General features: G+C 64.3%; 120 protein-coding genes, 4 tRNA genes and 3 pseudogenes (2 of these 127 only partly in view). 96 read left to right on the forward strand and 31 right to left on the reverse strand.

Going from position 1 to position 111,458, the window contains the following annotated elements; genetic code table 11:
* The 5 genes from CAPP_RS01160 to CAPP_RS01180 form a co-directional block, all read left to right on the forward strand.
* Positions 1-470: the 3' portion of a hypothetical protein gene (locus CAPP_RS01160; protein WP_076598076.1), read on the forward strand. It extends 13 nt beyond the left edge of the window; only the last 470 of its 483 coding nucleotides appear in the window; its start codon lies off the left edge, out of view; it ends in the stop codon at positions 468-470.
* A 94-nt stretch (positions 471-564) separates the two neighbouring features.
* Entirely contained in the window at positions 565-3,483 is a 2,919-nt protein-coding gene (locus CAPP_RS01165; RefSeq protein WP_084560432.1) for a P-type ATPase actuator domain-containing protein, read from the forward strand.
* A 33-nt stretch (positions 3,484-3,516) separates the two neighbouring features.
* Positions 3,517-4,566, forward strand: a complete 1,050-nt coding sequence (hemE, locus tag CAPP_RS01170) for a uroporphyrinogen decarboxylase (protein ID WP_076598075.1) — start codon at positions 3,517-3,519, stop codon at positions 4,564-4,566.
* Positions 4,566-6,008 carry a protoporphyrinogen oxidase gene (locus CAPP_RS01175; protein ID WP_076598074.1) on the forward strand — a complete coding sequence of 481 codons (1,443 nt, stop codon included), beginning with the start codon at positions 4,566-4,568 and terminating at the stop codon, positions 6,006-6,008. Before hemE ends, CAPP_RS01175 begins: the two co-directional genes overlap by 1 nt.
* Before the next feature lie 35 nt (positions 6,009-6,043).
* Positions 6,044-6,838 (forward strand): DedA family protein, encoded by a 795-nt coding sequence (locus CAPP_RS01180; protein ID WP_084560431.1) that lies wholly within the window; start codon positions 6,044-6,046, stop codon positions 6,836-6,838.
* A 265-nt stretch (positions 6,839-7,103) separates the two neighbouring features.
* On the opposite strand, the gene CAPP_RS01185 is transcribed toward CAPP_RS01180, so the two are convergent.
* From CAPP_RS01185 to CAPP_RS01200, 4 genes are all read right to left on the reverse strand, one after another.
* Complete coding sequence (locus tag CAPP_RS01185) at positions 7,104-7,910, reverse strand: trimeric intracellular cation channel family protein (RefSeq protein ID WP_076598073.1); 807 nt, start codon at positions 7,908-7,910, stop codon at positions 7,104-7,106.
* 34 nt (positions 7,911-7,944) lie between these two features.
* Positions 7,945-9,183, reverse strand: a complete 1,239-nt coding sequence (galK, locus tag CAPP_RS01190) for a galactokinase (RefSeq protein WP_076598072.1) — start codon at positions 9,181-9,183, stop codon at positions 7,945-7,947.
* Positions 9,180-10,289 carry a galactose-1-phosphate uridylyltransferase gene (gene galT, locus CAPP_RS01195; RefSeq protein WP_076598071.1) on the reverse strand — a complete coding sequence of 370 codons (1,110 nt, stop codon included), beginning with the start codon at positions 10,287-10,289 and terminating at the stop codon, positions 9,180-9,182. The genes galK and galT overlap by 4 nt, the downstream gene beginning before the upstream one ends.
* Before the next feature lie 213 nt (positions 10,290-10,502).
* Complete coding sequence (locus CAPP_RS01200) at positions 10,503-11,408, reverse strand: aldose epimerase family protein (RefSeq protein WP_076598070.1); 906 nt, start codon at positions 11,406-11,408, stop codon at positions 10,503-10,505.
* Positions 11,409-11,526: 118 nt separating this feature from the next.
* Between CAPP_RS01200 and hemL the strand changes: the two genes are divergently transcribed.
* The 7 genes from hemL to CAPP_RS01235 all read left to right on the forward strand — a co-directional run bounded on the left by hemL (position 11,527) and on the right by CAPP_RS01235 (position 18,191).
* A complete protein-coding gene (gene hemL, locus CAPP_RS01205; protein ID WP_076598069.1) occupies positions 11,527-12,867 on the forward strand; it encodes a glutamate-1-semialdehyde 2,1-aminomutase in 1,341 nt (446 codons plus the stop codon).
* 25 nt (positions 12,868-12,892) lie between these two features.
* Positions 12,893-13,495 carry a histidine phosphatase family protein gene (locus CAPP_RS01210; RefSeq protein WP_076598068.1) on the forward strand — a complete coding sequence of 201 codons (603 nt, stop codon included), beginning with the start codon at positions 12,893-12,895 and terminating at the stop codon, positions 13,493-13,495.
* Positions 13,495-14,106: a TlpA disulfide reductase family protein gene (locus CAPP_RS01215; protein ID WP_076598067.1), complete on the forward strand. Its 612-nt coding sequence runs from the start codon at positions 13,495-13,497 to the stop codon at positions 14,104-14,106. Before CAPP_RS01210 ends, CAPP_RS01215 begins: the two co-directional genes overlap by 1 nt.
* Positions 14,107-14,889 carry a cytochrome c biogenesis CcdA family protein gene (locus CAPP_RS01220; RefSeq protein WP_076598066.1) on the forward strand — a complete coding sequence of 261 codons (783 nt, stop codon included), beginning with the start codon at positions 14,107-14,109 and terminating at the stop codon, positions 14,887-14,889.
* Between the two features lie 61 nt (positions 14,890-14,950).
* A complete protein-coding gene (locus tag CAPP_RS01225; RefSeq protein ID WP_076598328.1) occupies positions 14,951-16,678 on the forward strand; it encodes a cytochrome c biogenesis protein ResB in 1,728 nt (575 codons plus the stop codon).
* Between the two features lie 127 nt (positions 16,679-16,805).
* Positions 16,806-17,828 (forward strand): c-type cytochrome biogenesis protein CcsB, encoded by a 1,023-nt coding sequence (gene ccsB, locus CAPP_RS01230; RefSeq protein WP_076598065.1) that lies wholly within the window; start codon positions 16,806-16,808, stop codon positions 17,826-17,828.
* 99 nt (positions 17,829-17,927) lie between these two features.
* On the forward strand, positions 17,928-18,191 hold the full coding sequence (locus tag CAPP_RS01235; protein WP_076598064.1) for a helix-turn-helix transcriptional regulator: 264 nt from the start codon (positions 17,928-17,930) through the stop codon (positions 18,189-18,191).
* Here the strand turns inward: CAPP_RS01235 and CAPP_RS01240 are convergent, their stop codons facing one another.
* Positions 18,192-18,518: a hypothetical protein gene (locus tag CAPP_RS01240; RefSeq protein WP_076598063.1), complete on the reverse strand. Its 327-nt coding sequence runs from the start codon at positions 18,516-18,518 to the stop codon at positions 18,192-18,194.
* 55 nt (positions 18,519-18,573) lie between these two features.
* Between CAPP_RS01240 and CAPP_RS01245 the strand changes: the two genes are divergently transcribed.
* The gene (locus tag CAPP_RS01245) at positions 18,574-18,912 is read left to right on the forward strand and encodes a DUF4229 domain-containing protein (RefSeq protein WP_076598062.1); all 339 of its coding nucleotides are present in this window, start codon (positions 18,574-18,576) and stop codon (positions 18,910-18,912) included.
* A gap of 37 nt (positions 18,913-18,949) precedes the next feature.
* Here CAPP_RS01245 and CAPP_RS01250 read toward each other — a convergent pair whose 3' ends face one another.
* Positions 18,950-19,891 (reverse strand): AEC family transporter, encoded by a 942-nt coding sequence (locus tag CAPP_RS01250; protein ID WP_076598061.1) that lies wholly within the window; start codon positions 19,889-19,891, stop codon positions 18,950-18,952.
* Between the two features lie 52 nt (positions 19,892-19,943).
* The gene (locus tag CAPP_RS01255; protein ID WP_084560459.1) at positions 19,944-20,990 is read right to left on the reverse strand and encodes a 1,4-dihydroxy-2-naphthoate polyprenyltransferase; all 1,047 of its coding nucleotides are present in this window, start codon (positions 20,988-20,990) and stop codon (positions 19,944-19,946) included.
* A gap of 58 nt (positions 20,991-21,048) precedes the next feature.
* On the opposite strand from CAPP_RS01255, the gene CAPP_RS01260 reads away from it, so the two are divergent.
* Positions 21,049-21,924, forward strand: a complete 876-nt coding sequence (locus tag CAPP_RS01260; RefSeq protein WP_076598060.1) for a glycosyltransferase — start codon at positions 21,049-21,051, stop codon at positions 21,922-21,924.
* A gap of 278 nt (positions 21,925-22,202) precedes the next feature.
* Here CAPP_RS01260 and menE read toward each other — a convergent pair whose 3' ends face one another.
* Positions 22,203-23,330, reverse strand: a complete 1,128-nt coding sequence (menE, locus tag CAPP_RS01265; RefSeq protein ID WP_143313800.1) for an o-succinylbenzoate--CoA ligase — start codon at positions 23,328-23,330, stop codon at positions 22,203-22,205.
* 55 nt (positions 23,331-23,385) lie between these two features.
* A complete protein-coding gene (locus CAPP_RS01270) occupies positions 23,386-24,339 on the reverse strand; it encodes a 1,4-dihydroxy-2-naphthoyl-CoA synthase (protein ID WP_076598058.1) in 954 nt (317 codons plus the stop codon).
* A gap of 16 nt (positions 24,340-24,355) precedes the next feature.
* On the opposite strand from CAPP_RS01270, the gene CAPP_RS01275 reads away from it, so the two are divergent.
* The 7 genes from CAPP_RS01275 (at position 24,356) to CAPP_RS01305 (ending at position 31,761) form a co-directional block, all read left to right on the forward strand.
* On the forward strand, positions 24,356-25,315 hold the full coding sequence (locus CAPP_RS01275; RefSeq protein ID WP_076598057.1) for an o-succinylbenzoate synthase: 960 nt from the start codon (positions 24,356-24,358) through the stop codon (positions 25,313-25,315).
* A 120-nt stretch (positions 25,316-25,435) separates the two neighbouring features.
* Entirely contained in the window at positions 25,436-27,031 is a 1,596-nt protein-coding gene (locus CAPP_RS01280; protein ID WP_076598056.1) for an SLC13 family permease, read from the forward strand.
* A 36-nt stretch (positions 27,032-27,067) separates the two neighbouring features.
* Positions 27,068-27,709, forward strand: a complete 642-nt coding sequence (locus CAPP_RS01285; RefSeq protein ID WP_076598055.1) for a hypothetical protein — start codon at positions 27,068-27,070, stop codon at positions 27,707-27,709.
* Positions 27,702-29,360: a 2-succinyl-5-enolpyruvyl-6-hydroxy-3-cyclohexene-1-carboxylic-acid synthase gene (gene menD, locus CAPP_RS01290; RefSeq protein ID WP_076598054.1), complete on the forward strand. Its 1,659-nt coding sequence runs from the start codon at positions 27,702-27,704 to the stop codon at positions 29,358-29,360. Before CAPP_RS01285 ends, menD begins: the two co-directional genes overlap by 8 nt.
* 2 nt (positions 29,361-29,362) lie before the next feature.
* On the forward strand, positions 29,363-29,833 hold the full coding sequence (locus CAPP_RS01295) for a DUF3592 domain-containing protein (protein ID WP_076598053.1): 471 nt from the start codon (positions 29,363-29,365) through the stop codon (positions 29,831-29,833).
* A 27-nt stretch (positions 29,834-29,860) separates the two neighbouring features.
* Positions 29,861-31,009 carry a glycosyltransferase family 4 protein gene (locus CAPP_RS01300; protein WP_143313799.1) on the forward strand — a complete coding sequence of 383 codons (1,149 nt, stop codon included), beginning with the start codon at positions 29,861-29,863 and terminating at the stop codon, positions 31,007-31,009.
* Between the two features lie 65 nt (positions 31,010-31,074).
* Complete coding sequence (locus CAPP_RS01305) at positions 31,075-31,761, forward strand: demethylmenaquinone methyltransferase (RefSeq protein WP_076598052.1); 687 nt, start codon at positions 31,075-31,077, stop codon at positions 31,759-31,761.
* Between the two features lie 22 nt (positions 31,762-31,783).
* On the opposite strand, the gene CAPP_RS01310 is transcribed toward CAPP_RS01305, so the two are convergent.
* Positions 31,784-33,025, reverse strand: a complete 1,242-nt coding sequence (locus CAPP_RS01310) for a geranylgeranyl reductase family protein (RefSeq protein ID WP_076598051.1) — start codon at positions 33,023-33,025, stop codon at positions 31,784-31,786.
* Between the two features lie 80 nt (positions 33,026-33,105).
* Between CAPP_RS01310 and CAPP_RS01315 the strand changes: the two genes are divergently transcribed.
* From CAPP_RS01315 to rplL, 14 genes are all read left to right on the forward strand, one after another.
* Entirely contained in the window at positions 33,106-34,122 is a 1,017-nt protein-coding gene (locus tag CAPP_RS01315) for a polyprenyl synthetase family protein (protein ID WP_076598050.1), read from the forward strand.
* Between the two features lie 65 nt (positions 34,123-34,187).
* A tRNA-Tyr gene (locus tag CAPP_RS01320) sits at positions 34,188-34,272 on the forward strand.
* Between the two features lie 145 nt (positions 34,273-34,417).
* The gene (locus CAPP_RS01325; protein ID WP_076598049.1) at positions 34,418-35,971 is read left to right on the forward strand and encodes a lamin tail domain-containing protein; all 1,554 of its coding nucleotides are present in this window, start codon (positions 34,418-34,420) and stop codon (positions 35,969-35,971) included.
* Between the two features lie 231 nt (positions 35,972-36,202).
* Positions 36,203-36,275 (forward strand) — tRNA-Thr (locus CAPP_RS01330).
* Between the two features lie 65 nt (positions 36,276-36,340).
* Positions 36,341-36,412: transfer RNA gene (locus CAPP_RS01335), tRNA-Met, on the forward strand.
* A gap of 136 nt (positions 36,413-36,548) precedes the next feature.
* A tRNA-Trp gene (locus tag CAPP_RS01340) sits at positions 36,549-36,624 on the forward strand.
* Positions 36,625-36,647: 23 nt separating this feature from the next.
* Positions 36,648-36,971, forward strand: coding sequence for a preprotein translocase subunit SecE (gene secE, locus CAPP_RS01345; RefSeq protein WP_076598048.1), 324 nt, complete (start codon positions 36,648-36,650; stop codon positions 36,969-36,971).
* A 395-nt stretch (positions 36,972-37,366) separates the two neighbouring features.
* The gene (gene nusG, locus CAPP_RS01350) at positions 37,367-38,254 is read left to right on the forward strand and encodes a transcription termination/antitermination protein NusG (RefSeq protein WP_084560458.1); all 888 of its coding nucleotides are present in this window, start codon (positions 37,367-37,369) and stop codon (positions 38,252-38,254) included.
* Between the two features lie 230 nt (positions 38,255-38,484).
* Complete coding sequence (gene rplK, locus CAPP_RS01355) at positions 38,485-38,913, forward strand: 50S ribosomal protein L11 (RefSeq protein WP_076598047.1); 429 nt, start codon at positions 38,485-38,487, stop codon at positions 38,911-38,913.
* Positions 38,914-39,033: 120 nt separating this feature from the next.
* On the forward strand, positions 39,034-39,744 hold the full coding sequence (gene rplA, locus CAPP_RS01360) for a 50S ribosomal protein L1 (RefSeq protein ID WP_076598046.1): 711 nt from the start codon (positions 39,034-39,036) through the stop codon (positions 39,742-39,744).
* Positions 39,745-39,991: 247 nt separating this feature from the next.
* Entirely contained in the window at positions 39,992-40,180 is a 189-nt protein-coding gene (locus CAPP_RS11150) for a colicin E3/pyocin S6 family cytotoxin (RefSeq protein ID WP_353959212.1), read from the forward strand.
* The gene (locus CAPP_RS01365; RefSeq protein WP_143313798.1) at positions 40,173-40,394 is read left to right on the forward strand and encodes a hypothetical protein; all 222 of its coding nucleotides are present in this window, start codon (positions 40,173-40,175) and stop codon (positions 40,392-40,394) included. Before CAPP_RS11150 ends, CAPP_RS01365 begins: the two co-directional genes overlap by 8 nt.
* Positions 40,395-41,156: 762 nt before the next feature.
* The gene (rplJ, locus tag CAPP_RS01370) at positions 41,157-41,678 is read left to right on the forward strand and encodes a 50S ribosomal protein L10 (RefSeq protein WP_076598043.1); all 522 of its coding nucleotides are present in this window, start codon (positions 41,157-41,159) and stop codon (positions 41,676-41,678) included.
* Positions 41,679-41,748: 70 nt separating this feature from the next.
* Entirely contained in the window at positions 41,749-42,138 is a 390-nt protein-coding gene (gene rplL / locus CAPP_RS01375) for a 50S ribosomal protein L7/L12 (protein WP_076598042.1), read from the forward strand.
* 420 nt (positions 42,139-42,558) lie between these two features.
* Here the strand turns inward: rplL and CAPP_RS01385 are convergent, their stop codons facing one another.
* The 6 genes from CAPP_RS01385 to CAPP_RS01410 all read right to left on the reverse strand — a co-directional run bounded on the left by CAPP_RS01385 (position 42,559) and on the right by CAPP_RS01410 (position 46,894).
* Positions 42,559-44,436: a heavy metal translocating P-type ATPase gene (locus tag CAPP_RS01385; protein ID WP_076598041.1), complete on the reverse strand. Its 1,878-nt coding sequence runs from the start codon at positions 44,434-44,436 to the stop codon at positions 42,559-42,561.
* A gap of 251 nt (positions 44,437-44,687) precedes the next feature.
* Positions 44,688-44,957 carry a hypothetical protein gene (locus CAPP_RS01390; protein WP_076598040.1) on the reverse strand — a complete coding sequence of 90 codons (270 nt, stop codon included), beginning with the start codon at positions 44,955-44,957 and terminating at the stop codon, positions 44,688-44,690.
* Between the two features lie 58 nt (positions 44,958-45,015).
* On the reverse strand, positions 45,016-45,333 hold the full coding sequence (locus tag CAPP_RS01395; RefSeq protein ID WP_076598039.1) for a hypothetical protein: 318 nt from the start codon (positions 45,331-45,333) through the stop codon (positions 45,016-45,018).
* A 205-nt stretch (positions 45,334-45,538) separates the two neighbouring features.
* On the reverse strand, positions 45,539-45,775 hold the full coding sequence (locus tag CAPP_RS01400; protein ID WP_076598038.1) for a heavy-metal-associated domain-containing protein: 237 nt from the start codon (positions 45,773-45,775) through the stop codon (positions 45,539-45,541).
* A gap of 155 nt (positions 45,776-45,930) precedes the next feature.
* On the reverse strand, positions 45,931-46,671 hold the full coding sequence (locus CAPP_RS01405; protein WP_200803240.1) for a Crp/Fnr family transcriptional regulator: 741 nt from the start codon (positions 46,669-46,671) through the stop codon (positions 45,931-45,933).
* A gap of 85 nt (positions 46,672-46,756) precedes the next feature.
* The gene (locus CAPP_RS01410; protein ID WP_159437718.1) at positions 46,757-46,894 is read right to left on the reverse strand and encodes a hypothetical protein; all 138 of its coding nucleotides are present in this window, start codon (positions 46,892-46,894) and stop codon (positions 46,757-46,759) included.
* Between the two features lie 85 nt (positions 46,895-46,979).
* Between CAPP_RS01410 and pgfA the strand changes: the two genes are divergently transcribed.
* The 3 genes from pgfA (at position 46,980) to CAPP_RS01425 (ending at position 55,884) form a co-directional block, all read left to right on the forward strand.
* Positions 46,980-47,954, forward strand: coding sequence for a cell envelope lipid trafficking protein PgfA (pgfA, locus tag CAPP_RS01415; protein WP_076598036.1), 975 nt, complete (start codon positions 46,980-46,982; stop codon positions 47,952-47,954).
* Positions 47,955-48,281: 327 nt separating this feature from the next.
* A complete protein-coding gene (gene rpoB / locus CAPP_RS01420; RefSeq protein WP_076598035.1) occupies positions 48,282-51,779 on the forward strand; it encodes a DNA-directed RNA polymerase subunit beta in 3,498 nt (1,165 codons plus the stop codon).
* 106 nt (positions 51,780-51,885) lie between these two features.
* The gene (locus CAPP_RS01425; RefSeq protein ID WP_076598034.1) at positions 51,886-55,884 is read left to right on the forward strand and encodes a DNA-directed RNA polymerase subunit beta'; all 3,999 of its coding nucleotides are present in this window, start codon (positions 51,886-51,888) and stop codon (positions 55,882-55,884) included.
* 111 nt (positions 55,885-55,995) lie between these two features.
* On the opposite strand, the gene CAPP_RS01430 is transcribed toward CAPP_RS01425, so the two are convergent.
* Positions 55,996-56,655 (reverse strand): DUF1707 SHOCT-like domain-containing protein, encoded by a 660-nt coding sequence (locus CAPP_RS01430; protein ID WP_076598033.1) that lies wholly within the window; start codon positions 56,653-56,655, stop codon positions 55,996-55,998.
* Positions 56,656-56,921: 266 nt separating this feature from the next.
* On the opposite strand from CAPP_RS01430, the gene rpsL reads away from it, so the two are divergent.
* The 10 genes from rpsL (at position 56,922) to CAPP_RS01480 (ending at position 66,110) form a co-directional block, all read left to right on the forward strand.
* The gene (rpsL, locus tag CAPP_RS01435; protein ID WP_076598032.1) at positions 56,922-57,293 is read left to right on the forward strand and encodes a 30S ribosomal protein S12; all 372 of its coding nucleotides are present in this window, start codon (positions 56,922-56,924) and stop codon (positions 57,291-57,293) included.
* Positions 57,294-57,299: 6 nt separating this feature from the next.
* Positions 57,300-57,767, forward strand: a complete 468-nt coding sequence (gene rpsG, locus CAPP_RS01440; RefSeq protein WP_076598031.1) for a 30S ribosomal protein S7 — start codon at positions 57,300-57,302, stop codon at positions 57,765-57,767.
* Positions 57,768-57,976: 209 nt separating this feature from the next.
* Complete coding sequence (gene fusA, locus CAPP_RS01445) at positions 57,977-60,100, forward strand: elongation factor G (protein WP_076598030.1); 2,124 nt, start codon at positions 57,977-57,979, stop codon at positions 60,098-60,100.
* Between the two features lie 393 nt (positions 60,101-60,493).
* Complete coding sequence (gene tuf / locus CAPP_RS01450; protein ID WP_076598029.1) at positions 60,494-61,684, forward strand: elongation factor Tu; 1,191 nt, start codon at positions 60,494-60,496, stop codon at positions 61,682-61,684.
* Positions 61,685-61,868: 184 nt separating this feature from the next.
* On the forward strand, positions 61,869-62,231 hold the full coding sequence (locus tag CAPP_RS01455) for a hypothetical protein (protein WP_143313796.1): 363 nt from the start codon (positions 61,869-61,871) through the stop codon (positions 62,229-62,231).
* Between the two features lie 47 nt (positions 62,232-62,278).
* Positions 62,279-63,049, forward strand: a complete 771-nt coding sequence (locus CAPP_RS01460) for a helix-turn-helix domain-containing protein (protein ID WP_290172986.1) — start codon at positions 62,279-62,281, stop codon at positions 63,047-63,049.
* Between the two features lie 9 nt (positions 63,050-63,058).
* Positions 63,059-63,484: a Mu transposase domain-containing protein gene (locus tag CAPP_RS01465; protein ID WP_290172987.1), complete on the forward strand. Its 426-nt coding sequence runs from the start codon at positions 63,059-63,061 to the stop codon at positions 63,482-63,484.
* 26 nt (positions 63,485-63,510) lie between these two features.
* Entirely contained in the window at positions 63,511-64,293 is a 783-nt protein-coding gene (istB, locus tag CAPP_RS01470; protein WP_290172690.1) for an IS21-like element helper ATPase IstB, read from the forward strand.
* A gap of 110 nt (positions 64,294-64,403) precedes the next feature.
* On the forward strand, positions 64,404-65,099 hold the full coding sequence (locus CAPP_RS01475; protein ID WP_143313862.1) for an HNH endonuclease signature motif containing protein: 696 nt from the start codon (positions 64,404-64,406) through the stop codon (positions 65,097-65,099).
* Between the two features lie 189 nt (positions 65,100-65,288).
* Positions 65,289-66,110, forward strand: coding sequence for a hypothetical protein (locus tag CAPP_RS01480; protein WP_076599097.1), 822 nt, complete (start codon positions 65,289-65,291; stop codon positions 66,108-66,110).
* Here CAPP_RS01480 and CAPP_RS01485 read toward each other — a convergent pair.
* From CAPP_RS01485 to CAPP_RS01510, 6 genes are all read right to left on the reverse strand, one after another.
* Positions 66,107-66,667, reverse strand: coding sequence for a hypothetical protein (locus CAPP_RS01485; protein ID WP_076599098.1), 561 nt, complete (start codon positions 66,665-66,667; stop codon positions 66,107-66,109). The two genes, CAPP_RS01480 and CAPP_RS01485, sit on opposite strands and share 4 nt — an antisense overlap.
* Complete coding sequence (locus CAPP_RS01490; RefSeq protein ID WP_076599099.1) at positions 66,664-67,236, reverse strand: Asp23/Gls24 family envelope stress response protein; 573 nt, start codon at positions 67,234-67,236, stop codon at positions 66,664-66,666. The genes CAPP_RS01485 and CAPP_RS01490 overlap by 4 nt, the downstream gene beginning before the upstream one ends.
* Positions 67,233-68,321 carry an Asp23/Gls24 family envelope stress response protein gene (locus CAPP_RS01495; protein WP_076599100.1) on the reverse strand — a complete coding sequence of 363 codons (1,089 nt, stop codon included), beginning with the start codon at positions 68,319-68,321 and terminating at the stop codon, positions 67,233-67,235. The genes CAPP_RS01490 and CAPP_RS01495 overlap by 4 nt, the downstream gene beginning before the upstream one ends.
* Positions 68,321-68,521 carry a hypothetical protein gene (locus CAPP_RS01500; protein ID WP_076599101.1) on the reverse strand — a complete coding sequence of 67 codons (201 nt, stop codon included), beginning with the start codon at positions 68,519-68,521 and terminating at the stop codon, positions 68,321-68,323. Before CAPP_RS01500 ends, CAPP_RS01495 begins: the two co-directional genes overlap by 1 nt.
* A 132-nt stretch (positions 68,522-68,653) precedes the next feature.
* Positions 68,654-69,031, reverse strand: a complete 378-nt coding sequence (locus CAPP_RS01505; protein ID WP_076599102.1) for a hypothetical protein — start codon at positions 69,029-69,031, stop codon at positions 68,654-68,656.
* Between the two features lie 2 nt (positions 69,032-69,033).
* On the reverse strand, positions 69,034-69,537 hold the full coding sequence (locus CAPP_RS01510) for an Asp23/Gls24 family envelope stress response protein (protein WP_076599103.1): 504 nt from the start codon (positions 69,535-69,537) through the stop codon (positions 69,034-69,036).
* 652 nt (positions 69,538-70,189) lie between these two features.
* Between CAPP_RS01510 and rpsJ the strand changes: the two genes are divergently transcribed.
* The 12 genes from rpsJ to CAPP_RS01570 all read left to right on the forward strand — a co-directional run bounded on the left by rpsJ (position 70,190) and on the right by CAPP_RS01570 (position 76,019).
* Positions 70,190-70,495 carry a 30S ribosomal protein S10 gene (rpsJ, locus tag CAPP_RS01515; RefSeq protein WP_003848085.1) on the forward strand — a complete coding sequence of 102 codons (306 nt, stop codon included), beginning with the start codon at positions 70,190-70,192 and terminating at the stop codon, positions 70,493-70,495.
* 14 nt (positions 70,496-70,509) lie between these two features.
* Positions 70,510-71,163 (forward strand): 50S ribosomal protein L3, encoded by a 654-nt coding sequence (gene rplC, locus CAPP_RS01520; RefSeq protein ID WP_076599104.1) that lies wholly within the window; start codon positions 70,510-70,512, stop codon positions 71,161-71,163.
* Complete coding sequence (gene rplD / locus CAPP_RS01525) at positions 71,160-71,837, forward strand: 50S ribosomal protein L4 (protein WP_076599105.1); 678 nt, start codon at positions 71,160-71,162, stop codon at positions 71,835-71,837. The genes rplC and rplD overlap by 4 nt, the downstream gene beginning before the upstream one ends.
* Complete coding sequence (rplW, locus tag CAPP_RS01530) at positions 71,837-72,142, forward strand: 50S ribosomal protein L23 (protein ID WP_076599106.1); 306 nt, start codon at positions 71,837-71,839, stop codon at positions 72,140-72,142. The genes rplD and rplW overlap by 1 nt, the downstream gene beginning before the upstream one ends.
* Before the next feature lie 46 nt (positions 72,143-72,188).
* Entirely contained in the window at positions 72,189-73,025 is an 837-nt protein-coding gene (rplB, locus tag CAPP_RS01535) for a 50S ribosomal protein L2 (RefSeq protein ID WP_076599107.1), read from the forward strand.
* 16 nt (positions 73,026-73,041) lie between these two features.
* On the forward strand, positions 73,042-73,317 hold the full coding sequence (gene rpsS, locus CAPP_RS01540) for a 30S ribosomal protein S19 (RefSeq protein WP_005286746.1): 276 nt from the start codon (positions 73,042-73,044) through the stop codon (positions 73,315-73,317).
* A 3-nt stretch (positions 73,318-73,320) separates the two neighbouring features.
* Positions 73,321-73,677 carry a 50S ribosomal protein L22 gene (rplV, locus tag CAPP_RS01545; RefSeq protein ID WP_076599108.1) on the forward strand — a complete coding sequence of 119 codons (357 nt, stop codon included), beginning with the start codon at positions 73,321-73,323 and terminating at the stop codon, positions 73,675-73,677.
* 3 nt (positions 73,678-73,680) lie between these two features.
* On the forward strand, positions 73,681-74,424 hold the full coding sequence (gene rpsC, locus CAPP_RS01550) for a 30S ribosomal protein S3 (protein ID WP_076599109.1): 744 nt from the start codon (positions 73,681-73,683) through the stop codon (positions 74,422-74,424).
* 5 nt (positions 74,425-74,429) lie between these two features.
* On the forward strand, positions 74,430-74,846 hold the full coding sequence (rplP, locus tag CAPP_RS01555) for a 50S ribosomal protein L16 (RefSeq protein ID WP_076599110.1): 417 nt from the start codon (positions 74,430-74,432) through the stop codon (positions 74,844-74,846).
* Positions 74,846-75,079 carry a 50S ribosomal protein L29 gene (gene rpmC, locus CAPP_RS01560; RefSeq protein ID WP_076599111.1) on the forward strand — a complete coding sequence of 78 codons (234 nt, stop codon included), beginning with the start codon at positions 74,846-74,848 and terminating at the stop codon, positions 75,077-75,079. The genes rplP and rpmC overlap by 1 nt, the downstream gene beginning before the upstream one ends.
* Complete coding sequence (rpsQ, locus tag CAPP_RS01565) at positions 75,079-75,342, forward strand: 30S ribosomal protein S17 (protein ID WP_076599112.1); 264 nt, start codon at positions 75,079-75,081, stop codon at positions 75,340-75,342. Before rpmC ends, rpsQ begins: the two co-directional genes overlap by 1 nt.
* A 233-nt stretch (positions 75,343-75,575) precedes the next feature.
* Positions 75,576-76,019 carry a hypothetical protein gene (locus tag CAPP_RS01570; RefSeq protein WP_076599113.1) on the forward strand — a complete coding sequence of 148 codons (444 nt, stop codon included), beginning with the start codon at positions 75,576-75,578 and terminating at the stop codon, positions 76,017-76,019.
* Between the two features lie 3 nt (positions 76,020-76,022).
* Here CAPP_RS01570 and CAPP_RS01575 read toward each other — a convergent pair whose 3' ends face one another.
* The 4 genes from CAPP_RS01575 to CAPP_RS01590 form a co-directional block, all read right to left on the reverse strand.
* Positions 76,023-77,630, reverse strand: coding sequence for a GTPase (locus CAPP_RS01575; RefSeq protein ID WP_234958828.1), 1,608 nt, complete (start codon positions 77,628-77,630; stop codon positions 76,023-76,025).
* Complete coding sequence (locus CAPP_RS01580) at positions 77,617-79,479, reverse strand: GTPase domain-containing protein (protein ID WP_327077549.1); 1,863 nt, start codon at positions 79,477-79,479, stop codon at positions 77,617-77,619. The genes CAPP_RS01575 and CAPP_RS01580 overlap by 14 nt, the downstream gene beginning before the upstream one ends.
* 49 nt (positions 79,480-79,528) lie before the next feature.
* Positions 79,529-80,323, reverse strand: coding sequence for a formate/nitrite transporter family protein (locus tag CAPP_RS01585; protein WP_076599115.1), 795 nt, complete (start codon positions 80,321-80,323; stop codon positions 79,529-79,531).
* Between the two features lie 70 nt (positions 80,324-80,393).
* Positions 80,394-82,016, reverse strand: coding sequence for a bifunctional hydroxymethylpyrimidine kinase/phosphomethylpyrimidine kinase (locus CAPP_RS01590; RefSeq protein WP_084560564.1), 1,623 nt, complete (start codon positions 82,014-82,016; stop codon positions 80,394-80,396).
* A 417-nt stretch (positions 82,017-82,433) separates the two neighbouring features.
* Between CAPP_RS01590 and rplN the strand changes: the two genes are divergently transcribed.
* The 3 genes from rplN to rplE are packed head-to-tail and all read left to right on the forward strand — an operon-like array spanning position 82,434 to position 83,698.
* Positions 82,434-82,802 carry a 50S ribosomal protein L14 gene (gene rplN, locus CAPP_RS01595; protein WP_076599116.1) on the forward strand — a complete coding sequence of 123 codons (369 nt, stop codon included), beginning with the start codon at positions 82,434-82,436 and terminating at the stop codon, positions 82,800-82,802.
* Positions 82,803-83,117 (forward strand): 50S ribosomal protein L24, encoded by a 315-nt coding sequence (gene rplX / locus CAPP_RS01600; protein ID WP_076599117.1) that lies wholly within the window; start codon positions 82,803-82,805, stop codon positions 83,115-83,117.
* Positions 83,117-83,698 (forward strand): 50S ribosomal protein L5, encoded by a 582-nt coding sequence (gene rplE, locus CAPP_RS01605; RefSeq protein ID WP_076599118.1) that lies wholly within the window; start codon positions 83,117-83,119, stop codon positions 83,696-83,698. The genes rplX and rplE overlap by 1 nt, the downstream gene beginning before the upstream one ends.
* Before the next feature lie 117 nt (positions 83,699-83,815).
* Here rplE and CAPP_RS01610 read toward each other — a convergent pair whose 3' ends face one another.
* Both CAPP_RS01610 and CAPP_RS01615 read right to left on the reverse strand, forming a co-directional pair.
* Positions 83,816-84,610, reverse strand: a complete 795-nt coding sequence (locus CAPP_RS01610; protein WP_076599119.1) for an HAD-IIA family hydrolase — start codon at positions 84,608-84,610, stop codon at positions 83,816-83,818.
* Positions 84,611-84,726: 116 nt separating this feature from the next.
* Positions 84,727-85,734 carry an L-lactate dehydrogenase gene (locus CAPP_RS01615; RefSeq protein WP_076599120.1) on the reverse strand — a complete coding sequence of 336 codons (1,008 nt, stop codon included), beginning with the start codon at positions 85,732-85,734 and terminating at the stop codon, positions 84,727-84,729.
* A 193-nt stretch (positions 85,735-85,927) separates the two neighbouring features.
* Between CAPP_RS01615 and CAPP_RS01620 the strand changes: the two genes are divergently transcribed.
* The 5 genes and pseudogenes from CAPP_RS01620 (at position 85,928) to rplO (CAPP_RS01640) (ending at position 89,093) form a co-directional block, all read left to right on the forward strand.
* Positions 85,928-86,653, forward strand: coding sequence for a DUF2786 domain-containing protein (locus CAPP_RS01620; protein ID WP_076599121.1), 726 nt, complete (start codon positions 85,928-85,930; stop codon positions 86,651-86,653).
* Positions 86,654-86,791: 138 nt separating this feature from the next.
* Entirely contained in the window at positions 86,792-88,141 is a 1,350-nt protein-coding gene (locus CAPP_RS01625; protein WP_076599122.1) for an esterase-like activity of phytase family protein, read from the forward strand.
* 23 nt (positions 88,142-88,164) lie between these two features.
* Positions 88,165-88,449, forward strand: a pseudogene (locus CAPP_RS01630) (uS5 family small ribosomal subunit protein); the annotation flags it as partial.
* Positions 88,450-88,454: 5 nt separating this feature from the next.
* Entirely contained in the window at positions 88,455-88,640 is a 186-nt protein-coding gene (rpmD, locus tag CAPP_RS01635; protein WP_076599123.1) for a 50S ribosomal protein L30, read from the forward strand.
* Positions 88,641-88,647: 7 nt separating this feature from the next.
* Positions 88,648-89,093 (forward strand): annotated as a pseudogene (gene rplO / locus CAPP_RS01640) (50S ribosomal protein L15).
* A gap of 320 nt (positions 89,094-89,413) precedes the next feature.
* On the opposite strand, the pseudogene CAPP_RS11155 reads toward rplO (CAPP_RS01640), so the two are convergent.
* Both CAPP_RS11155 and CAPP_RS01645 read right to left on the reverse strand, forming a co-directional pair.
* Positions 89,414-89,836: pseudogene (locus CAPP_RS11155) on the reverse strand (hypothetical protein); the annotation flags it as partial.
* A gap of 20 nt (positions 89,837-89,856) precedes the next feature.
* The gene (locus CAPP_RS01645) at positions 89,857-90,336 is read right to left on the reverse strand and encodes a 4'-phosphopantetheinyl transferase superfamily protein (RefSeq protein WP_159437731.1); all 480 of its coding nucleotides are present in this window, start codon (positions 90,334-90,336) and stop codon (positions 89,857-89,859) included.
* A gap of 286 nt (positions 90,337-90,622) precedes the next feature.
* Here CAPP_RS01645 and CAPP_RS01650 point away from each other — a divergent pair, with 286 nt between their 5' ends.
* The 28 genes from CAPP_RS01650 to eccB all read left to right on the forward strand — a co-directional run.
* A complete protein-coding gene (locus CAPP_RS01650; protein ID WP_076599125.1) occupies positions 90,623-90,907 on the forward strand; it encodes a hypothetical protein in 285 nt (94 codons plus the stop codon).
* Positions 90,908-90,945: 38 nt separating this feature from the next.
* Positions 90,946-91,419, forward strand: a complete 474-nt coding sequence (locus tag CAPP_RS01655) for a MarR family winged helix-turn-helix transcriptional regulator (protein ID WP_076599239.1) — start codon at positions 90,946-90,948, stop codon at positions 91,417-91,419.
* Positions 91,420-91,506: 87 nt separating this feature from the next.
* On the forward strand, positions 91,507-92,127 hold the full coding sequence (locus CAPP_RS01660; RefSeq protein WP_076599126.1) for a DsbA family oxidoreductase: 621 nt from the start codon (positions 91,507-91,509) through the stop codon (positions 92,125-92,127).
* The gene (locus CAPP_RS01665; protein WP_076599127.1) at positions 92,124-92,612 is read left to right on the forward strand and encodes a nucleoside deaminase; all 489 of its coding nucleotides are present in this window, start codon (positions 92,124-92,126) and stop codon (positions 92,610-92,612) included. Before CAPP_RS01660 ends, CAPP_RS01665 begins: the two co-directional genes overlap by 4 nt.
* Before the next feature lie 36 nt (positions 92,613-92,648).
* On the forward strand, positions 92,649-92,969 hold the full coding sequence (locus CAPP_RS01670) for a DMT family transporter (RefSeq protein WP_076599128.1): 321 nt from the start codon (positions 92,649-92,651) through the stop codon (positions 92,967-92,969).
* Between the two features lie 39 nt (positions 92,970-93,008).
* Positions 93,009-93,443, forward strand: coding sequence for a DMT family transporter (locus CAPP_RS01675; protein WP_076599129.1), 435 nt, complete (start codon positions 93,009-93,011; stop codon positions 93,441-93,443).
* A gap of 29 nt (positions 93,444-93,472) precedes the next feature.
* The gene (locus CAPP_RS01680) at positions 93,473-94,531 is read left to right on the forward strand and encodes an MFS transporter (RefSeq protein ID WP_159437732.1); all 1,059 of its coding nucleotides are present in this window, start codon (positions 93,473-93,475) and stop codon (positions 94,529-94,531) included.
* 116 nt (positions 94,532-94,647) lie between these two features.
* Complete coding sequence (locus tag CAPP_RS01685) at positions 94,648-95,502, forward strand: esterase-like activity of phytase family protein (protein WP_076599131.1); 855 nt, start codon at positions 94,648-94,650, stop codon at positions 95,500-95,502.
* A 209-nt stretch (positions 95,503-95,711) separates the two neighbouring features.
* Positions 95,712-96,182 (forward strand): hypothetical protein, encoded by a 471-nt coding sequence (locus CAPP_RS01690; RefSeq protein ID WP_143313863.1) that lies wholly within the window; start codon positions 95,712-95,714, stop codon positions 96,180-96,182.
* A gap of 368 nt (positions 96,183-96,550) precedes the next feature.
* Complete coding sequence (rpsH, locus tag CAPP_RS01695) at positions 96,551-96,949, forward strand: 30S ribosomal protein S8 (protein WP_076599133.1); 399 nt, start codon at positions 96,551-96,553, stop codon at positions 96,947-96,949.
* A gap of 17 nt (positions 96,950-96,966) precedes the next feature.
* Positions 96,967-97,503, forward strand: coding sequence for a 50S ribosomal protein L6 (gene rplF / locus CAPP_RS01700; protein ID WP_076599134.1), 537 nt, complete (start codon positions 96,967-96,969; stop codon positions 97,501-97,503).
* A gap of 3 nt (positions 97,504-97,506) precedes the next feature.
* A complete protein-coding gene (gene rplR / locus CAPP_RS01705; RefSeq protein WP_076599135.1) occupies positions 97,507-97,914 on the forward strand; it encodes a 50S ribosomal protein L18 in 408 nt (135 codons plus the stop codon).
* Positions 97,915-97,952: 38 nt separating this feature from the next.
* The gene (gene rpsE, locus CAPP_RS01710; protein ID WP_076599136.1) at positions 97,953-98,633 is read left to right on the forward strand and encodes a 30S ribosomal protein S5; all 681 of its coding nucleotides are present in this window, start codon (positions 97,953-97,955) and stop codon (positions 98,631-98,633) included.
* A gap of 5 nt (positions 98,634-98,638) precedes the next feature.
* Entirely contained in the window at positions 98,639-98,824 is a 186-nt protein-coding gene (gene rpmD / locus CAPP_RS01715) for a 50S ribosomal protein L30 (RefSeq protein WP_076599137.1), read from the forward strand.
* Between the two features lie 8 nt (positions 98,825-98,832).
* Positions 98,833-99,318, forward strand: coding sequence for a 50S ribosomal protein L15 (rplO, locus tag CAPP_RS01720; protein ID WP_076599138.1), 486 nt, complete (start codon positions 98,833-98,835; stop codon positions 99,316-99,318).
* A 315-nt stretch (positions 99,319-99,633) separates the two neighbouring features.
* Positions 99,634-100,965 carry a preprotein translocase subunit SecY gene (secY, locus tag CAPP_RS01725; RefSeq protein ID WP_076599139.1) on the forward strand — a complete coding sequence of 444 codons (1,332 nt, stop codon included), beginning with the start codon at positions 99,634-99,636 and terminating at the stop codon, positions 100,963-100,965.
* Entirely contained in the window at positions 100,965-101,510 is a 546-nt protein-coding gene (locus tag CAPP_RS01730; RefSeq protein WP_076599140.1) for an adenylate kinase, read from the forward strand. The genes secY and CAPP_RS01730 overlap by 1 nt, the downstream gene beginning before the upstream one ends.
* A gap of 59 nt (positions 101,511-101,569) precedes the next feature.
* Positions 101,570-102,367, forward strand: coding sequence for a type I methionyl aminopeptidase (map, locus tag CAPP_RS01735; RefSeq protein WP_076599141.1), 798 nt, complete (start codon positions 101,570-101,572; stop codon positions 102,365-102,367).
* Positions 102,368-102,429: 62 nt separating this feature from the next.
* Positions 102,430-103,239 (forward strand): L,D-transpeptidase, encoded by an 810-nt coding sequence (locus CAPP_RS01740; protein ID WP_076599142.1) that lies wholly within the window; start codon positions 102,430-102,432, stop codon positions 103,237-103,239.
* 193 nt (positions 103,240-103,432) lie between these two features.
* On the forward strand, positions 103,433-103,651 hold the full coding sequence (gene infA / locus CAPP_RS01745; RefSeq protein WP_076599143.1) for a translation initiation factor IF-1: 219 nt from the start codon (positions 103,433-103,435) through the stop codon (positions 103,649-103,651).
* A gap of 219 nt (positions 103,652-103,870) precedes the next feature.
* Positions 103,871-104,239 (forward strand): 30S ribosomal protein S13, encoded by a 369-nt coding sequence (gene rpsM, locus CAPP_RS01750; RefSeq protein WP_005286639.1) that lies wholly within the window; start codon positions 103,871-103,873, stop codon positions 104,237-104,239.
* A gap of 3 nt (positions 104,240-104,242) precedes the next feature.
* On the forward strand, positions 104,243-104,647 hold the full coding sequence (rpsK, locus tag CAPP_RS01755) for a 30S ribosomal protein S11 (protein WP_076599144.1): 405 nt from the start codon (positions 104,243-104,245) through the stop codon (positions 104,645-104,647).
* A gap of 30 nt (positions 104,648-104,677) precedes the next feature.
* The gene (rpsD, locus tag CAPP_RS01760; RefSeq protein ID WP_076599145.1) at positions 104,678-105,283 is read left to right on the forward strand and encodes a 30S ribosomal protein S4; all 606 of its coding nucleotides are present in this window, start codon (positions 104,678-104,680) and stop codon (positions 105,281-105,283) included.
* Between the two features lie 150 nt (positions 105,284-105,433).
* Positions 105,434-106,447, forward strand: coding sequence for a DNA-directed RNA polymerase subunit alpha (locus CAPP_RS01765; protein WP_076599146.1), 1,014 nt, complete (start codon positions 105,434-105,436; stop codon positions 106,445-106,447).
* 49 nt (positions 106,448-106,496) lie between these two features.
* Positions 106,497-107,066 carry a 50S ribosomal protein L17 gene (gene rplQ, locus CAPP_RS01770; protein WP_076599147.1) on the forward strand — a complete coding sequence of 190 codons (570 nt, stop codon included), beginning with the start codon at positions 106,497-106,499 and terminating at the stop codon, positions 107,064-107,066.
* Between the two features lie 270 nt (positions 107,067-107,336).
* A complete protein-coding gene (truA, locus tag CAPP_RS01775) occupies positions 107,337-108,278 on the forward strand; it encodes a tRNA pseudouridine(38-40) synthase TruA (RefSeq protein WP_412459493.1) in 942 nt (313 codons plus the stop codon).
* A gap of 47 nt (positions 108,279-108,325) precedes the next feature.
* Positions 108,326-110,476, forward strand: coding sequence for a DUF6541 family protein (locus CAPP_RS01780; protein WP_076599149.1), 2,151 nt, complete (start codon positions 108,326-108,328; stop codon positions 110,474-110,476).
* 99 nt (positions 110,477-110,575) lie between these two features.
* Positions 110,576-111,458, forward strand: partial view of a type VII secretion protein EccB gene (gene eccB, locus CAPP_RS01785; RefSeq protein ID WP_076599150.1) — the 5' portion only. Its footprint extends 413 nt past the window's final position; only the first 883 of its 1,296 coding nucleotides appear in the window; the start codon lies at positions 110,576-110,578; its stop codon lies off the right edge, out of view.

Here is a 111,458-nt window from a genome sequence, read left to right on the forward strand (position 1 = left end):
TCCCCTCGATGATCAGCCACCCGGACGACGCCAACCGCCGTTCCACCGGGCAGGCCGGCGACGACTGGCCGCGGCCGCTGCAGATCGGCTTCTACCTGCTCTGCGCCGCCGCGGTACTGATGCTGCTCACCTCGATGCTGCTGCTCGGCCAAGGCTTCCCGGCCGGTGCAGACGAGTCGCTGCGCGGGTACTTCATGAGCAATATGCGCATCACCGCTTTCGGCAACATCATCCTGGGCGTGCTGCTCGTCTCCGCCGCTGCGTTCTTCCGGCAGGGCAGCCGCTCCGCGCGGCGCTGGGCCAGCGCATTCATCGGCCTGTCGCTCTTCCTTAACCTGGCGGCGTTCCTCACGAAGATCCTGTCGCCGTGGGCGACGATGCTCATCGTCATCCTGCTCGCCTTCGGCCTCTTCTCTACTTTCCGGCCGGACTCCAACGCGTACGTGGATAAGATGAGCCCGCGATTCTAATTCCGCAGACGACACCTCCTGCTTGCGGGGTTTCGAGGCGGAGAGTATGTACTGACGATTGACCATGGCCGAGCACGGAAAGGGGTGAGACACAATGGCAAACGAAGCAGACGATGTCCGCGACCCGGACACCAGCGGGTACCTGGGCAAGGACTCGATCCGCCAGACCGCGGAGAATGCCGAGATCGCGGCGAACACCAGCGCGATCGGCCCGGGTTCCGACGGCGACGATGAGGAGCGCAGCGCGGAAAGCTCGGAGAATGCCGAGACCTCCGGCGACGACGAACAGCAGGGCGCTGAGACTGGCGAAGACTCGGCGGACAGCGGCGGCACGGACGACGCGTCAGCTCCGGCAGACCCGGAGGAGGCGACCGGCGACTACGAGGTCGCTGAAGGGCTGGAATCCGACGACTCTTCTGAAACCAGCGCGTTGGGCCGGTGCATCGAGGACGCGCACGAAGCTGCGCGGAAGGCGGGCTTCGCCGTCGGCGGTGAGCCGGACAGCACGGACCACTCCGGGTGGGCAGCCGTCGGTGACGGCGACCTACCGGGCCGCCCGCACGTCTCCTACTCCTTCCTGCTGGAGAACCTTCCCGCCGTGCCGGACGTGAACGAGGTCGAAGCGGCCGTGGAGCAGCTCGACGGAGTGCAGTGCCGGATTGTCTACCCCAGTTCCACCGCGTGGGTGACTGCGCCGGACACGATGAGCCCGGCAGTGATCCTAGAGACCTTCGCAAAGCACGGAATCGCGGCGACGATGTCCGAGACATCCCTGCTGCGTTACGCGGCCCGCGCGCAGACCGCGGAGCACCACGCCCGCCGCAAGCCGGTGAAAGACATGCCGAGCCGCATGCGCCGGCGCCGCCGCATGGCGGCCCGCTCGATGGATAAGGCGCGCCGGGCCGGTTACGGCCAGCCCCGCCAGGAGTACAAGCACGAGGACGTTCTCTACACTGCCCGCGACCTCGTCACCCCGGCCCGCATGTGGCTGGCGCTGGTGCTCACCATCCCGGTTCTAGTGATGGCGTATTTCGAGCCCGCCCAATTCGATGGCTGGCAGTGGGTATCTCTGGCATTGGCCACTCCGGTGGTCACGTGGTGCGCGTTCCCGTTCCACCGCGCGATGCTGGGTGGCGTGCGCCGCGGCATCGCGGCACTCGACGGTGCGAGCTCGATCGCGGCGATCATCGCGTATGTGTGGTCCGCCGCGGTCATCGCATTCGCGCCGACGGGCCACCGCGGCTGGCATTCGGCCTTCTCGTGGTTCGCCTCGACGCAGGGCACAGCGGACGGCCCGGAACTCTTCCTTGACGTCGCGTGCGGGATCACGACGCTGCTGCTCATCGGCAGGCGGTATTCGATCCGCGCGCGCACACTGCTTATCGACGAGCTCGCCGACGCCTCCGTCGACCCCCACACCGAGTACATCCGGATCAGTAAGAAGCGCGGCGGCGCCGACTGCGCCGAGGAGAAGATTCCTGTCGCGGAGATCAACCGCGGCGACGACATCGTCGTGCATGCCGGCGAGACGATCCCGGTGGACGGCAAGATCATGGGCGGCCGCGCCCTGCTACGGCCGGGGCTGATCGACGTGCACGAACCGGTCGACGTGAAGGTCGGCTCGGTGGTGTACGCCGGCTCCGTGATCCGCGAAGGCGAGATCAAGGTCCGCGCGCAGCGCACCGGCCACGCCACAAGGTGGCAGGCGGTGCACCACTGGCTGACCGACGTGGAGCGGCGCCAGCGCTACGCCTCCGTGCAGTACGCCCGCGCTGCGGCGCTGCTGCTGCCGGTGGCGATGACGGTGGCGTTCTTCAGCTTCATCTTGTGGGGCCTGATCGCCAGAGACTATAACGCCGCCCTGCGCACAGCATTGACGGTGTTGTCGGGCGTGGCCCCGCCGGCGCTGGCTCTGTCGCCGGCGTTGGCTCTGCGTTTGGGCGTCGAGTCCGCCGTGCGCAACGGGATTCTCGTTCGTGAAGGCGAGGTCTTGCGGCAGCTGGAGGACGTCGACACGGTCGTGTTCAACCGCGTGGGCACGCTCGCGGAACCGAAGATGTTCATCGAGTCCGTCACCGCCCTGGAAGGGGAGAGCGAGGAAATGGTGCTGCGCATCGCCGGTGCGCTGTCCATGGAATCGGCTCACCCGGCCTCCCGCGCGCTGGTGCACGGGGCGCGTGAGGCGCGCTCCCAGTCCGACGACGACCCGCATGTGCCAGCACGCTACGAGCTGGTCAGTATGGACCAGGAGCCCAGCGGCGATATTACCGGCAGGATCGCGTTGACGTACGTCGACGAGGAGGGCCACGAGACGGTCACCCAGGTGGATGCCCGCCTGTGGCGCCCGGTGAACCTGTCCAACCTCCGCGGCGCTCTGGCTGTGGCCGCCACCTCCGGCGGCACCCCGGTAGTGGTGAATTGGAAGGGCAAGAACCGTGGAGTGGTCACCCTGTTCGACCCTTTCAAGGACGACGCCGACGAGGCTGTCATGGCCCTGGAGTCGCGTGGCCTGGAAACCGTGATGCTCACCCGCGACACCTATCCCGTCGCGCGCCGCTACGCCGACTACCTGGGTATTTCTAATGTGTTGGCGGGCATCATGCACGACCGCAAGCCGGGCGCGATCCGCAACCTCCGCGCCGTCGGCGCGCGCGTCGCCGCAGTCGGCGACAACACCGTCACCGACGCGCTGCGCGCGGCCAACGTCAGCATGATGTACGCCACCGCCGACGACATCGAGACGGGCCAGCAGCGCCGCCGCAGGCTGTCGGCGGTACTGCTCCGCAACGACGTCATGGCGGTGCCGCAGCTGATCGTGCACGCGCAGCGCGTCGGCGCGATCATCGACCGCAACCAGATCCTGGCGTGGGGTTACAACATCGCGGTGCTCGTCGCAGCGGTGGCCGGCGTGATCCCGCCGATCGTGGCGACGGTGCTGATGCTCGGCGCCTCGTTGCTCATCGAGGTGTTGTCGATGCGCGCCCGCCGCTTCCCCCGGATCGACCGGTTGTGACACCCACGGCTCCCATGGGCCACAATGGACTGCATGACCCGACGTGAGCTGAATCAAGCCCCCATTGTGGAGGCCGCTTACGGCCGCACGCCGTCCCGCACCCCGGTGTGGTTCATGCGCCAGGCCGGCCGTTCCCTGCCGGAGTACCGCGAAGTCCGCGAAGGCATCGCGATGCTCGACTCCTGCTTCATGCCGGAGCTGCTGGCAGAGATCACGCTGCAGCCGGTGCGCCGCCACGATGTGGACGCCGCGATCTTGTTCTCCGATATCGTCGTGCCACTCAAGGCCGCCGGCGTGGACGTGGAGATCGTGCCCGGCCGCGGCCCGGTACTGGACACACCCATCCGCACCAAGGAGGACGTGGCCAACCTGCCGATCCTGGACCACGAGGTTGATGAGGTCGCCGAAGGCATCAGCCACATCCTGGATGAGCTGAACGACACCCAGGCGCTCATCGGCTTCGTCGGCGCGCCGTTCACACTGGCCAGCTACCTCGTCGAAGGTGGGCCGAGCAAGAACCACGAGAAGACCAAGGCCATGATGCACGGCGACCCGGACACGTGGCACGAGCTGATGCGCCGCCTGGTGCCCACCATCACTGCTTTCCTGCGCACGCAGGTCACCGCGGGCATCGACGCGATGCAGCTGTTCGATTCCTGGGCGGGCTTTCTCACCGAGGCCGACTACCGCCGCCACGTGCTGCCGTATTCCGCGGAGATCCTGGAAACGGTCGCGGGCGAGATCCCGCGCATCCACTTCGGCGTTGCCACGGGCGAGCTGCTCGGCGCTATGTCGGAGGCGGGCAGCGAGGTCATGGGCGTCGACTGGCGCGTTCCGCTCGACCGCGCCGCGGAGCGTTTCGCGTCCCCGCGCGTGCTGCAGGGCAACCTCGATCCGGCGATGCTCTTCGCCGGCGAAGGCGTCGTGCGCGAGGAGGTCGCGCGCATCAAGGCTGAAGCCGCCCGCGCCATCGAGGCAGGCACTGCCACGGGGCACATCTTCAATCTCGGCCACGGCGTGCTGCCTACCACCGACGCCGAGGCGATCACCGAGGCTGTGCGCCTCATTCACGAGGAGAGCTAATGAACATCGCCATTATCGGCGCAGGACTTGCCGGGCTCACCGCAGCGTACGAGCTGAACAAGCTCAGCCCGGAGGACAGCAAACCGAAAATCGACGTCTACGAGGCCACCGACCGCATCGGCGGCAAGCTCCACACCGTCGCCTTCGAGGGCGGACCGACGGACATGGGCGCCGAGGCATTCATGGCCCGCCGGAAGGACGCGGTGGACTTCTTCACCGAACTCGGCCTGGAAGACTCGCTCGTTGAGCCGTCCGGCCTGCGCTCACTCGTGTGGGTCGACGGCGAGGCGCGCCAGCTGCCCACCGGCGGCATCATGGGAATCCCGGGTCGCTCAGACAGCGTCGCGCACCTCGTCTCCCACAAAACAGCGCAGCTTATCGACGAAGAATCCTCCCGCCCCGGCTTCGCCTGGCCTAAGGAAGGCGACCTGAATGTCGGCGCGCTGGTGCGCGAGCGCTATGCCGACGACGTGGTGGACAATGTCGTGTCCGCGCTGTTGGGCGGGGTGTATTCCTGCACCGCCGACGACCTCGGCGTGCGCGCGACGATCCCGCAGCTGGCCGCCGAATTCGACCGCCTCGCCGCAGAGTCCCCGGACCGCACCATTCACCTGTCCACCGCCGTGCGCAACCTCGAGGAGCAGCAAGCTAAGAAGCGCAAGGAGCTGCCCACCGGCCACGGCGCTGTCTTCAACGCCTTCCGCGACGGCTATCAGGAAGTCTACGAAACCCTGGCGGAGAAATCCGGAGCGGATATCTACATCGACGCCTTCGTTTCCGCCATCGAGCGCGTCGACGCGAAAGGCTCCCAGAATTCCCCGGACAGCACCGGCTTCCGCCTCAAAGGTGGCCAGGACACGGTCTACGACCACGTGATTCTCGCCGTCCCCGCGCCGACGGCGGCGCTGCTGCTCAAGCAGGTCGCGCCGGAGGCCTCCGCGACGCTGTCGACGGTGAAGCTGGCCAACTCCGTCGTGGTGGGCATGCGCTTCGCCACCGACAAGGGTCTGCCGGAGAACTCCGGCGTGCTCGTCGCCACCGGTGCCGACGACGTGAAAACCAAGGCGTTCACCTTCTCCTCCCGCAAGTGGCCGCACCTGGCGCAGCGCGGCGGCGCGCTCGTCCGCGCGAGCTTCGGCCGCTTCGGCGACGACATCGCCATCCGCGCCGACGAGGACGACCTCGTCGACTGGGCGCTCGACGACCTGCAGACCATCACCGGTTTCGATGGCCGCGAAGCAGGACTCGAGGAGATCTACGTCCAGCGCTGGTTCGGCGGTCTCCCGCGCTACGACGAGGGGCATGTGGCCACGGTGGCGGACGTCGATAAGCAGCTTGAAGCTGTCGACGGAATCTCCGCGACCGGCGCTTGGGCCGGTGGCGTCGGCTTGCCTGCCGTGATCGCGCACGCGCGTACGACCGCGCAGAAGCTGGCGCGCTGACAATCCGGGCAGCCGACGCGGTAGGTTAAGAAACCATGTCGTCGAGCACCCACCAAGAACCCCAGCCGACGCCGGAGCACGAACCACCGGCAGACCAGATCGCCGAAGAGACCACCGCTAGCGAGCCCTCCGCCACCGAAGCGGAGCGCGAATGGTGGGAAGAACCCGGCATGCCGTGGAATTCCAAGCCCACCAAAGAGGACTACTGGTGCCTGGCGTGGTTCGGCTTCGTCGGCATTTTCGGCCTGGCGCTGATCCCGCTGCGTGCGTGGCTGCTGGGTCTCGACCCGCCGATTCTGCTGGCGTTGACCGGCTCGCGCATCGGCGCAGCCTCCACCGGTGCTCTCGCGGCGGTCGGGGAAGCCTCCGGCTGGATCTGGTATGTGCTCATCGGCTCGCTCGTGGCCATCAAATTCGACTGGGTCTACTGGTGGGCCGGCAAGCTCTGGGGCCGCGGCATGCTCGACGTGCAGGCGGAGAACTCCCCGCGCATGGGCAAGAACATCGACCGGGTCGAAGGCTGGTTCCACAAACTCGGCTGGCTGGCCATCTTTCTCGCCTACCTGCCGATTCCGCTGCCGATCAAATTCGTCGTGCTCGTCCTCACCGGCGCGACGGGCATGTCGTGGCAGAAGATGCTCGTCCTCGATTTCCTGGCCAAGACCGCTTGGACGCTGCTGTATTTCTGGCTCGGCTGGATGATCGGCGAGCCCGTCGTCTTCGTACTCGAGCAGTACGCGAAGGTGGCCAACTGGATCGCGATCGGCCTGCTCGTCGTGGTGTTCATCGGCATCTTCCGCCGCCAGTCGAAGAACGCGCCGACGGTGTAGGCGGGCGCCGCGTCAGCCGCGCTGCCGGCTGGAGTTGCACCGTGCCGGTTACCGCATGAACCGAACAGGATGAACCGAACTGCATGGACTCAACCGCATGAATCGAGTGCGCGGCGGGTTTTCGCGAAATGACGGCGCACGTCACCTCGTTCATGCAGGAATATCCATGCGGTTCAATTCATGCAGGTCCTCCCGACGGCTTGAACCGCCCGCCCGGGAGCCCGAACCGTCCTCCCGGCGGCGTAGGCGGTTCACGTCAGCCGCGCTACCGGCTCGCGGCGGTGGGGGAGGTGCCGGCGCGCTCGAGCACCTCGTCGTGGAGGTAGACGCGGATGAGGTTCAGGACGTCTTTGTCCTTGGCGCCGGCGATCGCGTCCGCAATGTTCGTCACCGAGTCATCGGGGGACATGTTCAATTCGGCGGCGATGCGGCGGTCGAGGGAACGCTCGGTGAGCGTCGGCTGGTGGGCGCGTGAGGTGCTCACCCAGTAGACGGTCATGGACAACACCGAGGCAGCCACAGACGAGATGAGCATGCCGACCCACGCCTTCACCTCGAAGTGCGCGAAAACCAGTGTCATCGCGCCGGCGAGCAGCGACGGAAAGACGTGCATTTTTTGCGACGTGAACAGAGCGGGGACCTTGCCCAGCACCACGTCGCGGACGAGCGCGCCGCCGGTGGAGGTGATCACCGCGAGAAGGAGCGCGGAGATCCACGGCAGATCGTTGACGATCGCGTGGGTCGCGCCCACCACCGACCACACACCGACGGTGACAACGTCGAGGTAGAAGCGCACGCGGTCCCACAGGGCGCCTTCGATCTCGATGAAGAAGGCGATCGCGGCGCCTGTCACCGCGATGATGAGGTACCAGGGGGTCTGCAAAGCCGCCGCCGGGCCGATGCTGAGCAGGCAGTCGCGGATGAGCCCGCCGGCGAGGGAAGAGATAAGGGCGATGAAGCCGAAACCGACCACATCGAAGTTCATGCGTTTAGCAACAGTCCCGCCGACCATCGCGGCCAGCAGGACACCGGTGTATTCGAGGATGTAATAAAAAGTGCCGAAGTCGTTCACCCCGGCGATCCTAGAAGAACACCAGGGGAGTTAGCTACAGATGCAGCTGGACCTTTCTGGCACCGTCCTGCGCACTCGTGGCGTAGATCGTGGGCACAGGGAAACCGCCGGAACGCGTGGCATCCTCGACGGCAGCGGCGATGGAGTCGGCACGGTCGGTAGGGCAAAGGGCGACGGTCGAACCGCCGAAGCCACCGCCGGTGATACGGGCTCCGAGAGCGCCGGCGGCACGTGCCGCACGGACCGCCGCTTCGAGTGCATCGGGAACAATCTCGTAGTCGTCGCGCAGGGAGGCGTGGCTAGCGTTCATCAACTCGCCGAACCGAACGATATCGCTGGCCTTGAGCGCCTCGACGGCCTCGATGGTGCGGGCGGTCTCCGAATGGACGTGGCGTACGCGGCGGCGCACCACCTCGGGGTCGTTGCCTAGCGCGTCACCGGGGTTCTCCGTGGCCCAGGCGACAGCCCGGTCCACTACGTCGTCCTCGCGGAAGGTGCAGGAGAGGGCGGCAGCGGCGGCGTCGATAAGCCCGCGCCGGGAGCTGTAGTCGCCGGTGGCGTGGGAGTGCTCGACGCGGCTGTCCACGACGAGGAGCTCGTAGCCCTCGAGGGCGCACGGCACCTGCTCGTGGGTGTTGTGGAGGAAGTTGAGGGCGAGCGCGTAGCCTTCGCGGCCACGAACAACGGCGTTCTGGTCGAGCCCGCCGGTGTTCGCGCCGACGTAGAAATTCTCCGCGCGCATCGTTGCGGCGATGAGGTCCTCGTCGCTGGTGCTGAGCCCGTACAGGTCCCGTGCGGCCACACCTACCGCGCACTCGAGAGCGGCGGAACTAGACAGGCCCGAGCCGAGCGGCACGTCGGAGACCACGGTGACATCCATCCCGCCTGCACCCAGCGCGTGGACTGTTCCGGCGATGTACCCGCGCCAGTCAGGCAGGATCCCAGGCTGAGCGGTGGGGGACTTGACGGCAGCGTCGAGCTCGGCGAGGGTGACTGATGCGTCGAGCAGATCACCGTTCGGCGCCTGGGACAGCATGCGCAGCACTCCGTCGTCGCGCTTGCGGGCTGCGACCGCGGTGGCCATTGTCGTGGCGAACGGAAGGCAGACGCCGAAGGCGTAGTCGACGTGGTCGCCGATCAGGTTCACGCGCCCCGGTGCCAGCCAGGTTCCGGTGGGTGCAGCGGTGTCGGTGTCGGAGCCTGTCTTCTCCTCGAGGAATGCGCGGGCCGCTTCGGCGAGTTCTTCGGGGGAGCGGGTGGTAGAGACGATCATGCGTAGTGCTCCTTGATTGTGGCTGCGATGGTCTCCGGGGTTGTGTCGTTGATCCAGGCACCCATGCCGGATTCACTGCCGGCAAGGAATTTCATCCGGTTCGGCGACCGCATCAGGGAGAACAACTGGAGGTGGAAGCGGCCGTCGGCGGGCGTGTCGACCGGGGCCTGGTTCCACGCCGCGATATACGGCGTGCGGTCGACACCCTCGAAGAAGTGGTCGACGGCGGCGAAGAGCTTGTGGCAGATCCGTGCCAGATCGTCTTTCTCTTTCTCGGTCAGCGCGGCGAAGTCCGGCACGGCGCGCTTGGCCATCACCATGACTTCCAGAGGCCATTTCGCGGCCGCGGGGGTGAACACGCAGAAATGCTCGGAGTCCTCAATGACGCGGGTTGCGGCGCGCTGCTCGGCGCCGATGATGTCGTCGAAAAGCTCGGTGCCGTGCGCTTCACGGTGCTCGCCCGCGCGCTGGGCAATCGCCGCGGTGCGCGGGGGAACGAACGGGTACGAGTAGATCTGCCCGTGCGGGTGGTGCAGCGTGACGCCGATTTCTTCGCCGCGGTTCTCAAAGGGGAAGACTGCTTTCACCTCGTCGATGGCGGAGAATTCTGCGGTGCGGTGGGCCCAGACGTCGATAAGCGCGCGTTTGCGCTCGAGCGGAAGGTCCTTGAAGGAACCGTCCGCGTCCGGTGTGAAGCAGACGACCTCGCAGCGGGCCAGCGCGGGGGCGCGTTCGAAGAGGTCTTCACCGTCGACGCGCGGATCGTAATCCACCGCGACCGACTGGTGCATGCTGAGCGACGGGAACCGGTTCTCAAACACCACCACCTGGTAGTTCGCCTCCGGGATTTCGCTCGGCTTCTGACCCGGGAGCGTCGGCGCTAACGGGTCCTCGTTCGCCGGCGGCAGGAAGGTGCGGTTCTGCCGGTGGGCGGCGTAGATCGCCCACTCGCCGGTCAGCGGGTCGCGGCGCATCCACGAGTCGGTCTCTACCCTGGGCAGGCCGCGCTCATCCGGGGCTGTGCGGTCGGGGGTGCCCGGCTGGTCGAAATAAATGAGCTCGCGACCGTCGGACAGGGTCGTGCGGGTGATTTTGAGATTCGTCATTTAGTCAGCGGCTTCCAAAGTCTCGGGGTTGAAGACGATCGGGCGCAGCCGTGCCCAGGCGAAGAAGATCGCCGCGGACACGCCCAGGGCGATGCCCACCCACAGGTTATCGGCGGAATCCTTCGGCGCGCCGGTATCGAGGTTGACGCCCGGGTCAAGGGCGAAGGAGCAAATGATCAGAACCAGGCCGTAAAGCGGGGTAAGACTCTCTTTCTAGTTTTCGTGTGCGATGGCCCGAACCGACCAGCCCACCGTGAGGCGGCCGCCGGGGTCGAGCACGGTCAGGTCCTCGCCGGTGGCGAGGGCATTCGGGGGTGCGGTCATCGGTTCGACGGCCACGTGGCGTTCCGGGGAGGTGAAGATCTGGGTCCACGGCATATTCGCCGTGGCGGCCAGTTCTACGCCGATCCCGGACTTGTCCACCAGCTGCGCGACACGGGGTCTGTTGGCGACAGGGTCGAAGCCGGCGTCGTCAAGCCAGGTGCCGCACATGCGGATGGGGCTATTTGGCCAAGGCTCGCGGGCCCCGGCGGGGATGTTGCGCTCATCCAGCGGCTGGCGCTCGGCGATCATGTGGTGCAAGGTGCACTCGTCGGAGTGCGCCCCTTGGGCTTCCAGGTACGTGTGTACGCCGAGAGCGCACGGAGCCGGTTCCTCGGCGAGGTTCACCGCAGTCATCGATGCTTCGAGACCGGAATCGGTGAGCGCGTAGTGCACGGTGAGCTCGATCGGCCACGGCCAGCCGGGCTCGGGGCCGAGCGCTGTGCGCAATCTCACCTCGTTCTGGTCGCTTTCGAGGGCACTGTCGCCCCGCGGTTCGAGAATCTCGAAGACGCGTCGCAGTGTGAAGCCGTGGATGGCGTGGCCCAGCTTTGGTTCCGTCACCGCGAGATTGTGCCGTTCGCCGCTGAAGGTGAATGACGCATCGGCCACGCGGTTCGGCCACGGCGCGAGTACGACATTTGCCGCTTGCGGCGGGTGCGTGCCCTGCGGGAAGCTGCGGAGAAGCGGACGACAGTTCACCGTGAGCTCGCGGACAGCCGCGCCCGATGCAGAGACAGTTGCCCGCACAGGGCCGCGGCGCAGCGTGACTTCGGGGACCGAATGGCCGACATCCATACCTCGAATTATCAGCCCGGTCACCCCCGAACCGGAAATCGCACGCCCGTTTGTGGGTGTAGTCCATCGACATCCGGGGTGCGCCGCACGCATGCGGCTCTGTCCTAGAATTGAGGACATGACTTCTTACGATTCGAACCAGCCATCCTCCGCAACGTCGCAGAACACCGCCCGCTCGGCCGAGCTGTTCGAGCGCGCGAAGGCCGTCACGCCCGGCGGCGTGAATTCGCCGGTGCGCGGCTTCGGTTCCGTGGGCGGGCAGGCGCGCTTCATTAGGGAAGCGCATGGCTCGACGCTTATCGACGTCGACGGCAATTCCTATGTCGACCTCGTCGGCTCCTGGGGCCCGATGATCCACGGCAACACCCACCCCCAGATCGTGGAGGCGGTGAAGAAGGCTCTGAAGGACGGCCTGTCGTTCGGCACCCCGACAGAGGCGGAGGTGCGCCTTGCGGAGCTGATCGTGGACCGCACCAGCGTGGAGCAGGTGCGCATGGTCAACTCCGGCACGGAGGCCACGATGAGCGCGGTGCGCCTGGCCCGCGGCTACACGGGCCGGCCGAAGATTCTGAAGTTCGAGGGCTGCTACCACGGCCACGTCGACTCCCTGCTGGCGTCCGCCGGTTCGGGCATGGCCACCTTCGCGCTGCCCGATACCCCAGGTGTGACTGGCGCGCAGGCCGGCGACACGATCGTCGTGCCCTACAACGACCTCGACGCCGTGCGCGAGGCATTCGCGGCGCACCCGGGCGAGATCGCGGCCATCATCACCGAGGCGGCGGCCGGCAATATGGGCACTGTCGCCCCGATTGAGGGCTTCAACCAGGCGCTCAAGGACATCGCGCACGCCGACGGCGCGCTGCTGATCATCGACGAGGTCATGACCGGCTTCCGCACCTCTTACCGCGGCTGGTTCGGCGTCGATGGGGTAGCGGGTGACCTGACCACCTTCGGCAAGGTCGTCTCCGGCGGCCTCCCGGCGGCGGCATTCGGCGGCCGCAAGGAGATCATGGAGAAGCTCGCCCCGGCCGGCCCCGTCTATCAGGCCGGCACGCTGTCGGGTAACCCGGTGGCGATGGCGGCGGGGGAGGCGTCGCTAAGCCTTGCCTCTGAAGAGATCTACCCGCAGCTTGGCGCTAACGCCGACCGCTTGGCCGCGTTGCTGCACGATGCGCTCGACCGCGCGGGCGTGGCGCACAACATCCAGCGCGCGGCCACGATGCTCTCCGTGCGTTTCGCCGAAGGTCAGGGCAATAATTTCTCCGACATGAAGGCGGCGGACACGTTCCGGTACGCGCCGTTCTTCCACGCGCTTCTCGACGAAGGTGTCTACCCCGCCCCCAGCGCCTTCGAGACCTGGTTTGCGTCCACGGCCTTGACCGATGCAGACTTTGAGAAGATTGAAAAGGCGCTGCAACCCGCAGCAGCCGCGGCTGCCGAGGCCACCCCGGACGCGTAAGAACCCTGGCGAGAGGAGCTCATCCATGGCGGAAACCGTCGTGCACCTCGTGCGCCACGGGGAAGTCCACAACCCGGGCAAGATTCTGTACGGCCGGTTGCCGGGCTTCCATCTGAGCTCCCGCGGGCGCTCAATGGCGGCGCGCACCGCGACGACCTTCAGGGGCCGCGACGTGACCTACCTGGCGGCGTCCCCGATGGAACGCGTGCAGGAAACCGCAGCCCCGATCGCCGAAGTCACTGGCCTGGACATCCAGATCGACCCCGACCTGATCGAGGCCGGCAACACCTTCGAGGGACTGCGCACCAAGGGGTTCCCAAACCAGTTGCTGAACCCGATCCGCTGGCGCCACATGACCAACCCGTTGCAGCCGAGCTGGGGCGAGCCGTACTCGGCGATCCTCGAGCGGATGCAGCGGGCTGTCGCCGCGGCCCGCACGCAAGCCGAAGGCCACGAGGCGGTCTTGGTGTCCCACCAGCTGTCCATCGTGATGGTGCAGCGCTGGGCCGCCGGCAAGCCCCTGGCGCACGTGTCGCGGACATGCAATCTGGCCAGCGTCACCTCGCTGACCTTCAACGGCGACACGTTGACCGGCTGGACCTACGACGAACCAGCGAGGGATATCTGATGCGTTCGACAAGATACAAGGCATTTTCTGTACTCGCGGCGGGAGCGTTGGCGCTATCGACGCTTGCTGCCTGCGCGACCCCGAATTCGAGCGAGACCTACTCGTTCCACTCGCCCGGCGGGCAGGTGGAGATCTTCTACGACGAGGACGAGCGCGCCCCGCTGGAGGATTTCTCCGGTGAATCGCTGATGGAGCCCGGCAAAGAAATCTCCCTGTCGGACTTCGAAGGTCAGATCGTCGTGCTCAACGCCTGGGGCCAGTGGTGCGCCCCGTGCCGCGCGGAGGTCGACGACTTGGAAGAGGTGCATCAGCATCTCGCGGCGCCTGCTGACGGTGGCGAGCCGACCGGGACCGTGCTGGGCATCAATGTGCGCGACTACCAGCCGGAGATCGCCCGCGACTTCGTCACCGACAACGGCGTGACCTACCCGTCGATCTACGACCCGCCGTTCCGCACCGCCGGTGCGCTGGGCGGCATTCCCACCTCGGTGATCCCCACGACCGTGATCCTGGACAAGCAGCACCGCCCGGCGGCGGTGTTCCTGCGCGAGATCTCCGCCGATGACATCATCCCGGTCACCGACCGCCTGGCGGCTGAGAAAGAGGCGTAGATGGGACAGACATTCGCTGATCTCGCCGCCTCCGGCCCGCTGCTGCTGGGAATTCTCGCGGCGGCGCTCGCTGGGCTGGTGTCCTTTGCATCGCCGTGCGTGATCCCGCTGGTGCCCGGCTACATGTCGTATCTCACCGGTATCGTCGGCGGGGAGGTGACACTGGACCGCGGCGAGCTGGCTGTGGGGCGGAAGCGCAAATGGGCAGTAGTCGGCGCTGCCAGCCTGTTCATTCTTGGCTTCACCGTGGTCTTTCTTTTGGCCACTGTGACAGTTTTCGGCGCGATCAGTCTGATCGCACTCAATACTGAAACACTCATGCGCATCGGCGGTGTGATCACCATCCTCATGGGCCTGGTGTTCATGGGCAGTGTGCCCATGCTGCAGCGTGATACCCGCATGCAGCCGAAGCGGTGGGCGACCTGGCTCGGCGCGCCGCTGCTCGGCGGGGTGTTCGCGCTGGGCTGGACACCGTGCCTTGGCCCCACGCTCGCTGCGGTGATCTCTGTCTCGGTGGGCACCGATGGGTTCACCGCAGTCCGCGGAGTCAGCCTCGTCATCGCGTACTGCCTTGGCCTGGGCATCCCATTCTTGCTCATGGCGCTGGGCTCAGCGCATGCGGTGGAGGCAATCGGTTTCTTACGCAAGCACTCGCGTACCATCCAGATCATCGGCGGAGTAGCCATGATCATCGTCGGTGTGCTGCTGCTCACCGGTGCATGGAACGTATTTATCAACTGGACCCGCCAATGGGTGGTCGGCTACGGGGCCACCTTGCTATAGCGGCCTGTGATCTAAGGCCGTGGACGAAACGATTCGGAAGCGACACATGCAATTCACCGCGATGACTTGGGCAAAGAAGCTCTGGCACTGGCTGACCAGCATGCGCACAGCGCTGGTTTTGCTGTTCCTGCTCGCCCTGATCGCCGTGCCTGGCGCTTTGCTCCCTCAGCGTGAAATCAGCGAAAGCCAGGTCAACGAGTACTTAGACGCCAATCCAGTCATGGGCAAGATCTACGACAAGCTCATGCTTTTCGACGTCTTCTCGTCCCCCATCTTCGTCGCCCTGCTCACTCTGCTGATCATCTCCCTGATCGGCTGCATCATTCCGCGCTCGATCGACCACTACAAGGCCTATAACGCGAAGCCGACCCGCGCGCCGAAATACCTGCACCGCATGCCGCACCACGCCGCCGGCGAGGTGGACATGTCTATCGACGAGGCCACCGCGCGCGCCGAGCGCACCCTGCGCAAGTGGCGCGTCGCCCGCTACGAGCCCGCCGACGACCGCGCCGGGGCACTCTCCCTGTCCGCCGAGCGCGGTTACGCCCGTGAGCTGGCGAACCTGATCTTCCACATCGCCATCGTGGCCCTCATCGCGATCTTCGCCTACGGCCGCATGGTCTTCTACGAAGGCCAGATCATCGTGGTGACCAACTCTGAATCCGAGTACGCGGTGCCCGTGGAGCAGTCGCGCGAATTCTGCAATACGTCGCCCGCCAACTTTGACACCTTCCGCGCTGGACCGCTTTTCGACGGCACCGGCCTTACCCCTTTCTGCTTCATCTCCCACGACTTCACCGCGGAATACCTGCAAAACGGGCAGGCCGATTCCTTCGGTTCGCGCATCTCGTATGCCGTGGGCGAGGACATGGCCACCGACCCGGAGACCTGGGAGGACTACACGCTGCAGGTCAACCACCCGCTGCGCATCGGCGGTGACCGCGTGTACCTGCAGGGCCACGGCTTCGCCCCGCAGATCACCGTCACCTGGCCCGACGGGGAAACCCGCACCCAGATGGTGCAGTACCGCCCGACGGACCTGACCTTCTTCCTGTCCAACGGTGTGATGCGTTTCGACCCGCCAGCCGGCATGTACCCCGATCTGGGCGAGCGCCGCCAGCACCAGCTGGCCATCGAGGGCGTGTTCGCCCCGACTGCCGAGTGGACCGGCCCGAATAACGACATGCTGCAGTCCGCGTTCCCGTCTATGGACGACCCGGCTGTCTCCCTCGATATCTACGCCGGCGACGCCGGACTGGACACCGGCCGTCCGCAGAATTTGTTCACCCTCGACCAGACGCTCATCGCCAACGGCCAGCTCGAACGCGCCGACCGCATCCAGCTCGCCGCCGGCGAGGAAGCGCAGGTGCCCACCGGCGAGAAGACCCCGGACGGCGAAGACGAAGTGGTCACCGTCCGCTTCGACGGTGCCGCCGAATACGCCAACTACCAGATCTCCCGCGACCCGACACAGTTCTGGGCCCTGGTGGCCACCACGGTCATGCTCGGCTCCCTTGTCGGCTCGCTGCTGATCAAGCGCCGCCGCATCTGGGTCCGTTTCGTGCCCGTCACTGAAGCGGCAAGCGGCGCAGCCAACGGCGAAGTAAACCACGCAGAAAAGGTCCGCGTCGAGATCGCCGGCCTCGCCCGCACCGACCGCGCCGGCTGGGGCGGCGAATTCGACGATGTCGTCGAGGAGATCCTCCGCGGCCCCGCCGACAACGGTGTCGCTGAAGGTTCCGACGGCGCTGAATACGTCGACGACGAAGACGGGGAGGAGTGGCACTGACCACTCAGCGACGACCGGATCCCCGGTGGCTGCAGCCCGCGTGACCAGCGCAGTTTTCCACCCCCGTTAGAGCTCGCCGTGCCGGAGTTCCTTGGCCGTTTTCACGACGTGGAGTAGCGTAATTTTCATGAACGTCAATACCTCCCTGGCCCAAGTGTCGGACCTGTCGCTGCGGACCGCGTTCGCTGTCTACATCGTGGCTCTGGTTCTCGCCTGCATCCACTACATGCGCTCGCAGGCGGTCATCGACCTGCGCCGCGAGCAGAAGGCCGAGGCGAAGGCAGAGGCCAAGGACCGCGAGCTCATCGCGGTGGGCGGCGGGGGAGCGGAGGCGCTCGGTGGCGTCGATAAGTCTGCTGCGAATGCCGGCGACCTGGAAGCCGCGCGCGAACGTTCGCGGAAGATGGCGGGCGCCGCGCAGGGCCTGATCTGGGTGGCCATCGCATTCCACGTGGTGGCGACTGTGACGCGCGGGCTGGCTGTGCACCGTTTCCCGTTCGGCAACATGTACGAGTACGTGCTCACCTTCACCGCGGTCGCGATGGTCGTGGCGGCCGTGATCATCCAGAAGAAGCGCTGGCACACGACGTGGCCGTGGCTGCTCGCGCCGGTGATCGTGCTGATCTTCCTCGATGCGACGGTGCTGTATGCGGAGGCCGCTCCGCTGGTGCCCGCGCTGCAGTCGTTCTGGTACCCGTTCCACGTGTCCACCGTGTCCATCGGCGCGTCGCTGGGCCTGATCTCCGGCATGTTCTCCACGCTGTACCTGCTGCGCATCTGGCAGCCGCGCGGCGAGGAGAAAGGCTTCTTCGGCGCTATTGCGAAGCCTCTGCCGACGGCGAAGAAACTCGACTCCTACGCGTACAAGACCGCGATTGTCACCCTGCCCGTCTTCGGCATCGGCATCATGCTCGGCGCGATCTGGGGCGAAGTGGCCTGGGGCCGCTTCTGGGGCTGGGACCCCAAGGAGACCGTCGCGCTGATCACCTGGATCCTCTACGCCGCGTACCTGCACGCGCGCGCGACCGCGGGCTGGAAGAACTCCAAGGCCGCCTGGATCAACGTCGCCGCCTTCGCCAGCGGCGTGTTCAACCTGTTCTTCATCAACCTCGTGGCATCCGGCCTGCACTCTTACGCGGGGCTGAACTAATTCCCAGGGCATTCCACGGTGCCTTTAGGGCACTGGACTACATCGGTGTGTTGTAGTAACAAATATTCACACCATCGCTCAGTGAGAAGGAGATCGTAGGTGCCTTCACCCCGCAAGAAGCTCGGCAAGCCGGCGAGCGACATCCCCGTGCTGCTCAGGCTCGGCGAGGCTCTCGCGCAGCGCCGCCGCGAAGCTGGCCGCCTCCAGCAGGAAGTCGCCTCCGCCGCCGGTGTGTCCCGCTCCACCCTGCACACTATCGAGCACGGTGGTGCCGGCGTGCGCTGGGAGAAAGTCGCGGCCGTCGCCGCCGCGCTCGGCCTTTCCATCGAGTGGGTGGAGACTACCCCGCAAAGGGCCGAGTAGCTAGCTCTCCGGGTCCGCCGGACCGCTCTCGCCGCCTGTTGCTCCGCCTGGTTCGTCCGGGCGGTTTCCGCGTTCACGGCGCTGGCGGCGCTCTTCCTCCTCGCGCGCCTTACGCTCAGCCTCTTCCTTCGCGCGGCGTTCTTTGAAGCGGTTCTTCTCGATATTCCAGAGGAATTCTTCGTCATCGTCCGGCCCCTTGATAGCGGGGGTCTGCTGCTGCTTATTCGGACGGAGCGAGCCATAGCGTTCGCTGCTTCCCGGCCCGAATGCCCGCCACAGCAGCCAGGCGGCGACGATGACCAGAATAATGAGGAGTACGCGTCCCATACCTTCACGATACTGGTTCGCTCAATCCCGCCTGGCCCGGGTACGCTGAACAACCGTGACGGACCGAGCAACAACGACAACCAGCAGCGACACCGGCGCGCCCGCCCTCGACGCCGACGTGCGCAAACGCGCGAACCGTGCCGCGCTGACCTACGGCGCGCTGCGACTTCTTCTTTTCATCGTCCTCACGGTGGTCATTCAAACAATCGCCGTGCTTATCGACGCACCCATCCCCCTCGTCATGTCCGCCCTGCTTGCCCTCATCGTGGCTTTCCCGCTGTCCATGCTGATCTTCTCCAAACAGCGCGTCGCGGCCACCGAGGCCATGGCCACCTGGAACGAGCAGCGCCGCGCCCGCAAACAGTGGGTCAACGACGAGCTGGCGGACCGCTAAAGAATCTTTTCCCATCTAGTCCGCGCGCAGCCGCGGGCTAGATTCCTTTGCCGAATAGCAGCGCGATGGCGATCATCGCGGGCAGGGAGGCGAATGTGGTGATGAAGACAGTGTCGCGCGCGACAGTCTCGCCCACGCGGTAATTAGCGGTGTAGTTGAACACGTTCTGCGCCGTCGGCAGCGCGGACAGGATCACAGCCGCGTAGAGTGCCGTGCCGTCGAGGCCGGCCAGCAGGCCCAGCAGCCACGCCGCCGCCGGCATGAAGACGAGTTTGAGTGCGGATGCAGTGATCGTGGCTGGGCGGTCCGGCCCCTCGGCGAGAACGCTCCCGCCGCGCAAGCTCGCGCCGAAGCTCATCAGGATCATCGGGATGGATGCGCCGCCGAGAATCTCCAGCGGCTCCATCACCGGCGCGGGCACCGTCCAGCCCGCCGCGGAGACCACCAAGCCCAGCAGCGGCGCGACCACCACGGGAGCGGTGAGGCCCGTTTTCACGGCCTTGATCACGTTCTGTCCGCGCGAGCTCTGCGAATCCGGGTTCACGTCCAGGCCCGCGATGACGACGGGGGAGACGATCACCATCTGCATGAGCAGAACCGGTGCCACGTAGGTCGCGTCGCCGATCACGTAGATCGCGATGGGCAGACCGATATTCACCGAGTTGAAATAGCTTGCCGATGCCGCTCCCGCCATCCGCGTCGGCACGTCTGCCTTGAAGAAGAGGGCGGAGACGATCCAGAAGACCGCCATCGTGACCGCGGTGGCCAAGAAGACCACCACGACGACGGGGGAGAGGAACGTGGACGTGTCGGACTTCGCCACCGTGGTGAACAGCAGCGACGGGGACGCCACCCAATAGGCGACCCGGTTGAACATGAGCCGCTGCTCGCCCTCCCCGATGACACCACGGTGGGCCAGGATGTAGCCCGCGCTGATGACCACGAAGATGATGGCGAAGCCGGTGATGACGTCTAACACTTAGAAGATTCCTCTAGCGGGCCCTGCCCGCAGTTCAAATTAGCTCTGCGGTTTAAGAGGGTATATCCATGGTCCAGCCGAACTCGCCGTAGGGCACCGCGCCGCCCAACATGAACATCGGCGAACCCGCGATCAGGGCGCCGGCCAGGATGACCGCCCAGATGAGCATCGCCCGGCCGTTGGAGCCCAGAACTGGAATGAGCTCCTTCCCTTGTCTGCCGCGCTGGACCCTCAACACCGAGCCGATGGCCAGGGGCAGGGCAGCGAGCGCCAGCAGGGTCGGGGCGTAGGCGGCGCCGATGAAGACGGTGATCACGAACGGCGTCAGCGTCAGCACCGTGAACAGGCGACGCGCGCTTGTGTCGCCGAGGATCACCGCGAGGGTGCGCTTGCCGGCTGCGGTGTCGGTGGGGATGTCGCGGATATTGTTCGCGAGGTTGATCGCCGCGGAGATCGCGCCGACACCGACCGCGCCGCCGATACCTACCCACGTGATGGTGCCCGATTGCGTGTACTGCGTGCCCAGAACAGCAACGAGGCCGAAGAAGACGAAGACGGAGATCTCGCCGAAACCCCGGTAGCCGTACGGGTTCTTCCCGCCGGTGTAGAACCACGCCGCGAGAATGCACACCGCGCCCACCAGGATCAGCCACGGCGCGCTCACCGCGGCGAGGATCAACCCGGCCACAGCGGCGACACCGAAGGAGATGAACGCCGCCAGTTTCACTTGTTCCGGCCGCGCCAGACCGGAGGCGGTCAGGCGGGTGGGGCCGGTGCGGTCGTCGTCAGTTCCGCGGATGCCGTCGGAATAGTCGTTGGCGTAGTTGACGCCGATGATCATGCCCATGGCCACGATCAGCGCGAGCAACGCCAGTGGCAGGTTGAACCAGAACTCGAATGCCGCGGCGCCGGTGCCGACGATCACGGGTGCGGCCGCGTTGAACCACGTGTGCGGGCGCGCGGCCTCCCACCAGTCCTTCGCTGTGGCGCCTCCCGGTGTGTTTCCCGTGTCCCCTTGGGTGTTTCTCGCATTCACGGCGGTGCTGCCGTTGTCGCTGGATTCGCCGGGGTTCGGGGTCGTGTCGTCGCTCGCGGTCATGACACCCATCATGCACGCAAAACTTCGAATTAGTGAAGCTCGACTAAAGTAACGCTTCATGTGGATCGACTACGCCGTCCGCCAAGTGCTGCACACCGCTGGAACGCTCGCCCGCCAACCGGGCTTGCTGCTGGCGACCCGCGCCCGGCTGTCGTTCCCTACACTCGATGAACCCGGTGGCCACGACACAGTAATTTCGCTGACCACGCACGGCAGGCGCGTGTCCACTTCTGTTTACTGCATCGCCTCCCTCCTCGTGGGCACGCAGCGTTTCCCGGTCATCCTGTGGCTCGACGAGGACGACTACTACGGTCCCTGGCCCAAGGGTCTCCACCGCCTGCAGGACCGCGGCCTGATCATCCGCTGTTCCGACGGAAAGTACGGTCCGCACACGAAGTACTACGGCACGTTTCAGGAATTCGCAGGTACTGGCACCCGCGTGATCACTGTCGACGACGACATGATGTACCCGCGGTGGTTCGCGGAAAAGCTCGTCAACGCCGCCGATGCCGACCCGAACTGCGTGGTGGCGTACCGCGCTCACACGATCACCCTGGATGAGAGCGGCATGCGCCCGTACAAGGAGTGGCGCGCGACCCGCTCCACCGCGGCGTCTCCGCGTCACTTCGCCACCGGTGTCTCCGGTGTCGCGTACCCGCCGTCAATGGTGGATTACGTCGCGGAACAGGGCACCAGCTTCGAGGACAAAGCCCCGCGCGCCGACGATGTCTGGCTCAACAACTGCGCCCTCCGCTCCGGCCACCTGGTCCGCCAGGTGTACCCGCACCCACGCGAATTCTCGGTGATCCCGGCCAGCCAGCGCGAGGCGCTTGTTCACCACAACCACTGGCGCGGCGGCAATGACGTCCAGATCGCGGCGACCTACACCGACGAGGACGTGGACACCCTCCAGGCGGCTGTTCCCGTCGACTGAGTGCCTTTCTCACTCAGCCCCCACCCCGATCTCAGCCCGTCCCGCTCTCACACCCCTGAAAGATCCCGAGATAGCTCGGAAGACTGGTGGGTCGGAACCCGCCGGTGAATTTGTTTACATCGCCCATATGGCTGAGGTTTATAGGCCCTGGTCACACGGTTTTGACTTCGAGCGACCCGAGCGACCGATGTAAACAAATTCACTCGTTGATGCGGACCAACGGCATGGTCGCGGTCTGGAAAGAGGCTAACGGGGCGTAGTCAGGTACTGGGGCCCGATTAGAAAAGCTCGCGCACCGCGATCCGGTCGACCTTGCCCGGCCCGGTGACGGGCATCTCCCGGAGGTGGCGCACGTCCTTCGGCACCTGCCAGCGGGGCAGGTCGTCGAAGGCCTCCATCAGGTCGCTGACGGCAGCGGAACCGGTGTAGGCGGCGCAGACCTGGTGACCGAAGCGGTCGTCGGGCACACCGACGACGCAGGCACCGGTAACACCGTCGAGACCGAGCATGAACTCCTCGAGGACTTCGGGCTGGAGCTTCAGTCCACCGGTCTCGATGATGTTGTCCAACCGGCCGGTGACGCGGAGAACCCCGTTGTCCAGCTCACCCGCATCGGAAGTGGCGTACCAGCCGGGTTCACTGAAGGCCTCGTGGTCGGGGATGTTCCGGTAGCCGCGGGCGATCATCGGACCGCTGAGGTAGATCCGGCCGCCGGCCACGCGCACCTTCGCCCCGGCCAGGGGCGTGCCGTTGTAGACGCAGCCGCCTGCGGTTTCGGATGAGCCGTACGTGGTCACCACGTTGATCCGCAGCTTTGCCGCCGAGGAGAGCATCTTGGGGTTGATGCGGCCGCCGCCGACAAGGACGGCGCTAAAAAGCCTGAGTGCTTCGATGCCTGCGAGCGTGCTCATCGCTTTATTGAGCTGCATCGGGGCGAGCGCGGTGTACATGCGTTCGCCGGTGCCGGCGAGCTCGTCGGCGCGTGCGGCGAAGTCGCTGACGTGGAAACCTCTGGAAAGGTCCACAAACGCCGGCTCGACGCCCGCGACCATGCTGCGGACGAGCACTTGAAGCCCCGCGATGTGGTGCGCGGGCATGGCCAGCAGCCACTGGCCCGGCCCGCCGAGGAACTGGTGGGTGGCATCGGCGCTGGACACGAGGTTGACCGGGGTGAGCTCCGCGCCTTTCGGCGTGCCCGTCGAGCCGGACGTGGCTACGACGACGGCGACGGGATCGTCGATTGACTGGCCCGCCCGCATCGTGGTGCGCAGAGTCTCCGCACGGTGCCGGTCGTTCTTCGGCACCGGCAGCACCGCGCACTGCCCTGCGATCGCCGCCTCCAGATCCGGCATGATCGCCAGCGGGTCGGCGGGGTCTACGGGGAGTAATTCGAGCAGGTTCGGCACGCGCGTCATCCTAGCGTGGGCGCTGCTTTACAAGACGGAGGCGAGGAAGGGATGTCTAGTAATAGAACGGGAATTCGTCCCAGTTCGGCGGGCGCTTCTCCAGGAAGGAGTCGCGGCCTTCCACGGCTTCGTCGGTCATGTACGCCAGGCGGGTGGCTTCGCCGGCGAAGACCTGCTGGCCCATGAGGCCGTCGTCAAGCAAATTGAATGCGAACTTGAGCATGCGCTGGGCGGTGGGGGACTTGCCGTTGATTTCGCGGGCGACCTGGATGGCTTCGTTTTCGAGTTCGGCGTGGTCGGCGACGATGTTCACTGCACCCATGCGGTGCATTTCCTCGGCGGAATAGGTGCGGCCGAGGAAGAAGATCTCGCGGGCGAATTTCTGGCCTACTTGCTTGGCCAGGTAGGCGGAGCCGTAGCCGCCGTCGAAGGAGCCGACGTCGGCGTCGGTCTGCTTGAAGCGGGCCTCTTCGCGGGAGGCGATGGTCATGTCGCACACGACGTGGAGGGAGTGTCCGCCGCCGGCGGCCCAGCCGCCCACCACGGCGATGACGACCTTGGGCATGGTGCGGATGAGGCGCTGGACCTCGAGGATGTGCAGGCGGCCGCCCTCAGCTTTGACGCGGGCTTCGTCGACGTGGTCGGCGGTGGCGGCTTCGACGTCGCCGTCGTGGTTGGTTGCGTACTGGTAGCCGGAACGTCCGCGGATGCGCTGGTCGCCGCCGGAGCAGAAGGCCCAGCCGCCGTCCTTCGGGGAAGGGCCATTGCCGGTGAGCAGCACGACACCCACGGACGGGTCGCGGCGCGCGTGGTCGAGGGCGCGGTACAGCTCGTCGACCGTGTGCGGGCGGAACGCGTTGCGCACCTCCGGGCGGTCGAAAGCGATGCGCACGATCCCGTTCGCGCGGCCCTCGCCCGCGTGGCGGTGGTAGGTGATGTCGGTGAAGTCGAAGCCGTCGACGGTTTCCCACTGGGAGGCGTCGAAGGGCTGGGCGGTGGAGTAACTCATGCCTACACTTTGCCCCATGAGCCCAACCATCGACGATATTCTCGACCGCGCCCACGTCGTCGCCCTCCCGATGGCGGTGCCGTTTCGGGGGATCACGACGCGGGAGGCATTGCTCATCGACGGTCCTGCGGGCTGGGGCGAGTTCGCCCCGTTCGTGGAGTACGGCGACGCGGAGGCGGCGACGTGGCTCGCGGCTGGTCTAGAGGCGGCGTACGAGGGGTACGGGGATCTCGACACCGGCGACGGCTGGGTGGAGGTCAACGGCACGGTGCCGGCGGTCGGCCCGGACCGGGTGCCGGAGGTGCTCGAGCGGTACCCGTCGGCGAGAACGTTCAAGATCAAGGTCGCGGAGAAGGGGCAGACGCTTGACGACGACGCGGCGAGGGTCGCCGCCGTCCGCGCCGCGCGGCCGGACGCGGTACTGCGCGTAGACGCGAACGGCGGCTGGAGCGTCGACGAGGCAGTGCGCGCGGCCGAGGTGCTGGGGGAGTTGGAGTACATCGAGCAGCCCTGCGCCACAGTGGAGGAGCTCGCGGAGGTGCGCCGGCGAGTGAGCACGCCGATCGCTGCGGACGAGTCGATTAGGAAGGCAGCCGACCCGTACCGGGTCGCTGAACTGAATGCCGCAGACGTGGCAGTGACCAAGGTGGCGCCGCTCGGCGGGGTGCGCAGGCTCATGACAATCAGCGGGGATCTCGGACTAAAGCTCACGGTGGCGTCGGCCCTCGACACCGCGGTGGGGATCCATGCCGGGCTGGTCGCGGCGAAGGTGACCGGGTCGCAGGCCGCGGGCCTGGCCACGCAGCGGCTCTTCATCGAGGACGTGGCCGAGCCCTTCGATTTCGCCGGCGGACGCATGCGGATCAGGGATGCCACCCCCGATCCGGACCGGCTCACCGAACTGGCCGCGCCGGGGGAGCGCAAAGACTGGTGGTTCGAGCGCGTGACACGTTGCCTGCCGTATTTGGGGGACTGAATCGGACATCCCGAATCCCGGATTGGGGTATTCCGGGGGGTGATTTTTCGTTCCTGGTGTAAGTGTGACTTAAGTTATGCCTAGAAAACGTGTAGCTCCTACCCAGGAAGAGGGCCCACCATGACCACAGGGTATTCAACCGCCGTGACTGAACATGCGACGGAACTCTCCGACGGCGACCTCGCCGATGCCCCCGAGAAGGGCGTGTGGCGCCGCCAGCTCATCGGTCTCGTGCTCGGCATCGTCGCTGCTGTGATCGTGTACTTCATCTTCCCGTCCGGTGCGGCCGACGTCGTCCGCGAATCCTCCGGTGCTGACCCCGAGGTCGAGTACACCGCGCAGACGATGCGCGTTGTCGCCGCTGTGGCGGTGTGGATGGCTGTCTGGTGGATGACCGAGGCGATCCCGCTCGCCGCGACGGCGCTGATTCCGCTGGCGGTGTTCCCGCTGGCGAATGTGGCGGAGTTCAAGGCGGTCAGCGCGCCCTACGCATCGTCGACCATCTTCCTGTTCATGGGCGGCTTCCTGTTGGCGTTGGGCATCCAGCGCTGGAACCTGCACCGCCGCCTCGCGCTGTGGGTGGTCATGCTGATCGGCACCAGCCCGCGCCGCATCATTCTCGGTTTCATGGTGGCCACCGGCTTCCTGTCGATGTGGGTCTCCAACACCGCGACTGCAGTCGTCATGCTCCCGATCGGTGTGTCCGTGCTGACCCTGACCGCCGACCACGTCGGCGGCATGCAGAACCAGAAGAAGTTCGCCACCGCGCTCATGCTGGCCATCGCGTACTCGGCGTCGATCGGCTCGCTGGGCACCCTGATCGGTACCCCGCCGAACGCTTTGCTGGCTGGCTACATGCGGGAATCGCACGATATCGAGATCGGCTTCGGCAAGTGGATGCTCGTCGGTGTCCCGGTCGCAGTGATCTTCACCCTGATCGCCTGGGTGGTGCTCATCAACGTGTTCAAGCCGGAGGTTGACGAGATCCCGGGCGGCAAGGAGCTCATCCGCGAGGAGCTTGAGAAGCTCGGCGGGTGGACCACCGGCCAGATCCTGTCCGGCATCATCTTCGTCGCCGCCGCACTGTGCTGGGTCTTCGTCCCGCTGGGAATCGACTACTTCGGCTGGGAGATCGGCTACGACGATGCCGCAGTGGGCATCATCGCCGGCCTGCTCATGTTCACCATCCCGGCGGAGTCTAACGGCAAGCGCATCCTCGACTGGGAGACCGCGAAGGACATTCCGTGGGACGTCCTGCTGCTCTTCGGCGGCGGCCTGTCGCTGTCCGCGATGTTCTCCCAGTCTGGTCTGTCGCTGTGGATCGGTGAGGCGTCGAAGGGCCTGGCCGGCCTGCCGACGATTCTGCTCATCGCCGCTGTCGGCGCGCTCATCCTGCTGCTGACGGAGCTGACCTCCAACACCGCCACCGCCGCGACCTTCCTGCCGATCATGGGCGGCGTCGCAGTGGGCATCGGCCTCACGGCCGCAGGCGACATCAACGTCCTGCTTCTCACCATCCCGGTGGCGCTGTCCGCGACCTGCGCGTTCATGCTCCCGGTGGCGACCCCGCCGAATGCGATCGCCTACAGCTCCGGCTACGTCACCATGGGCGAGATGATCAAGGGTGGCATCTGGCTCAACGTCATCGGCCTGGTCCTGGCCACTCTGGCCACCTACGCGATTGCTGTCCCGGTCTTCGGCCTGACGCTTCCTTAATAGGCGTGGTCTCCTGCGGGGACTAGAATGTCCCCCATGGATAATGAGACCCGCCAGTTTGGGCGCCACGGTGACGACGTCTCTGACGCGAGCACCCGTTACCTGTCCCCGTCACAGTCCTCCTCCCAGAGCGCAAGCTCTCAATCCGGCCAGTCCGCTCCGCGGCAGTACATGCCGGGGGAGGGGGATTCGCGCTATTCCTCCCAGTCGAATTACCCGGAAACCCAGTACGGCAGCAGCTACAGTTCTGGGGGGTACGAGCCATACGACGAGCCGTACCGCCCCGAGCCGTCGGATTCAGGAAAGTCGCGCGGCGGCGCGGGCTCGATCGTCATGGCGGTGCTCGCGCTCCTGTTGGGCCTGGCGGCCATCGCCATGTTCTTCCTGTGGCGCGGCGCGGAATCGCGGGCGAATAAGCCCGAGCCGGCTCCGGTGACCATTACACAGACGGAGACGGTGACCACGACGCCGTCGAGCATCCTCGACGGCCTGTTCAAGCGCGACGGCAATAACGACGAGAACGGGGACGCCGAGGGTGCGCCGGGCGAGCCGGGCGGCGATAATGCGCCCGAGCTGCCGGAAGGCCTGCCCTCCGAGCTCCCGGACGACATTCCGGAGGAGTACCGCGACGGCGCGGAGGACCTGCTCAACCAGCTCGACGGGTATCTGAATGGCTAACAGCGCACAGTCGGATTCCACGCGGCTGGCGGCGTATGTCGTCGACAAGCTCGCCGAGCATGTCACGGATGTCGTGCTCAGCCCCGGTTCGCGCAACTCGCCGCTCGCGTACGCGTTGCTCGCCCGCCGCGACATCAGGGTGCACGTGCGTATCGACGAACGATCCGCCGCCTTCACCGCCCTGGGACTTGCCCGGGTCCAACACCGCCACGTCGGTGTCGTGATGACCTCGGGAACTGCGGTGGCGAACACGTACCCCGCAGTCATTGAGGCGCACATGTCGCACACCCCGCTGGCGATCGTCAGCGCGGACAGACCGGAGCGCCTCGTGGGCACGGGTGCCTCGCAGACGATCTGGCAGCAGGGCATTTTCGGCCGGTACGCCGCCACCCAGCAGGTCATCCAGGTCGGCGACGCGGTCAGCTTTGACGCGGACCAGGTGCACATCAACGTCGCCTTCGACACCCCGCTCGTGCCGGAGGCTCTGCCGGAGCCTGCGGGTACCCCGCGCCGGGTGGGGCCGGGCCGCCTGCGCCCGTCCGAGGGCCGCGGCGCCGCCGACACTGGACCTGCCGGGGCAGTCGACCACGGCGAGGTCGAGGTCGACCTGACCAAGAACACGCTCGTCATCGCCGGCGACGAGGCGTGGGAGGTGCCCGGGCTCGAGCACGTTCCCACGATCGCCGAGCCGACCGCGCCGACGCCGTTCCACCAGGTGCATCCGCTGGCCGCACGGTTCTTCACCCAGGACGAGGTGGCGATTAGCCACGGCGGCGGCGATTTCGCCGCGTCCACCAAGCCGGACCAGGTCATCGTGGTGGGCCACCCGACGCTGCACCGCGATGTCATGGCGCTACTGGCGGACAACACCATCGAGGTCATCGGCATCACCCGTACCGGGACGGTCACGGGCAACCCGGACCGCGTGGGCAGCCGCGTGAAGGCGAGTGGCCAGCCGACTGACACATGGCTGAAGATCTGCGAGGCCGCCGGTGACGTGGGCGCCGAGACTGTCCGCAAGGCGCTGGAGGACGAGGCGTTCGGCTTCACCGGCCTGCACGCCGCGGCGGCTGTGTGCGACACCTTGGCGGTGGGCGACACGTTCGTTCTCGGGTCCTCGAACCCGGTGCGCGACGCGAGCCTTCTGGGCATGCCTTTCGACGGCGTGTCCACCTACTCCGCGCGCGGCGCCGCAGGCATCGACGGCACGCTCTCCCAGGCAGTGGGCGTGGCACTGGCGACGCAGTCGCTGCACCCGGACGAGATCCGTGCGCCGCGGACCGTTGCGCTGGTGGGCGACCTGACCTTCCTGCACGACACCGGCGGCTTGCTCATTGGTCCGGACCAGCCACGCCCGGGCAACCTCACCATCGTGGTGGCCAATGACAACGGCGGCGGCATCTTCGAGTCCCTCGAGGTCGGGGCGGAGTCCGTCCGCGACAATTTCGAGCAGGCCTTCGGCACGCCGCACGACGCGGACATCGAGTCGATCGCCGCGGGATTCGGCGCCGCCTACCGCAGGGTGGAGAGCATCGGGGAATTGACGGCGGCGCTGCTTGACGGCGTCGATAAGCCTGAGCCCGTTGTCGTGATTGAGGCCGCGACCACGCGCGCGACGCGTCGGGCGTTGTCCGAGCGGCTGAAAAAATAGCGATGGCCCGGGTCAAGGTCGCGCGGCGGCGCCTCCACCAGCTCATCATCGTGCTGTACGCGTGCGCGATACTGGGCAGCATCGCAATGGTCGCGGGGCCGGCGTACAACGATTACACGATCTCCCGCGATCCCGGCCGCGGCATCGCCACCGTGACCGGGGTGAGCTGGACCCGCACCTCTGTCGACTACCAGGACGAGGCCGGCAATTTCCACTCCCCGCAGCGCGGCCTTTTGTACCCGTCCGGGCTCGGCGATGGGCAACAGGTGTGGGTGACCTACGCCAAGCGCAACCCCGATATCGTCAAAGTGGAAGGTCGCGGTTGGACGCTGGCGATCGTGCCCGCGCTGTCCGTCGGCGCCGTGTCCACCCTCATTGCCGCGGCCGCGTGGCTGGGCGTGAACTCCTTAGGCAAAAAGCGCGCGTCACAGGGACGAAAATTCACCTCGCGTTCCCGTGAAAGCAAAGACTAATTAGCGCGGGGCATGAATAATGCCCACATGCGTGTTGCCATTGTCGCCGAGTCTTTCCTGCCCAACGTCAACGGAGTGACGAATTCGATCCTCCGTGTGCTGGAACATCTCGAGCGCACCGGCCACGAAGCAATCGTCGTCGCGCCGGGTGCGCGTGCGAACCAAGAGGAGATCGCCGAATACGCGGGATTTCGCGTCGTGCGCGTGCCCACCGTGATGGTGCCGCTGGTGGATTCTCTCCCGATCGGTGTGCCGAACGGGGCGACCACACGCGTGCTGCGCGAATTCAAACCGGATGTCGTGCACCTGGCCAGCCCGTTCGTGCTCGGCGGCGCAGGCGCTGTGGCTGCCAAGCGCCTGAACCTTCCCGCGATCGCGTTGTTCCAGACCGACGTGGCCGGCTACACCGCCCGCTACCATGTCGGCTTCCTCGAGTCCGCCGCGTGGGTGTGGGCCCGCAAACTGCACAATTCGACGCAGATGACGCTCGCGCCGTCCTCGGTGACCATCGGCGAGCTCGAAGCTCACGGCATCAAGAACATCCGCCGATGGGGCCGCGGCGTGGATTCGGAGCTGTTCCGGCCGGACCGCCGCTCGGCGAAGCTGCGCAAGAAGTGGGACCCGACGGGCACGAAGAAGATCGTCGGCTTCGTCGGCCGCCTGGCCTCGGAGAAGGGCGTGGAGCGCCTCGTCGCCCTGCACGGGGACCCGAATATCCAGCTGGTCATCGTCGGCGACGGCCCGCTGCGCCGCACCCTGGGCAAGCGCATGCCCACCGCCGTGTTCACCGGCCAGCTCAGCGGCAAGAAGCTCGCCGCCGCCTACGCCAGCTTGGACCTGTTCGTGCACACCGGCGAATTCGAGACCTTCGGCCAGACCATCCAGGAAGCGCAGGCTTCCGGCACCCCGACGATCGGCCCGCGCGCCGGCGGACCGATCGATCTGATCGAGCCGGGTTACAACGGCGACCTGCTCGACGTGGACACCTTCGAGCGCGACCTGCCCGCCTCCGCCGCCGCGATCCTCGCCCCCGGCACCCTGGAGGAGATGAGCGCCAACGCCCGCGCCTCCGTCGCCGACAAGACCTGGCCGGCCCTGTGCGACCAGCTGCTCGGCTACTACCAGGAAGTCATCGACGGCTACCCGAAGAAGGGCCGCCGTCCCCTGAAGCGCTAAGCCCCGCCCCACCCCTGCCTGGCTCAGTAGGGCAGTGGCGGCGCAGTCGCCTAGACTCTTTGGCTATGGCCAAGGCGAACCTGGAGAAGAACCCGCTGGACGTGGCGGGAATGTTCGATGAAGTGGGCAAGAACTACGACATCACCAACACCGTGATGACAGGTGGCCTGGACCGCTACTGGCGCAAACGAACCCGTGAGCGCCTGGACTTGAAGCCGGGGGAGAAGGTTCTCGACCTCGCCGCCGGCACGGCAGTGTCCACGGTGGAACTGACCAAGTCCGGCGCGTGGTGCGTCGCATGCGATTTCTCGCAGGGCATGCTGGCGGCCGGCACACACCGCGATGTGCCGAAGGTCGTGGGCGATGCCATGCACTTGCCGTTCGCCGACGAGACCTTCGATGCCGTGACCATCTCCTACGGCCTGCGCAACGTCCACGATTTCGAGGCCGGCCTGCGCGAGATGGCGCGCGTGACCAAGCCGGGCGGGCGTCTGGTGGTCAACGAATTCTCCACCCCCGTCGTGCCGGTGTTTTCCACCATCTACCGCGAGTATCTGCCGCGGGTGATCCCCCTGCTGGGCAAGGTGTTCTCCTCCAACGCGGAGGCCTACGAGTACCTGGCGGAATCCATTCGCGCCTGGCCGGACCAGGAAGATCTGGCCGCCGCGATCAACGCCAACGGGTGGAGCGACTGCGGCTGGCAGAACCTCGCACTGGGAATTGTCGCCCTGCACGGCGCGGTCAAGGCCTAAACCACATCCCTGGACAGAACCCTTATGTCAGGTCCCACAGCGGGCTGTCCGCCCGTAGGCGTGAGACACCCGCGCCGGCCAGGCGCCACAGCCGGGCGACCAGGTCGCGGTCGGCGTCGGTGACCAGGTTGCCCATCAGGCGCGCGGCAACCGGCATGAGGTAGCGCCCGCCCACGCCCCGCAGAGCCAGCGGGCCTGCCGCGGGGAGGAATTGCGGGTAGGTGAGCACGCGCGCGAGAGTGCGGGCGAGCACGAAGGCCTCGCCGTATTTCCGACGCAGCTCGTGCGGCCACGCCAAGGTCACATCGGGGCGCTTTCCAGCCGACGAAACAATCAGGTCGACCGCCATGATCGCGGTTTCCAGGCCGTAGTCAATGCCTTCACCATTCAAGGGATTCACACATGCGGCGGCGTCGCCGATGAGCATCCAGTTCGGGCCGGCGACATTGGACACAGCGCCGCCCATCGGCAGCAGGGCGGAGGTGACGTTTTCTGGCTCGCCCAGCTGCCATTCTGCGCGCTGCTGCGAGGCGTAGAGGGCGAGCAGCTTCTTCGTGTTCACTTTCGCCGGTCGGGCATCGGTGGACAGGGCGCCGCAGCCGAGGTTCACCGTGCCGTCGCCGAGCGGGAAGATCCACCCGTAGCCTGGCTGGACCACGCCGTCGCCGTCGCGCAGCTCCACATGGGAGTGCATCCACGGCTCACCGGAGAACGGGCTGGCGCAGTACGAGCGCGCCGCGATGCCGTAGACCTCCCCGCGGTGCCATTTCCGACCGAGCTTTTTGCCGAAGGGGGAGCGAACCCCGTCGGCGACGACCACCCACTTCGCGCCCAACGTTCCGCGCGGGGTGACCACACCGGTGATTGCGCCGCCCTGGCCGAATTCAGCGCCGGTGGCGGGGCATTCGTAGAACATCTCGGCGCCAAGGGAGGCGGCCAGATCGGCCAAGGAGGCGTCGAAAAGCGAGCGCGGCGAGGCGGAACCTTCCGTGCCGTAAAAACCCCCGGGCCACGGGGCGGTGAGGGATCCGCCGTAACCGTGCAGTTTGAGGCCCTTGTTGCGGTAGGCGGGCAACGCGGAGTCGAGACCGAGTTCCTGCAGCGCGTGCACCGCACGCGGGGTCAGCCCGTCGCCGCAGGTCTTGTCGCGGCCGTGGGGCGCGGCATCGACGACAGCGACCGAAAGCCCCGCGCGGCGGGCGGCGATTGCGGCGGCGGAACCAGCGGGTCCCGCGCCGACGACGACGCACTCAAACGATTTCATTGCACATATTGTGCCAGATGACTTATGGGTGGACTACGGTAAAGGGGACGCTCACCCGCACGACCCCGCAAGGACGATAGATGACCAACGGCACTCCCACGTCGCCAGCCGTCGACAACCAGCCCGACCTCGGCGATGAGGCTTTGGCGCAGCGCGTCACCGATGGGCTGAACCGGGTGGAAGGGCTCATGTTTGAGCGCCTCAACCAGGGCGCGGATTTCTTGAGCGAGCAGATCACCCACCTGGTCAAAGCCGGCGGCAAGCGCTTCCGTCCGCTGATGGCTGTGCTGGCCAGTGAATTCGGCCCGAACCCGCAGGCGGACAACGTGATCCGCGGCGCGGCGATCGTGGAGCTGGTCCACCTGGCCACGCTGTACCACGACGACGTGATGGATGAGGCGGCGAAGCGCCGCGGCGTGGAGTCTGCGAATTCGCGCTGGACAAACACAGTCGCGATTCTCTCCGGCGACTACCTGCTCGCCGAGGCCTCCCGTCTGATGAGCGAGATCGACACCGCCACCGTCCGCCACTTCGCCGAGACATTCAGCGATCTGGTCACCGGCCAGATGCGCGAAACCGTCGGCGCGCGCGGCGGCGACCCGGTCGAGCACTACCTCGAGGTCATCCGCGAAAAGACCGGTGCGCTCATCGCGTCCGCCGCCTACCTGGGCGCGACGCACTCGGGCGCGGACGAGGCCACGGTGCGCACCATCAAGGAGCTCGGCGAGGCGATCGGAATGGTCTTCCAGATCGTCGACGACATCATCGACATCTTCTCCGATTCCGCCCAGTCCGGGAAGACCCCGGGCACGGACCTGCGCGAGGGCGTGTTCACCCTCCCGGTCCTCTACGCCCTCCAGGACGAAGGGGAAGCGGGCGAGGAGCTCCGCGGCCTCCTCACGGGACCGCTCACCGAGGACGCCGACGTGGAGCGTGCCCTCACCCTCATCGGGCAAACGGACGGCCGCAAGCGGGCGCTTGACGACGTCCACCGCTACCTCTCCATCGTCGACGCCCGCCTCAACGATCTTCCCGGCATTCCGGCCAATGACGCCATGCGCCAGATCGCCCGGTACACCGTCGATCGCGTCGGCTGATTCAATAGCTCTCAGCTGCCGGTTTGTTGTTTCTGGGTACCGCTGCTGTAGAGTAGTCCGAGCACGCCAGGTTGCCCGAGCGGCCAAAGGGAGCGGACTGTAAATCCGCCGGCATTGCCTTCAGAAGTTCGAATCTTCTACCTGGCACCACGTACAATACGCACCGCGAAATTTCACCGCGGTGCGTTTTTCATTTTCCAGTCACGCGGACGTCACTTTCAGGCCAGTGGATGTTCACTGTGCGGGGATAATTTCGGGCGGGTACGACTGTCCCCAATATGTGAAGGATCATTCCGTGTCCCGCTCCCGTTTCCGCGCCGCGCTCGCCCTGCCGGCGACTGCTGCTCTCGCCCTGTCTGCCCTCGCTGTCCCGGCTTCCGCCGCCGAGACGGCCGATAAGTCCTCCCTGGTCATCAACGAGGTTGTCTCCAACGATGACCCGGTCGGCGACTGGGTCGAGCTGGCTAACACCGATGACAACCTCGACCTGGACATTTCCGGCTGGAAGGTCCTGGACGACAAGGACGATCACACTCCGATCGTGTTCCCGGAGGGCACCAAGGTCGAGTCCGGCGGCTACTTCGCCTTCTACACGGACGGCGCGGCCAACACTCCGAACGGTTCGGAGGGCTTCGGCCTGGGCAAGGGCGACTCTGTCCGCGTCTACGATGCCGAGGGCAATCTCGTTGCCGAGACCACCTGGGAAGGCCACGTGCTGCCGTCCTGGGGCCGTGTTCCGGACAAGACCGGCGAGTTCGCCGCGACCGGCGCATCTACCCGCGGGGCGAAGAACGAGGCCGCGGCAGAGCAGCCGGGCGATGACGAGCCGGCCGCACCGGAGGCGAGTCAGCCGTGGCCGTACGACAACGTCTACGACGTCGACCTCGGCGGCGATTTCACCGGCGACGATATGTCCGGTGTGGATTTCGACGACAACGGCCGCGCCTGGGTGGTCAACAACGGCTCCGGCAAGCTGTACGCCCTCGACTTCGACGAGGCCGCTAAGAAGTACACGCTCGCCGGCACCTGGACGCTGAAGTACGCCGACGGCACCGGCACGCTCGACGCCGAGGGCGTCACGGTCGGCCCGGACGGCGCGATTTATGTCGCAACCGAGCGCAACAACGACGACAAGAAGGTCTCCCGCCCGTCCGTCCTCCGCTTCGAGGTCGAGGACGGCGCAGAGACGCTCACCGCGACCCACGAGTGGAACCTGAAGGACATCGTCGGCGAGATCGAGCCGAACGCCGGCCTCGAGGCCATCTCCTACATTCCGGAGCAGAAGCTCTTCGCTGTCGGCGTCGAGGCTGACGGCAAGGTCTACTTCCTCGACCTGGCAGAAGACGGCACGCACGAGCTCAAGCAGGAATACCAGTCGCCGTTCGCCGGCGTCATGGCGCTCGACTACCGCCAGCAGGACAAGCAGCTCCGCGTGCTTTGCGACGAAGCCTGCGACGGCCAGTCCATCCTGCTTTCCCACAACGGCACCGAATTCGTCGAAGACTCTGAGATCCAGGCTCGCCCGGCACACTTCGCCAACCTAGCCAACGAGGGCTTCGGTTCCTACACCACCACCAGCGAGTGTGTCGGCGGCAAGGCTGAGGCGACCACCCGCTTCCTGTGGGCCGACGACGGCGTGGCCGACGGCATTTCCATGCGAGGCGCGCAGGACGTGCGCACCGTCGACTGCGGCACTGAGGGCAGTTCCAACGGCGGCTCCAGCGCCGGTGCCGTGATCGGCACCATCTTCGGCGTGCTGCTGGCCTTCCTCGCCGGCATCGCCTCTGCCGGCCCGATCGCGCAGTGGGCAAAGGACAACCTCGGTGTGGAGATCAAGCTGCCGTTCTAAAACAGCGCGAACCAGGGCCAGTCTCAGCTGGTCCTGAACGGTTTCGCGGCGCAGCATTGGCCACCTTTCCCGTCAGTCCTGACGGACGGCGGGGAAGGGGTCACGGTGGCGTCGATAAGCTGTTTCAAGAGCGCTGAAAACGCGTGTTAGCCTGGCGATTTGTGTGTTTTATATGAGCCGGGTTAATCTTTCAAAGGCTTCAAACGAGCGGGTAACGCTTAAGAGGCTTAAGCCCCCTTAGCTCAGTCGGCAGAGCGTCTCCATGGTAAGGAGAAGGTCAGCAGTTCGATTCTGCTAGGGGGCTCTGTTGTTTGCTAGCGACGGGCATGATTGGTTCACTCTTCTCATGTGACTCGTTAGTGGACACATGGCGGTGTAGCTCAGTGGTAGAGCAAGCGACTCATAATCGCTGTGTCGAGAGTTCAATTCTCTCCATCGCTACTCATCACCTCGATAACGGTCGGGGAGATGTGCTCACCCACTCCGGGACCGTGCAGGTGCCGTGGTAGGGTTGGCGTACTGTCAGCCGAGGGTAGCCCGATCGATCGAGCTGCCGGAAGCGGAAAACAGTGCACCTAGGGGCGTGGCGCAATTGGTAGCGCAACGGTCTCCAAAACCGTAGGTTGCAGGTTCGAGTCCTGTCGCCCCTGCCATATAGACCAACTCGAGGAGAGCTGTGACTGATAATCAGCCTGGACGGAACACCGCAAAGCCGGCCGGCAAGCGCCAGCGCAGCGGCGCAAGCTCTGTCACCTCCGAGTCCTACCAGGAGAAGCGCGTCGAAAAGTCGGCTTCCGAGGATCAGGACAACACCGGTAACGGCGTCGCGGCTTTCCCCGGTGAAGTCGTCGGCGAAATGCGTAAGGTCGTGTGGCCGACCGGACGGCAGATGCTCAACTACACCCTCATCGTCTTCGGCTTCCTGATCGTTCTGACCGCCCTCGTCTGGGGTGTCGATCAGGGCGCTGCCTGGGTAGTTGAAAAGGTTCTCGTCCCTTAAGCTATACTTCCGCAATAGAGAAAACATCCCGCCTCCCAGCACACTGGGTAAGGCGGGATAAGTTTTTCGCCTAGCTGAGTAAGCTGGGCAGCACTCAAGGACCAATAGCGACACCACAACCCATCGCGCCAGGCTTCACGGCGCGGGCCCGACTTCAAGGAGCGGACATGGCCGACGACAACCAGTACAGCAAGGAAGCTAACGAAGCCGAGATGGTCGGCGAGGGCGGCGCAGTGCAGGAGTCCACCGACCCGGAACCGACGGACGACGACGAGAACGCGGAAGGCGAGTCCGAATCGGACACTGACACGGAGTCGGACTCCTCCGCCGTCTCCCACGACACTCCCGCGGAGGACGGAACCTCCGGGGACACCACCGAGCTGCAGAACGAAAAGATGGTCGGCGAGGGCGGTGCCGTGCAGGAATCCACCGACCCGGAAGTAATCGCGGAGGAGGAGACTGCCGCAGAGTCCGCAGACTCGGTCGATAGCGCCGAGGACACCACCGAGCAGCAGAGCGAAGACATGGTCGCCGAGGGCGACGTCCCGGAGCAGCCGGTGCAGGAAGCCGACGCTGAGGGCGTGACTGACCCTGAGGCCGCCTTGGCCGCTGAGCCGGAGGAATCCGCCGACGCCGAGTACAAGGCGCGCCTGCGCAAGTACACCCGCGAGCTGAAGAAGCTGCCGGGCCAGTGGTACATCATCCAGTCCTACTCGGGCTACGAGAACAAGGTGAAGACCAACCTGGACATGCGTATCCAGACCCTCGAGGTGGAGGACTCCATCTACGACGTGGTCGTGCCCATCGAGCAGGCCATCGAGCTCAAGGACGGCAAGAAGAAGCTTGTCAAGCGCAAGCTTCTGCCGGGCTACGTGCTGGTCCGCATGGACATCAACGACGCCGCGTGGTCCGTGGTCCGCGAGACCCCGGGTGTGACTTCCTTCGTGGGCAACGAGGGCAACGCCACCCCGGTCAAGCACCGCGACGTGGCCAAATTCCTCATGCCGAAGGAGCCGAAGGTCGACGAAGACGCCGCCAAGACCGACGCGAATGCCGAGGGCGAGACCGTCATCGCGATGCCGGAGCAGGAGGAGAAGCCGAAGGTCGCGCACGACTTCGAGGTCGGCGAGGCCGTCACCATTCTCTCTGGCGCGCTAGCCAGCGTGTCCGCCACCATCAACGAGATCGACCCCGAAACCGGCAAGATCCAGGCGCTCGTGTCCATCTTCGGCCGCGAGACCCCGGTCGAGCTCACCGCCGACCAGATCGAGCGCATCATGTAGCGCTCGACTCCCTTTGCGCACCAAGACCCGGCTCCGGCCGGGTCTTTCGCGATTTGGGAGCGCATGCCCCGGTGGCATACACTTGTCCCTCGTGCCTGCACATCCATGCAGGTGCGCGAAAACGTTCGTCCCCGGTGGCTGCGTCGATAAGCGAAAAGCGTCGATGCGGCATCCGGAAGGCCCAGTTATTCATCGTGGCTTGGGCCTGTACCTAGGAAAGAGGTAATCCGATGGCTAAGAAGAAGGTCACCGGCCTGATCAAACTGCAGATCGAGGCTGGTATGGCTAACCCGGCACCGCCGGTCGGTCCGGCTCTCGGTGCGCACGGCGTCAACATCGTCGAGTTCACCAAGGCCTACAACGCTGCGACCGAGTCCATGCGTGGCAACATCGTCCCGGTGGAGATCACGGTCTACGAAGACCGCTCCTTCGACTTCATCCTGAAGTCCCCGCCGGCCGCGAAGCTGCTGCTCAAGGCTGCTGGCCTGCAGAAGGGCTCCGGCGTTCCCCACACTGACAAGGTCGGTTCCGTGACCTGGGAGCAGTGCAAGGAAATCGCTGAAACCAAGAAGAAGGACCTCAACGCCCGCGACATCGAGGCAGGCGCCGCCATTATCGCCGGCACCGCCCGTTCCATGGGCATCGACGTGAAGAAGTAAAACTCCTTCACTTCCTCGGCTACGTCCCGCCCGGGACCTAGCCAGTGGGAGGGTCTGGTCAGACCCGCACCACACTTCCAACTACTGACACGTCATGATCTGACGAGTAAGGAAATCAACATGGCCAAGAAGCACTCCAAGGCTTACGCGGAGAAGCTGGCAAAGGTTGACCGCGAGAGCACCTACTCCCCGCTCGAGGCAGTCAAGCTCGCCAAGGAAACCGCATCCGACAAGTACGACGCGACCATCGACGTCGCTATGCGTCTGTCCGTCGACCCGCGCAAGGCTGACCAGCTGGTCCGCGGCACCGTCAACCTGCCGAACGGCACCGGTAAGACCGTCCGCGTCGCCGTCTTCGCCGAGGGCGAAAACGCCACCAAGGCGCAGGAAGCTGGCGCCGACATCGTCGGTTCCGACGAGCTGATCGAGCAGATCAACGCCGGCAACATCGACTTCGACGTCGCTATTGCCACCCCGGACCAGATGGCCAAGGTCGGCCGCGTTGCCCGCGTCCTCGGCCCGCGTGGTCTCATGCCGAACCCGAAGACCGGCACCGTCACCCCGGATGTGGCCAAGGCTGTCGCCGACTCCAAGGGCGGCAAGATCGCCTTCCGCGTGGACAAGGCATCCAACCTGCACGCCATCATCGGCAAGGCATCCTTCACCCCGGAGCAGCTCGCCGAGAACTACGGCGCGCTCCTGGACGAGGTGCTGCGTCTCAAGCCGTCCTCCGCCAAGGGCATCTACCTGAAGAAGATCACTGTCTCTGCAACCCAGGGCCCCGGCGTTCCGGTGGACACCAACGTGCAGAAGAACTACACCGAGGCGTAAACGGCGTGAGGCGCTAGCCTCCCCACCGTCTCGTGCATCTGACCCCGCTCCGGCGGGGTCTTTTGCGTTGGTGCCTGCCTCGTAAAATCCGGGGATCGTCGCAATACCGGCCGGAAGGCCGGAGCTCGCGGGGGCAGTTTGAGAGTGGAACCGATTGCGGCTCCGCGCCGTCTAATGATGTAGACGGAAGGGGGGCGTTTTGGCCGCTAGTTATATTCCTCGACCGAGGAAGACCTTTGTCAACAGTTTGGAGAAAGTCCGCGGGCGTGGTGCACCTCGTTGGAGGGACCGGAAAGCCAAGCGTATTTTTGAGTATGACCCCTTGCATGGTCATATTGAGGGCTATAACCTGCAAGGCAAGCACGTCGGTGTGTTTGACGTGGTTTCAGGGGAACTCATTGGACCGGCGGTGAAAGGGAGGAGGATCGATGTTTAAGACGTATGTGGACGCGTGTCTCGACGGGGATGCGCGCCCGGACGATGTCGACGACTGGGTCGATGCATGGCACGACGATGCTCCGGGAAGCGAGAACCTTTCGCTGGCTGAATTTCTCGGTTTCACCTCGGAGGAATATGCCCGCTGGGCGAGGGACGGGGCCGCCCTGCAGGAGATCCTCGACCACCGCCGGTCCCAGCGGCAGACCGTGTAAGAAGAAACAAGGTTTCGTGACTTCTCGATGTCTCCTGCAGTAGCACGAGATATTTTCCGATTAAGTGGAAAAGCGTGACAGCGCGACGAGTAAGAGGCACCGAGGCACGGCCGGCAGCAGAGAGTCGACGGCCGGGGGGAAGGCTGAGACAGAGAAAGATCGTCTGTTGTAAAGAACGAGCGGCGGCGGTATGACTGACTGTCATGCTGAAACGCGTCCGGAGGGCTGCGATCCACAACCACCGACATGGCGAGATATGCCGCACATGTGCTCGAGCGAGACAACTTGCGTTTCACTTGGAACAACATCGCGGGTACCGGGCTGTACTGAAATAACAGCGGAACACCCGGGTCCTCGTCCATGCTGCTGCTCGACACGGAGAAGCAGCGAGCGTCTTTTGTAGTGGCTGAGTCGTATAAGGATATTGAATCGTTCGCGTTCGAAGTTCTCGGACTGGAGGACCCCGCGAAAGCTAAGAATTGATTTCGCGATTTGGTGCGGAACGGCACCCTGCACTAAGGTTCATCATCGAAGTTTGAACGGCCCACACAAAAGGCCGAGCTCAAGTTTCACCGAAGACCGTCGGTCACTTAACCGGAGCTACTCCGGAAGAGTCGAAGGAATCCCCCAGGGATCGGCCCACGCAGGAGAAACGTGGCATTCCTCCGCGCTTTAAGCGCTTGTGCCTCGTGCTTCTGCACGGGGCAATTTTCATTGCTCCGGGCGGACAAGACATGAAGTAATGGGAAGGAGGCGTGTGTCATGGCAAACCCGAAGAACACGGCTGAGCTTGCTGCCTTGAAGGAGAAATTCGAGGATGCTAGCTCTGTCTTCCTCACCGAGTACCGCGGCCTGACCGTGGGTCAGCTGCAGGAGCTGCGCGGTGAGCTCGGTTTTGACGTTGAACTGCACGTCGCCAAGAACACCCTCGTGAAGATCGCTGCCAACGAGCACGGCATCGAGGGTCTCGATGATCTTCTGACCGGCCCGACCGCCGTCGCCTTCATTAAGGGCGATGCAACGGTCGACGCTGCGAAGGTCATGAAGAAGTTCGCCAAGGGTAACGAGGCTTTCGTTATCAAGGGCGGCTACATGGACGGTAACCCTCTCGACGCAGCCCAGGTGGATGCTGTCGCAGAGATGGACAACCGTGAGACCACTCTTTCCAAGCTCGCCGGCGCATTCCAGGGTTCTCTGGCGAAGGCTGCTGGCCTCTTCGAGGCTCCGGCATCCAAGACGGCACGACTCGTTGCCGCACTGCAGGACAAGCAGGAAGCCGCGTAAGGCGACTTCCACCACTAGTACGCACACCAAACATCTGGCCGCATAAGGCCACTACAGAAAGGAAGCCACCATGGCTAAGCTCTCCAAGGATGAGCTCATTGAGCAGTTCAAGGAAATGACCCTTATTGAACTTTCTGAGTTCCTGAAGGAATTCGAGGAGGTCTTCGACGTGACCGCTGCCGCTCCGGTTGCTGCTGTTGCAGCTGCTCCGGGCGCTGCTGGCGATGCTCCGGCTGAGGAGGAGAAGGACGAGTTCGACGTCGTTCTCGAGGCTGCTGGCGACAAGAAGATCGGCGTCATTAAGGCTGTCCGCGAGATCGTCTCCGGCCTGGGCCTGAAGGACGCTAAGGAGATGGTTGAGGGCGCACCGAAGGCCATCCTCGAGGGCGCTAACAAGGACGACGCTGAGGCTGCTAAGGCCAAGCTCGAAGAGGCTGGCGCAACCGTCACCCTCAAGTAAGCGCCTTTCGCTTATCGACGGCACACCCCCTTCAGTCGCATCCGCGACCGAAGGGGGTGTTTCGCGTTTCCGGGTGCCACCACCCCGCGTGAAGAGCCGGTGCCATTCCGTGGAAACGCTTCCGCCCTTCCGGTATCCGACGAGCATCCGCGAGTAGCAGTCAATCACAGAAGCCAGATACATATTCGACCCGTCTGTGATCGGCAGATAGGTAATACCGCCGACGAGGATCCTACTGATCCGAATAAACCTTCCTAAGCATGGAGGTAGATTACCTTTCTCGACTCAACACAGCCGGAATCAGAGGTGTCTACCAAACAGGGGTCAGGTCCATGAGATCGGGGATCTGGTGCACAGGGGAAAGCCCCACCGGGAAGACCTGGAGGAAAACCGGCGGGGCTGGCTGTGGCGATCGTGTCGTTAGGCGCTCAGCGTCTCCTTCGCGGCGTCAGCAGTACTGACGTCTGCCTTGTCCTTGTCTTCCTTCAGGGTGGGGCGCAGCAGCAGCATGGCGATCGCGATGACGATCAGGACGCTAGCTTCGTGGACGAGCATGCCAATCGACATGGTCACCCCACCGAGCAGCACACCGACCAACAGGATCGCCACGGTGGCCAGGGCGATGGCGATATTGACCCGCATGGTGCGTACCGTGCGCTGGGCCAAACCCAGGGCGTACGGCAAGCGGGGGAGCTTGTCGGCCATCAGGGCGATATCGGCTGTTTCGATGGCGGCAGGTGAACCAGCAGCCCCCATCGCCACGCCGATGTCGGCCTGAACGAGTGCCGGCGTGTCGTTGACACCGTCGCCGATCATGGCCACGGTGCGGCCCTGGGCCTGCAGGTCCTTGACGATAGTGAGCTTGTCCTCGGGCATGAGTTCGGCCCGGACCTCGTCGACCCCGAGTTCGGCGGCGACGTTGCGGGCCACCCGCTGCGCGTCACCGGTGGCCATGATCACGCGCACACCCTTGTCATGCAGCGATCGGATAGCGGCCGGTGCGTCGTCACGGATGGTGTCGGCCACGGCGACTATGCCGATGGCGCGTCCGTCGACACCGACGTACATGGCGGTCTTGCCCTGGTCATTGAGTTCAAGGATGCGGGTGGTGTCCGGGGCGTGGTCGAGCAGGCCGGCGGAACCGACGGCGACGGTATGTTCGTCGACCTTCGCGATGATGCCCTTGCCGGTGACCGGTTTGGCTTTCTCAACCATTTCGATGGTCAGCCCCTTGTTCTCCGCGCCGCGGATGATCGCCTCGGCCAGGGGGTGCTCGGAGGCGGTTTCGGCACGGGCGGCCAGGGTGAGCACCTCATCGTCCGAGTAGGCAGGGTCGAGGACGTCGACGTTGGTCAGCTCGGGGCGGCCGTTGGTCAGGGTGCCGGTCTTGTCGACGACCACGGTGTCGACCTTCGCGGAGGTCTCCAGGTATTCGCCACCCTTGATGAGCACCCCGTCCTTAGCGGAGCGCCCGATACCGGCGACAATCGAGACCGGGATGGAGATGACCAGCGCCCCGGGGCAGCCGATGACCAGCAGGGTCAAGGCCAGTTCCACATTGAGGGTGATCAGGCCAACGGCGAGGGCGGCGACCATCACACCGGGGGTGTAGTACTTCGAGAATTTCTCCAGGAACGTCTGGGTTTTGGCCTTATCGTCCTGGGCGTCTTCTACACGGTGGATGATCTTGGCCAGTGTGGAGTCCGAGCCGATGCCAATCGCCTCGATGCGCAGCACCCCGGAGCGCAGCCAAGTTCCGGCGAAGACCTCCGAGTCCTCGGCCTTCTCAGCGGGTACGGATTCCCCGGTGATGGTGGCCTCGTCGACCCCGCCGTGACCGGAGAGCACGCGTCCATCGACGGGGATCTGCTCGCCGTTTTTCACGAGCACGACGTCACCGGGGGCCAGTTCCCAGATCTCAACGGTTTCGGGCTCACCGTCGCGCAGCACGGTGGCGGTCTCGGGGGCAGCGTCCACCAGGTCCGACAGTGCCTTGCGGGTGCGGTTCATCGTGGCCTTCTCCAGGGCCTTGCCCAGGGCGAAGAGGAAGGTGACAGCGGCGGATTCCCAGTAGTTGTTGATGAACAGCGCGCCGATGGCGGCGACGATGACCAGCAGGTCAATCGAGATCATCCTAATGCGCAGGGCCTGGACGGCGGAGACGGCGATCTGCCAGCCGGCGACCACCGCGGCGGCGATCATGAATCCGTCTGACAGCCACCCAGCGGGGGTGAGCCAGGACAGGATAATCAACAGGCCTGAGACAGCGACCACGCCCCAGGTTTTCCAGGTCTTCATGATGGGTGTCCTTTACTTTTTGGGTCTTTTTCTTGTGACACTCATTAAGTTAGGATGATTCCGGAGAAACTTCCTTGACCTGGATCAATTACCCACACACCTCCGACCTGACGAGGTGGAGCAGAAGAGCATGCCACGTGGCCTGTCAACGCTAGGAACCCACCAGCACCGCACGGTGCTGGTGGGTTCCTAGCGTGGAGATGACGTGGCGTCGATCATGCTCCTTTCCCGGGTACTCGGATAGGGGGTGTTTAGTAGGCCGAGGGTTTGGCGGTACAGCCGGCGTCCATGAGAGGGCCGGTGCGAGTGCTCAGCCATTCCCGGATTGGGTGGCGGCCGTGCGGGTCGGGCGCCGCAAGGGAGGAGAACAGGGCGAGGTCGTCATCTACGCGTCGCTGGTAGGCGTCACGGGTCTCCTTGAGATGTCCTAGGTGGATAGTGTCGTCCTGGCCCGCAGGACGGCTCACGCGGTACAACGCCGCCACACTGTGATAGGCGGGAGTAGCCGTTGCGTATGGCACTCTGGATGTCGCCTGTATTCAGGGCTCGAGTTCTTGCGAGAAGATTCGGTCCCTGTCGTTAATGATCGTGGGCGTTGACAATGGTGTTGACCTTGGCATCCACAGCCTCCAGTGTGCTCAAGCCCAGGCGGGCAGTGTCGGTGTCCACGCCGTGCCCCTTCATCAGGAAGTCCAGCTTCGGGTGCAGCTGGGCGAGGGTATCGTTCGCCATGTGGGAGGGGTCACCGCCGTGGGCGGCGCATAACGCGTTCGCCTTGGCGTGCAGCGAGGAGACGGATTCGAGGTCCAGATCCGACTCGTCGAAGTTCTCGGTCCCGTGGTTCTTGAGCAGGAAGTTCATCTTCTCGTGGAGACTGACAAAGGTCACTTCGGCCATGGTGGTGTCCTTTCATGACGAAGATCAGGTGTTTTCTGTGATACTCATTAAGCTATGAACATTCCGGAGAAAGTACCTTGATCCGCATCAAGTACCCGCAAAGTGAGATCTGGATCGCAAAAAGACTGTGGTGCTCGTAGCCCGGGGGCACAGATGGCCCGCCGGCACTTTCTGGTGCGGGCGGGCTTGTGGGGTCGGGAGTGCGTCAGATCGCCGACGGCTTGGCGGTGTAACCGACCTCGGCTACCGCGGTGACCAGGTCACGTACGGAGACCTTCTGTGGGTCGTGGGTGACCAGGATGCGTCCGGAGGAGAACTTCACCTCCGCATTCTCCACGCCGTCCAAACCATTCAGCTTGTTTTCGATCTTGGCGACACAGCTCGGACAGGTGAACTCATCAGAGCGTAAGGTGGTGTTCTTCAGCATGGCCGGGGCGGTCATTGTAACCAGGTCCTTTCATCTTTTATCGTCATGTTCCTGTGCTTGCACCTTTAAAGATATGGTCCTTTCCGGGTTAATTCCTTGACCTGGATCAAACAACGACAAATCTCTCCGACCAGAAAATTGTCCTGGAAAAGAGAGAGGGATGTGGGCGTTTAGAGGCCGGCGACCAGGTCGGCCAGGGCCTGGTGGTTGGTAATAGCGATCCATTCGCGGCCGGAGTCGATGACACCGGTTTTCTTCATCCGCGCCATTGCCCGGGAGGCGGACTCGACGGTGGTGCCGGCCATGCCGGCCACGTCGTCGCGGCGCAGGCGGACCTGCAGCAGGCTGGATCCGTCTTGTCGGATTTGCCCGAGCTTGGCGTCCAGGTGTTGGAGGGCGGCGGCCACGCGCTGCTCGACAGTCGAGGTGGTCAGTGCGGTCTCGCGTTCCCGGGAACGGACCAATTGGTCCTGCTGCATCCGCATGATCGCCAACGCCAGTTGCGGGTAGGCGTCCACGACCTCGGCCAGGGCCTCGGCGGGCAGGTAGAGCGCGCAGGTGGTCTCAATCGCCCAGGCGGAGTCGGTGGCTGGGGAGCTATGGGGGTGCAGTGGGCCGATGACATCCCCGGGGGCGGCGATGTCGACGGTGATTTCGCGGCCATCGATGGTGTCCCGGGTGATCCGGGCTCGACCGGAGGCGACCATATAGCTGCCCTGAGCCTGCTCGCCGGCTAGGAGGATGGGATCACCCGCGGCCCAGGCCCAGGAGGTCAGATGCTGGTCGAGTTCCCTGTGCTGTTGTGGGTTCAGCTTCTTGGTCAGCGGGGAACGGGCCATGACCTGCATGCGCACGTCCAGGGAGCACTGGTGGGGTTGAGCGCAGTTGTGACGGACGGGATTGCGGGCCATAAGCCCCATGCTATCGGGCCCGGAGAGCAATGACCGCGGAAGCGGAGAAACAAAAGCCTCCGACACGACCGACAGCCGCGCCCCCTCACCACTCGCTGCCTGAGGAGTGCGCAGTGGAGGTGATGTCGTCGATGACCTTGATGAGCTCGTCCACAGACACCTGTTGTAGGTCATGGGACACCACGAGATGGCCGGGCAGTACTACCACTTCGACGGAGGCCACCGTGGTAACGCGATCGCGGTGCTGATGAACTAGCGCGGCGTGGTGACTGTGTGTCAGGGGCGGGTTGGCTTGTAGACTCGCTCGCATGCTCCCTAAATCCCGCATCGCGTCGGCCCTGCTCGTCGGGCTCGGTCTGGCGTTGATCGTTGCGGGGCTCATCGCGCCGCGGTTCCTCAACGGTGATGCGCGGTTCCCGCTGAACCTGGAGAACACCACGTGGACGCTCCATGACCCGGAAGCGACGTTGGGGGAGGCCAAGGACGACGGCACAGCCAAGGACGTGACGGTGCCGCTCACGCGTCAGCTGCACATGACGGTGCAGAACCCGGCGACGGACAAGGCCGTGGCATTGCGCGTGGGCGACTCGCTGCTGCGCGGGGACAAAGAATCGGATTTTGAGAATCTGGTCACCGCCGCGACGTGGTCGATGCAAATGGACCGGAACACAGGGCTTATCGACGAGCCGGCGCGGGTGAGCACCGTGATGGCGCTGCCGGAAGAAACGGTCGATATCGACGGAGTGTGGCTGAAGTTTCCGTCCGACGTGCAAAAGGAGAGCTACCCCGTCTTCGACCCGACGCTACGCGCCGCAGTCGACGCGGAGTTCACCGGCGAGAGCGAGGTGGCGGGGCGGACGGTCTACACCTTCACGCAGACCGTCCCCGACACCAATGTCGCGGAGCTCTACCCCGGTGAGCAGAACTCGCTAATGGTGCCCGGGCCCGACGGGGACGCGAAGAAGGCGTTCAAACACCACGCCGCTGAGCGCGAAATCACCGTGGACCAGATCACGGGCCTGGTCGTCGGGATCAACGAGAAGGTCGACGACTACTACGCGGACCGTGCGGGCGAGCGCGTGCGCGGGATTTACTCTTACGACGCGGCGATGGACGAGCAGCAGGTGGAGGCGCTGACGGGGCAGCTGCCGACAGTCACCCAGGGGCTGTCGCGCACCGTGACCTACGCCGTAATCGGAGTCGGCAGCCTGCTGGTGCTGGCCGGGCTGATCGGGGCGTTCCGTCCGGGCGGGCGCCTACGTGCGACGTCGCACCGCGCGTAGACGCGCCATAAGCCGCGGCGTTACAGCGGGCGGGCTCGCCGGTGGTATGGTTTCCGGCGAGCGACGGTGGCGGACCGGTCCGCGGAAAATAGGATCGGCTAGCGCTTTACAATCGGGCAGCGGGGGTATAAGCTGTCTCCTTGCGCTGGAAGCCGTCGCCAGTGTGTATGAGGAAAACCTTGGATCAATGCGAAAACATTGATTTGACAAGGTGATTTTGTGCATTCTGGACTCTCGGGGGCTTCCACAGCTGTCGCAGCTAACAATAAACGCTAATTATCCAGCGGGTGACCAGTGCATATGCGCCGTGTACGGGCCCCGCGTGAGGTGCTGGAAGGACCCATCTTGGCAGTCTCCCGCCAGACCAAGTCAGTGGCCACGATTCCCGGAGCTCCGGAGCGCTACTCGTTCGCGAAGATCGACGAGCCGATTGCGCTTCCTGGGCTCCTTGATGTTCAGTTAGAATCCTTCGCTTGGCTCGTCGGCACGCCTGAATGGCGTGAGCGTCAGGCAGAAGAGCGCGGCGACGACGCCCGCATCACGTCCGGTCTCGAGGACATCCTGGAAGAGATCTCTCCGATCCAGGACTACTCGGGCAACATGAGCTTGTCTCTGTCCGAGCCGCGCTTCGAGGATGTCAAGTACACCATCGACGAGTGCAAAGACAAGGACATCAACTACTCCGCACCGCTGTACGTGACCGCGGAGTTCATTAACAACGACACCCAGGAGATCAAGTCTCAGACCGTCTTCATCGGCGACTTCCCGCTGATGACGGACAAGGGCACGTTCATCGTCAACGGCACCGAGCGTGTCATTGTCTCCCAGCTGGTGCGTTCCCCGGGCGTCTACTTCGACGAGACGATCGACAAGTCCACCGAGCGTCCGCTCCACTCCGTGAAGGTCATCCCGTCGCGTGGTGCATGGCTGGAGTTCGACGTCGATAAGCGCGACACCGTCGGTGTCCGCATCGACCGCAAGCGCCGCCAGCCGGTGACCGTCCTGCTGAAGGCCCTCGGCTGGACCGAGCAGCAGATCAAGGACCGCTTCGGCTTCTCCGAGATCATGATGTCCACGCTGGAGAACGACGGCGTGGCCAACACCGACGAGGCACTGCTGGAGATCTACCGCAAGCAGCGCCCGGGCGAGCAGCCGACCCGCGACCTCGCGCAGTCCCTGCTCGAGAACGCCTTCTTCCGCGCGAAGCGCTACGACCTCGCACGCGTCGGCCGCTACAAGGTCAACCGCAAGCTCGGCCTCGGCGGCGACCACGAGGGTCTGATGACCCTGACCGAAGAGGACATCGCCACCACGCTCGAGTACCTCGTGCGCCTGCACGCCGGTGAGCGCGAGATGACCTCTCCGGAGGGCACCGTCATCCCGATCAACACCGACGACATCGACCACTTCGGCAACCGCCGCCTGCGCACCGTGGGCGAGCTGGTGCAGAACCAGGTCCGCGTCGGCCTGTCCCGCATGGAGCGTGTCGTGCGCGAGCGCATGACCACGCAGGACGCTGAGGCGATCACCCCGACCTCCCTGATCAACGTTCGCCCGGTCTCCGCGGCGATCCGCGAGTTCTTCGGCACCTCCCAGCTGTCGCAGTTCATGGACCAGAACAACTCCCTGTCCGGCCTGACCCACAAGCGCCGCCTGTCCGCGCTCGGCCCGGGCGGCCTGTCCCGTGAGCGCGCCGGCATCGAGGTCCGAGACGTTCACCCGTCCCACTACGGCCGCATGTGCCCGATTGAGACTCCTGAGGGCCCGAACATCGGCCTGATTGGCGCACTGTCTTCTTACGCACGTGTGAACCCGTTCGGTTTCATCGAGACGCCGTACCAGAAGGTCATCGACGGCAAAATTACTGAGGAGATCGACTACCTCACCGCCGACGAGGAGGACCGCTACGCGATTGCCGAGGCGGCCACCGAGCACGACAAGGACATGAACATCACGGCCGAGCGCATCGAGGTGCGCCTCAAGGACGGCGATATCGGTGTTGTGGGTGCCAAGGACGTCGACTACGTCGACATCTCCCCGCGCCAGATGGTCTCCGTCGCTACGGCGATGATTCCGTTCCTCGAGCACGACGACGCTAACCGCGCGCTCATGGGTGCGAACATGCAGAAGCAGGCAGTGCCGCTGCTGCGTTCCGAGGCCGCGTACGTGGCCACCGGCACCGAGCTGCGCGCCGCGTACGACGCGGGCGACATCGTCATCGCCAAGACCGCCGGTGTCGTCGAGGACGTCACCGGCGATGTCATCACCATCATGGACGACGAGGGTCAGCGCGAGTCGTACTTGCTGCGCACGTTCGAGCGCACCAACCAGGGCACCTGCTACAACCAGACCCCGATCGTGTCCACGGGCGACCGCGTTGAGGCTGGCCAGGTCATCGCCGATGGCCCGGGCACCAAGAATGGCGAGATGGCGCTGGGCACCAACCTGCTCGTCGCCTTCATGCCGTGGGAGGGCCACAACTACGAGGACGCCATCATCCTCAACCAGCGCGTGGTGGAGCAGGACATCCTGACCTCCGTGCACATCGAGGAGCACGAGATCGACGCCCGCGACACCAAGCTGGGCGCCGAGGAAATCACCCGCGAGATCCCGAACGTCTCCGAGGACGTGCTGAAGGACCTCGATGAGCGCGGCATCATTCGCATCGGTGCAGATGTCCGCGACGGCGACATCCTCGTCGGCAAGGTCACCCCGAAGGGCGAGACCGAGCTGACCCCGGAGGAGCGCCTGCTGCGCGCCATCTTCGGCGAGAAGGCCCGCGAGGTCCGCGACACCTCCCTGAAGGTGCCGCACGGCGAGACCGGCAAGGTGATTGCTGTCCGCCGCTTCTCCCGCGAGGACGACGACGATCTGTCGCCGGGCGTCAACGAGATGATCCGCGTCTACGTCGCCCAGAAGCGCAAGATCCAGGACGGCGACAAGATGGCCGGCCGCCACGGTAACAAGGGTGTCGTGGGCAAGATCCTCCCCGAGGAGGATATGCCGTTCATGGCTGACGGCACCCCGGTGGACATCATCCTGAACACCCACGGTGTGCCGCGCCGTATGAACATCGGTCAGGTCCTCGAGGTGCACCTCGGTTGGCTGGCTAAGGCTGGCTGGACCGTCAACCCGGATGATCCGGCCAACGCGAAGTTGCTGGAGACGCTTCCGGAGCAGCTTTACGACGTTCCGCCGGAGTCGCTGACCGCCACCCCGGTGTTCGACGGCGCCACCAACGAGGAGATCGCCGGCCTTTTGGCCAACACCAAGCCGAACCGCGACGGCGACGTCATGGTGGACGGCGACGGCAAGACCGTGCTTTTCGACGGCCGCTCCGGCGAACCGTTCAAGTACCCGATCTCCGTCGGCTACATGTACATGCTCAAGCTGCACCACCTGGTGGACGAGAAGATTCACGCCCGCTCCACCGGCCCGTACTCCATGATTACCCAGCAGCCGCTGGGTGGTAAGGCACAGTTCGGTGGCCAGCGCTTCGGCGAGATGGAGGTGTGGGCAATGCAGGCGTATGGCGCCGCCTACACCCTGCAGGAGCTGCTGACCATCAAGTCCGATGACGTTGTGGGCCGCGTGAAGGTGTACGAGGCGATTGTCAAGGGCGACAACATCCCGGATCCGGGCATCCCGGAGTCCTTCAAGGTGTTGCTCAAGGAGCTGCAGTCGCTGTGCCTCAACGTCGAGGTGCTGTCCACCGACGGTACTCCGATGGAGCTGTCCGGCGACGACGACGAATACGACCAGGCAGGATCCTCGCTGGGAATCAACCTGTCCCGCGACGAGGGTTCCGCAGCCGACACGGCATAAGCGCGTCCCGCGCGCTTTTGCCGTGCGTCGGCAAGCAAATAAGACTTAAAACGAAGAACTAATTCAACTTCAATCCTCCCGACATGGGAGGTGAAAGGGCATTTACGTGTTTGACGTAAACCTCTTCGATGAGCTCCGCATCGGCCTGGCCACCGCCGAAGACATCCGCCGCTGGTCGCACGGCGAGGTGAAGAAGCCGGAGACGATCAACTACCGCACCCTCAAGCCGGAGAAGGACGGCCTGTTCTGTGAGCGCATTTTCGGTCCGACCCGCGACTGGGAGTGCTCCTGCGGCAAGTACAAGCGTGTCCGCTACAAGGGCATCATCTGTGAGCGCTGCGGCGTCGAGGTGACCAAGTCCAAGGTGCGCCGTGAGCGCATGGGCCACATCGAGCTGGCCGCTCCGGTCACGCACATCTGGTACTTCAAGGGCGTTCCGTCCCGCCTGGGCTACCTGCTGGACCTGGCGCCCAAGGACCTCGAGCGCATCATTTACTTCGCCGCCAACATCATCACCTCCGTCGACGAGGAGGCACGTCACAACGACATGTCCACCCTCGAGGCGGAGATGATCCTGGAGAAGAAGGAAGTCGAGCAGGACACCGAGTCCGAGATCGCGGACCGTGCCCAGAAGCTCGAGGAGGACCTCGCTGAGCTCGAGTCCGAGGGCGCGACCGCCGCCGCGCGCAAGAAGGTGCAGAATGCTGCCGACAAGGAAATGCAGCACATGCGCGAGGCAGGCGAGCGCGAAATCGAGCGTCTCGACGAGATCTGGAACACCTTCATCAAGCTCGCCCCCAAGCAGATGATCATCGACGAGAACCTCTACGAGGAGCTCGTCGACCGCTACGAGGATTATTTCACCGGCGGCATGGGCGCTGAGGCGATCCAGACCCTCATCCGCAACTTCGACCTGGACGCCGAGTCCGAGGAGCTGCGCACCATCATCGCCGAGGGCAAGGGCCAGAAGAAGGTCCGCGCACTCAAGCGCCTGAAGGTCGTCGCCGCGTTCCAGCGTTCCGGCAACGACCCGGCCGGCATGATCCTCGACGCCATCCCGGTGATTCCGCCGGAGCTGCGTCCGATGGTCCAGCTTGACGGTGGCCGTTTCGCCACCTCCGACCTGAACGACCTGTACCGCCGCGTGATCAACCGCAACAACCGCCTCAAGCGCATGATCGATCTCGGCGCGCCCGAGATCATCGTGAACAACGAGAAGCGCATGCTGCAGGAGTCCGTTGACGCCCTGTTCGACAACGGTCGCCGCGGCCGTCCGGTCACCGGCCCGGGCAACCGTCCGCTGAAGTCCCTGTCTGACCTGCTCAAGGGCAAGCAGGGCCGCTTCCGCCAGAACCTGCTGGGTAAGCGTGTGGACTACTCCGGCCGTTCGGTGATTATCGTCGGCCCGCAGCTGAAGATGCACGAGTGCGGTCTACCGAAGCTGATGGCTCTCGAGCTGTTCAAGCCGTTCGTGATGAAGCGCCTGGTCGACAACGACTATGCGCAGAACATCAAGTCCGCCAAGCGCATGGTCGAGCGCCAGCGCCCCGAGGTGTGGGACGTGCTCGAAGAGGCGATTGCCGAGCACCCGGTGCTGCTCAACCGCGCACCGACACTGCACCGCCTGGGCATCCAGGCCTTCGAGCCGGTCTTGGTCGAGGGCAAGGCCATCCAGCTGCACCCGCTGGCATGTGAGGCCTTCAACGCCGACTTCGACGGCGACCAGATGGCTGTCCACCTGCCGCTGTCCGCTGAAGCTCAGGCTGAGGCACGCGTCCTCATGCTGTCTTCCAACAACATCCTGTCGCCGGCATCCGGCAAGCCGCTGGCTATGCCGCGCCTGGACATGGTCACCGGCCTGTACTTCCTGACGATGCTCAAGAGCGAGGCCGAGATCGGCGGCGAGGGCGCGTACGCGCCGGCCGACGAGAACGGCCCCGCACGCGGCGTCTACTCCGACCACCGCGAGGCCATCATGGCCTACGACCGTGGTGTGCTGGGCCTGCAGGCCCCGATCCAGGTGCGCATCAGCCACCTGCGCCCGACGCGCGAGATCGAGGCGGAGCAGTTCCCGGACGGCTGGGAGAAGGGCCAGACCTGGACCGCGGAGACCACGCTCGGCCGCATCATGTTCAACGAGATGCTGCCGTTCAACTTCCCGTACCAGGAAGGCGCCATGGTCCGTAAGGGCGGCGGCGCCGGCAAGGTGCTGCTCGGCGACATCATTTCCGCCATGGTGGAGAAGTACCCGATGATCACCGTCGCCCAGACGATGGACAAGCTCAAGGACGCTGGTTTCTACTGGGCGACCCGCTCGGGCATCACTATCACCATGTCCGACGTGCTCGTGCTCCCGAACAAGACCGAGATCTTGGACGAGTACGAGAAGGAAGCCGCAGAGATCGAGCGCAAGTTCTGGGAGAAGGGTGCTCTCACCGAAGAGAACCGCTACGACCGTCTTGTGGAGCTGTGGCAGGACGCCACCAACAAGGTGGGTCAGGCAGTCGAGGACCTGTACCCGGACGACAACCCGATTCCGATGATCGTGAAGTCCGGTGCTGCCGGTAACATGCGCCAGATCTGGACCCTGGCCGGCATGAAGGGCATGGTCGTGAACTCCCGAGGTGAGTACATCACCCGTCCGATCAAGACCTCCTTCCGCGAGGGCCTGTCCGTGATGGAGTACTTCAACAACTCCCACGGTTCCCGTAAGGGACTGGCCGATACCGCTCTGCGTACCGCCGACTCCGGTTACCTCACCCGCCGTCTCGTGGACGTCGCACAGGACGTCATCGTCCGCGAAGAGGACTGCGGCACCCACCAGGGCGTCAGGGTCCCGGTGGCCGAGGCTGCCGGCGGCACGTTCATCCGCCACGACTTGGTGGAGACCTCCGTGTCCGGCCGCGTGCTGGCCGCTGATGCAACCGATGCCGACGGCAAGGTCATCCTCGAGGCAGGCAACGACCTGTCCGAGGAGCGCATCGACGCCCTCGTCGAGGCCGGTGTCAAGGAGATCAAGGTCCGCTCCGTGCTGACCTGCCAGACCCCGACCGGCGTGTGCGCGAAGTGCTACGGCAAGTCCATGGCCACCGGCAAGCTGGTGGACATCGGCGAGGCTGTCGGCATTGTCGCGGCCCAGTCGATTGGTGAGCCGGGTACCCAGCTGACCATGCGTACCTTCCACCAGGGTGGTGTCGGCGGCGACATTACCGGTGGTCTGCCGCGTGTCCAGGAGCTGTTCGAGGCACGTGTGCCGAAGAACCGCGCCCCGATCGCGTCTGTCGCCGGCGAGATCTCGCTGGAGGACGAGGGCAACTTCTGGACCCTGACCATCCACCCGGAGGATGGCTCCGACGATGTGGTCTACGAGAAGCTGTCCAAACGCCAGGGCCTGGCTCAGGTGCGCCGCCCGATGGAGTCCAACCCGGACGCCATGATCGAGCGTTCCCTCAAGGACGGCGACACGGTCAACGTCGGCGACCGTCTGCTGCGCGGTGCGGCTGATCCGCACGACGTGCTCGAGGTTCTCGGCCGCCGCGGTGTGGAGAAGCACCTCATCGACGAGGTCCAGGCTGTCTACCGCACTCAGGGTGTGTCGATCCACGACAAGCACATCGAGATCATCATCCGCCAGATGCTGCGCCGCGGCACGGTCATCGACGCGGGTGCGACCGAGTTCCTCCCGGGTACCCTGGTCGACCTGTCCGAGGCACGCCAGATCAACAGCCAGGCCGTCGCCGAGGGCGGCGAGCCGGCCGAGCTGCGCAGCGAGATCATGGGTATTACCAAGGCGTCGCTCGCGACCGAGTCGTGGCTGTCCGCCGCCTCCTTCCAGGAGACGACCCGCGTGCTCACCGACGCCGCGATCAACAAGCGCTCCGACAAGCTGATCGGCCTGAAGGAGAACGTGATCATCGGTAAGCTCATCCCGGCCGGTACGGGCATCTCGCGCTACCGCAACATCTCCGTCAAGCCGACGGAGGCCGCACGCTCCGCCGCCTACTCGATCCCGTCCTTCGGCGATTCGATCTACGGCGACGAAGGCTACGGCGAGTTCACTGGCGCGTCCGTGCCGCTCGACGAGTACGGCTTCGACCAGTTCTAAACGGTTAAGCAGCCCAAGCGTTCAGGCCCGGCCTTCCCACGTGGAAGTCTGGGCCTTTCGCTGTTGTGCGTGTGCTGAAGAGCCCGGGCGACGTGGGCTGGTGAAGAATGTTTACAGCTGGGCGCCGCGGGCCGCGCGGAGGATGTCCACACCGCCCATGAGAGCAAAGCCGCGGATGCGGATCAAAGGGGCGTCCGCGGGCAAGTCCCTCTGCGACATCGTGCACGAGTGGTGGTTGGACATGCCGAAGCCGCCCATGAGGCCAATGCCGTCGTCGATGACGCGGACGTCCTCCGGCACGATGATCTCTATGCCGCCCATCACCGCAAAGGCATTGATAACGGTTTCTGGTGCGGACAGCCGGGCCTCGCGGAGGTCGAGTCCGTTGCCGCCCATGACCGAAAATGACGAGTGAGTCGGCGCGACGTGCCAATCGCCGGTCTTGTCGGTGCCGCCCATGACGGAGAGGGAGAAGCTGGAGCCGCCGGGTTGGTCAGTGAGGTAGGCAAGTGCGTCAGAATGCGGGGGCGGGGTCAGCGGGGCAGGATCGGATACTCGGCGGGTGACGGGGGAGAGGTCCGCGGTGAGCGGCTCCAGTTCGTCAGCGAAGGTGGACTTCCAAGCCTCGGCGGTGCGTTCGTCGAATTCGGTCGTGGAAAGTTGGCCGTCGGCAAAGGCGGCGGCCAGAGTGTCGGCGGTGTGCTTGCGCAGCGAATCGGACGCGCGTTTACGGGGCGGTTGGGAGGACGTGGTCTCGAATTCGTTTGCCATGGAACCTACTTTAGGCGGGGAGGCGGGCAGCGGGTGTCGTTAAGTGAAAAGGCGATTTGCTTTTACCGCGCCCGGCGTGTAATTTTTCTACCGATTCCGCCCCGCGTGCCGGGGTTGGGAAACCATTGAACTCCCCGCACCCTCCAGGGCAGCGGAGGTGAGTTCATGCGAAAACGGCAGGGCCCCGAAGAAGAGCCCCCATTTTTGCATGTTCGACCACCTTTTCTGCCCAGGGGAGTGCGGCCCCCGAACAAGAAAGTGTTGGTATGCCAACTATTCAGCAGCTGGTCCGCAAGGGCCGCCACGATAAGAGCAAGAAGGTGGCGACTGCTGCGCTGAAGGGATCCCCGCAGCGCCGCGGCGTGTGCACCCGCGTGTACACCACCACCCCGAAGAAGCCGAACTCCGCTCTCCGTAAGGTCGCGCGTGTCCGCCTGACCTCCGGCATCGAGGTCTCCGCCTACATCCCGGGCGAGGGCCACAACCTGCAGGAGCACTCCATGGTGCTCGTCCGCGGCGGCCGTGTGAAGGACCTTCCGGGTGTTCGCTACAAGATCATCCGCGGCGCACTGGACACCCAGGGCGTCAAGGACCGCAAGCAGGCTCGCTCCCGTTACGGCGCGAAGAAGGGACAGTAAAGAACAATGCGTAAGCAGCAAGCTCCGAAGCGTCCCGTTGTCAAGGACCCGGTTTACGACTCCGAGCTGGTCACCCAGCTGATCAACAAGATCCTCCAGGACGGCAAGAAGTCCACCGCTCAGCGCATCGTCTACGGCGCGCTCGAGATCTGCCGCGAGAAGACCGGCACTGACCCGGTGGGCACCCTCGAGAAGGCACTGGGCAACATCCGCCCGGACCTCGAGGTCCGCTCCCGCCGCGTCGGCGGTGCGACCTACCAGGTCCCGGTCGAGGTCCGTCCCGGCCGCTCCACCACCCTGGCCCTTCGCTGGATGGTCACCTTCACCCGCCAGCGCCGCGAGAACTCCATGACGGAGCGTCTCGCCAACGAGATCCTGGACGCGTCCAACGGTCTCGGCGCATCCGTGAAACGCCGCGAGGACACCCACAAGATGGCAGAGGCCAACCGCGCCTTCGCCCACTACCGCTGGTAGTTTCCCGCTGCGCAGTACCCGGCGGGGGTGTTCTTTGGTTGCCCCGCCGGGAGCTGGCACGAGCTTTCAGAGGCTTCGTAATGCCAGATCAGCGATAAAGTGGCAGAATCGACCAAGGAAAATATCCGCCAAGGCGTCTCCAGCCGCTCCGTGACTGACGGGGACACGGCTTGCAGGGCGTCGACGACAAACGAGTTGGGGTACACAACGTGGCACAAGAAGTGCTTAAGGATCTGAACAAGGTCCGCAACATCGGCATCATGGCCCACATCGATGCCGGTAAGACGACCACGACCGAGCGCATCCTCTTCTACACCGGTCTGAACCGCAAGGTCGGCGAGACCCACGACGGTGGCGCGACCACCGACTGGATGGAGCAGGAGAAAGAGCGCGGCATCACCATTACATCCGCTGCCGTGACGTGCTTCTGGAACAACAACCAGATCAACATCATCGACACCCCGGGCCACGTCGACTTCACTGTTGAGGTCGAGCGTTCCCTGCGTGTCCTCGACGGCGCAGTCGCTGTCTTCGACGGCAAGGAAGGCGTGGAGCCGCAGTCCGAGCAGGTGTGGCGTCAGGCTGCTAAGTACGATGTCCCGCGTATCTGCTTCGTCAACAAGATGGACAAGCTGGGCGCTGACTTCTACTACACCGTTGGCACCATCGTCGACCGCCTCGGCGCGAAGCCGTTGGTCATGCAGCTGCCGATCGGCGCTGAGGACGACTTCGACGGCGTCATCGACCTGCTCGAGATGAAGGCCCTCACCTGGCGCGGCAAGACCGAGATCGGTACCGAGGCCACCATCGAGGAGATCCCGGCCGACCTCCAAGACAAGGCTGAGGAGTACCGCGAGAAGCTCCTCGAAGCCGTCGCGGAGTCCGACGAAGAGCTCATGGAGAAGTACTTCGGCGGCGAAGAGCTGACCATGGAAGAGATCAAGGGCGCCATCCGCAAGATGACGGTCAACTCCGAGATCTACCCGGTCTACTGCGGCACCGCTTACCGCAACAAGGGTGTCCAGCCGCTTCTTGACGCGATCGTCGACTTCCTGCCGAACCCGCTCGACGTGGGCGAGGTCAAGGGTGTCGCAATGGGCACCGACGAGCCGATGACCCGTAAGCCGTCCGTCGAGGAGCCGTTCTCCGCTCTGGCGTTCAAAATCGCCGTCCACCCGTTCTTCGGCAAGCTCACCTACGTGCGCGTCTACTCCGGCCAGGCTATCCCGGGCGAGCAGATGCTCAACTCCACGAAGAACAAGAAGGAGCGCGTCGGCAAGCTCTTCCAGATGCACGCGAATAAGGAGAACCCGGTCGAGCATGCTGACGCCGGCAACATCTACGCGTTCATCGGCCTGAAGGACACCACCACCGGTGACACCCTCTGCAACCCGGAGCACCCGATCATTCTCGAGTCCATGGACTTCCCGGATCCGGTGATCCAGGTCGCCATCGAGCCGAAGACGAAGGCCGACCAGGAGAAGCTGGGCACCGCTATCCAGAAGCTCGCCGAGGAGGACCCGACCTTCACCGTCAAGCTCGATGAGGAGTCCGGCCAGACCGTCATCGGCGGCATGGGCGAGCTCCACCTCGACGTCCTCGTCGACCGCATGAAGCGCGAGTTCAAGGTCGAGGCGAACATCGGCTCCCCGCAGGTCGCTTACCGCGAGACCATCCGCAAGAAGGTCGAGTCCCTGGACTACACCCACAAGAAGCAGACCGGTGGTTCCGGCCAGTTCGCGAAGGTCATCGTCACCGTCGAGCCGTACGAGCCGGACCCGGAGACCCTGGAAGAGGGCGAGTCCCCGACCTACAAGTTCGAGAACGCCGTCACCGGTGGCCGCGTCCCGAAGGAGTACATCCCGTCCGTCGACGCTGGTATCCAGGACGCGATGCAGTACGGCTTCCTCGCCGGCTACCCGCTGGTCAACATCAAGGCCACCCTCGAGGACGGCGCTTACCACGACGTCGACTCCTCCGAGATGGCGTTCAAGCTGGCCGGCTCCCAGGTCCTCAAGGAAGCAGTCGCTAAGGCGAAGCCGGTCCTGCTCGAGCCGATGATGGCCGTCGAGGTCGTCACTCCCGAGGAATACATGGGCACCGTCAACGGCGACATCAGCTCCCGCCGTGGCCAGGTCTACGCCATGGAAGACCGCTCCGGCGCCAAGGTCGTCAAGGCGAAGGTTCCGCTGTCCGAGATGTTCGGCTACATCGGTGACCTCCGCTCCTCGACCGCAGGCCGCGCGAACTTCACCATGGTGTTCGACTCCTACGCCGAGGTCCCGAGCAGCATCGCTCAGGAGATCATCGACGAGCGCAACGGCAACGCCTAACACGCGAAGCCTGAGGGTGCTCCCCTGGAACCCTGTGCCACTAGGGGAGCACACGCGCCGCGGTAGCGGCCGGGCTGAGAGTTTCACCGAGCAGGTGGGACTTTGAGCCGGCCGTTACCACTAGGTGGGTCCACGCCACGTGGGTCGCCCGAAAACCAGGCAGGAAGCCTCGAAGAGCTTCCCCGTCATGGTTTGAAAAACGGCGTTAACAAATCTAGGATCATGTAACTGGCACATTGTGAAATGGCCATTGTTTCCATGCCCGACGCACCGGCATACCGCCCCCAAACGGTGGAACACGGTGGACCGCGTGCTAGGAAATGAAAGCAAGGCAGAAGTAAATCCACGTGGCTGCGAGAGTCGTAGTCACCTGCACGTCCAGGAGGACAAACAGTGGCAAAGGAAAAGTTCGAGCGCACTAAGCCGCACGTGAACATCGGCACCATCGGTCACGTCGACCACGGCAAGACGACGACCACCGCCGCTATCACCAAGGTGCTGGCTGACGCTTACCCGGAGGAGAACAAGGCTTTCGCCTTCGACACCATCGATAAGGCTCCGGAGGAGCGCGAGCGCGGTATTACCATCAACATCTCCCACGTGGAGTACAACACCCCGAAGCGCCACTACGCTCACGTCGACGCCCCGGGCCACGCCGACTACATCAAGAACATGATTACCGGTGCTGCCCAGATGGACGGCGCAATCCTCGTGGTTGCTGCTACCGACGGCCCGATGCCGCAGACCCGCGAGCACGTTCTGCTCGCCCGCCAGGTCGGCGTTCCGTACATCCTCGTTGCACTGAACAAGTGCGACATGGTCGACGACGAGGAGATCATCGAGCTCGTCGAGATGGAGATCCGCGAGCTGCTCGCTGAGCAGGACTACGACGAGGAAGCTCCGATCACGCACATCTCCGCTCTCAAGGCTCTCGAGGGCGACGAGAAGTGGGTCCAGTCCGTGCTCGACCTCATGGAGGCTTGTGACAACTCCATCCCGGATCCGGAGCGCGAGACCGACAAGCCGTTCCTGATGCCGATCGAGGACATCTTCACCATTTCCGGCCGCGGTACCGTTGTTACCGGCCGTGTCGAGCGTGGTGTCCTGAACCTCAACGACGAGGTCGAGATCATCGGTATCCGCGAGAAGTCCCAGAAGACCACCGTCACCTCCATCGAGATGTTCAACAAGCTTCTCGACACCGCTGAGGCTGGCGACAACGCCGCTCTGCTGCTCCGTGGTCTGAAGCGCGAGGACGTCGAGCGTGGCCAGGTCATCATCGCCCCGGGCGCTTACACCCCGCACACCAAGTTCGAGGGTTCTGTCTACGTCCTGTCCAAGGACGAGGGCGGCCGCCACACCCCGTTCTTCGACAACTACCGTCCGCAGTTCTACTTCCGCACCACCGACGTCACCGGTGTTGTGAAGCTGCCGGAGGGCACCGAGATGGTCATGCCGGGCGACAACGTCGACATGTCCGTCGAGCTGATTCAGCCGGTCGCTATGGACGAGGGCCTGCGCTTCGCTATCCGCGAGGGCTCCCGCACCGTCGGCGCTGGCCGCGTCACCAAGATCCTGGACTAGTCTCGAGCTAGCTTCCTAGATCAAGCCGCATCCCGTTACGGGGTGCGGCTTTTCGCTTGCTTATCGACGCCTCCCGCAACCCTCCCCGCTGCTCCCCTGTGGATAAGTCCGTTTGTGGGCGGGTTATCCACAGATTTTCTGTGGCTTCTTTTTCGGGGTTGTTGTTCTGTTTAGCGTGTGGGGCATGAGCGATTTTGACGCGTTTCTTGGAACTCTTGGTAGCCCGATGGATATCCTGGCTGGTTTCGACCGTCAGGCTGCTCGTGCTGCCGGCGTCAAGCCCACCACGTATGTCGAGTGGGAAAAGGCCCACGAGGTCTACTTCGGTAAAACCCGGTTTCGCCGCCAGCAAGCCAATGCCGTTCGTGTTGCTAGGCAGACGGGGAAGTCTCTGGATCAGATCCTGTTCATCGAGCAGCAAGTGCGCGCCGTCGCCTCCGACCGGGAGACGTGGAAACTCCGCCTGGCCCTGCTGTCGGTGCGCGGCGACTACAAGACGCTGCAGCGCCGCGCCAAAGACATCATGTCAGCGCTCTTTGAAAAGTAGCCCAAAACGCTCCCCGAAAAGTAGCCCATCCGAAAAAGATTGGATGGGTGATTTCTTTGGAGCAATGGGCACAGATCCGATACCTGCGTGGGCAGGGTTTATCGATACGCAAGATTGCCAACGAGGTTGGCTGCGCGAAGAAGACTGTCGAGCGGGCACTGGCTTCGGATTCGCCTCCGAAATACCCGCCGCGTCGGGCTAAAACCACAAGTTTCGATGCCTTCGAACCACAAGTACGCGCGTTGCTGGCTGAAACTCCACGTCTTAACGCAAAAGTCATCGGACAGCGCGTTGGGTGGACCGGGTCAGAATCGTGGCTGCGCAAAAACATTGCCCGGATCCGACCCGAGTATCTTCCCGCAGACCCCGTGGACACGCTCACCCATCTTCCCGGGCGTGAAATCCAGTGCGACCTGACTTTTGCCGCCGGCGGGCTGCCCGATGCAAACGGTGTGCACCGACCATTCCCGGTGCTGGTGATGGCGGCATCGCATTCCCGATTCGCCGCCGCCTGTCTGCTACCAACCCGTCGCACCGACGACCTGATAGCCGGGATGTGGCAGCTCATCGAGCGCGACTTCAAAGCCGTGCCCGACCGGCTGGTATGGGACCGGGAAGCTGGCATCGGTAAGGCCCGCCTGTGTGAGCCAGTCGCTGCGTTCGCCGGTGCAATCGGCACCAAGATCGTCCAGGCCCCGCCGAGAGATCCGGAATCGAAAGGCATCGTTGAACGCACCAACGGCTATATGAAGCGCTCCTTTTTCCCAGGCCGGCACTTCAGCAACCCGCAGGATGTGCAAGACCAGCTCGATGAATAGTTTAGCACCGTGGCCAACACCCGCACCCATGCCACGTTGAAAACCCGCCCGATCGATCTGTTTCGCATCGACCAACAGTCCATGCGTCCACTTCCGCCGTATACCCCAACGATCGGGATCCGTCCTGCGGTACGCCTGCCACGCAACTACTACATCACCGTCGACACCAACCAATACAGCGTCGACCCCGCCTTCATCGACAGGCTTGTGACCGTGCGCACCTGTCTAGAAGAAATCACTGTCACAGGACCATCCGGCGAAATCGCTGCCTGCCACCGGCGTTACTGGGGCAAACACCACGTCATCACCGACCCTGCCCACCGACACGCCGCACGACGCATGCGACAGCTAATCACCGGACCCCAACGACACAACCACACACCAGACAACGACGTAGAGGTAGCCGACTTAGCCATCTACGACTCAATCGCCTAGCCCCCCAAAGAAGATTGGATTCGACTATGCCCCACACGCACGCCCACGACACCCAAGCAACGATTGCGCACCTGTCACAGACGCTGAAAGCCCCACGTATCAACACCGTATACGCCACCATTGCTGAACAAGCACGCGCAGAATCGTATACCTACGAGGAATACCTCGCCGCGGTACTTTCAGTAGAAGCCACCGCACGCGCTGAATCCGGAGCGCGCCAACGCGTTAAACGAGCCGGTTTTCCAGCAGTCAAAACCATCGCCGATTTCGACTTCGGCGCCCAACCCGGCATCGACCGCGCCGACATCGCTCGACTAGAAACCGGTGCCTGGGTCGCAACCGCTGAAAACGTCGTCCTTCTAGGCCCACCAGGCACCGGAAAAACACACCTAGCTACAGCCCTAGGCATAACCGCTGCTCAGCAAGGCTACCGAGTACTGTTCGACACCGCCGCAGGGTGGATCAACACACTCACCGAGGCACACAACACCGGACGACTCGAATCCGTACTCAAACGCCTAAGCGGATACCACCTGCTCATCATCGACGAACTCGGATACATCCCCGTTGAGGCAGACGCAGCAAACCTCTTCTTCCAACTCGTCTCACGCCGATACGAACACGGATCCATCATCGTCACATCCAACCTGGCTTTTTCCCAATGGGCCCAATGCTTCGGAGACGTCACCGTCGCAACTGCCATGGTCGACCGCATCGTCCACCACGCAAAAATCTTCCAACACCGAGGAGTAAGCCACCGCATCAAAGGCCGCGAACTCACAACACCACAAACAAATCAGGCACAATAACTACGACCACACTGGGCTACTTTTCAAAGAGCGCCAGTGGGCTACATTTCGAAGAGCACTCACACATCATCCCCGACCCGGACGCCGATACACCCGCCCCGGAGTCCACGGTGCGGTTCGGCCGGACGCGGAAAGGCAAGCGGACGTTGATCGCCACCGGTGAAGAACGTGTCATCGCCGACCTGGAACACGCCCTGCGGAAGGGGCTCGACCCCAACCGGCCTGAGGGCCCGCAGATGTATGAGGCGTTCGCGGAGCTCCTGCGGGGCGGTGCCGGGGTTGCGGAGTCTGTGCCGCGCCCGCTGATCCAGGTCCCGCTTTCCGAGCACATCAGGATCCTCGCAGGCGAGGGGGATGAGACGATCCTGGGGTTGTCGGACGGCACCACCATGACCGGTGCGGAGTATCTGACTCACTATTACTCGAAGGATTTGGAGGTGGCGTTGTTCCACCCGCAGGCGGGTGCGGTGAACCTGTACCACGCGAAGCGGTTCGCCAACGCCAAGCAACGTGATCTGGCGCGGGCGACGTTGACGACGTGTCCGGTGCCGGATTGCCGGCACGCGGCGGATAATTGCGAGGTCCACCACATCACACCGTGGGCGCGTGGCGGGCCGACGAACATGGACAACCTGTCGGTGTTGTGCAGGTACCACAACCGCACCAACGACGACGACCCCCACCGCAACCACCGGGGCCGAATACACATCCGCAACGGCACCCCGACATGGGTCTCCCCGCGCGGAGCACCAGTACCGAACACCACACACCAATACGGTGCCATGCACCTGTTGTTCGGAAGCTAGTTCGGAACCTGACCACACCACCAGGCCGAGGGCGAAACAGCCCTGCGGCCACGTAGGTGCGCGCCAAAACTAATCTGTGGGTGCTCTCCGAAATGTAGCTCACGGGTGCTCTTCGAAAAGGAGCCCAGGCAGTTTTAGCTCGCCGCGCGCTTTCGTGTCATCGTCGGCGGCCGACGTAGGCTGGGCTTTGTGCATGATCCCACCCGTATCCCGCGCGTACTCGACCAGCTCCGCAGAACGTGGGAGGGCCAGCCGGACCTACCGCTGGCAACGCTTTTCGGCATCCTGGCTAACCGCGGCGCCGGCTGGGGCACGACGGACGAGGAACTCGAACAGTTGCTTATCGACGAATCCTCCTCCCACCCCTCCGACCTTCCCCTTTCAGCGGACCGCCGCGTGGACGGCGACTTTCTCATCGAGACAGACTCGCCCGCGCACCGCGTCACATTGACAGCGGCCGGCGATGTGGTGGTGCGCTCGGCTGGCGACCGCGACCGCCAGCCCAGCTTGTGGCAGTACACCTCGGTACGCCCGACGGGACCTGGCAGGATGCTCACGGTCGCTGACAGCGAGGGCGTAGAACACCGCCTGGGAATGGTCGCTCTGATTTCCCGGATCGTGGACTCCCGCGGCGCGTCTATGGCAGTAGCTGACGAATCCCTCCGTGAACCAGCTATTTCTGATCTCACCGCATCTGACCGCTCCGCACCCGACCAAGGCCCGGCTAACCACGTCGGCACCGCACCATCACGTGCGAAAAATATCGACGGATTGGAACGCGGCGAGATCGGCAATTCAGTCTGGCTGGTTCCCCTCGCCGATGGAGCACGGCTGCTGATCACCCAACGTCTGCACTGTTGGCAGGTCGAGAGGCGTGAAGTGACCAAAACAACGCACGCCTGGAGCCAGGTCGTGCGTTGTCGTGTGGGCGAGAACTTCGCCTATGTGGCAGGGGGAGGGGAGAGGGTGGAGTTGGGGGTCGTCGATAAGCTGCTGCTTGTGGAGAGCTAAGCCGTGACCTTGTCGAGGTGCAGCTTGAACACGGTGTCCATGTCCATTGTGTCCACTGCATCGCGGAAGTCGGCGTCGATCGCCTCGACGAATGCCACAACGGTCTCCAAGTCGAAGTCCGGGTTAGCCGTGATGGTGAAGGTGGCGGTCGGGCGGTCGCCGACGTAGGCAACGGTCTGCTTCGCCTGTTTCACGATCTCGGATCCCTCCGCGTGGTTGCATGCCGCCTGCGCAAGGCGCGCCACGTTGATGCGGGTGTCGCCGAGGTCCGGCTGCGCGGTGCCGATGAACCGGTTGCTGAACCCGCGGTTGCGTATATTCGGCATGATCAGCCACAGACCGAGAATGAACGCGCCGAGCATTGTGCCGATCAACGCGGCGGTGTACCAGTTCATGCCCGGTACGTCGGTGATCAGGGAGCGGTTTATGCCGCGCACGAACTCGGAGACATACGGGATGTCCCAGTGCAGGGCGGCCGGGACGAGCCCGCCGGCGAGAAGGACCAGGCCGAGCAGGAAGATGATCAGCCGGTCGAAGAATGCCAGTCTGCGTGTCATGCCAGCTCCTTCGCTTGGGACGGGCGGTGGATGTTCACGCGGACCTGCGGGGTCTGCGCGAGCCGCTGCATTTCGCCGCCGAGGACGTCGGTGAGGCGGTGGTCGAGATCCGCGGAACCGTCGTCTTCAACGTCGACGGTGAGCTTCTTCCGCGTCGCGCGGGAGGCGATGTTGGAGCGGCCGAGTTCGTTGCGCGCGGACGCGGTGGCTTTGCGCGCGACGTCGACGGGGCGCATCCAAATCGAGGAAGCGGAGTCGACGCGGACGTAGCGGCGCGGGCGCGGCTTGAACGCGGTGATGATCAGCCACAGGCCGACGAGCGCGACGACGATGCCGACGGTGACGCCGACCGGATTTACGGTCGCGGTGCCCAGCCAGTCAAGCACGGGGCGGACCCAGGAGTTTTCGGGGTCGTTTTCTTGGTAGCGGTACCACAGGTCGCGCCCGATAACGGCGGACAGCGCGAGGAGCACCAGTCCGAGGAGAATGGTCAGCCAGCGAACGGCGGGGTTGCCTTTGGGCTCGGCGCCGGAGCGTGGGCCGGTGAATTCGGGTGTCGGTTTAGTCACGGTCGTTGCACCTCCTTGTTGTCGCCGGGGCGGATCCGCACGGTCTGGGTGGAGCCGCCGATGGGCTTGGCGAGGGCGTCGTCGTCCGCGCGGTCGGGCTCGATGGTGATTTCAGCGAGCGGGCGCTGCGGAGGCAGGTGCGGGGAGACGACGTCAAGGCGCGGAACGGTGATCGCGCGCAGCGGTTCGGGCATTGGCCTGACGACGTCCACATATCTCCCCCTTTCCACCGTGATCTCCGCCAGTGGCCGCTGCGCCGGCAGGGACACCGGTGCGGGCTGCGGGCGGCGCTTGATCTCGACGAGGCGCGGCGGTCGCGGCGCGGGGCGCTCCGCGGGGATGCGCGGTGCAACCCGGGTGACCTCGATCTTCTTCAGCGGCGCCGGCGCGGGCACGCTGATGTGGCGCGGGCGCGTCGGCTTCTCGATGCCGACTGCCTTAAGCGGCGCCATACCCGGCATCTCCGGGCTGACTGGTCGCACCGGCTCCGGGGTATCCACGTGAGTGATGCGGAGCGGCTCCGGCGTGTCGACGGACGCGGGACGCAGTGGCGGTGGCGTCTCCACGTGGCGGATCTGCACCGGGTCCGGAGTGTGGACGTGGCGCAGGGCGGTGTATGTCGAGTCGTCGACGGTGATGTCGGCGAGCTTTACCGGCGCCTGGACGTGCGGCGAGGACACCTTCGACCGCTGCACGCGGATGGCCACCGGGGCGATGCCCGTCGGGTGGTGGAGCAGGTCGTTGCGGGTGACGCGCTGGCCCAGCGGCGCGGACTCGGCGTCCACGACGACGATGTTGACTTTCTGCACCGTCAGGCCCGTCAACGTCTCCACGTGGGAGCCGATCGTCTCGCGCACCTCGTCGGTGATCGCGCCGACGGGAGCGGGGTAGGAGCTGACGATCTCGACGTCGAGAATCACTGAGCCCGCAGGCCTGTCGATCTGCGCGTTCACGCGCGGGAAACTGCGGCCCGCCAGGCCCGCGAGCTTCGCGTCGACGGAGCGCACGCCCGGAACGGACAGGACGGCAACTTCGCCAATGTGCTCGACGGTCTTTTCGCTAATGCGGTACGAGGCTGGATCCATTACCCACGACCCCGCCCGGAGGTGGTGCTGACGAGTTCAGCTAGATCGATGCGGCCTTCCAGTTGTGCGCCGACGACACCGCCGATGGCGCCGAACAGGAGCGTGAAGAGGAACCCGATCCAGCCGCCGAGGATCAAAGCGAACGCCAGCACGATACCGATGACGGAACCGAGGACGGTCTTATTGGAGAAAATGTTCATGTGTATTCCACATTTCTTGTGCGTTCTGATGCATTGGTGAACGGTGGTGTGACGTACCCGGCCGCCCACGCGACGCCGGTGTGCGAGGCAACCGAGCGCGGCCGCCCCTGCCGACGCAACCGGCTCTGTTGACTACGCGGCATCGTCGAACACGACGTCGATGCGCGGTTCGGAGCCAGCGCTCGAACCCGAGTCCGAACCGGCGCCCGAGTCCGAGTCAGCGTTCGAGCCCAAAGCGAGCTCAGCGAAAGCCGGCAGCGCCAGCACCGCCGACCGCACATCGGTCACGATCGCGGGGATCTGGCGGCGGGAGGACAGGTCGTAGGTGAGGTGCAGGGCGAGGTGGGGGACGGTGTCGTCGATAAGCTGAATGCCTTCGATCATCGCGCCGCTGACCCGCAGGAATGCTTGCCCCATGCGGCCGCCGGACACTCCCGCCACACCGTCGACTGACAGCGCCACGTCGCGGATTGCTTCTGCGGCATCTTGTGTGACGGAGAATGCGGCCATTCTTACTGGTCCAGAGCCTGCTGGTTGGACTGCTGGACGGCCTGCTCGGTCTCGGTGGCCTCCTCCGGCAGGTTGACGTCGTGGACGGTGACATCGACGCGGTCGACGATCAGGCCGGTCATGCGGGTGATCGCGATGGTGATGTTCTCGCGGATTGCATTAGCCAGCTCGTGGATAGCGACGCCGTACTCGGCGATGACAGCGACAGCGATGTTCGCGTGGCCGTTCTCGACCGCGACGTTGACACCCTGCTGGACGTTCGTGGACGACGTCAGGGACTCGCGCACAGCACCCCACATGCGGGCAGCGCCGCCGCCCAGGTTGTGCACGCCGGAGACCTCGCGGGCCGCGATGCCGGCGATCTTGCCCACGACGTTGTCGTCGATGACGGTGGTGCCGTGCTCGGTCTCGAGCACCTCGTTGCGCGGCTGTGCCTGCGTCTCCGGGGTGGTGGTGCCGCCGGTCGCCGGGGTGTTCTGGGTGTTGTTCGCGTTGTTGTCGGCCATGACAATCCTTTCAGCAGGTCTTTCGCGGTTTTATAGTGTCAGTGTGATGCGCCGTTAAAACCGTTCGGCTTAACAGAGGCCAATCGTATGTGTAAAAGTCTGGTCCGGCCATGGTCGCGGCGAATTGACACCAATTCGATACATTCCGTGCTATTTGCGTTTTCGCCGACCAGTGTGTTTGAATACTCGAGTTGCTTTAACACGGCGCATTTGCGCTGCTGGTAAGGCGAACATGACACCTTTGCACGACGAGCTTCGCTTATCGACGAAGGACCCGCGATCGAGCACAGGCCACCGCTTAAGAGTCGGCACTCTCGAGACCGGGGACCGGAGAAGGGGCATGGCAAATAAACAGCGGCAGTACGTAAGGGCCACGTGGGTGTGGTCGTCGATAGGCGATCATGCTTCATTCAACCCCTTCCGAGCCTGACGATGGGGACTCGTTCCCAGCGGAAGCACTGAACATGCGCTGTTTAGGCGCGTGCGCACCTTCCGCCGATCGTCGTGGCAGTCATTCGTTTGAACAGACACTGGCGTTGGCGCCGGCCCTAAACCGGACAACGTTATAGAGAAACTGAAAGCTATCAACCCCACCTCTTCTGTGGCGCGCGTAAGCGAGACGCAGAACGTGGGAAGCGAGGAAGAGGTTAACGTGGCGGGACAGAAGATCCGCATTCGGCTCAAGGCCTACGACCACGAAGCGATCGACGCATCTGCGAAGAAGATCGTTGAGACGGTCACCCGCACGGGTGCCCGCGTCGTCGGACCGGTGCCGTTGCCCACTGAAAAGAACGTGTACGCCGTTATTCGTTCTCCCCACAAGTACAAGGACTCGCGCGAGCACTTCGAGATGCGCACCCACAAGCGCCTCATCGACATCCTCGACCCGACGCCGAAGACGGTCGATGCCCTCATGCGCATCGACCTCCCCGCGAGCGTTGACGTGAACATCCAGTAGGGAGAACAAGACATATGACTAACGAGATCAAGGGCATTCTGGGCCGCAAGCTCGGTATGACCCAGATCTTCGACGAGGAGAACCGGGTCATCCCGGTGACCGTCGTCGAGGCTGGGCCGTGCGTTGTCACCCAGATCCGCACTGAAGAGACCGATGGCTACTCCGCCATCCAGATCGCCTACGGCGAAATCGACCCCCGTAAGGCAAAGAAGCCTCAGGCAGGCCACTACAAGAAGGCCGGCCAGAACCCGCGCCGCCACGTGGCAGAGATCCGCATGGACGACACCTCTGCTTACGAGCTCGGCCAGGAAGTGACCGTCAACATCTTCGAGGACGAGGTCTTCGTCGACGTTGCCGGCACCACCAAGGGCAAGGGCTACGCAGGCGCCATGAAGCGTCACGGCTTCGCAGGTCAGGGTGCCGCCCACGGTAACCAGGCCGCGCACCGCCGCGTCGGCTCCATTGGTGGCTGCGCCACCCCGGGCCGCGTGTTCAAGGGCACCCGCATGGCTGGCCGCATGGGCGGCAACCGTGTGACCACCCAGAACCTCAAGATTCAAAGGATCGACGGCGACTCTAATCTGCTCCTCATCAAGGGTGCTATCCCGGGTGCCAAGGGCAGCCTCGTCACCGTCAAGACCGCAGTGAAGGGCGGTGCTCACGCATGACACTGACACTTGATGTCCACACCGCTGACGGAGCCACCAAGGGTTCCGTCGAGCTCCCGGCTGAGTTTTTCGACCGTGAGGCATCTGTTCCGCTGATGCACCAGGTCGTCACCGCGCAGCTTGCCGCTAAGCGTCAGGGCACCCACGCCACGAAGACTCGTGGCATGGTTGCCGGCGGCGGCAAGAAGCCGTTCCGTCAGAAGGGCACCGGCCGCGCCCGCCAGGGTTCGATCCGTGCTCCGCACTTCACCGGCGGCGGCACCGTCCACGGCCCGCAGCCGCGTTCGTACGCTCAGCGCACCCCGAAGAAGATGATCAAGGCCGCTCTCGCCGGCGCCCTGACCAACCGCGCCCAGAACGACCGCATCCACGTGGTCGAGGAGCTCGTTCCGGGTCAGAATCCGTCGACAAAGTCTGCACGCGCCTTCATCGAGCGTTTGACCGACCGCAAGTCGGTGCTGCTGGTCATCGGCCGCGAGGACGCTAACTCCCGTCTTTCCGCACGGAACCTGCCGGGCGTCACCATCCTCGAGCCGGGGCAGCTGAACGCATACGACGTGCTCAACGCGGACGACGTCGTGTTCTCTGTCGAGGCTCTTCACGACTTCGTCAACCGCGACAACGCTGAGGCCGCAGGCTCCACCGTGGTCGCAGCTGAAAGCGAGGAGAACTAATGGCTAAGACCGCTAACTCGCGCGACATCATCATCGCCCCGGTCGTCTCCGAGAAGACCTACGCGCTGATGGAGCAGAACACCTACACGTTCTACGTCAATCCGAACGCGAACAAGACCCAGATCAAGATTGCCGTGGAGGACATCTTCGGCGTGAAGGTCGCTTCCGTGAACACCGTCAACCGCGAGGGCAAGCGCAAGCGTTCCCGCACCGGCTGGGGTAAGCGCAAGGACACCAAGCGCGCCTACGTCACCCTCCGCGAGGGCAGCGACTCCATCGACATCTTCGGCGGCGCTACTGCCTAAGGGCAGGTAGCACTACCGAAGGTGACCTGATCGAAAAGGACACACTATGGCTATTCGTAAGTACAAGCCGACAACCCCGGGTCGCCGCAACAGCTCCGTTTCCCAGTTCGACGAGATCACTCGTTCGACTCCGGAAAAGTCCCTGGTGCGACCGCTCCCGAAGACCGGTGGCCGTAACTCCCACGGCCACATCACCACCCGCCACCGCGGCGGTGGCCACAAGCGCCAGTGGCGCGTGATTGACTTCCGCCGCTCCGACAAGGACGGCATCCCGGCTAAGGTCGCTCACATCGAGTACGACCCGAACCGCACCGCTAACATCGCGCTGCTTCACTATGCAGACGGCGAGAAGCGCTACATCATCGCGCCGAAGGGCCTGACCCAGGGCACCGTCGTTGAGGCTGGCGCCAACGCCGACATCAAGGTCGGCAACAACCTGCCGCTGCGCAACATCCCGACCGGTACGACCATCCACGCTGTGGAGCTCAAGCCGGGCGCAGGTGCGAAGCTGGCTCGTTCCGCCGGCGCGTCCATCCAGCTGCTCGGTAAGGAAGGCTCCTACGCAGTCCTGCGTATGCCGTCCTCCGAGATCCGCCGCGTGGACATCCGCTGTCGCGCGACTGTCGGCGAGGTCGGAAACGCCGACCAGATCAACATCCGTTGGGGCAAGGCCGGCCGTATGCGCTGGAAGGGCTGGAGGCCCACTGTCCGCGGCGTTGTCATGAACCCGGTCGACCACCCGCACGGTGGTGGCGAGGGCAAGACCTCCGGTGGCCGCCACCCGGTTTCCCCGTGGGGCCAGAAGGAAGGTCGCACCCGCAACCCGAACCGTTATTCCAACAACATGATCGTGCGCCGCCGCCGCCCGAACAAGAAGCGTTAAGAGGAGGTAAATTCACATGCCACGCAGCCTGAAGAAAGGCCCGTTCGTCGACGAACACCTCCTCAACAAGGTGGACGCACAGAACGAGGCTGGCACCAAGCAGGTCATCAAGACCTGGTCCCGCCGTTCGACCATTCTCCCCGATTTCATCGGACACACTTTCGCCGTCCACGACGGCCGCAAGCACGTGCCGGTGTTCATCGACGAGTCCATGGTCGGCCACAAGCTCGGTGAGTTCGCACCGACCAAGACCTTCAAGGGTCACGTCAAGGAAGAGAAGGGGCGTCGATAAGCGATGAGTGAAACGATCACTTCCGCACACGCAACCGCGAAGTACGTGCGCACTTCCCAGATGAAGGCGAACCGTGTTCTCGACCTCGTCCGCGGCAAGTCCGTGTCCGAGGCCCTGGCGATCCTGAAGTACGCGCCGCAGACCGTGTCCACCCAGGTGGCCAAGGTCGTCGCGTCCGCTGCTGCGAACGCCGAGAACAACTTCGGTCTTGACCCGCGCACGCTGGTCATCTCCGAGGCATACGCCAATGAAGGCCCGACGATGCGCCGTTACCAGCCGCGCGCTCAGGGCCGCGCCTTCCAGATCCGTAAGCGCACCTGCCACATCACCGTGGTAGTCGAGAGCCAGAAGGAGGCTTAAACAATGGGTCAGAAAATCCACCCGCACGGCCTCCGGCTGGGCATCACTTCCGACTGGAAGTCCCACTGGTACGCCGACAAGTCCTACGCGGACTACGTGTCCGAGGACATCAAGATCCGCGAGTACCTGAGCAAGAACGTGCAGCGCGCCGGCATCGCCGACATCGTCATCGAGCGCACCCGCGACCGCGTCCGCGTGGACATCCACACGGCACGTCCGGGCATCGTCATCGGCCGCCGCGGTGCTGAGGCAGACCGCATCCGCCGCGAGCTGGAGAAGCTCACCGGCAAGATGGTGGCCCTCAACATCCTCGAGGTCAAGAACGTCGACGCTAACGCCGCACTGGTTGCGCAGAACGTGGCTGAGCAGCTTGTCAACCGTGTGGCTTTCCGCCGCGCGATGCGCAAGGCTATCCAGTCCGCTATGCGCCAGCCGCAGGTCAAGGGCATCAAGATTCAGTGCTCCGGCCGTCTGGGCGGCGCTGAGATGTCCCGCGTCGAGCGTTACCACGAGGGCCGCGTCCCGCTCCACACCCTGCGTGCGGAGATCGACTACGGCCTGGCAGAGGCAGAGACCACCTTCGGCAACATCGGTGTCAAGGTATGGATCTACAAAGGCGACGTCGTTGGTGGCGTGCGCGAGTCCGAGCTGAATGCTCCGGGCAATGAGCGCCGCGGCCGCGGTGACCGCCGTCCCCGCCGCGGTGGCCAGCGCCGCCAGCGCGCAGAGCAGAAGAAGGAGGGCTAAGACACATGCTTATCCCTAAGCGCGTCAAGTACCGTCGCCAGCACCGTCCGAATCGTTCCGGTGTGTCCAAGGGCGGCAACACCATCAACTTCGGTGACTTTGGCCTGCAGGCTCTCGAGCCGGCTTACATCACCAACCGCCAGATCGAGGCAGCTCGTATTGCCATCAACCGCCACGTGAAGCGCGGCGGCAAGGTCTGGATCAACATCTTCCCGGACCGTCCGCTGACCCAGAAGCCGCTCGGCGTGCGTATGGGTTCCGGTAAGGGCCCGGTGGAGAAGTGGGTGGCCAACGTCAAGCCTGGCCGCATCCTGTTCGAAATGTCCTACCCGAACGAGGCTGTTGCCCAGGAAGCTCTGCGCCGCGCTGGCGCTAAGCTGCCGTGCAAGACTCGTATCATTGCGAAGGAGGACCAGTTCTAATGGCTACTGGCACCCCTGCACACGAGTTCCGTGAGCTCACTGATGCTGAGCTGAACGACCGTCTGAGCGCCGCCAAGGAAGAGCTGTTCAACCTGCGCTTCCAGCTGGCGACCGGACAGCTGGCCAACAACCGCCGCATCCCGGCGGTCAAGCGCGACATTGCGCGCATCTACACGGTGCTGCGTGAGCGCGAGCTCGGTCTGTCCACCGTCCCTGGTGAAGGAGCTAACTAATGTCTGAAGCAAAGAAGGGTCTGCAGAAGCGCCGCCGCGGCTACGTCGTCTCCGACAAGATGGACAAGACCATCGTTGTCGAGATCGAGGACCGCAAGTCCCACGCGCTGTACGGCAAGATCGTCCGTAACACCAGCCGCGTGAAGGCGCACGACGAGGAGAACACCGCCGGTGTCGGCGACCTCGTCCGTATCGAGGAGACGCGTCCGCTGTCCAAGGACAAGCACTTCCGTCTCGTCGAGGTCATCGAGAAGGCTCGTTAAGCACTTTTCGCTTATCGACGATCCAACGCCCGCCCCCTCATCCATTTCCGCGATGAGGAGCGTGGGCGTTTTTCGTATCCCGTCGTAGCGTAGGTTTTGCCGATAAAATCAAGCATTATGGTACGCAAGTTCGTCCGTGTAGGAGCTATTCGTTTCGGACGCGTGACAGGCGGCGTGCGTTACGCTGGGTGTCGTAACCGCATGATGCCAGCCGACGTGAGTAGACGCACACCATGAAGAAGATTGTCCGCCGTATCAGCGCAGTCGCGTTCGCAGCCGCCGCAGTGGCCGCTCCCGTGGGCGCCCCGGTAGCCGCCGCGTCGGAGATGGCCACCGACCTCACCCCGCCGCCGCCCGGCACCGAGTTCCCGTACTGGGACGAGGCCCAGTCAACGCAGTGGGCGGAGACTCCGGTGGTCCGCCCCGGCGACGAGGCGTTCGGCGACCCGTACGGACGTGGGCTGAAGGTCCTCGGCCAAGCCGACGCTGACACCGCTGTGTGCGCGTACAGCAAGCCGGGGCGCGGTGCCTGCTTCGTCAACGGTGAGCAGGCGGTGGGGATGGGGTACGAGTACTACTCCGTCGATAAGCGCGTGTCTGCGTTCGCCCCCGTGACGCGCCCGGTGCTGGACTTCTACGGCGCGGCGAAGCAGACGCTGTCGTCGCACCGCTACTAAGAGCTACTGGGAGCCTGCGGCGACGGCGATGCGTTCGGTGAAGCGCGCGTAGTCGTCGCGGATCGCGTCGAGGGGTTCGACGACGGCGCTTTGTGAGGTCGCGGCGATCTCTTTGCGCAGCGCCGCGCGTGTTCGGCGTTTCACGCCGCCACCGATGACTCCGCCGAAGACTGCGGTGATGAGCCCGATCACGAGGCCGGTGAGTAGCCCGGCCATGATGAGAAGCGTCGGGATCGGCCACCCTTCGACGTCGGGGACGAGGTCGCCGCCCAGCAGCGGGGTCAGCGCTCCGGGCACGAACGCGACGACCAGGTACCACAGCACGCCGACGAGCGCGGCGAGCAGCGCAAGCCACTGGACGACGGTGAGCAGTGACCAGCCTTTCGACGGCTCGGCGGGCAGCCGCGTGCGGGCGACGGCGCGGTCGAGCTCGGCAGGCAAGTTTTCAGCGACCTCGTCGGCGCGGTCGGAGACGGCGGACGCCCATTGCGGCGGCAGGTCGTCGGTGACGGCGGTGGCGTAGTCGCGCACGCCGCGGTTGGCCACGGCTTTTGACGCGGCGGTGAGCTCCGGCATCGACGTCCGGTGCACGCCGACGGTGTCGGCGTCCTCGCGCAGACCGAGGCGTTTGAGGGGGTCGGGGCGGAAGCGGGTCACCCACGAGGTGAGTAGCCAGCCGGTGCGCTCGTGGAGGCGCTTGCGGTACGCGGCGGCGGTGGAGTCCGCCACGCGGTCGGCGCCGGCGGCCTGCGCGAGCACGGAATCCAGGTCGCGCTTCGCACGCTTATCGACGTTGCCCTGTTTTGCCCCGTCCCCGTATTCCCCCGTCACAGAGGCGATATCGGCTTCGATGCGCGCGGACTGCGCGGTCCGGGCGGCGGCGACGCGGGTGATGGCGGCGCGGAGGCCGTCGATACCTGCCTGTGTGTAGGTGGAGGTGGGCACGACGGTGACGTTGGTGAGGCCGTCTTCGCGCAGCAGCTGCGCGTAGGACTGGGAGACGGTGGGGACGTCGGCCTCTGCGAGGAGGTCCGCTTTGTTCAGCACCGCGAGGGTGACGGCCGAGTGGTTGGCGTGGGGGCGGATGAACTCGTCGTGAATGACGCTGTCGGCGTATTTCTCTGGGTCGGACACCCAGACCAGCACGTCGACCTGGCCCGCGAGGCGTTCCGCGATGGCGCGGTTGGAGGCCTCGACGGAATCGAAATCGGGGAGGTCCAGCAGGATCAGAGGGCCAGCCTTGGGAGCGAATTCGCCGGAGCGGACGCGGCGGTCCTCCACGCCGAGCCAGTCGAGGAGCTCTTCGGAATTGTCCGGTTCCCAGATCGCCGCGAGAGGGGAGAAAGTGGTTGGGCGGCGTGCAGCCGCTTTGCCGAGGTCCTCGCCGACAACCGCATTGAACAGCGAGGTCTTGCCGGAGCCTGTTGCGCCGAAGAAGCCGACGACGGTGTGCTCCGCGGACAGTGCGCGGCGTTCGGCACCGGCGCGGGCGGTGGTCTCGAGGCGTTCACGTTGGGCCGGGGTGAGGTACGGTGCGCCGATTTCGGCGGCCTCGTCGAGCGCGGTGAGACGCTCGCCGAGAGAGGCGGTGTTGCGCTTAAACAAAGCCATTGCTGTCCTCCTTCGCCTTGAACCCGCCGCGGAGTTGGGCGAAGAGGTCGCGCAGCGGGCCGCGCTCGGCGCTCTCCTCGAGGCTTGCGGGAGCGCTCGGGGAGTTGGCTGGCGCGATCTCGGCGGAGGTTTTCGCGGTGCCTGCGAGCTCCGGGAACCGCTCCGCGACAGACGTGCGGGCGGTGTTGGTGGCGTCGGTCAGCTCCTCGGCGGCGGTGCCCTCGAGGAGCGGATCGGTGACGGGATAGTAGCGTTCGCGTTCGCTCTGGAGGAGGTCGCGGAGGCGCTCGTTCAAGTCGTTGCGGGCGTCGGAGGCCATGCGGCGGACGGTTTCCTCGCCGAAGATCGTCTCCAGCAGCTTCTGGCCGAGCACGGCGGAACCGCCTGCAATGGCCGCTTCGCTACCGGTGATGCCGGCGGTAGAAGCGAAGACGACGAGCATGAGAGCCACTGTCAGGACGTTGAGCCCGAAGGACATGGCGCGGGCGCGCTGGCGTTTGGAGCCGGCGGTGTCCTGGATGCGGTCGAGAAGCGCGGTCTGCCAGTCGCGGACCAGGGCGGCGGCGCGCTCGTCGATATCGGCGGAGGAGCGGGCGAGAGCCGGGTCGGCATCGGCGCGCAGGTCCGGGGCGACGGAACCGATGTGCGACCACGAACGTGCGGCGGCGGTGTCTGCGGCGTCCACGATCACCGCGTGGAGACCGGACTCGAGTTCTGTCTCCACCTCGCGGAGAGGAGCGGGCTCACCGGTGAAGAAGCTGCCCACCTTGTCCATCGTCTGGGAGAACCACCGCTCGAAGCCGCGGGAAATATCCGAGGTGCCCACGACATCCTGCCAGCGGTCCATCACCTCGGAGCGCAGCATCTTGCCGTCGGAGGTCGCGTCAATCACATGGGTGTGGGCGGTGGAGTACTGTTCACTGATCGCGCTGTCGAGCTGGGAGGCGAAGGCTTCTTGGCGGGAGCGGGCGTCGATAAGCTGCTCTACTTTTTCGATGGCTCCCGTGGCGGCGCCTGCGACCGTCTTGCCTGCGACCGCGCGGCGCGCCGCGGAATCCTCGGCGAGGCCCGTGAGGTAGGAGCGCAGCTCGGCGACCAGCGTGTCCTGCAGGAATTCCTCGGGGCTGTCGCCGCCCAGGTCGGGGACGAAGGGGACCGTGAACACGGTGGCGCCATGCAATCCGGCCTCGTCCATCATGCGGCGCAGATCGTCGGGGACCGTATCCGCCGAGGCCTCGTCCAGGCGGTTGAGCACCACCACGACCTCGATGCCGCGGCTGGCCGCGTCGTGCAGGAAATTCCACACCAGTTGGTCGGCATAGCGCGCCGGGGTAGTGACGAAGACCCAGAGATCCGCCGCCGCTAGCAGCTGGGAAGCCAGGGCACGGTTGCGGTCGTCGATTGAGTCGAAATCGGGGGCATCGAGAAGCGCGAGCCCTTCTGGAATGCTGCCCGTGGGCACGATGCGCAAGGTGGTGGACTGCTCGTTGCCCGCGCCGTGAGAACGCGCGAGCCCGGGCAGCACCTGCGGAGAATTGAACCAGTCCGCATCCGCCGGATTGGCCACCAGGACCGGTTGACGCGTCGTCGGGCGGATCACGCCCGGGTTAGAGACCCGCTCGCGCAGCACCGCGTTCACGAGCGTGGACTTGCCGGAGCCCGTCGACCCGCCGATCACCGCCAGAAGCGGGGCATCGAGGTTGGCGAGGCGGGGCAGGACATAATCGTCCAGCTGGTTCACGATGGCGCGGGCATCAGCTTCCACGCCGCTGTCACTCAAACGCGTGCCAGCGACAAAGTCGCGGACAACGCGCACGGCATCGAGCATGTCTACATTAGGGGAGTTCACCTAAGCTATTCTGGCAGACAGCTCGACGTCGTGCGGAGGGGGACAGGAACTAGTCGCGGTATTTCGTGCGCGTGCGGTTGAGCCAGCCGTAGATGCCGCCCATGATCAGACCGCCGCCGACCAGGTTGCCCAGCCAGACGATCGTCCAGTTGCGCAGGACGTTGCCGACCGTGAAGCCCTCGATGGAGGACGGGTCGAACATGAAGCCGTTCAGGGTCGTCAGCACGAAGTTCGCGATCGAGTGCTCGTAACCCATTGCCGCGAACGCCGGAATGATGATGGCCACGGCCCAGATCTTGGCGCTGTGGTCTTTACCGGCCTGCGCCGTCAGCATGAAGCCGATGTTGACGACCATGTTGGCCAAGATGGCCTCGAAAAAGAGGGTGAGACTCGGCTTAGCAAGCTTCGCCTCCCACAGGCTCGCCATGAACGGCATGGTCGTCTCGGCGTTCTGGCCGGTGGTGGTCATGGAAATCAGCCATGAAACAATGGCCGCGCCGACGAGGTTGAAGAATGTCACGAACAGAATGACCACCAGGCCGCGCGGGATCGTGTTCAGCTTATGGACGAAGCCATAAGTCATGAACATCATGTTGCCCGTAGCCAACTCGGCCTGGAGGACGACGATCATGTAGAGGGTCACCGCGAAGATCACCGCGAACGGGTACTTGCCCCAGCCCGGGGCGTAGGATTCGGTCAGGGTTGCTGTCGCCGCAGCGAACGCAGTCATGATGCCCAAAAGGACGCCGGCCATAATAGCGCGAAGGGCAAAGCGACCTGGCTCGCGGCCGAACAGGTCTAGCTTGTTCTGGATTGATACTGGGGCCTTCTCACTGAAACTCACTCTTCCCAAGCTAAAGCATTCGCGGGTGGGTGGCTAACCGTGATTTTGGCCCAGAATCTCCCTCTACGAACTAGTTGCGCGATGCCTGATCGAAGAACTCGCGTTCGTAGTAGCACGCGTACATGAAGGCTTCGACGGCGTCCGCGCGCTGCTTCTCGCTCGCGGAGGAGAGCGCCTTTTCCACGGAATTCAGGGCCATACGCACGGCATCTGTGAAATCGTCGCCCCCGTACATGGATAGCCACGCGTTGTACGGATGGTCCGGATGATTATTCTCCGCGAGGTGCAGACCGACCTCCGCGTAGAGCCAAAAGCACGGCAAAACTGCCGCAGCGCCGACAATATAGTCGGAAAAAGCTGCCGTAGATGTGAGCATATTCACGTAGCCGAGAGTGACCGGAGAGGGGGGAGTGTCCGCCTCAACGTGGTGCTGAGAGATCCAATTCCGGTGCAGCTCCGACTCCGCCTCGATAGCGACGGTCGCGGACTGCGTCCACCACACCTGGTCTTCCGCCTCCGGAGCCTTTGCACCCACCGTCGCCAGGGCACGGGAGTATTCACGCAGGTAATAAGCATCCTGCACCAGGTAGAAACCGAACTGCTCCTCCGGCAGCGTGCCGTCGCGCAGCGCACGGATGAACGGCAGATTCAGCGTCTCCGGCCATACCTTATTAGCCGCCTTGTCCCACAGTTCGCGGGTGAAGGGCCCGGCAGCGGGAATCTTGGGCTCGAGGGACGGGGTGGAGGGGGTGGTCCAGTCGTCGATAAGCTTCCATGGCCGCGTCGACCCTGCTGCCGCGAGGCGGCGCGAACGGTGGAAATGATCCACCGGCCCGTGGCCGCTGCCGACGTTGAGGTCGTCCGCGTGTGCGATCGCCTCGTGGAGCCAACTCGACGTCCAAGCGAGCGCGCCGTCCGGGTCGATTGCCATTCGCGTGGCGAGCGCCGACGACAGCGAACACCCCGTGCCGTGCGTGTTCTTCGTATCCACGCGCGGGACGCGAGCGACTTCCGTCTCACCTTCCTGTGTGACCAAGGCATTCGACGCGTAGCCCTCCTCGAGGTGGCCGCCCTTCACGACAACCTTCACTCCCGCCGCCTTCGCGTACCCGCGCCCCTGCTCAACCGCCTCGTCGAACGTCTCCGCTGGCGTTGTGCCCGCCAGCACGGCGAGTTCCGGAATATTCGGCGTGACTACCGTCGCGTGATCCTTCACGAATTGGCGCATCGCCTCCTCCGCGTCCTCTGTCAGAAGGCGGTCGCCGCTCGTTGCCACCATCACCGGGTCGACCACCACCGTCGGTACCGGGTGCGCCGCGAGGTAATCCGACACCGTCTTAGTCGTGTCCACGTCGCCCAGCATGCCGATCTTCACCCCGTCCACCTCGACATCGTCGACGACTGCGTCAAGCTGCTCCTTCAGGAAGTCCTGCGGCGGAACATGGATACTGCGCACCCCGTGCGTATTCTGTGCGACCAGCGCTGTCACCACGCACATGCCGTAGCCGCCCGCCGCCGAAATGGACTTCAGGTCCGCCTGGATCCCCGCGCCGCCCGTCGGGTCCGTGCCCGCGATGGACAGGATGTTCGGGATCGCGCTGCGTTGCGAGTCGGCCTCAAACGTGGCGCCGCTCGCGCCAGCGTCAGAAGAAGCGTGAGCAGAAGTAGGCAAAGAATCGGACAAAGACACCATCAGACATTCCTCCGCGAATATTGGTTCGTTCAGGTTCGACGGGTGTGATCTCAGCTTCGCGCCCGCCTCCGGTTTGCGCGGCTGCAGCTCTGGCGAACTGCGGCGTTGCGCGGCGACGGGTGCGCGGCACCCCGTGTCTTGACCCGTCATCGTACGCGAATTGCGGCGGGCCGGGGCGATGTTTCGGGCAGCGGCGGGATTTGGGCGAAGCAGAGATGACGTGGTTTAATACCACAGTTGTCTAACGCTGGTCGCAGCCAACGCGCGTTTCCGAGTTGAGGCTGCGAGACCCTTCGACGGTGGGGGAGATTGAAACCTGCCACTGTTCGTCGATAAGCGGAAAGGCACGAAAGACATTGACCACGTGCGTGCAGGACGGAAATCTGGCGCACATTGATCCAGGTCAGGAGACCAACTGTGATTCAGAAAGAATCGCGTCTGAAGGTCGCCGACAACACTGGTGCACGCGAGATTCTGTGCATCCAGGTGCTCGGCGGTTCTGTTCGACGCTTCGCCGGTATCGGCGACACGATTGTCGCCACCGTGAAGGAAGCCGCCCCGGGCGGCAACGTCAAGGAAGGCGAGGTCGTTCGCGCTGTCATCGTGCGCGCGAAGAAGGAGACCCGTCGTCCGGACGGTTCCTACATCTCGTTCGACGAGAATGCAGCTGTTCTGATCAAGAACGACACTGAGCCCCGCGGCACCCGTATCTTCGGCCCGGTCGCTCGTGAGCTGCGCGATAAGAAGTTCATGAAGATCGTGTCTCTCGCACCGGAGGTGATCTAGTTGAAGATCAAGAAGGGCGATATGGTCCAGGTCATCGCTGGTAAGGACAAGGGCGCTCAGGGTCGCGTCATCGAGGCGTACCCGCAGCGTGACCGTGTCCTCGTCGAGGGCGTGAACCGTGTGAAGAAGCACGTTGCTAACTCTTACAATGAGCGCGGCGCTGAGTCCGGCGGCATTGTCACCCAGGAGGCCCCGATCCACGTGTCCAACGTGATGGTGGTCGACTCTGATGGCACCCCGACCCGTGTGGGTTACCGCTTCGATGAGAACGGCAAGAAGGTCCGCGTTGCCAAGTCGAACGGGAAGGACATCTAATGACCGAGGCTAACTACACCCCGCGTCTGAAGACGCGTTACCAGGACGAGATTCGCGGCAAGCTGTCTGAGCAGTTCGGCTACGACAACGTCATGCAGATCCCGGGTCTGACCAAAATTGTGGTCAACATGGGTGTCGGCGACGCTGCGCGCGATTCCAAGATGATCAACGGCGCGCTCGAGGACCTCACCGCGATCACCGGCCAGAAGCCGCAGCTGCGTCGCGCGAAGAAGTCCATCGCTAACTTCAAGCTCCGCGAGGGCATGCCGATCGGCGCGAAGGTCACCCTGCGCGGCGACCGTATGTGGGAGTTCCTGGACCGTCTGCTGACGGTTGCTCTTCCGCGTATTCGCGACTTCCGCGGCCTGTCGGACACCCAGTTCGACGGCAACGGCAACTACACGTTCGGCCTGTCCGAGCAGACGATGTTCTACGAGATCGACGTGGACAAGATCGACCGTCCGCGCGGCATGGACATCACTGTTGTCACGTCCGCTGTCAACGACGAGGAAGGCCGCGCTCTGCTGCGCCACTTCGGCTTCCCGTTCAAGGACAAGGACGGCAAGATGCAGCAGGCATAAGCATTTCGCTTATCGACGCCCCCTGGGTCCCGGTTGTTTTCAATCCGGGACGCAGGGGGTTTCGTCGTTGGTGGGACTATTCTCGCAGTATTTGCCGGGCAGCGGGCATGTCCGCGTTTAGTCAGTGAATGCGCCGTCCTCGAACGGGTCGTGGACCCGGTTCGCCAGCTCCGCCACGGAGTCGAGGATGGTGGTGGGCCGGTAGGGGTAGCGGGCGATTTCGGCATCGTCGGAGATGCCGGTGCGCACGAGGATGGTGCGCATGCCGGCTTCGAGGCCGGCTTTGACGTCGGTGTCCATGCGGTCGCCGATCATGACGGTGTTCTCGGAGTGCGCGCCGATGTTGTTGAGTGCGGTGCGCATCATCACCGGGTTGGGTTTGCCGATGTAGTAGGGGCGCTTTCCGGTCATTTCGGTGATCATTGCGGCGACTGCGCCGGTCGCCGGGATGACTCCGTGCGGTCCGGGGCCGGTGACGTCAGGGTTGGTGCCGATAAAACGGGCGCCGTTCATGATCAAGTTCGCCGCCGTCGAGATCGCCTCGAAGGAGTAGGTGCGGGTTTCGCCCAGCACCACGAAGTCGGGGTCGGCGTCGGTGAGGATCCAGCCTTGCTCGTGAAGGGCCGTCGTCAAGCCTGCTTCCCCGATGACATACGCGCTGGACTGGCCCGCCTGCTTGGACATGAAGTTCGCGGTGGCTGTCGCGGACGTCCAAATCCGCTCGGGCTCGATGTGCAGGCCCATGCGCACGAGCTTCGCGGAGAGGTCCCGCGGCGTCTGCATGGAGTTGTTCGTGAGCACCATGAACGGGATCTCCTCTTCACGCAGGGCGGAGATGAACTCCTCGGCGCCCGGGATCACCGACCCTTCGCGGTGCAGCACGCCGTCCATGTCGGTCAAGTAGGAAATCATGTCATTCTCCTTCAGCTAGTTGGTTAGCAAGCAGACGCTTGACGACGAACGCCCCCTGCCGCGCGCCGTCTCGTGGGCGAGGTCAGGGGGTGTGAACGCGTCCGTCGGGAAGCTCTTTAGTCGGTGAGCTCCGCCTGGTTCATGACAACGCGCAGGACCTTCGCGGAGTGAGCGAACTGCTCGGACTCGTGCTCGTCGAGGCTGAGCTCGACAACGTCCTTGATGCCGTCGCGGTTGATCACGGCCGGGGTGCCGATGTAGATGTCCTCCTCGCCGTACTGGCCTTCCAGCAGGGCGCTGACCGGGAGGACGACCTCTTCGTTGCGGAGCACAGCGCGGGTGATGCGGGCGAGGCCGCCGCCGATGCCGTAGCTGGTGGAACCCTTGGCGCGGATGATGTCGTAGGCTGCGTCGCGGGTCTTGACGAAGATCTCCTCCATCTTGTTGGAGGTGTCCGGGTCGGTCTCCGACATCTTCTCCAGGCGGTTCTTCAGCGGGACGCCCGCGGCGGAAGCGGAGGAGGTGACGGCCAGCTCGGTGTCGCCGTGCTCGCCGATGACGTAGGCGTGGACGTTGGTGGCGGCGGTGCCGAAGTACTCGCCGAGTGCGTAGCGGTAACGGGCGGTGTCCAGCACAGTGCCGGAACCGATGACGCGGTTGGACGGCAGGCCGGAGAACTTCCAGGTCGCGTACGCGAGGACGTCGACCGGGTTGGTGGCGACGACGAAGATGCCGTTGAAACCGTGATCCATGACCTCGTCGACGATGGACTTGAAGATCTTGACGTTGCGGCCGACCAGTTCGAGGCGGGTCTCACCGTCGCGCTGTGCGACGCCGGCGCAGTTAACGACGACAGCAGCGTCGCGGCAGTCCTCGTAGGTGCCCTGGGTGACGCGGGTGTTGTGGCCGGACCACGGGACAGCGTGGTTGAGGTCCTGGACCTCGCCCCAGACCTTCTCTTCGTTCAGGTCGATGATGGCGAGGTGGTCGCTAAGACCCTGGTTGACGATGGCGGATGCGTAGGCCATTCCGACGTCACCGGCGCCAATCAGCACGACCTTGTTGCCGGGAGTGGGGTTTTCTACGTCGACGTCGACTTTGTGCGATGCGTTCGGATGGATCATTGATGCTCCTTCGCTCGTGTTCGCTGCGGTGCGTAGCAGTTAGCAGCTTTGACTCCGACATTAGTCACGAGTGCCCGTTTGCGCCCGCTTCGAAGTTATCCACAGGGTGCTTTTCGACAGGCCGCGGTGTGGGGTGGGTGCGCACGATAGAACCGGAGGCGTACCTTCGACACGCAAAACCAAGGGGGAAATCATGGGTACGACGAATATCGACAAGACCAAAGAACGCGTGCAAAAGTTGCTTAACCAGGCAGCAGACCGGGCCGGGACGGCCGAAGGGGAGGTCTTTTACCAGAAGGCGTTCGACCTCATGGCGGCCTACGGCTTCGAGGAGCGCGACCTAAAGAACCCGACCGACGGCGACGAGGTGATTATGCGCACATTCTCCCTCGGCGGCTCGTACACCGATATGCAGGCGTCGCTTTTGATCAATCTCTGCAACACGTTGCACTGCATGGGGTACATGGAAGGCGCCCGGCGCTCCCGCAAAGTCTCCACCGTCACCGCTTTCGGTTTGCGCCGCCACCTGGAGCGGGTGGACATGCTCTACGGCGTGCTAAACCCGCAGATGGCCGCCGGCGCGCAGAAGATCAGTGGCAACCGCGCTCTCGGCGTGGCCACCGTGGTCGCCCGCAGGTCCTACATGGGCGGATTCATCAGCGTCATCGCCGAGCGGCTGCAGGCAGCCGAGGGAACCGTCGCCGCCGGGAAGGGCGAGTACGCCCTCGCGCTGATGGACGACCGCGATAAGGCCAGCGACGCCATGAACGAGTTCGCCGCGCAGCAGGGAATCGAGTTCACCAACCGCTCCTCCCGAGCGACGGTGGACGCCGGAGCCTTCTTTCAGGGCGTCAGCGCCGGCGAGACCAGCGACCTCGGTCAGACACGGGTGCGTGCGCGGCCGGCGTTGCCCTGCTAGCGCGGCGCTGCGGCCGCGTCCGGGTGAACCTGCGGAAACGCGGCAGCTACACGCACGTGAATTTCCAGCGTCACGCTTGCGGCACGGACAAGCGTTCTTAGGCTGGGAATCACGTTCCCGCCGAGCACAGGAGTAACCATGTCCCGTTCCGTCCGTTCCGTCGCTGTCGCCCTGACCGTGTCTGTTGCACTCGCCGTGAATCCTGCGCCAGCGGTGGCTGGCGGAGGGCACCCAGCAGCGCCCGCGCCGGCACCAGCGCACGCACCCGCCGTTGTCCCCGGGCCGAATGATCTGTCCTCGCTGGTCGATCTTGGCGCACTAGGGCAGGGCGAAATCATGATCGGGGGAGTGAAGGTCCCGCTGCCGGCGGCGGTCGCGGGAGTCGAAGCCGCGGCGGCGGTGCTCGGCGGGCTCAGTATCTTGATCTTCAAAGCAATCGCGGGTGCGCTGCCGGGGCAGCCGGAAAGCGGCTCCTCTTGGGGCTCTTCGGACGGCGGGGAGAAAGGCGAACCCGCCCCGGTGGAGCCGAAGGAAGCGGAGTATGTGAATCGCTTCGACTTCAGTGCGGAGAACACAGACAAGGCGGCCGGCGGGTTCAGCGGTGTCGACGAGGTCGCGCCGGGACGTTATGCTGTGCTCGCTGACGACAAGAATGAGCATGGCCCGGTCCGCGCCTACTTCTTCACCACAGCAGACCAGAAGACTTTCACCCGCGACGGGATGGTCGAGTTCACCGACCCGCAAGGCAAGGCGTACACCGAATTCATGGACCCGGAGGAGATCCGCGTCCTGCCGAACGGAAATTTCCTGTGGACCACGGAGGGGAGCGGCAAGCTGGGCAAAGTCGTCGCACCGCAGCTCATCGAGTCCACGCCCGACGGCAAGGAAATCCGCCGCATCGACGTGCCGGAGTACCAGGTGCCCAACGGCTTTTCCACGCGCGGCATCTACAACAACAACGGGCCGGAAGGGATGACGCTTATCCACGGCGGCCGCACCGCCGTCACCGTCCAGGAAAACGCGCTCGCCCAGGACGGTGCGAAGAACTCGGAGAAGGATGCGTCGCTCAACCGCATCACTTTCTACGACCTGGACAGCGGCAAGCCGACCCGTGAATACGTCGTCCGCGTCGAAGCTGGCCGCGGCGCGACATCGCTGCTGGCCGACGAAAACGGCGAGCTTTACATGCTGGAGCGCGGCTTCTTCAAGGACCTTGGTGAAAACGGGGAGAATAAAGCCGAGATCTACAAGCTGGATCTCCACGGCGCCGACGACGTGTTGGGGCGCGAGAAGCTGACAGGCGGCGAAAATACTGTGAGCAAGCACCTGGTGTTCGACTTCGCCACCGAGAAGCCGCACCCGGACAATGTTGAAGGTCTGGCATGGGGCCCGCGTGCCGACGACGGCCGCCGCACCCTGATCGTGGTCACGGACAATAACTTCAACGACACCCAGACGACGTACTTCCACACTGTCCTGGTGCCATAGCTCGCTGTGCGGCTGCTCCCCGGATCAGCGCGGAGACCGCCGCGGGCATCGTCATGCTCCGCCCGGCTGCTCCCGGTACCGGTGTCATCGCCGGCGGCGCCGTCCGCCCGGTTCTCGAGTGCGCCGGCATCCAGGACATCCTGGCTAAGTCGCTGGGTTCCGACAACGCCCTCAATGTGGTTAAGGCCACGGTTGCCGGCTTGAAGGAACTTGTGCGCCCCGAGGAGGTCGCCGCCAAGCGCGGTAAGGCCATCGAGGACGTTGCCCCGGCCCGCATGCTCCGCGCCCGCGCAGGACAGGAGGCCTAAGCACAATGGCACTGAAGATCACGTTGCACCACGGCAAGGTTGGCGAGAAGCCGATGACCCGCAAGAACCTCGAGGCCCTCGGCCTGCGCAAGATTGGCCAGTCCGTTGTCAAGAAGGACAACGCTGCCACCCGCGGCCAGATCCTCAAGGTGCGCCACCTCGTCACCGTTGAAGAAGTTGCAGGGGAGTAGCGAAAACATGGCTGACATCATCAAGCACCATGATCTGCGCCCGGCTGAGGGTGCAAACAAGGCCAAGACCCGCGTTGGCCGCGGTGAGGCCTCCAAGGGCAAGACCGCAGGCCGCGGCACCAAGGGCACCGGCGCTCGCAAGCAGGTTTCCGCTGCTTTCGAGGGTGGCCAGATGCCGCTGCACATGCGTCTGCCGAAGCTCAAGGCTTCAAGAACAACAACAAGATCGTCTACCAGGTGGTCAACGTTGCCGACCTGGCTGAGAAGTTCCCCAACGGCGGCACCGCCACCGTTGCGGACATCGTCGCAGCCGGCCTGGTGCGCAAGAACCAGCCGGTCAAGGTTCTCGGTAACGGCGACCTGAGCGTCAAGCTCGACGTCACCGCCAACAAGTTCTCCAAGTCCGCAGCCGAGAAGATCCAGGCTGCCGGCGGCTCCACCACCGAGGCGTAAGCGCCTTTTCCGAGCGGAGAACGCTCGAGCCCGCCACCCCTTGTTTTAAGGGGCGGGCTTTTTGCGTCGCGTGGTAGATGTATTGCTGGGGTGTGGTTGGCTACACAGCGCAAGTAGGAGTTCGTAGAGACCGACTTTTGCGTTTTCTGCGAGCTGCTACTTGCGTTGTTCAGGCCTAGGTGTACTTCCCCGTGACGTTGTGAACGCGTTGTGCGGGGGTGAGGCCGCCGAGGGCGGTGTGGGCTCGATGGTAGTTGTAGTCGTGGATGAATGAGCAGCTTATCCAGCTGCTCCCCGGTGGCCGTGTCCCCGTCAGCGAGTGCAGACCCCTGTCCGGTGTCGAGGCCTTCCAGTCCCGAGCCGAGCCAGGTGCCCGGTGGGCAGCCGGTCTCGGTGTAATACCGGGTCAGCGGCGTGCCGGTCTCGCGCGCGGCGTCACCGGTGGCCACAGACTTCATCAAGTACTCGTAGCCGCGCCCGGACGACATCACCCGGATGGTCATGACCATCGTGCACCGCCTCCCGAGGCGGTCGTGAGGATTGACCGCCTTGGCGGTCAGGTGCGCGCCAGCGCACCCCAGCACCCGAGGTGCCAACAGTGTGTGTGGAATTCTCCGCGGTCGAAGCGGTGTAGGAATGGCGCCTCCGCCGTAGCAGCAGCGGCTCAGGCCTCCGCGGCGAGTGAGGTCATCGATACACAGTCCTCTCCTGCAGGATCTGTCCCGCAGGGAGGGCCGCAGCATCTACGATTCCTAACTCGGGGCTAAGGTGCCGGGTCCTCGAGTCGCCAGGCAAACCGGAGATGACTCTCGCCGTACCACATCCCGTGCGAGTCCAGAGAAACCGGCTCCCCGTTGGCAGTCGACATCACGATGCTCCGGTGCGCGGCCGCCGTCGGCGAGGGGGACGACGCGATGGTGAAGGGCATCGCTTGCAGGCCCACTCCGAGGGCCTTTCCAGCAGCCTCCTTGGCCGTCCAGATCTCGGTCGAGATGCACTCCTCCGCGACGTCCCCCAGAAGCTCCCTGCCCTCGTCGGGGGACCAAGCCCAGGCAAGATCGGAGCACGCCTGCCGGGTGAGTCGCTGTTCGACGTCGACGCCAATAGGCACCCCCGCGACCACGACCACGGTGGTTGCCGGCGAGTGAGCCACTGAGAAGTACCGACCCTCGTAGCAAAGGGGGAAAAACCGCTCTGAACTGCGAAAATACCGTCTAGCTTCGACTCCAAGAGCGTACTCCACTAGGCGAGCGGCGACGTCCTGGCCGTCGACAGAGGGAGCCTGCCAGAGGCTGAGGGTCGGGGGTGATCTGCGACATATTCCGAAAAATTCTTGATCCCGGCTTGATGCATGCACATGCACTAGTCTAAGTTGATGCATGTACATCAATCAAAATTCCGAGGGGTCAGCGCCTGACACCCAGGAGAGCTCACTCCTCTCGGAAGAGACGACCAGGAAGGAGCAACCATGACCCTGACAGTGACAACTGCCAACACAGCGACGCCTCGGCTCAAGCTGTCCGCCGGGCTTGGACATCATCTCAGCAACGCTCAGTGGCCCTGTCGGAGGCCCGCTGACGATCGACCCGGCCTCCACAGCCGCCGCTGTGGAGAAGCTGGTCACAGGCACCGGCGCAGATACGGTCTTCATCGCCGGCAATGGGCAGCTAGCCATCGGTGCGATCGACTATCTCGACCGTCATCTGGGAATTACTGCGCGCACCGCCAATCAGGTGCTCGTATGGGCCAGCCTGAGGCGTACCGATCTGAGGTCGCAGGTGAGAGGATACGGACGCCTCTTCGCCCAGGGGTGACCTGGAAGAGCGCCCATGGTAGTATTACGTGCATGTACATGGAATCTTCTGATTCAGCAGCGCCCCTCCCGGCCCGTAACCTCAGCGCGTCGTGGGCGCAGGTCGCGGCGATCGTCGCCGCGGTCGACGCCACACTAGATAAGTGGCTGGCCGATAACTACAACATCGGCCTCACCGAGTACCGAGCTGTACTTCATCTGAGCCGGGCATCCGATCGTGAGCTGCGGATCACCGAGCTCGCGAAGCGGGTCGGTCTCGCCCAGACCTCGGTGACTCGACTGGTCGGGCGCTTGGAGGACAAGGGGCTGGCGTTCCGGGACACCTGCCCAGACGATGGGCGAGGGGTCTTCGCGGTCCTCACTGATGCCGGCCTCGACGCCGTGACGGAGATCCGCGAGCCATACGAAACGAAGATCCGCGAGCTCCTAAGCGATGCAGGCAAGCAGTACCCGCAGCTGGATCTAATTGATCTCGACCAATCGTTCGAGGCGATCAGCAAGCTCATCTCCTAAGAGCTGCCTGTGGTTCCGGCTGATTCGCACCTATATATATGCATGCACATGCACACTTAACAATCTCTGAATCTAAAGGAGTGTTCCATGACTACGAAAGTTGACGTTTTTGTCGACTATGTTTGCCCCTTCTGCTTCCTCGTAAAGGGAGCCATCGATGAGCTCAAGCAAGACCGCGACGTCGAGGTGACCATCCGGCCCTTCGAACTACGCCCTGACCCTGTCCCTACTCTGCGACCCGAAGACGACTATCTTCCGCGGATCTGGAAGGACGCGGTCTACCCGATGGCCGAGCGCCTCAATGTCCCAATCAGCCTCCCGACGGTCTCACCCCAGCCACGCACCGAGAAGGCATTCATGGTGCTCCAGCTAGCCCAGGAGCACGGCAAGGCCGAGGCGTACTCCGACGCAATGTACAAAGCGTTCTTCCAAGACGATCGGAACATCGGCGATGACGACGTGGTCGTCGACGTCGCCACCTCGGTAGGACTTGACGCGAGCGAGGTTGAAGCCGCTCTGCACAGCGAGGACCGACGGGCCAAGCAGCAAGCCGACCAGGACTACGCAGTCAACGCCGTCGGCGTCACCTCCGTGCCGAGCATCATGGTCGACGGACACCTTCTGACCGGAGTCCCCAGCGCCACACGGCTGAAGAAGACCGTCGACGACCTGACCAGCGGAACTGCCACGAGCGAGGTTCGCTCATGAGCAGGACTTCGCCGGATGCCCTAGCCGAGGTCATGGACCAGGCCGTTGAGAAGTGCGTGGAGCACGTCGAGGCCGGAGGGCTGCCCTTCGTCGGCGTCGTCGTCGATGACTCGGGCATCATCTCCGACTTCGGGGTCAACAGAGTTCGTGAGACTCTAGATCCGAGTGCTCATGCCGAGATCGTCGCCATGCGTGAAGTCCTCGAGGAGGACGGCCGGGAGGATCTAACCGGAACAGCACTACTGGCCACCGGAGAACCTTGCGGGCTGTGCTATCGCTTTGCCCTCGACCACGGCATCGAAGCCATCTACGTGGCCGTCGACCGTGACGTCGTCGCCGAATGGGGGTTCGACTATCGCGCCAGCTATCCCTCGCTGGGCATCACCGATGAACTCCGGTCCGCCGTCTTCAATCATCTGCCCACCGAGCGCGGCAGCGAGCCGTTCTCTCGATACCTCCAAACACAGAACAACCGCGGACGCTAACCAGCGCTCCTGTGCACCCTTGAAAGGACACTCACCATGAGCTGGCTCTACCTCGGCATCGCCGTCATCTTCGAAGTCGCAGTCGGCATCTCCGCCGGAAAGGCACAAGGCTTCACCAAACTCTGGTGGAGCATCGCCACCCTCGTCAGTGGCGGCATCGCTACCTTCTTCCTCAGTCTGGCCCTACTGACCTTCGACGTCGGCGTCGGCTATGCGCTGTGGACCTCGCTGGCAGGCGTCGGAATTGTCATCCTCGGCACGCTCTTCCTCTCTCAGAAACTCACATGGAAGAAGCTGCTGGGTATCGGCATCGTCATCGCAGGCGTCGTCGGGCTCAACCTCGCCGGTACTGCTTAATCACTCTCCCTTGCTCCATCTTAAGAAAGGACTTCAGTCATGACCACCGCTGCGACCCGCGACACCACCGCCCCGGAAACCGCCGAGAAGAAGGCGGGCCCCTGGTTGGCCCTACTACTCGCCGGAGGATTCGAAGTTGGTTACGCCCTGAGCGTCAACGGCAGCGAAGGCTTCAGCAACCTCACTTGGTCCCTCGTCGCGATCGTCTTCTTCCTCTTCACTCTGTTCTTCCTCAGTGTGGCTCTGAAGAAGATTGACGTTGGCATCGGTTACGCCGTCTGGGCTGGCATCGGCGCCGTCGGCGCCGCCCTACTGGGACCCGTCTTCTTCGATGAGACCCTCACCCTCGTGAAGGGGTTCTGGCTGGCGGTTATAATCGGCGGTGTCATCTGGCTCAAGCTCGCCGACAGCCCAAAGCTGGAAGCGAAGAAGGGCGATGACCCGGCCACCGCAGCCCCGGAACAGCACCAGTGACATCGCGTCGGCCCGCTCCCGCCCGCTCCGTGACTCGAATCGCCACGGCAGCCGGCGGCGGGTTCGCCGCGTTCTACACCTTCTACACGACAGCATCGAGCACTCTCGACGGAACCGGCATCTCAGCCGGCACCCGCGTCGGCATCGTGATGCTGGTTGTCGTCGCCGTCCAACCGCTCCCGCTCCTGGCACGGAACTGGGTCAAGAACCGGCGCCTCGCCGTCATGCTCGCACTCGCGTCTATGGGGGTAGGAAGTGCGATCTTGCCGGTGGCGAACCAGTGGCCAGGTTCAGTCCTCCTCGGTCTCGGCTTCGGGGTCTTCGTAGTGATGAGCACCGTCTGGGTCAAAGAACAAGCGGCACCAGGGCAGACAGGCCGCGCCCTGGGGACGTACGGCTTCGGTTCGGCAGCAGGTGGAGCATTAGGCGCTCCAATCGGCCTCTATGCGGCCGAGCAAGGAGGACAACTGGCTGTCGCCATCGTCGGATGCGCCTTCGCCTTGTGCGCCCTCATCCCCGGGACGCAAGCGAAGGCAGCGACAGAGCACCGGTCTAATCCACAAGCGGCTCAAGCACCGGCAGAGCCCACGGACCAACTAGCAGGCCAACGGGCCTCCTCCACTATTGCTGTTGTCGGTATCAGCCTGCTTGGTCACCTACTCGCAGTGAGTCTCTACGCCGCCGTTCTGTCCTCCGTGGGCAATACAAGCGGCGCTTGGCTGCCCGTCCTGGCCGCATTGATCATCCAGGTGTGCTTAGCACCAGGCCGCTTGGTCGGAGGACACGTCTCCGATCGGTACCCGCCACTGGTCATCCTGGTGCTGGCCGTCGGACTTCTCACCGTGACGACGGTGGGCTTCTCTGTCCTCACCTCTCACTTGGGCATCCTCGTTGCCGTAGCAGTCATCGGATTTGCCTCAGGCGTAGGCCAGACGGCTGCTCTGACCGCCATGATGCGACGCGCCCGGACCTCCCGTGCAACGGAAGCGGCCAGCGCGGGATGGAATATCGCCTTCGACGGCGGGTTAGGCATTGGCGCACTTGCCGCCGGATGGTTGACGATTCAGGGCTTGTTGCCAACCGCATAGTCTGCGCATTTCGGAACACCATAGTCAGACGCCCGAATAGGAAAGGAGCGTCTTCGATAGACAGGAAGCAATATCCACCCCTCGTCAAGATCGGAACACGAATACTCCGTTATGTTGTGCTCTCTGACGACAAGAATGAGCATGGCCCGGTCCGCGCCTACTTCTTCACCACAGCAGACCAGAAGACTTTTACCCGCGACGGGATGGTCGAGTTCACCGACCCGCAAGGCAAGGCGTACACCGAATTCATGGACCCGGAGGAGATCCGCGTCCTGCCGAACGGAAATTTCCTGTGGACCACGGAGGGGAGCGGCAAGCTGGGCAAAGTCGTCGCACCGCAGCTCATCGAGTCCACGCCCGACGGCAAGGAAATCCGCCGCATCGACGTGCCGGAGTACCAGGTGCCCAACGGCTTTTCCACGCGCGGCATCTACAACAACAACGGGCCGGAAGGGATGACGCTTATCCACGGCGGCCGCACCGCCGTCACCGTCCAGGAAAACGCGCTCGCCCAGGACGGTGCGAAGAACTCGGAGAAGGATGCGTCGCTCAACCGCATCACTTTCTACGACCTGGACAGCGGCAAGCCGACCCGTGAATACGTCGTCCGCGTCGAAGCTGGCCGCGGCGCGACATCGCTGCTGGCCGACGAAAACGGCGAGCTTTACATGCTGGAGCGCGGCTTCTTCAAGGACCTTGGTGAAAACGGGGAGAATAAAGCCGAGATCTACAAGCTGGATCTCCACGGCGCCGACGACGTGTTGGGGCGCGAGAAGCTGACAGGCGGCGAAAATACTGTGAGCAAGCACCTGGTGTTCGACTTCGCCACCGAGAAGCCGCACCCGGACAATGTTGAAGGTCTGGCATGGGGCCCGCGTGCCGACGACGGCCGCCGCACCCTGATCGTGGTCACGGACAATAACTTCAACGACACCCAGACGACGTACTTCCACACTGTCCTGGTGCCATAGCTCGCTGTGCGGCTGCTCCCCGGATCAGCGCGGAGACCGCACGGTCAACGCCAGCATCGCGGCGAGAACGCAAGCGACCGCGCAAGCCTGGTAAAGCCCGGGGTAGCCTCCGTTTTTCCTCGTGACATGACCTCACCCTAAAGAGCGCTCTTCGGCGCCACGTGAACTCCGTCAAACCTCCCCCCCTAGAAGGTTTTATTCACCTACGTTTGGCATTAAAAGCAAAGCATTACCAGCAGGCCCGCAACCTGGCTATGAAGTGGTGCACCGTCGATGGCGCCAAGGTGGTCTACCGTGACGACGTCGTGCCTGAAATTGGAGACGGAATGAAGAATCACCTCATGCAGGCGCTGAGCGGCCCGACCTTCGGCTTCAGCTTCATGATCGACCGATTCAACGACAAGCCGCTTGCCGGCGACCAGGTGTGCGCGAATTTCAACGGCAACGACGACCCCTATGGTTCGGGCGTGGCAATGAGCTCCCACCTGTCGTCGCTGCCGTTGAGCAGCAAGCTCGTGCCCGACAGTGCCCCGGAATCTGGCCCTAGTTCCGGTGTGGATGGCTCCGGTATCCGCTCGCCTGAAGGCATCCTCGCCAGCATCATCATCGCGGTGCTCGGTATCGTTGGGCTCGGCGTCGGGGCGGCGTGGCCGGCCCCGAGCCAGATGCTGAAGTTTTAGGGGATGAAGGGGTGCACGGGGCGTCGATAAGCAATTTGTGCTTTCTTTGCCCTGACCTGTATGGTTTACCAACGGTTCTGCGCGCGCGAGCAGCGTGCGCCAGTTCCGCATTGAACGTATACATCCAACTTTGTTGCAGGCCCCCCGCCGAAATGCGGACCGTATGAAGGGTGGCGGCGAGCACCTTCCGTTATTGAGCGGCAAGGAGCGCCCACACTGTTTGAGTCGGAAAACGCGCCGGTCAGGCGTTTTTCTGGCTCGTAGTAGCCCCCGACAGAACACACGGAAAACGTGAGTCTGACGCGCCTCAGCGGCGCTGAGACCAGGTGGGTCACGGGAACCGCAACGAGAAAGGTAAACGGTCAACCATGACCATGACAGATCCCATTGCGGACATGCTGTCTCGCGTGCGCAACGCAAACAATGCGCACCACGAGACCGTGTCCATGCCCTCCTCGAAGTTGAAGGTCAACATCGCGGAGATCCTCAAGCAGGAGGGCTACATCGCTGACTACAAGGTCGAGGAAGAAAAGGTCGGCAAGACCCTCACCCTCGAGCTCAAGTACGGCCCGTCCCGCCAGACCTCCATCGCAGGTCTGCGCCGCGTGTCCAAGCCTGGTCTGCGTGTCTACGCGAAGTCCAACGACCTGCCGCAGGTTCTCGGCGGCCTGGGTGTGGCCATCATCTCCACGTCCCACGGCCTGCTCACGGACCGCCAGGCCCAAGAGAAGGGTGTAGGTGGGGAAGTCCTCGCCTACGTCTGGTAAAGGGAGGTTGAACAGATATGTCTCGTGTAGGTAACGCACCTATCGCAATCCCGAACGGCGTCGAAACCAAGATCGACGGCCAGCACGTCGAGGTCAAGGGACCGAAGGGCACCCTGACCGTCGATGTCCCGGAACCGATCACCGCTGCCGTCGAAGAGAGCCAGATCGTGGTTTCTCGCCCGAACGACCACCGCGACAACCGTTCGCTCCACGGCCTGTCCCGCTCGCTGATCAACAACTGCGTTGTCGGCGTCACCGAGGGCTACAAGATCAACATGGAGATCTTCGGTGTCGGCTACCGTGTCCAGCTCAAGGGCAAGAACCTGGAGTTCTCCCTCGGCTACTCGCACCCGATCCTCATTGAGGCTCCGGAGGGCATCACGTTCGCTGTCGACGGCAACACGAAGTTCTCCATCGAAGGCATTGACAAGCAGCAGGTTGGCCAGATCGCCGCGAACATCCGCCGCCTCCGCAAGGATGACCCGTACAAAGGTAAGGGCATCCGCTACGAGGGCGAGCAGGTTCGCCGCAAGGTCGGAAAGACGGGTAAGTAATCCATGAGCACTGAAGAAAAGACTACTCAGAAGCGCACCCCGGTCGGCCGGGATATTGCTACCCGCCGCCGCGAGGCCCGCGTCCGCCGCCATAACCGCATCCGCAAGACCCTGCGCGGCACCCCGGAGACCCCGCGTCTCGTCGTGCACCGCAGCTCCCGCCACATGCATGTCCAGGTCATCGACGACCTGGCCGGTCACACCCTCGTGTCCGCTTCCTCCATGGAAGACGCAGTGCGCACTCTCGAGGGTGACAAGAAGGCTAAGGCAGCCAAGGTCGGCGAGCTCGTCGCTGAGCGCGCCAAGGAAGCCGGCATCGAGACGGTCGTCTTCGACCGTGGCGGCTACAAGTACCACGGCCGCGTCGCCGCGCTTGCCGACGCCGCCCGCGAAGGTGGTCTGAAGTTCTAATGACCACTGCAGACGAAACTCAACGGAAGGATCGCGACATGGCCGAGCGTGAACGGCGTGACGGCGGAGCATCCGCCGACGACCAGAAGAACCAGAACAACAACGACCGCAACGACCGCGGCAGCCGCAACGACCGCGGCGGCCGTAACGAGCGTGGTGGCCGTGGCCGCCGCGACGACCGTCGCGGTGGCGCACAGGACGAGCGCGACAAGTACATCGAGCGCGTTGTCACCATCAACCGTGTTGCCAAGACCGTCAAGGGTGGCCGCAACATGTCCTTTACCGCCCTCGTGGTGGTTGGCGACGGCCAGGGCATGGTCGGCGTCGGCTACGGCAAGGCGAAGGAAGTTCCCGCTGCTATCCAGAAGGGTGCCGAGGAGGCTCGTAAGAACTTCTTCCGCGTCCCGATGATCGGCGGCACCATCCCCCACCCGGTCCAGGGCGAGGACGCTGCTGGCGTGGTCATGCTGCGCCCGGCTGCTCCCGGTACCGGTGTCATCGCCGGCGGCGCTGCCCGACCGGTGCTCGAGTGCGCCGGCATCCAGGACATCCTGGCTAAGTCGCTGGGTTCCGACAACGCCCTCAACGTGGTTAAGGCCACGGTTGCCGGCTTGAAGGAACTTGTGCGCCCCGAGGAAGTTGCCGCGCGCCGCGGCAAGTCCATCGAGGAAGTCGCCCCCGCACGCATGCTGCGTCAGCGCGCAGGACAGGAGGCTTAAGCACAATGGCACTGAAAATCACACTTCACCACGGTCTGGTCGGCGAGAAGCCGGTCACCCGTAAGAATCTCGAGGCACTGGGCCTGCGCAAGATCGGCCAGTCTGTTGTCAAAAAGGACAACAACGCGACGCGCGGCCACATCCTCAAGGTGGCCCACCTGGTCACCGTTGAAGAAGTAGCAGGGGAGTAGGTACTGACATGGCTGACATCATCAAGCTCCATGATCTGCGCCCGGCTGAGGGTGCAAACAAGGCCAAGACCCGCGTCGGCCGCGGTGAGGCTTCCAAGGGTAAGACGGCTGGCCGCGGTACGAAGGGTACTAAGGCACGCAAGCAGGTCTCTGCCGCCTTCGAGGGTGGCCAGATGCCGCTGCACATGCGTCTGCCGAAGCTAAAGGGCTTCAAGAACAACAACAAGATCGTCTACCAGGTGGTCAATGTTGCCGACCTGGCTGAGGCGTTCCCGAACGGCGGCACCATCACCACCGCTGATATCGCTGGAGCTGGCCTGGTCCGTAAGAACCAGCCGGTGAAGGTGCTGGGCGATGGCGAGATCTCCGTCAAGCTCGACATCACCGCAGAGAAGTTCTCCAAGTCCGCCGCCGAGAAAATCGCGGCCGCTGGTGGCTCCGTCACCGAGGCTGCTCCGAAGGCTGGCAAGGCTGAGGAGACCACGGAGGACTAATTTAGTCCCCTTCGAAAACCCGCTCCCCGCTTCCGGGTAGTGCCACGGCACTCCTCGGACGGGGAGCTTTCTCGTGTCGTGGGTCCCCTGGCAGCACCGATATCTGGAAGCTTGCCGGGGAATCGTAGTTTCACGGGCCCACCTGGTAGGGTGGACGAGTCAAAATATGTCTGGCTTCTATCTGTCTCCGCCCAGGTGGGGCTCCGGATAGCTCGGCCGGGCACCAACGTACGTTATCTACTGTCCGCTACCTACCGCGCAGGCGAAAAGGCCGAATCAGGCACGGCTGCAAGGCGGGAGGAGCCAGGAGGCCACGTGTCAGCCATTGTTCAGGCGTTCAAGGATGCCGATCTACGCAAGAAGATTCTGGTCACTATTGCGCTGATCATTCTCTACCGCATCGGTGCACAGATCCCGACCCCGGGAGTCGACTACGGCATCATTGCCGAGCGCCTCAACGCGCTCACCCAGGGCGACGAAGCCAACATCTTCTCGGTGATCAGCCTCTTCTCGGGCGGAGCCTTGCTACAGCTGTCGATCTTCGCCATCGGCATCATGCCGTACATTACGGCGTCGATCATCGTGCAGTTGCTCACCGTCGTCATTCCGCGCTTCGAGGAGCTGAAGAAGGAGGGGCAGTCCGGCCAGGCGAAGATGACGCAGTACACGCGTTATCTCACCGTGGCTCTGGCGTTGCTGCAGTCCTCCGGCATCGTGGCCCTGGCGGACCGCGAGCAGCTGCTGGGACAGGGCGTGCCTGTCTTGGTCGAGGACCGCAACCTGTGGACGCTGGCGATGATGGTCATCGTCATGACCTCCGGCGCTGTGCTGATCATGTGGCTCGGTGAGATCATCACCGAAAAGGGTGTCGGCAACGGCATGTCGTTGCTGATCTTCGCCGGTATCGCGACGCGCCTGCCCACCGACGGTGCGAATATTCTGCGCCAGTCGGGCCCGGTCGTCTTCGCCGTCGTGATCGTCGCAGTGATCCTGCTCGTCGTGGGAATCGTCTTCATCGAGCAGGGCCAGCGCCGCATCCCGGTGCAGTACGCGAAGCGCATGGTGGGCCGCCGCCAGTACGGCGGCACCTCCACCTACCTTCCGCTGAAGGTCAACCAGGCCGGCGTTATCCCGGTGATCTTCGCGTCCTCCCTGATGTACGTCCCGGTCCTGATCACCCAGATCATCAACTCCAACAAGCCGACCCCGCCGGACAACTGGTGGATGTCCACCGTCATGGCGTGGCTGCAGAACCCGGCTTCGTGGCAGTACATCTTGATCTACTTCACGCTGATCATTTTCTTTGCGTACTTCTACGTGTCGATCCAGTACGACCCGTATGAGCAGGCCGAGAACATGAAGAAGTACGGCGGCTTCATCCCGGGCATCCGTCCGGGCCGCCCGACGGCCGAGTACCTGGCGTTCGTGATGAACCGTCTGCTGTTCGTCGGCGCGATCTACCTCGGCCTGATTGCGATCCTCCCCAATATCGCCATGGACCTGGGTATCTCCGGCAGTGGGGGTGGCGGCACTATGTCGGCGTTTGGTGGCACGGCTATTCTGATTATGGTCTCCGTGGCCCTGACCACGGTGAAGCAAATTGAATCCCAGCTACTGCAATCCAACTACGAAGGACTGTTGAAATAATGCGTCTCGTTCTCCTCGGCCCTCCCGGTGCCGGCAAAGGCACCCAGGCAGCGATTCTCTCGGAGAAGCTGAACATTCCGCACATCTCCACTGGCGATCTGTTCCGCGCGAATATCGGCGAAGGCACGCCGCTGGGCAAGGAGGCGAAGGAGTACATCGACGCCGGCAAGCTCGTCCCGACCGACGTCACCGCTCGCATGGTGGAGGAGCGTCTGAACGAGGAGGACGCGGCTAACGGCTGGCTTCTCGACGGCTTCCCCCGCACCGTTGAACAGGCCGAGATCCTCGAAGAGCTGCTGGGCCGCAACGGCCAGAAGCTCGACGGCGTGCTGAACTTCCAGATCAACGAAGACGTTGTTGTCGAGCGCATGCTGGCCCGCGGACGCGCCGACGACAACGAGGACACGATCCGCACCCGCTTGCAGGTCTACCGCGACGAAACCGCTCCGTTGATCGACCACTACGGCGACGCGATCATCAACATCGACGCCGAAGGCGACGTGGACGAGGTCAACGCCCGCGCCATGGAGCAGCTGGAACGCTAAGCTCCGCAACATCGGCGACACCCGCGACTCTTGCAACAACTAGGGGACTAGAAGGCGATATGCTGTTCGGCCGCACAAAGACCATCCCGGCTAAGACCCCGGGGGAGCTCGACGCAATGGAAGCGGCTGGACGCATCGTTGGCGCCGCGTTGCAGGAAGTCCGCAAAGTTGCGCGTCCCGGTGCCACCACCGCGGATTTGGACGCTGTCGCCGAACAGGTGATCCGCGACTACGGCGCCGTCCCGACGTTCAAGGGCTACCAGGGATTCCCGGCCTCGATCTGCGCCTCGGTCAACGAGGTCGTGGTTCACGGCATTCCTAGCGCCAACACCGTTCTCAAAGAGGGGGACTTGGTCTCCATCGACTGCGGTGCGACCCTGGACGGCTGGGTCGGCGATTCGGCGTGGAGCTTCGGGGTAGGGGAGCTGGCGGACGACGTCGATAAGCTCAACCGCGCGACCGAGCAGGTCTTGCTCACCGGTCTCCAAGCAATGGTTCCCGGCAACCGGCTCACCGACGTCTCGCACGCGCTAGAACTCGCCACCCGCGACGCCGAGGCTGAATTCGGCATCGAGCTCGGCATCCTCGCCGGTTACGGCGGCCACGGTATCGGCCGCGAGATGCACGAGGACCCGTACCTGCACAATGAGGGGCGCCCCGGCCGCGGTCCGCGCATCGCTGAAGGTTCTGTGCTCGCGATCGAGCCGATGCTCATCCTCGGCGGCGAGACCGAATCCGACGTGCTCGACGATGAATGGACTGTGGTCACCGCAGATAAATCGTCTGCCGCGCACTGGGAGCACACCGTCGCCGCGACAGCTGACGGCCCGCGCATTCTCACCCCTCGGGAGGGGTGAAGCCGGGCATCCGCGGCAGCTTCACTCACGGTTTTCGGGTGGTAGAGGTTATACTCTGCACCATGTCTCACTCCCCGCGCCACGCGCTTGAATCGACAACCACCCGTTTTGTCCGCCGGGCGGGCTCCCTGCTCGCGGGTGCGGGCATTGTCGCCTCGCTCATCGTCGCCCCGGCCACGGCCGAGGCTGCACCAGCTGTCCCGTCCCTGACGTCCGCGTCGAGCAACTCGCCGTTCCTGCAGCAGGCGGAGAAGTCCCTGCAGGCTGCCTCGATGACGGTCACCACGAACGCGCGCAACGCCGTGTGGGACGCGCGCAACGCTCTGCGCGCCAACGCCACCGCGATCGCCCGCGGCAACAAGGCGCAGGAAAAGCGGCTTCATGACGGCATTGACGGCCTCGTTGAAGCCATCGCCCCGGGCCTGATCGCTGAGCGCACCCCGAAGCCGAAGCCCAAGCCGGCCCCCAAGCCCGCGCCGAAGCCGGCCCCGAAGCCGAAGCCCGCTCCGAAGCCGCAGCAGCCGAAGGGTTGCGCACCGTCTGCGCGCGCATGCGTGGACCTGAAGAACCAGCGCACCTGGCTGCAGCAGAACGGCAAGATCACCTACGGCCCGGTCCGTATGGCGTCCGGCAAGCCGGGGCAGGAGACCCCGGAGGGCTTCCATTACGTCAACCGCAAGGTCAAGGACGAGATTTCCTACGAATTCAATAACGCCCCGATGCCGTACGCGACCTACTTCACGTACAACGGCATCGCCTTCCACCAGGGCGACCCGTCCATCAAGTCCGCCGGCTGCATCCGCATGTACCGCGGTGATGCCCAGACGTACTTCAACACCCTGAAGATCGGCGACCAAGTCCACGTTTTCTAAAGCCCGAACCGCGCCGTTGCGCTTTCCTCCCAGGCCCCGCACTTTTCGGGCCTTGGGAGGATTTTGCTTTCCTGCAGGTAGAGGGCTAAAGTTGTTCGGTGGTGTGCAGGGGAAACCCCAGCACACTACAAGCAATTGACTCAAATACGTTAGGCACCTGCGGTTTTGCCTTGGTGCCGGGAAAGCGGAGTGTATGGCTAAAGAAGGCGCAATCGAGGTCGAGGGCCGCATTATCGAGCCCTTGAAGAACGCGATGTTCCGTGTCGAGCTGGACAACGGGCACGAGGTTCTCGCTCACATCAGTGGCAAGATGCGCCAGCACTACATCCGCATCCTCCCCGAGGACCGCGTCGTCGTGGAACTGTCCCCGTACGACCTGGAACGCGGACGTATCGTCTACCGCTACAAGTAGACACTTCTGAGTCAGGCGCAACTGACCTAAGCCTCCTTACTCTCTGACCGGGCGATCGCACTCGCACAGTGCGGCGCGCGGTCCATGCAACCTCCGGCTGCGGTGGCTGGAGCCACGTGAATCACGGCCCAATAGTCCGGGACGGACCGGACACAAGTGCCGCGTGGCGTGGACGAGTGGGGAGAAAACCACCGAAACAACCCGAAAGGCACGTACCACATGGCACGTCTAGCTGGTGTCGACCTGCCGCGCAACAAGCGCATGGAGGTCGCACTTACCTACATCTACGGAATTGGCCCGGCCCGTTCCAAGGAACTGCTCGAGAAGACGGGCATTTCTCCGGACCTGCGCACCGACAACCTGACCGACGATCAGGTCGCCGCTCTTCGTGATGTCATCGAGAACTCCTGGAAGGTCGAGGGCGACCTCCGCCGCGAGGTTCAGGCTGACATCCGCCGCAAGATCGAGATCGGCTCTTACCAGGGCCTGCGCCACCGTCGTGGACTTCCCGTCCGCGGCCAGCGCACCAAGACCAACGCGCGTACCCGCAAGGGACCGAAGAAGACCATCGCAGGAAAGAAGAAGTAACTTATGCCACCGAAGACTCGCTCTGCTGCGCGCCGCTCCGGTCGCCGCGTAGCCAAGAAGAATGTGGCCGCTGGCCACGCCTACATCAAGTCCACTTTCAACAACACCATCGTGTCCATCACGGACCCGAACGGCGCTGTGATCTCTTGGGCGTCCTCCGGCCACGTCGGCTTCAAGGGCTCCCGTAAGTCCACCCCGTTCGCTGCTCAGATGGCTGCCGAGAACGCTGCCCGCAAGGCAATGGACCACGGCATGAAGAAGGTCGACGTTTTCGTCAAGGGTCCGGGCTCCGGCCGCGAGACCGCAATCCGTTCCATCCAGGCCGCCGGCCTGGAGGTGTCCTCGATCTCCGACGTGACGCCGCAGCCGTTCAACGGTTGCCGTCCGCCGAAGCGTCGTCGCGTTTAACTGGTGAGAAAGGAAAAGAGGTAATACATCATGGCTCGTTATACCGGCCCTGCTACCCGTAAGTCTCGCCGCCTGCGCGTCGACCTGGTCGGCGGCGACATGTCGTTCGAGCGCCGCCCCTACCCTCCGGGGCAGGCTGGCCGCGCCCGCATCAAGGAATCTGAGTACCTGCTGCAGCTCCAGGAGAAGCAGAAGGCCCGTTACACCTACGGTGTGATGGAGAAGCAGTTCCGCCGCTACTACGAGGAGGCTAACCGCCTCCCGGGCAAGACCGGCGACAACCTGCTCATCCTGCTGGAGTCCCGCCTGGACAACGTCGTCTACCGCGCTGGTCTGGCGCGTACCCGCCGTCAGGCTCGCCAGCTGGTGTCCCACGGGCACTTCACGGTCAACGGCAAGAAGACCAACGTGCCGTCTTACCGCGTGACCCAGTACGACATCATTGATGTGCGCGACAAGTCCCGCAACATGCTCTGGTTCGAAGAGGCCCAGGACGCACTGGTCGACTCCGTCGTGCCGGCGTGGCTCCAGGTCGTTCCGGAGACCCTGCGCATCCTCGTGCACCAGCTGCCCGAGCGCGCTCAGATCGACGTGCCGCTGCAGGAGCAGCTCATCGTCGAGCTTTACTCGAAGTAAAGTAGAAGTTCCGCGCATTGCGGTACTTGGGGGCGTCGGAAAGCAATTGCTTATCGACGAATCCCCCTTCACCTGTCATCCATGTCGGCCACGTGTGTGTGGCTGGCACCCTCTACGGCGTCATATAGCGGTCGCCGGAAGGAGAAGTTCATGCTCATCTCACAGCGTCCTCAGCTCACCGAGGAATACATCGACACCAACCGTTCGAAGTTCGTCATCGAGCCGCTCGAGCCTGGTTTCGGCTACACCCTCGGCAACTCTTTGCGTCGCACGCTGCTGTCGTCCATCCCGGGCGCAGCAGTGACCTCCATCAAGATCGACGGTGTGCTCCATGAGTTCACCACGATCAACGGAGTCAAAGAGAACGTCTCTGAGATCATCCTCAACGTCAAAGACCTGGTCCTATCCTCCGACTCCGACGAGCCGGTGGTCATGTACCTGTCCAAGGAGGGCCCGGGCGACGTCACCGGCGCAGACATCGATCTGCCTGCTGATGTCACCGTGCACAACCCGGACCTGCACATCGCCTCGCTCAACGAGCAGGCGCGCCTGGAGATGGAACTCGTCGTCGAGCGCGGCCGCGGCTACGTTCCGGCGATGACCAACTCCGGCGGCGAGATCGGCCGTATCCCGGTCGACCAGATCTACTCGCCGGTGTTGAAGGTCTCCTACAAGGTTGAGGCGACGCGTGTCGAGCAGCGTACCGACTTTGACAAGCTGATCATCGACGTGGAGACCAAGAACTCCATGACCGCCCGCGACGCTCTTGCGTCCGCTGGCTCCACCCTGGTTGAGCTGTTCGGCCTCGCACGCGAGCTGAACACCGCCGCCGAGGGCATCGAGATTGGCCCGTCCCCGCAGGAGACGGAGTACATCGCCGCGTACAACATGCCGATCGAGGACCTGAACTTCTCCGTGCGTTCGTACAACTGCCTGAAGCGCCAGGAGATCCACACCGTCGGTGAGCTCGCCGAGTGCACCGAGTCGGACCTGCTGGATATCCGCAACTTCGGCCAGAAGTCCATCAACGAGGTCAAGATCAAGCTTGCTTCCCTGGGCCTGACGCTCAAGGACGCGCCGGAAGACTTCGATCCGACCCAGCTCGAGGGCTACGACGCTGAGACCGGCGATTTCGTCGACGGTGCCATGGATGACGCTGAGTAACGCCGAGTAAACAAAGCGCACTGACACAAACAACACGAGGAGTACAACAATGCCTACCCCGAAGAAGGGCCCGCGTCTCGGCGGTTCGGCTAGCCACCAGAAGCACATTCTGTCCAACCTGGCCAGCCAGCTGTTCGTGAACGGCTCCATCAAGACCACCGAGGCTAAGGCCAAGGTTCTGCGCCCGTACGCAGAGAAGATCATCACCAAGGCCAAGTCCGGCTCTGTCGCTGACCGCCGTGCCGTGGCCAAGGACATCCCGAACAAGGACGTCGTAGCGTACCTGTTCGAGGAGCTCGCCCCCAAGTTCGAGAACCGTGCAGGTGGCTACACCCGCACCATCAAGCTCGAGAACCGCAAGGGCGACAACGCTCCGATGGCCAACATCTCCCTCGTTCTCGAGGAGACCGTGACCTCCGAAGCAACCCGCGCCGCCCGCGCCGCCGCCTCCAAGGAGCAGGCCGCCGAGGCTGAGGCCGCTGCTGCCGAGGCCGACGAGAAGGCTGATGAGGCTTCGGCCGAGGCCGAGGAGACCAACGCCGAGTCCAACGACGACGCTGTCGCCGAGGACACCGCTGAGGCTCCGGAGGTCCAGGAGACCGCCGAGGACGAGAAGTAAACCTTCACGCCTTCAAAGCGCGAAACGCCCGTTCCCTTGTCGAAGGGGGAGCGGGCGTTCGCCGTTGTTGACAGCGTGCGGCAACGGTGCGGGGAACTGCGCGGCAAAGGAATCGCGAAAGCACCGCAAGTGTCTCCACTAGATGCGTTTGAACGATTAACAACATCTGTCACATGGGAAACATGTGAACTGGGGGTTTGTGGAGCGATTTCAAACGCATCTAGTCGCCCGATTTCATACGCATCTAGTCGCCCCGTTTATTGTGGGGGCATGGGCGTAGGAATGAGCGGGCTCGACATTGCAGGCGACCGCGGGGGCGAGCCGGAAGAGATGGTGCGCCTGCGGTTCGATGTCGCCTACGACGGCACTGACTTCCACGGCTGGGCGCGGCAGAAGTCGGCTGGCGGGGAAGAGCTCCGTACGGTGCAGGGAGTTCTGGAGGTTGCGCTGAGCTTGATTCTGCGTTACCCGGTGGAGCTGACCGTGGCGGGCCGGACGGATGCCGGGGTGCACGCCACCGGACAGGTGGCGCATACGGATATTCCGGTGGCATCACTGGACCAAAGGTCGATTGAGGGCGATCCGGGGAGGTTGGTGCGTCGATTAGCGAAATTGCTTGACTCTGACGTGCGTGTCTCGGCCGTGACTGCCGCGCCCGACGGCTTCGATGCGCGCTTTTCCGCGTTGACGCGCACCTACCGCTACCGGGTGACTACTGCGGACGGCGGTGCGTTGCCCCTGCGTGTGCGGGACACCGCGGTGTGGCCGAAGAAAATCGACCTGGACGCCGCCCAAGAATTCGCGAATGCGGTGGTGGGGCTGCACGACTTCGCGGCGTTTTGCAAAGCGCGGCCGTACGCGACCACGATCCGGGAGGTCCGCTCGTTTGAGTGGCGCGACGTGTCCACGAACGAGGAACCCCAGCTCTACGAGGCGATCATCGTCGCCGACGCGTTCTGCTGGCACATGGTCCGCGCGCTGGTCTCCACATGCCTCGACGTCGGCTCCGGCAAGCGCGGCGGCGAGTGGGCCACGGCACTGCTGGGGGAGAAGGAGCGCTCGCAGGCGGTGCGATTGGCACCCGCAAATGGGTTGACCCTCATCGGCGTCGACTACCCGGCAGACGATGAACTCGCAGCTCGCGCTGCCGTGACGCGCGACCGCCGCGACGCTTCGGAGGTGCACTCCGAGTGTCCCCGCACGACGGAATAGACTGCTTGGGCAGGAATTGTCCGAACGAGTCGCCTCGGAGGTAGCGCATGGATGCAGTCGGTGCCGTGTGGTTGGCCATCGCTGTGTTCACGTTGCCGGGGCTGATCTTCGCGTGGGTCGCGGGTGCGAAACTGCCTGCTGCCGCCGCGTCGTCGCTGCCCGCGACTTTCGGCATCGTCGGGCTGGGCAGCTGGGTGCACGGCGCGATGGGCATCCGCTTCGGGTGGACGTCGTTCATCGTGTTTCTCGTGCTCATGCTGTGCTTGGCAGCCGGGTGGCACTACGCGTTTGCGTGGCGGGCGAGAAAACGCGCGGCGAAGAGCTGGGTGCGCACCCTGTGGCCGGGCGACTGGCGGCGCGGCAGCATCGCCGACCCGTCGTGGGTGCTGCCCGGCGCCGGCGTGGTGGTCGGCGCGTGGATGCTGATCGCCAAGCAGCTTGAACTCCAGTCGAACGTGCCCGGCCAGCTGAACAACATCGTCCAGGGGTGGGACATCCAGTGGCACGTCAATGCGGTGCGCTTCATCATGGAGGAGGGCATCGCCTCGCCCACGCGGATGGGTGAGCTGCAGAACCCCGAAACGCACATCGACCTGTTCTATCCCTCGGCTTTCCACGCGGCGACGGCGCTGTTCGCTTCCGCGGGCGATCTCGCCCCCGTCGAAGCCGTCAACTTGGCGTCGATCGTGCTGCCGAGCCTCGCCCTGACCGCGGGTGCCGCCGGTCTAGCGTGGGCGATGGCGCGCGGCCGCGGCATGGTCGCGCAGATCGCCGCGGGCCTGGCCGCCATTGCTGTATATGCCTCACCGGTACTGGTGTGGATCCCGGATTTCGTGGGCATGCGCCCCTATATCGTGGCGATCGGTTTGTCCGGCCTCGTCATCGCCCTGTTTCACCAGGTGCCGCGCGACCGCGCGCTGGCACTGCCGACTCTATTCGCGTTCTTGGGCATGATGCAGGTCCACCCGTCCGCGGTGCTGGTCGTGGTGCTCGCCGTGCTGCTGTACTGGCTGACCTACCTGGTGTGGCGCCCGGACCGCTCGCGCGTGAGCGATGTCCTGTGGCTGGCCATCCCGGCGCTCGGCGCGACGGTGGCTTTCCTCCCGCAGCTCATCGCCGGCCAGACGCAGGCCGGAGAGGTGAACACCTGGGACGCCAGCGAGAACGTCACAGCGGGGGAGGCCTGGGAGAAAGCGTTCATGATGGACACCCGCCACGTGGGCGAGTTCTTCCCCGGCTTCGACCCGACCATCTTGCTGTGGCTCGCCGGCTTCGGCGCGATCGCCATGGTGGTGTGGCGCGGGCAGGTGTGGGCGCCGGTCTTCTACGGGCTCATGACGGCCAGCGCCGCCCATGCGCTGCATCCGTTCGACGGCATGTGGGAACCGCTTTTGACCCTGCTGGGCTCCCCACACTACAACTCCGCGCACCGCATCATCACCGTGGTGGCGCTGACCGTTGTCGCCGGTGCCGCTGTCGGTGCTGCGGTGATCATCCGCGTGTTCACGCTCGCGCCCGTCGCCGCCCGCTACGGAACCCGCCCGTGGGTGTGGGGGACTTCGATCGCCTCCGCAATCCTCGCGGTTCTCGTCGGGTGGGGCACCGGCGCCTGGGCGTCCACCGTCGCCGTCGACGGCGCGAAGATGTCCTTCGATTCCTCCCGCCTCAACGACCGCATGGTCGATGATGACCAGCTGAAGGCCTACGCTTGGCTCGCTTCCCGCCCAGAGGCGCAGGAGGGCTTAGTCATGGGCGAATCCACCGACGGCTACTCCTGGGCCTACGCCATCGGCGGCGTGCCCACCGTCGCCCGCCACTACCTGTGGCCCAACGGCGGCATGGGCGTCGACTCGAACCTTCTCGCCGACCGCGCCGGGCAGCTCGGCGCTGGCGAACGCGGTCGACCGGACGAGACATCGCCCGCCGACGAAGCCGCCGCGCACTTGAACGTCCGTTTCATCGTCTCCTCCGGCAACACCTTCTGGCCCGGACCCAAAAATTGGCAGGTGGACAAGGCTCTCTGGACCACCCCCGGTGTCACGCCTGTCTACCAGCGCGGCCTCGTCACCATCTTCGCCGTCAATGAGCAGCTCTCCGCGGAGCAGATCACAGAGCTCCAGCGCGACGCCGTCGCCAACGGCGGCTCCACCGAGCTGCCGGAGCTGACACCGACGAGCGAGGCGTTGGCCACGCAGTAGCGTTGCGCACTGAAGTGCGCACTTTCGGGTTGAAGCCGGACAAGAGCGCATTTAGCGTCGTGTGCGGAAGCCATCGTTAATCGACGGGGGGTCGTCCACATGGCTCAGCACACCCACACCGATCCGGGGGAGACAAAGACGGCGCGGCGATTGCTGCCGACGACGCGTTCGCAGGTGTCCGGGCACCGTTTCATGCGCCGGCGCGTGGAGCACGGGCTCATTTACGGGGACATCCGGATGATTCACGACCCGTTGGCGGCGCGGCGGCGTTCGGCGATCTTCGGGCTGGTCGCGGTGGCGTTGATCGCGGCCGGTTCGGGGCTGTTCGCGTGGCTGCGGCCGAATCCGGACCCGGGGGCGGCGGCGATCCTGCGCGCCAGCGACGGGGCGATGTACGTCCGGGTAGGCGAGGCGGTTCACCCGGTGACGAACCTGACGTCGGCGCGGCTCATCGCGGGCACCGCGGAGGAGCCGCAGCGTGTGGGGGAGGAGCGCCTCACGGAGATGCCGCGCGGGGTCCCGCTGGGCATCGCCACGGCGCCGGCGATGTTCGCGCCGGGTGACGCGGAAGATGCGGTGTGGTCGGCGTGCGAGGACCCGTCGCGCGTGACGGTCGTTGCGGGTCAGCCGATCGCAGAGCTCGCCGACGGCCAGGCTGTCGCCGTCACGCAGGGTGAGGACGAATGGATGCTGACCAAGGGCGGCCGCGCGAAACTGCCGTCCGCCAGCGACGCGCAGGGCCGGATCATCCGCCGCGGGCTCGGCATCGACGCGCACGTCGCCCGCGCCGAGATCAGCGCGCCGGTGCTGTCCGCGATCCGCGAGTTGCCGCCGGTCCGCCTCCCGGACCCGCTGCCGCGCCTGCTGCTCGCCGACGGCACCGACGAGGCATGGGCCGTCACGCAGCACGGCGGCATCCAGCCCGTTTCGGAATTGCAGAGGCAGATGCTTATCGACGCCTCCGCCCCCACCTCCACCGCCT

This window comes from Corynebacterium appendicis CIP 107643 (assembly GCF_030408415.1).
GTDB classification, from domain to species: domain Bacteria; phylum Actinomycetota; class Actinomycetes; order Mycobacteriales; family Mycobacteriaceae; genus Corynebacterium; species Corynebacterium appendicis.

What these genes read in the sequence shown, in the direction of transcription:
- CAPP_RS01165 (WP_084560432.1), top strand. Translation starts at nt 565, where the DNA reads ATGGCAAACGAAGCAGACGATGTCCGCGACCCGGACACCAGCGGGTAC.
- hemE (WP_076598075.1), top strand. Translation starts at nt 3,517, where the DNA reads ATGACCCGACGTGAGCTGAATCAAGCCCCCATTGTGGAGGCCGCTTAC.
- CAPP_RS01175 (WP_076598074.1), top strand. Translation starts at nt 4,566, where the DNA reads ATGAACATCGCCATTATCGGCGCAGGACTTGCCGGGCTCACCGCAGCG.
- CAPP_RS01180 (WP_084560431.1), top strand. Translation starts at nt 6,044, where the DNA reads ATGTCGTCGAGCACCCACCAAGAACCCCAGCCGACGCCGGAGCACGAA.
- galK (WP_076598072.1), bottom strand. Translation starts at nt 9,183, where the DNA reads ATGATCGTCTCTACCACCCGCTCCCCCGAAGAACTCGCCGAAGCGGCC.
- galT (WP_076598071.1), bottom strand. Translation starts at nt 10,289, where the DNA reads ATGACGAATCTCAAAATCACCCGCACGACCCTGTCCGACGGTCGCGAG.
- CAPP_RS01200 (WP_076598070.1), bottom strand. Translation starts at nt 11,408, where the DNA reads ATGGATGTCGGCCATTCGGTCCCCGAAGTCACGCTGCGCCGCGGCCCT.
- hemL (WP_076598069.1), top strand. Translation starts at nt 11,527, where the DNA reads ATGACTTCTTACGATTCGAACCAGCCATCCTCCGCAACGTCGCAGAAC.
- CAPP_RS01210 (WP_076598068.1), top strand. Translation starts at nt 12,893, where the DNA reads ATGGCGGAAACCGTCGTGCACCTCGTGCGCCACGGGGAAGTCCACAAC.
- CAPP_RS01215 (WP_076598067.1), top strand. Translation starts at nt 13,495, where the DNA reads ATGCGTTCGACAAGATACAAGGCATTTTCTGTACTCGCGGCGGGAGCG.
- CAPP_RS01220 (WP_076598066.1), top strand. Translation starts at nt 14,107, where the DNA reads ATGGGACAGACATTCGCTGATCTCGCCGCCTCCGGCCCGCTGCTGCTG.
- CAPP_RS01225 (WP_076598328.1), top strand. Translation starts at nt 14,951, where the DNA reads ATGACTTGGGCAAAGAAGCTCTGGCACTGGCTGACCAGCATGCGCACA.
- ccsB (WP_076598065.1), top strand. Translation starts at nt 16,806, where the DNA reads ATGAACGTCAATACCTCCCTGGCCCAAGTGTCGGACCTGTCGCTGCGG.
- CAPP_RS01240 (WP_076598063.1), bottom strand. Translation starts at nt 18,518, where the DNA reads ATGGGACGCGTACTCCTCATTATTCTGGTCATCGTCGCCGCCTGGCTG.
- CAPP_RS01255 (WP_084560459.1), bottom strand. Translation starts at nt 20,990, where the DNA reads ATGACCGCGAGCGACGACACGACCCCGAACCCCGGCGAATCCAGCGAC.
- CAPP_RS01260 (WP_076598060.1), top strand. Translation starts at nt 21,049, where the DNA reads ATGTGGATCGACTACGCCGTCCGCCAAGTGCTGCACACCGCTGGAACG.
- CAPP_RS01270 (WP_076598058.1), bottom strand. Translation starts at nt 24,339, where the DNA reads ATGAGTTACTCCACCGCCCAGCCCTTCGACGCCTCCCAGTGGGAAACC.
- CAPP_RS01275 (WP_076598057.1), top strand. Translation starts at nt 24,356, where the DNA reads ATGAGCCCAACCATCGACGATATTCTCGACCGCGCCCACGTCGTCGCC.
- CAPP_RS01280 (WP_076598056.1), top strand. Translation starts at nt 25,436, where the DNA reads ATGACCACAGGGTATTCAACCGCCGTGACTGAACATGCGACGGAACTC.
- CAPP_RS01285 (WP_076598055.1), top strand. Translation starts at nt 27,068, where the DNA reads ATGGATAATGAGACCCGCCAGTTTGGGCGCCACGGTGACGACGTCTCT.
- menD (WP_076598054.1), top strand. Translation starts at nt 27,702, where the DNA reads ATGGCTAACAGCGCACAGTCGGATTCCACGCGGCTGGCGGCGTATGTC.
- CAPP_RS01295 (WP_076598053.1), top strand. Translation starts at nt 29,363, where the DNA reads ATGGCCCGGGTCAAGGTCGCGCGGCGGCGCCTCCACCAGCTCATCATC.
- CAPP_RS01300 (WP_143313799.1), top strand. Translation starts at nt 29,861, where the DNA reads ATGCGTGTTGCCATTGTCGCCGAGTCTTTCCTGCCCAACGTCAACGGA.
- CAPP_RS01305 (WP_076598052.1), top strand. Translation starts at nt 31,075, where the DNA reads ATGGCCAAGGCGAACCTGGAGAAGAACCCGCTGGACGTGGCGGGAATG.
- CAPP_RS01310 (WP_076598051.1), bottom strand. Translation starts at nt 33,025, where the DNA reads ATGAAATCGTTTGAGTGCGTCGTCGTCGGCGCGGGACCCGCTGGTTCC.
- CAPP_RS01315 (WP_076598050.1), top strand. Translation starts at nt 33,106, where the DNA reads ATGACCAACGGCACTCCCACGTCGCCAGCCGTCGACAACCAGCCCGAC.
- nusG (WP_084560458.1), top strand. Translation starts at nt 37,367, where the DNA reads ATGGTCGGCGAGGGCGGTGCCGTGCAGGAATCCACCGACCCGGAAGTA.
- rplK (WP_076598047.1), top strand. Translation starts at nt 38,485, where the DNA reads ATGGCTAAGAAGAAGGTCACCGGCCTGATCAAACTGCAGATCGAGGCT.
- rplA (WP_076598046.1), top strand. Translation starts at nt 39,034, where the DNA reads ATGGCCAAGAAGCACTCCAAGGCTTACGCGGAGAAGCTGGCAAAGGTT.
- CAPP_RS01365 (WP_143313798.1), top strand. Translation starts at nt 40,173, where the DNA reads ATGTTTAAGACGTATGTGGACGCGTGTCTCGACGGGGATGCGCGCCCG.
- rplJ (WP_076598043.1), top strand. Translation starts at nt 41,157, where the DNA reads ATGGCAAACCCGAAGAACACGGCTGAGCTTGCTGCCTTGAAGGAGAAA.
- rplL (WP_076598042.1), top strand. Translation starts at nt 41,749, where the DNA reads ATGGCTAAGCTCTCCAAGGATGAGCTCATTGAGCAGTTCAAGGAAATG.
- CAPP_RS01385 (WP_076598041.1), bottom strand. Translation starts at nt 44,436, where the DNA reads ATGAAGACCTGGAAAACCTGGGGCGTGGTCGCTGTCTCAGGCCTGTTG.
- CAPP_RS01395 (WP_076598039.1), bottom strand. Translation starts at nt 45,333, where the DNA reads ATGGCCGAAGTGACCTTTGTCAGTCTCCACGAGAAGATGAACTTCCTG.
- CAPP_RS01400 (WP_076598038.1), bottom strand. Translation starts at nt 45,775, where the DNA reads ATGACCGCCCCGGCCATGCTGAAGAACACCACCTTACGCTCTGATGAG.
- CAPP_RS01405 (WP_200803240.1), bottom strand. Translation starts at nt 46,671, where the DNA reads ATGGCCCGCAATCCCGTCCGTCACAACTGCGCTCAACCCCACCAGTGC.
- pgfA (WP_076598036.1), top strand. Translation starts at nt 46,980, where the DNA reads ATGCTCCCTAAATCCCGCATCGCGTCGGCCCTGCTCGTCGGGCTCGGT.
- CAPP_RS01430 (WP_076598033.1), bottom strand. Translation starts at nt 56,655, where the DNA reads ATGGCAAACGAATTCGAGACCACGTCCTCCCAACCGCCCCGTAAACGC.
- rpsL (WP_076598032.1), top strand. Translation starts at nt 56,922, where the DNA reads ATGCCAACTATTCAGCAGCTGGTCCGCAAGGGCCGCCACGATAAGAGC.
- rpsG (WP_076598031.1), top strand. Translation starts at nt 57,300, where the DNA reads ATGCGTAAGCAGCAAGCTCCGAAGCGTCCCGTTGTCAAGGACCCGGTT.
- CAPP_RS01455 (WP_143313796.1), top strand. Translation starts at nt 61,869, where the DNA reads ATGAGCGATTTTGACGCGTTTCTTGGAACTCTTGGTAGCCCGATGGAT.
- istB (WP_290172690.1), top strand. Translation starts at nt 63,511, where the DNA reads ATGCCCCACACGCACGCCCACGACACCCAAGCAACGATTGCGCACCTG.
- CAPP_RS01485 (WP_076599098.1), bottom strand. Translation starts at nt 66,667, where the DNA reads ATGACACGCAGACTGGCATTCTTCGACCGGCTGATCATCTTCCTGCTC.
- CAPP_RS01495 (WP_076599100.1), bottom strand. Translation starts at nt 68,321, where the DNA reads ATGGATCCAGCCTCGTACCGCATTAGCGAAAAGACCGTCGAGCACATT.
- CAPP_RS01500 (WP_076599101.1), bottom strand. Translation starts at nt 68,521, where the DNA reads ATGAACATTTTCTCCAATAAGACCGTCCTCGGTTCCGTCATCGGTATC.
- CAPP_RS01505 (WP_076599102.1), bottom strand. Translation starts at nt 69,031, where the DNA reads ATGGCCGCATTCTCCGTCACACAAGATGCCGCAGAAGCAATCCGCGAC.
- CAPP_RS01510 (WP_076599103.1), bottom strand. Translation starts at nt 69,537, where the DNA reads ATGGCCGACAACAACGCGAACAACACCCAGAACACCCCGGCGACCGGC.
- rplC (WP_076599104.1), top strand. Translation starts at nt 70,510, where the DNA reads ATGACTAACGAGATCAAGGGCATTCTGGGCCGCAAGCTCGGTATGACC.
- rplD (WP_076599105.1), top strand. Translation starts at nt 71,160, where the DNA reads ATGACACTGACACTTGATGTCCACACCGCTGACGGAGCCACCAAGGGT.
- rplW (WP_076599106.1), top strand. Translation starts at nt 71,837, where the DNA reads ATGGCTAAGACCGCTAACTCGCGCGACATCATCATCGCCCCGGTCGTC.
- rplB (WP_076599107.1), top strand. Translation starts at nt 72,189, where the DNA reads ATGGCTATTCGTAAGTACAAGCCGACAACCCCGGGTCGCCGCAACAGC.
- rpsS (WP_005286746.1), top strand. Translation starts at nt 73,042, where the DNA reads ATGCCACGCAGCCTGAAGAAAGGCCCGTTCGTCGACGAACACCTCCTC.
- rplV (WP_076599108.1), top strand. Translation starts at nt 73,321, where the DNA reads ATGAGTGAAACGATCACTTCCGCACACGCAACCGCGAAGTACGTGCGC.
- rpsC (WP_076599109.1), top strand. Translation starts at nt 73,681, where the DNA reads ATGGGTCAGAAAATCCACCCGCACGGCCTCCGGCTGGGCATCACTTCC.
- rplP (WP_076599110.1), top strand. Translation starts at nt 74,430, where the DNA reads ATGCTTATCCCTAAGCGCGTCAAGTACCGTCGCCAGCACCGTCCGAAT.
- rpmC (WP_076599111.1), top strand. Translation starts at nt 74,846, where the DNA reads ATGGCTACTGGCACCCCTGCACACGAGTTCCGTGAGCTCACTGATGCT.
- rpsQ (WP_076599112.1), top strand. Translation starts at nt 75,079, where the DNA reads ATGTCTGAAGCAAAGAAGGGTCTGCAGAAGCGCCGCCGCGGCTACGTC.
- CAPP_RS01570 (WP_076599113.1), top strand. Translation starts at nt 75,576, where the DNA reads ATGAAGAAGATTGTCCGCCGTATCAGCGCAGTCGCGTTCGCAGCCGCC.
- CAPP_RS01575 (WP_234958828.1), bottom strand. Translation starts at nt 77,630, where the DNA reads ATGGCTTTGTTTAAGCGCAACACCGCCTCTCTCGGCGAGCGTCTCACC.
- CAPP_RS01590 (WP_084560564.1), bottom strand. Translation starts at nt 82,016, where the DNA reads ATGGTGTCTTTGTCCGATTCTTTGCCTACTTCTGCTCACGCTTCTTCT.
- rplE (WP_076599118.1), top strand. Translation starts at nt 83,117, where the DNA reads ATGACCGAGGCTAACTACACCCCGCGTCTGAAGACGCGTTACCAGGAC.
- CAPP_RS01610 (WP_076599119.1), bottom strand. Translation starts at nt 84,610, where the DNA reads ATGATTTCCTACTTGACCGACATGGACGGCGTGCTGCACCGCGAAGGG.
- CAPP_RS01615 (WP_076599120.1), bottom strand. Translation starts at nt 85,734, where the DNA reads ATGATCCATCCGAACGCATCGCACAAAGTCGACGTCGACGTAGAAAAC.
- CAPP_RS01620 (WP_076599121.1), top strand. Translation starts at nt 85,928, where the DNA reads ATGGGTACGACGAATATCGACAAGACCAAAGAACGCGTGCAAAAGTTG.
- CAPP_RS01625 (WP_076599122.1), top strand. Translation starts at nt 86,792, where the DNA reads ATGTCCCGTTCCGTCCGTTCCGTCGCTGTCGCCCTGACCGTGTCTGTT.
- rpmD (WP_076599123.1), top strand. Translation starts at nt 88,455, where the DNA reads ATGGCACTGAAGATCACGTTGCACCACGGCAAGGTTGGCGAGAAGCCG.
- CAPP_RS01655 (WP_076599239.1), top strand. Translation starts at nt 90,946, where the DNA reads ATGGAATCTTCTGATTCAGCAGCGCCCCTCCCGGCCCGTAACCTCAGC.
- CAPP_RS01660 (WP_076599126.1), top strand. Translation starts at nt 91,507, where the DNA reads ATGACTACGAAAGTTGACGTTTTTGTCGACTATGTTTGCCCCTTCTGC.
- CAPP_RS01665 (WP_076599127.1), top strand. Translation starts at nt 92,124, where the DNA reads ATGAGCAGGACTTCGCCGGATGCCCTAGCCGAGGTCATGGACCAGGCC.
- CAPP_RS01670 (WP_076599128.1), top strand. Translation starts at nt 92,649, where the DNA reads ATGAGCTGGCTCTACCTCGGCATCGCCGTCATCTTCGAAGTCGCAGTC.
- CAPP_RS01675 (WP_076599129.1), top strand. Translation starts at nt 93,009, where the DNA reads ATGACCACCGCTGCGACCCGCGACACCACCGCCCCGGAAACCGCCGAG.
- rpsH (WP_076599133.1), top strand. Translation starts at nt 96,551, where the DNA reads ATGACCATGACAGATCCCATTGCGGACATGCTGTCTCGCGTGCGCAAC.
- rplF (WP_076599134.1), top strand. Translation starts at nt 96,967, where the DNA reads ATGTCTCGTGTAGGTAACGCACCTATCGCAATCCCGAACGGCGTCGAA.
- rplR (WP_076599135.1), top strand. Translation starts at nt 97,507, where the DNA reads ATGAGCACTGAAGAAAAGACTACTCAGAAGCGCACCCCGGTCGGCCGG.
- rpsE (WP_076599136.1), top strand. Translation starts at nt 97,953, where the DNA reads ATGGCCGAGCGTGAACGGCGTGACGGCGGAGCATCCGCCGACGACCAG.
- rpmD (WP_076599137.1), top strand. Translation starts at nt 98,639, where the DNA reads ATGGCACTGAAAATCACACTTCACCACGGTCTGGTCGGCGAGAAGCCG.
- rplO (WP_076599138.1), top strand. Translation starts at nt 98,833, where the DNA reads ATGGCTGACATCATCAAGCTCCATGATCTGCGCCCGGCTGAGGGTGCA.
- CAPP_RS01730 (WP_076599140.1), top strand. Translation starts at nt 100,965, where the DNA reads ATGCGTCTCGTTCTCCTCGGCCCTCCCGGTGCCGGCAAAGGCACCCAG.
- map (WP_076599141.1), top strand. Translation starts at nt 101,570, where the DNA reads ATGCTGTTCGGCCGCACAAAGACCATCCCGGCTAAGACCCCGGGGGAG.
- CAPP_RS01740 (WP_076599142.1), top strand. Translation starts at nt 102,430, where the DNA reads ATGTCTCACTCCCCGCGCCACGCGCTTGAATCGACAACCACCCGTTTT.
- infA (WP_076599143.1), top strand. Translation starts at nt 103,433, where the DNA reads ATGGCTAAAGAAGGCGCAATCGAGGTCGAGGGCCGCATTATCGAGCCC.
- rpsM (WP_005286639.1), top strand. Translation starts at nt 103,871, where the DNA reads ATGGCACGTCTAGCTGGTGTCGACCTGCCGCGCAACAAGCGCATGGAG.
- rpsK (WP_076599144.1), top strand. Translation starts at nt 104,243, where the DNA reads ATGCCACCGAAGACTCGCTCTGCTGCGCGCCGCTCCGGTCGCCGCGTA.
- rpsD (WP_076599145.1), top strand. Translation starts at nt 104,678, where the DNA reads ATGGCTCGTTATACCGGCCCTGCTACCCGTAAGTCTCGCCGCCTGCGC.
- CAPP_RS01765 (WP_076599146.1), top strand. Translation starts at nt 105,434, where the DNA reads ATGCTCATCTCACAGCGTCCTCAGCTCACCGAGGAATACATCGACACC.
- rplQ (WP_076599147.1), top strand. Translation starts at nt 106,497, where the DNA reads ATGCCTACCCCGAAGAAGGGCCCGCGTCTCGGCGGTTCGGCTAGCCAC.
- truA (WP_412459493.1), top strand. Translation starts at nt 107,337, where the DNA reads ATGGGCGTAGGAATGAGCGGGCTCGACATTGCAGGCGACCGCGGGGGC.
- CAPP_RS01780 (WP_076599149.1), top strand. Translation starts at nt 108,326, where the DNA reads ATGGATGCAGTCGGTGCCGTGTGGTTGGCCATCGCTGTGTTCACGTTG.